The organism is Pantoea sp. XY16 (assembly GCF_025153065.1).
GTDB lineage: Bacteria > Pseudomonadota > Gammaproteobacteria > Enterobacterales > Enterobacteriaceae > Pantoea > Pantoea alfalfae.
Map to the genome: position 1 here is coordinate 230,687 of NZ_JANZNP010000007.1, position 83,538 is coordinate 314,224.

Here is an 83,538-nt window from a genome sequence, read left to right on the forward strand (position 1 = left end):
CCTTTACCGACCACAGCGGCACGTTTTATCGCCGCGAGTCAGATTTGGTTTTATCTCTATTACTGGATAATGGTCGCCATTTTTGCCCTGGCCTGGCGGCTGATTGATGCCCATCCGTGGCAACGCTGGTCAGTGTGGGGTTCCGCGCTGATTATCTTTGTCACCTGGTTTGGCGTGCAGGTGGGGGTGGCTATTAATGCCTGGTATGGTCCGTTCTATGATCTGATACAGAAAGCGCTGACCAAAGCGGGATCGGTGCAGATTGCCGAGTTTTACCATCAGGTTATCGCGTTTCTCGGCATTGCCTTAATTGCGGTGGTGATTGGCGTTCTCAACTCCTTCTTTATCAGCCACTGGGTTTTCCGCTGGCGTACCGCCATGAATAACTACTACATGCACAACTGGCAGCGGCTGCGTCATGTGGAAGGTGCCGCACAGCGTGTGCAGGAAGACACCATGCGGTTTGCAACGACGCTGGAAAACTGGGGTGTCAGTTTTATTCAGGCGATTATGACGCTGGTGGCGTTTTTGCCGGTACTGGTGGCGCTGTCACATCACGTAAAAGATATCCCGTTCCTCGGCAATATTCCTTACGCGCTGGTAATTGCCGCAGTGCTCTGGTCTGTATTCGGCACCGGCTTGCTGGCGCTGGTCGGAATTAAGCTGCCAGGGCTGGAGTTCCGTAATCAGCGGGTTGAAGCCGCCTACCGTAAAGAGCTGGTCTACGGCGAAGACAATGCCGATCGTGCACAACCGCAGACCGTACAGGAACTGTTTAGCCGGGTGCGGGTTAACTACTTCCGTCTCTACTTCCACTATCTCTACTTCAACATCACCCGCATTCTCTATCTGCAGGTCGATAACGTGTTTGGTCTGTTCCTGCTTTTCCCGTCGATTGTGGCAGGCACTATTACGCTGGGCTTACTCAACCAGATTACCAACGTGTTTGATCAGGTGCGTGGCTCGTTCCAGTATCTGATCGCCTCCTGGTCGACGCTGATCGAACTGATGTCGATCTACAAGCGTCTGCGCAGCTTTGAGCAGATTCTGGATGATGTACCCCATGATGAGATGAAGCGCGAGGCATCGGAAGAGGTGTAACGGGTTGGAAAGAGAGAAGCCACGTTAATGTGGCTTCTCTCATTTAATCACAGATCAAAAGCTATTCTTTTGCCTGTCGGCAATTTGACATCGATACTTATCTCGCCTCCCAGAGCCGTAACGTAACGCTTCAGCGTAGAAAGGCGGGGATCATTATCAGCCTGTTCCATTCTGGCGATAGTTGGCTGTTTCACACCCATTGCCTGCGCCATCTCTGTCTGTGACAGGTTAAGTTCTTCGCGCAACATGTGTAGCGCGATAGCCTGCCGCATTGCATCGACTTTTTTGGCAATGCGTTCGCGACTCTCCGGACTTTGATTTGCCATCAGCTCTTTTAAATTAGCCATTATCCCCTCCATTCAAATATTTGCGGAATTCAGCATCTGCCAATTTGATCATATCTTTATAGAATTTCTTTTCCTTAACCCCGGTTTTATCGCCTGCACACAACACAATGCCACGGCGAGAAGGATCAAAAGCAAAGAAGGCCCGTATCGGTTTGCCTTGATGCTGTACTCTTAATTCTTTCATATTCGGAAAATCAGAGCCGTCTACGGTATCAGCAAACGGCCTCGCTAAATGCGGCCCATACTCAGACAGGATAACTATCGCGGCGAGCATATCCTCCTTCAGTTCCTCACTCTGAGCCTTAAACCACTCATCAAATCTTTTGGTTGTATCCACATCCCACATCGCAACATCCTTATAGCGAATAAGCTATAAATGATGCTATAGCCTGTTCGCTATAAAGGCAAGTGTCTCGCGGGCCGCCAGGGCAAAAGGATATTCCAGACCTCAAACCGGCTTTGAAAATAAAAAAGCCACTCGTCAGAGTGGCTTTCTCGTTTACAAAGACCGGATGTAAAACAGCTTCAATACAGCAGTGACCGGGACGTCACGCCTTACAGCGCAATACGCATCACGCTGTCAGGATTTTTTGGCGGCGCCTTACGCGAGCCAGGCTGTTTCACGCTGACATAAAGCACCTTGCCGTCTGCCGAGAGTGCCAGACTGTTAGGCAACGCCGGGGTTTTTACCGTACGCTTCACCTTATAGCTGCTGGCGTCGATGATGCTGACTTCCCCCGCTTTGCGATGAGTAACATAAAGCTCATCGCGATCACCATTGAACAGCACCGCCAGCGATTCCGGCACATCAATCCGCTGCATCACCTGCTGATTACGCAGATCAACCACCAGCACCTGCGCCTGCTTTGAATCCGTCAGGAAGGCACGTTGACCATGCGTATCCAGCGCAATGTTCAGGAAGAAGTGCTCTTTATCGCCGTCAATCTTCTGCTTCTTCTCAACCGCATTTGTACGTGCATTAATGGTTACCAGTTCGCCATCAGCATTAGTGACGTAGATCTTTTGCGCGTCGGCATCCACAGCCAGACCGGTGCCCATTTTGCCGGTATTCGGGATGGTGCTGACAAGTTTCATCGTGCTGCCATCCACCACCCAGACCACGCTCTGCGGTCCCAGTCCGGTGATATACACCCGGTTAGTTTTCGCATCAACCGCCACCTGGCGCGGCTGCAGCGGACGCACGGCCTCACTGCGCGGACGGCTATCCAGCACCAGCGTATTCAGTACCTTGCCGCTACTGGCGTCGATAGCGGTCACCGAACCGTTTACGGTGTTACCGATATAAAGCACGTTGGTTTGGGGGTTGATCGCCGCACCAAACGATTTCAGCTCAGTGTGGATTGCCTGCTGCACCCCCAGCGTCGCCGGGTCGAGACGGAAAACCGTGCCGCCGTTACCGCTGCTGTTCTGCGCTGTCGCCACGAACAGCGCGTTGTCTTTCGGGCTGACCGCCAGTTCATAAACACCTTTACCCACTGACTGATTAAGATCCGCCGCCTGCGCTGCCAGCCATCCAGAGGCAGAGAACAGGGCCGTAGCCAGTAACAGCGGACGCAGGGTCCGGCGCGTAATGGTAATCGCTTTCATAACTTCTCCAGAGTTAATTCACTGCAGACGCAGTGATAAGAAAGCCCAACATTGCAACCAGAAAGGCCTGACACACAGGCTGATTTACTTTTTTTGAGAATGATAATTATTTATGAAGGAAAGGGACAGGATTATTCGCGGAGAAACGAAGCCAGGACGCCCGGAGGCGTCCTGTCAGCACAAGAGGGTAGAACGTTTTATTTCAGCAGTTCAGCGGTCATGTGAACGCCGTTGTTGGTGTAAGCTTCAGTGATTTTATATGAAGCACCAGCTTCCTGCGCCTGGGCAGCAATTTTCGCTTCCGCACCATCCAGCGTAGAGTCGATGGCGGTCACAGATTGGGCGAAGCTGGCGAATGGCAGAACAGAAAGCGCGATAACAGCTGCAAAAGTTTTGATAGATTTCATGGTCAATTCCTCGTTTAATTTTTATCAGGTAAGGCGTGATGCCTTGTTGATAGATATATTAGTCCGGAAGTTGATCAGTAAAAAGCGGAGGGTTTTGCTTAACTCTTTCAGTAAAATTGAACATAAAAAGCACGTATCGCACAGTTATCGCTCAAAAGGTTAATCACCCGCCTCTATAAAAAAAGGCAGCATAATGCGCTACCTTCAGAAGATTAACCGTGATGCCGCACCCGAGTGAAGATGGTCAGTGCGGCCAGCAGCATCAGCACACCACTGGCAACGAACACGCCGCCTGCTCCGCGCAGGTCAAACATCCAGCCGCCTGCTGCCGCGCCGACGGTAATCGCCAGTTGAATGGTGGCGACCAGTAACCCGCCGCCCGATTCCGCGTCATCCGGCACCGCGCGTGAAATCCAGGTTGACCAGCCGGTTGGCATCGAACCAAATGCCATCCCCCAGATTGCCACACCTGCGCCTACCATCCAGCTGACATCGCCAAAGCTCACCAGCATCAGCGCCGTGACACTCATTAACAGCGCCATCCCGCTCAGCGTCAGCGATACGCTGCGGGTGACCAGAAAACCCGCCAGCGAGGTACCAAAGAAGTTCGCCACGCCAAAGGCGAGCAGCGCCAGCGACAGCTGATTAAGGTTGAGCTGTGCAACGCCTTCCAGGAACGGACGCAGATAGGTGAAGAAAGCGAAGTGGCCGGTAAACATCATGATCACCGCCAGCATGCCCCAGCGCATCACGCCGATACGCAGGAGCGCCAGCACGCCGCCATTGCGGGCTTTGTTCTCTGCCGGCATGGCGGGCAGGGTAAAGAACTGCCACAGCAGTGCCACCGCACCCAGTCCGGCGGTCAGCATAAAGATGTTACGCCAGCCCACCACTCCGCCGAGATAGCTGCCAAGTGGCGTGGCGATAATCGTCGCCAGTGAGATGCCGCTGAAGACAATAGAGAGCGCACGCGGTACCTGGTCGGTGGGTACCAGGCGCATGGTGATGGCCGTTGAGAGCGTCCAGAAGCCGCCGATGGCCATTCCCAGCAGCACCCGCGCCAGCAGGATCACCGTCAGGTCAGCCGCAAACGCCACCATCAGCGCCGAAGCAATCAGCAATAGCGAAAACACCAGCATGACAATGCGGCGATCGATACGCCGCGTAACGCTGCCGGTGACCAGACTGGTAAACAGCGCCACCAGCGCGGTGATGGTGACGGTCTGTCCCGCCTGCCCTTCTGAAACGCCCAGACTGTGGGCCATTGGCGTCAACAGACTCACGGGTAAAAATTCGGCGGTAATCAGGCTGAACACCCCAAACGCCATAGCAAATACCGCGCCCCAGGCGGGACGGGTCGGCGAGGAAACCTCATCAGCCACTTCGGTTGTCAGACTCATGCTGCTTCTCCGGAAGATAAAAAAGTGAGTGTGAGCATAGAGTGGAGCGTCAGGACGATCTATGATGCTTACACCTTCATTTTTGATAATTCGTCCGGAATCGTATGAGCCACTATGGAGATCTGACCAGTGAGCTGCTGATGGGAATGCGTCTGTATGGCGTGAACTATCAGCGTATCGCGGTAAGCGCGCCGTTCGGGTTGCATTATGAGCATGCGCCGGGGCGGGCGCAGTTTCACTTTGTCGGGCGCGGCTCACTGCTGGTGCGCAGCGCCTCCGGCGAACTGTTTCAGCTCAACAGCGGCGATGCGCTGCTGGTGCCGCACGGTAAGCCGCACAGCCTGATCTCCAGTGAGGAGGCGGACTGCCAGTGTATTAAGAACATGGCGAGTAAGCCGATTTGCGACAGCGTCTGCGCGATTGCCGCACCGGAAGATGCCTGTGATGACGAGCACAGCGTGCTGCTGTTCAGCGCCTGCATGGCGTTTGAGCTTGGCGGTATGCAACCACTGATCACTACCATGCCGGATGTGATGCTGGTGAGTACCCTGCTGTCGCAGTACCCGGAGATTCAGCCGATTCTGGCGGCGATGGAGCGGGAGTCGCGCACCCGCCAGGCGGGATTTGCCGGAATTCTGTCGCGCCTGGCGGATGTGGTTGCCGCGCTGATAGTTCGCGGCTGGGTAGAGAATGGCTGCGGCCAGAGTAGCGGGCTGGTGCAGGCGATGCGCGATCCGCGTCTGAGCCAGGCGATTGCCGCGATGCATCGGGAGCCGGGCGAAAACTGGACGGTGGCGCGACTCGCCAGCGTGGCGGGCTGTTCGCGTTCGGTGTTCGCCGGACGTTTTCTCACGGCTACCGGCATGACGCCGCTGCGATATCTGACCGAGTTGCGGATGCGGCTGGCGGTGCAGCGGATCGTAAACAATGGCGAAGCGGTGGAAGCCGTGGCCTATCATCTCGGCTACGGCTCAATTGCGGCATTCAGTCGTGCCTTTAAGCGGATTGTCGGGCAATCGCCAGGGGCGCTGCGTACCGGACGCGAAGGCACGCAGGCGCTGGCCTCGTAATTTTTTCTCTTAACGAAACACGCTGATCGCTTCCACCAGCCGGTTAGCCTGATGGGTCATGCGACCTGACGCCTCGGCGCTTTCTGTCACGCGAGCGGCGTTCTGATGGGTGATGTCATCAAGATCTTCCACCGCTGAACTGACTTCGCTGAGCGCGGTCGCCTGTTCGGCCGTGGCGGCGCTGATCTGGGCGATCAGTGAGGTGACATTCTGCACCTGTGACACGATATCCTGCATCGTCCGGCCTGCTGCGCTGGCGTGCTCATTGCCCGACTGGACCCGGCTGCCGCTGGTTTCGACCAGCATTTTAATTTCGCTGGCGGCTTTGGCGCTGCGCTGTGCGAGGCTACGGACTTCGCCTGCCACCACCGCAAAGCCTTTGCCCTGCTCACCAGCCCGCGCCGCTTCTACTGCGGCGTTCAGCGCCAGTATGTTAGTCTGGAAAGCAATGCCATCGATAACGCTGGTAATATTGGCAATCCGCTTTGAACTGTCGGCAATTTCGCCCATCATGCCCATCATCTCGGTCATCACCTCGCCGCCTTTGCTGGCAGCGTGGCTGGTGCTGGCTGAGAGGCTATTCGCCTCGTGCGCGGTTTCGGTATTGCTCTTCACTGTGGCGGTCATTTCATTCATGGTGGCCGCGGTCTGCTGCACGTTGGCCGCTGCCTGCTCGGTACGGCGACTGAGTTCGTTGTTGCTGCGGGCGATGGCGTCGCTGGCACTCAGCACGTTGATCGCCTGACCGCTGACATCATCGACCAGCCAGCGGAACATCAATCCGAGCTGACCGATAGCGCGCAGTGTGACACCGACCTCATCAACGCGATCCATCTGCTCAACTTTGTGACTCGCACCGGTCGCCACGCTCAGCGCCTGTTTGCACATCCGCTCGATAGGGCGTGAAATCTGCTGCTCCAGCCACAGGCTGCTGAGCAGAAGCAGCCCAGCCATGCCTGCGGTAAAGCCAGCCAGTGCTGTGTGCGTCATGCCCAGCGCCCAGACGCCTGCCACCGAAAGGGGCAGTAACGCCAGCAGCGTACTGCGGATCCGCCAGCGCAGGGGCAGCGTTTTCAGAATGGAGGCGGAACGACGCCAGCCACTGCGAACCAGCAGGCCTTTGTAAAAACGTCGCCCTCTGGCCCGGCCTTCACGAAAATCCTGATAGAGCGTTTCGGTCTGACGTATTTCCTCTGCCGTGGGTTTGGTGCGTACTGACATATAGCCCTGCACTTTACCGTCGCGCACCACCGGAATGGCATTAGCCCGCACCCAGTAGTGATCGCCATTTTTACGGCGGTTCTTGACCAGCGCAGTCCAGGGTTCACCCTGTTTCAGCGTCGCCCACATGTCAGCAAACGCTTCTGGTGGCATATCGGGATGACGCACCATGTTATGCGGCTGGCCGTTGATCTCTTCGGCAGAGAATCCACTCGCTTCGATGAAGGCGTCGTTGGCATAGGTGATGTGGCTGTTGAGATCGGTGGTCGACATCAGTGTCGCATGATCGTCAAACTGATATTCACGCTGAGAGACAGGCTGGTTGTTACGCATCAAAAGTCCTTGAAGACCCGACGTCCTGCACGTGACAGTCTGCGTGTCAGCGTGAAAACGAGGGGCTGAGAGATAACGATTACCTTTTTTTATGTTTTCGGCATGCGTCCGCCTACTCTTTAGCGATTAAGTTAAATTACTGGCAATAAAAAAGCCGCTTTGCAGCGGCTTTCACATTTTTAGGTGATTATTCATCCGTTAGCCGGATTTCAGAATTCCGGCAGCCAGTCAGCTGAGGTCGACGTTTCGGGTGCCGAACCACCAGGTCAGCAGGAATCCGCCGACCCAGGCCACGATCAGTCCGGCCAGGTAAACCGCCATACCGGCGAAAATCCCCTGGCTGGAGGTCATCAGCGGCAGCGTGACCAGGCCGGAAGGTCCGAATACCGTATTCATTCCAACCGGCAAACCCAGCCACGCTACCAGCCCGATAAAGAAACCGCCCAGCGCGCCGCCACCGCAGGCAGTGATAAAGGGCTTGAGGCGCGGCAGCGTGACGCCGTAGATCAGTGGTTCTCCGACACCCAGCAGGCCGGGCACAATGGCACCTTTGATCTGCGCCCGCAGCAGCGCCCCTTTTCCGGCTTTGCACCACAGCGCCGCTGATGCGCCGACCTGACCTGCGCCCGCCATCGCCAGAATCGGGAACAGCGAGTTAAAACCCTGCGTTTCCATCAGCGCAAAGTAGACCGGAATAAAGCCCTGATGAATGCCGAACATCACCGCGATCAGGAACAGCCCGGCCAGCAGCGCACAGCCAAAGGGATTGTTATTGAGGTGGATAAACAGCCACGACATCCCCTTAAACAGTTCACCACCCAGCGGCATGATAAACAGATAGGTGATGGCCCCGGTAATCACCAGCGTAAACAGTGAAGTCAGGATCATATCGAGGTTGTCGGGAATGATTTTGCGCAGCTGTTTCTCAATCCCCGCCCCGATAATTGCCGCCATCAGCACGCCGATAATGTTGCCGCGCGGGTCGATCGTCAGGCCAAAGAAACTCTCCATGCCGCTGTAGTAGCCGGTGGTGGCCGTGGGCACATAGCCAAGCACAAACAGCGAAGCGATGATGGCACCATTGACGCCGCTGCCGCCAAAGGCTTTTTGCGCGTTGTAGCCAATCAGGATGCTGAGAAAGGTAAACAGCCCTTTGCCGAAGACCTTCATGTACGCCACGGTGTGCAGCAGCCAGGGCGCGTGGTCGCCGGGCACATTAAGGTGGAGGCTTTGCCCAATCAGCGTGGCAAATCCCAGCAGCAGTCCCGCGCCGATGAAGCCCGGAATCAGCGGGGTGAAGATGGTGGCGAAGCGCGACAGGAACTGATGCACGCCGCTGGTCTGCTTCGCTTTGAGCTGCTGCTTCTGTTGCGCTGCCAGCTGGCTAAGTTCTGCCGTTCCGCCCTGCGGTTCCGGCGCGGTATCGCCCTCTGTCAGCAGGCTCTGCATTCCCTCGGCCGCGGTTTGCGCTTTGCCCGGCCCCAGGACAATCTGAAACTGCGCCTCGCTATCGATAACGCCTAATACGCCCGGCAGACTTTTTAGCTGAGTCAGGTCGACCTGTTCCGGCTGATTGAGCGTCAGCCGAAGCCGCGTCATGCAGTGACCACAGGCCACGATATTTTGCGCGCCACCGACCGCCTGCAGGATGTCACGCAACAGTGCCTCGGTGATTTTCGCCATTAGCGTGCTCCCGCTGCCTGCAGCGCCTGACGGATAAAGCCCTGATGCTGACTGAGCAGCGCTTTCGCCTCATCGGCGGCCAGGTCAGCCAGCACCATCAGGATTGCGGTTTTGCAGTGTCCACCGCAGGCGGTGAGCGCGGCGCTGGCCGTTGCATCATCACAATCCGTGGCCTGCATGACGATGTTGACCTGGCGCTGCACCAGTTTCTGATTGGTCGCTTCCACATCAACCATCAGGTTGCCGTACACTTTTCCGCTACGGATCATTGACCCGGTGGTGAGCATGTTGAGCACCAGTTTTTGCGCCGTACCCGCTTTCATCCGTGAGGAGCCAGTGACCACTTCCGGGCCAACCACTGGCGTGAGCGCAATCGCGGCAACCTGCGACATGGCGCTGCCCGGATTACAGGTGAGCGACACGGTAGTTGCGCCAAGCTCGTTAGCGTAAGCCAGCGCGCCCAGCACATAAGGTGTGCGACCGCTGGCGGCGATACCGACCAGCACATCGTGGCGGCTGAAGTGGATATCCTTCAGATCCTGCGCACCCTGCTCCCGGTTATCTTCGGCATTTTCAACCGCCTGCAATATAGCGGTATGACCGCCGGCAATCAGGCCAATAACCTGCTCGCGGGGTGTACCAAAGGTGGGTGGGCATTCGCTGGCATCCAGGATGCCGAGTCGCCCGGAGGTGCCTGCGCCGCAATAGATCAGCCGTCCTCCAGCTTTAAATGCCGTGCAGATGGCGTCAACGGCGGTGGCGATCTGCGGCACGATGGCCTCAACCGCCAGTGCCACCTTTTTATCTTCATCATTAATGACGCGCAGCATCGCTTCGGTGGAGAGTTCATCAATGTTCTGGCTGGCCGGATTGCGGCCTTCGGTGATCATCTGGCTGAGGTCGAGTTTCATAGTGGGCTCCGCAAAGGAATAAATTATTCAAATTACCAAACATCATAACGAATGATTAATTCATTGGGTGAGATCTTTTTTCAATGGATGTGGAGTAAATCATGTTGCGGGGAGTGGGCGTGACAGCGTTGAGTTTAAGCAGGGTGACTGGTATACAGGGTTTAAATGCTGCGCATTCCGGTTTGGCCGCAGGGTCTGTGAGTAGCGTTGCCGGGAAATCGGAGCCGGTCAGAAAAGGTTCACCTGATCGTAAAGACGCATTCGTCATCTATGAGGCGAGTAAACCGGCGGCCGGGGGCCCAGGGAGGAGTTTACGCAGCCCGCCATTGTGTCCGACTGAACGGCACAAATGCTGGTCTTTGATTTCTGCATTATCGACCCTGTAGAACTAAGCCACACAAACAAAAAGGGCCCAACTTTCGTTGAGCCCTTCTTTACGCTAATGCTGTTCTCAACTTGCGGTCTGCGTCCGCAGTTGCAGCTCGTACTCTTTCGCCTGTTCGGCGTCGAACTGGTTTTCCCAGCGGGCAATCACCAGCACCGCCAGCGCGTTGCCGACCACGTTCAGCGCGGTACGCGCCATGTCCATGATGCGGTCAACACCGGCGATAAACGCCAGACCTTCCAGCGGAATGCCGACGCTGCCCAGCGTAGCCAGCAGCACCACAAACGAAACGCCTGGCACGCCAGCGATACCTTTCGAGGTCACCATCAGCGTCAGGACCAGCACAATTTCATCGGTCAGCGACAGATCGATGCCGTACAGCTGCGCAATAAAGATCGCCGCGATACTCTGATACAGCGTTGAACCATCCAGGTTAAATGAATAACCGGTCGGCACCACGAAGCTGGTGATCGCTTTCGGCGCGCCGTAGGCTTCCATCTTCTCCATGATGCGCGGCAACACGGTTTCCGAGCTGGACGTGGAGTAAGAGAGAATCAGCTCATCTTTCAGAATACGCATCAACGTAGTGATGCGCAGCTTACAGAAGCGCGCTACCCCGCCCAGCACCACAAAGGCGAAGAACAGAATCGCGGCGTAAACCAGCAGCACCAGCTTAGCCAGTGGCCACAGCGAGGCAAAACCGAAGTTAGCAATTGTCACCGCGATCAGCGCAAACACACCGACCGGCGCATAACGCATGATCATGTGCGTTACTTTAAACATCGCTTCAGAGATACCACGGAACAGGTTCACCAGCGGATCGCGCTGTTCTGACGGCAGTGACGACAGGCCTAAACCAAACAGCACCGAGAAAAAGATAATCGGCAGCATGTCGCCTTTTGCCATAGAGGCGAAAATATTCTGCGGGATCAGCGACAGAATGGTGGTCACCAGGCTATGCGGACCGCCCTGTACCTCTGCCGTTGTCGCTTCATATTTAGAGATGTCCACCGTTGCCAGCGTTGACATATCAATGCCGGTGCCGGGTTGAAATACGTTGGCCAGCGTAATACCGACTACAATGGCAATGGTGGTGATCACTTCAAAGTAGAGAATTGTTTTGACGCCGATGCGTCCCAGCTTCTTTGCATCACCCACGCCAGCGATGCCGACAATCAGGGATGAAATCACAATCGGTACCACAATCATCTTGATAAGATGAATAAAGATATCGCCTGCAGGACTGAGAATGTTGGTGACTAACCATTCACGATTGTCTGGCTGATTATGCAACACAGCACCCACAACGATGCCGAGCACCAGGGCTGTCAGAATCTGCCAGGCCAGGCTGATTTTAAAACCTTTCATAACGCGTAATTTCCTCAGTCAAAACCCGTTTCTCTCTACTGCGAAGGTGCAGAAGACAATACACACAGGGAGTGAGCAAAAAGCCCGGTAAATTAGAGGGTGTTTAGAAACAGCGCCTCGTATGAAAATCTGATGATTCCCATACCCATTTTCAGACGCGGTCTGAGTTGATACCTGCAGAACAGGGGCGAGATAAGTACCATTTTCACTGTGGTAAATGCAACCCCTGGCAGATCCGATTAAAAGTTAGCCAGCTAAGTAGCATAAAGTGCTGCCAGCGTTAAAAATCCCTAACCTGCTGTTATGAAAAGTAATACTTAGATGAATTTCCGCATAGCTATGCAAAGTGGGTTAAAAACGCGTCAGGCGCGTTTGCTTGCTTTTTATCCAGCCCAATCCCGAGTGATACCCCTTCTTAATTCCCCATCGCCGCCAGAGAGTTAACCGGAAATATCAGAACGGCTTCACGCTTCTCCCGAAGAGGTTTATCTCGTGATCTGTGGCGCAAAAAAGAAACAAAGCTATGGCACAGGCTTCAATTAACCATTGATTGACATATCATTAACATCTTCTAGGAGATCCGCTATGAGCCAAAATCACATTCATCCCGTTCCAGAGAACATTGCAGCAAACACCCTGATTACGGCTGAACAGTACCAGGCGATGTATCAGCATTCTGTCGACGATCCAGACAGTTTCTGGGGCGAACAGGGCAAAATCCTTGACTGGATTAAGCCTTACAGCAAGGTGAAAAATTGCTCGTTTACGCCAGGTAACATTAACATTCGCTGGTACGAAGATGGCACGCTCAACCTGGCGGCAAACTGCCTTGACCGCCATTTAGCAACGCGCGGCGATCACCCGGCGATTATCTGGGAAGGCGACGACGCCAGCGAAAGCAAAACTCTGACCTTCCGCCAGCTGCATACTGAAGTCTGTCGCTTCGCCAATGTGCTTGAGTTGCTGGAAGTAAAAAAAGGCGACGTGGTGGCAATCTACATGCCGATGGTGCCGGAAGCGGCGGTGGCGATGCTGGCCTGTGCCCGTATCGGTGCCGTTCACTCCGTGATCTTTGGCGGCTTCTCACCGGAAGCGGTCGCTGGCCGCATCGTCGACTCCAGCGCCTCGCTGGTCATTACCGCCGATGAAGGGATCCGCGCCGGTCGCAGCATTCCGCTGAAGAAAAATGTCGATGACGCGTTAAAAAACCCGAATGTCACCAGCGTGAAAAACGTGGTGGTGTTCCAGCGCACCGGTAAAGATGTGGGCTGGGTTGAAGGCCGCGATCGGTGGTGGCATGACCTGATGCGGGACGCCAGCACCAATCACTCTGCAGCCGAAGTCGGCGCGGAAGATCCGCTGTTTATCCTTTATACCTCCGGCTCCACCGGCAAACCCAAAGGCGTGCTGCATACCACAGGCGGTTATCTGGTCTATGCCGCCACCACCTTTAAGTTCGTCTTTGATTACCATCAGGATGACATCTACTGGTGCACCGCTGATGTCGGCTGGGTAACAGGACACAGCTATCTGGTTTATGGCCCGCTGGCGTGTGGTGCCACCACGCTGATGTTTGAAGGGGTGCCGAACTGGCCAGCGCCGAGCCGCATGGCGGAAGTGGTCGATAAACATAAAGTCACCCTGCTCTATACCGCACCCACCGCCATCCGTGCGCTGATGGCGGAAGGGGATAAGGCCATTGAAGGTACCGATCGCAGCAGCCTGCGCATTATGGGATCGGTCGGTGAGCCCATTAACCCGGAAGCCTGGGAGTGGTACTACAAGAAAATCGGCAACAGCCGTTGCCCGATAGTGGATACCTGGTGGCAGACCGAAACCGGCGGCTTCATGATCACGCCGTTGCCGGGTGCGACCGAGCTGAAAGCGGGTTCCGCCACCCGGCCGTTCTTTGGCGTGCAGCCCGCGCTGGTAGATAACGAAGGTCAGCCACAGGAAGGTGCCTGTGAAGGCAATCTGGTGATCACCGAGTCCTGGCCGGGACAGGCGCGCACCCTCTTTGGCGACCATGACCGTTTCGAGCAGACCTACTTCTCTACCTTTAAAAACGTCTACTTCAGTGGTGACGGTGCCCGTCGCGATGAAGATGGCTACTACTGGATCACCGGACGTGTCGACGACGTGCTCAACGTCTCCGGTCACCGTCTTGGCACTGCCGAAATTGAATCGGCGCTGGTGTCGCATCCTAAAATTGCCGAAGCGGCCGTGGTCGGGATTCCGCACAGCATTAAAGGCCAGGCGATTTACGCCTATATCACGCTGAATCATGGCGAAGAGCCGTCGCCGGAGTTGTACACCGAAGTGCGCCAGTGGGTCCGTAAAGAGATTGGCCCGATAGCCACACCGGATGTGCTGCACTGGACTGACTCACTGCCGAAAACGCGGTCCGGCAAAATCATGCGCCGTATTCTGCGCAAAATTGCCACCGGCGATACCAGTAACCTGGGTGATACCTCGACCCTTGCCGATCCTGGCGTCGTCGAAAAACTGCTTGAGGAGAAACAGTCGATCAAAATGCCTTAAACGCATGCTGTCCGGCGGGAAGATCGCTTCCCGCCACACCCGCCCTACGCAGTCTGTTTCGGTAGTCACAACTATTATAACCAGCTGAATCCGCGCCCTGTCGTGAGATTCTCGCGTGCAAGCCCTCTGGAGAAAATGTGATGAATGACGCCCTTTCGAATCAGGATGCAATCAATCAGCAGATTGAACGTAATCCCCGTTTTCATGAGTTAGTCCGTAAACGCCAGACGTTCGCGACGCTGCTGTCGCTGATCATGCTGGTGCTCTATGTTGGCTTTATCCTGCTGATTGCCTTTGCTCCCGGCTGGCTCGGCACGCCGCTGCATGCCGGCACTAACGTCACCCGCGGTATCCCGATTGGTGTCGGGCTGATTGTGATGTCGTTTGTGCTGACCGGCGTCTATGTCTGGCGCGCCAACGGTGAGTTTGACCGTTTAACCAAAGCGATCCTCAGTGAGGTGAAATCATGACTCGTCTCACTTTATGGCTGCTGGCCTTAATGTTGCCGTTTTCAGCGCTGGCCGCTGATGCGATCACCGGTGCGGTGCAGCGCCAGGCAACCAACTATCAGGCGATTATCATGTTTACGATTTTCGTCGGCGCTACGCTGGGAATTACTTACTGGGCGTCAAAGCGAACCCGATCGCGTAACGACTACTACACCGCTGGCGGCAATATCACCGGCTTCCAGAATGGCCTGGCGATGGCGGGTGACTTCATGTCAGCGGCTTCGTTCCTGGGCATTTCAGCGCTGGTTTACACCTCAGGCTATGACGGACTGATCTACTCGCTCGGCTTCCTGGTCGGCTGGCCGATGATTCTGTTTTTAATCGCCGAGCGGCTGCGCAACCTGGGCCGCTACACCTTTGCCGATGTCGCCTCCTATCGTTTGAAGCAGATGCCGATTCGTACCCTGTCAGCCTGCGGTTCGCTGGTGGTAGTGGCGCTCTACCTGATCGCGCAGATGGTGGGTGCCGGTAAACTTATCCAGCTGCTGTTCGGCCTGAACTACCATGTTGCGGTGATTCTGGTCGGCATTCTGATGGTGATGTATGTGCTGTTTGGCGGCATGCTGGCGACCACCTGGGTGCAGATCATCAAAGCGGTGCTGCTGCTATTTGGTGCCTCCTTTATGGCAGTAATGGTGATGAAGGCGGCCAACTTCAGCTTTAACACGCTGTTCACTGAGGCGATGGCGGTTCATCCCAAAGGCATCGCGATTATGCAGCCTGGCGGGCTGGTCAAAGATCCTATTTCGGCGCTGTCGCTGGGGCTGGGGTTGATGTTTGGTACGGCAGGTTTACCGCATATTCTGATGCGCTTCTTCACCGTCGCGGATGCCAAAGAGGCGCGTAAAAGCGTCTTCTGGGCCACCGGCTTTATGGGCTACTTTTACTTCCTGACCTTTATTATCGGCTTCGGTGCGATTCTGCTGGTGGGTGCGAACCCGGCCTTTAAAGATGCCAGCGGCGCGCTGATTGGCGGCACCAATATGGCGGCAGTACATCTGGCTAACGCAGTTGGCGGCAGCACCTTCCTGGGCTTTATCTCTGCGGTTGCCTTCGCCACGATTCTGGCGGTGGTCGCGGGCTTAACCCTGGCGGGCGCGTCGGCGGTGTCGCATGACCTCTACGCCAGCGTCTATCGTAAAGGCCAGGCGAGCGAGAAAGATGAGCTGCGGGTGTCCAAAATCACCGTGCTGGCGTTGGGTGTGGTGGCGATTGCGCTGGGTATTCTGTTTGAGAAGCAGAACATCGCCTTTATGGTCGGGCTGGCCTTCTCGATTGCGGCCAGCTGTAACTTCCCGATCATCCTGCTGTCGATGTACTGGTCAAAACTCACCACGCGCGGCGCGATGGTAGGCGGCTGGCTCGGTCTGCTGACCGCCGTTATCCTGATGATCCTCGGCCCGACCGTGTGGGTACAGGTGCTGGGCAACGCCACGGCGATTTTCCCGTATGAGTATCCGGCGCTGTTCTCGATGGTGGTGGCTTTTGTCGGCATCTGGCTTTTCTCCATTACCGACCATTCGCAGCAGGGCGCAGAAGAGCGTTCCCGCTTCCGCGCGCAATTTATTCGCTCGCAGACCGGCACCGGTATTGAACAGGGCAAGGCGCACTGATTGTGGCTTTTCGTTCATAACGATCAGGCAATAAAAAAGGGCGACTACCTGGGGAGTCGCCCTTTTCTTTCACGCAACAGAATCAGAAGCGCAGTGATGCCCCCACGTAAGGGCCATCGACCAGCACGTTATCTTTACGTCCATCTTTGTTGTTCAGTTCGATGTACTGATAACCCACACGCAGGTTAAGCAGTGAAACCGGCGTGAAGCTCAGGCCGCCAGCGGCTTCCTGATAGCTGTCGAGCTGATCGGTGAACGACTCTGGCGCATAATAATATTCACCATACAGGCCCCACATGCTGTTCAGGCTGTAGTGTGCTGCACCGCCCACCGCCACCGCAAATCCATCTTTTCCATCTTCCGGATGGGTAAAGATCGCTTTTGCGGTCGGTGCCAGACGCAGCGGCCCGAAGTCAACGTTGTAGCCCAGACCGGCACCGTAGGTGCTGCCATCATGGTCGCTACGCAGCCAGTTACCTTTCAGAAACAGACCGGGTGTAGTGGTGCCCAGACCCAGATTCAGGTTGGTATTGTGTTCGCTGACATCAACACTACCTTCAATCGCCTGAGCGGCACCGCTCAGTAAAACCAGCCCGAGGGCGCTCCCGGTAACAAGATGCTTAAACATGATTCCACTCCGTGAAGGACAATTAATTCGGCCGCAAGGTTAACAGCCTGAAACGGGGAGACAACAAAATCCGGGAAACTTTACGTAAAAATACGTGTCGCGTTCAGAATTGCAGCTGTCTCTGCGCAACGCAGTGTAGACTATATTGTCCACATCAGGTGTCCAATCACCGGGGCCAGTATAACGGTCACCACCCCCGAGAGCATCATGACCAGGCTGGCGACGACGCCCTCCTGCTGCCCAAGCTGATAAGCGCGAGCGGTGCCGGCACCGTGTGACGCGGCACCAAAGCCTGCTCCTTTCGCCACCCCCTGCTTAATCGCGATGCGCAGAAACAGCACGTCACCCACTGCCATGCCAAACACGCCAGTGATGACCACAAACAGCGCCACCAGATCGGGCTGACCGCCAATCGGCCCGGCTGCGGCCAGCGCAAAAGGCGTAGTAATGGAACGCACGGCCAGACTGCGCTGGATTGACTCCGGCAGGGTTAGCAGCCGCGCCAGCCAGACCGAACTGCAGACGGCGACCAGCGTGGCGGTCAGAACGCCCGCGCTCAGAGAGAGCCAGTGGCGCTTTATAATCGCTACGTTCTCATAGACCGGCACCGCAAACGCCAGCGTCGCCGGTCCCAGCAGCCAGAGCAGCCAGTGGTTTTCTGCAATGTAATCCTGCCAGCTGATGTGGGTCAGCAGCAGCAGCGCCACCAGTACCAGCGGCGTCATCACCAGCGGCATTAACAGCAGCGTACGCCAGCGGCGGTAAAGCCGTTTATTCAGCGCATACACCAGCAGCGTAACCGCTACACACAGCAGGCTGAGCAGAAAATCACGCATGAGGATCCTGCTTACGCGCGGCGCGCGCGACTTCATACTGATAGAGCCGGTCCACCACCCAGGCGGTGGAAGCCAGCACCAGCAGCGTACTGACGCCAATCACTACGCAGATACGCCAGCCATCGACGCGCAGCAGATCGCCATAATTTACTACCGCCACCACCGCCGGGATAAAGAACAGCAGCATCTCGGCCAGCAGCCAGCGCGATCCGGCTTTTACCCAGTTCAGCGGCACAACCCGCGTCACGATTAAGGTCAGCAGCAGCAGCATCCCGACGATATTGGCGGGCAGCGGCAGCTTCAGCCAGCTCACCAGCCGGTCGCTGGCGATAAACAGGCCGATATAGAAACCCAGCTGAAGCGGCAGGCTGAGCCATTGCACTGCACGGATACTGCGTGGAGTGAGCGCTAACGCCATCACCTTGTCTCCCCCGATTAAAGTGATGTCACAGTATAAATCGTCAACAGAAGGTGAAAAAAATGAATTAAAATTATCGCAATCATGCCTGAAAGGAATAGTTATGGATGTCCGCGCCCTGCGCTACTTTACTGAAGTGGTCCGCCAGCAGAGCTTTACCCGTGCGGCGCAAAAGCTGTTTGTGACGCAGCCGACCATCAGCAAAATGCTGCGTCAGCTGGAGGAGGAACTGGGCTGTACGCTGATCCTGCGGGATGGCCGTCGCCTGCACCTCACCGACAGCGGGCAGGCGGTTTATCAGCGCGGCCTGGCAATCCTGCAGGAGTTTCATCAGCTTGAGGCGGAGATTGGTGACATCAACCAGCTCAAAACCGGTGAGCTGCGACTGGGTATTCCGCCGATGGTCGGTATGCAGATCGCCGGATCGATTTCCGCGTTTCGCCGCCGCTATCCCGGTGTGAAGCTGAAAATCTCTGAATTCGGCGGTCTGACCGTACAGCAGGCGGTGCTGGCGGGCAGTCTGGATATCGCTCTGACCGCGCTGCCGGTCGATGCCGAGCTGCCGCTGAATACCCTGCCCCTGATGCATCATCCGCTCTGCGTGCTGCTGCCGCGCCGCCCGGCGTGGCTCAGCCGCCAGCAGATAGGACTGGCAGAGCTGGCAGAGCACCCGTTGCTGATTTTCAATGAGGAGTTTTCACTGAATCGTCAGCTGATGCAGGCGTTTCAACGGCTCAGCCTGACGCCAACGGTGGCAGTGCGCAGCGGTCAGTGGGATTTTCTGGCGGCAATGGTGCAGGCGGAGATGGGGCTGGCGATTCTGCCGGAGCCGATCTGTCAGCGGCTGGATAAGCAGTCGCTATTGTGGCTGCCGCTGGCGTCGGAGCTGAAATGGAGTCTGGGATTGATCTGGCGGGAAGGGAGTTATCTGTCACGCAGTGCGCAGGCGTGGATCAACTGTTGTCGCGAACACTGGCCGGATGAACCGCCGCGCCTGTCGGTGTGAAAAGCTGGCACGCCCGCATGAATCCACAGGCGTGCCAGCCAGGGCTTACTCTTCTTTTTCGATCAGCAGTGTTTCCAGAAGATCCAGGTCGTGCAGCAACTTCTGCATCGTCTCATTGGAGATCTGCTGGGTGGCGCGCAGATGATAGACCTCTGCACGTTCGGCACGCAGCCCGGTCAGGCGGAAACGACGCTCAAGGTTCTCAGCAAACAATGCATGTTCAAGATCATTCTTGCCTTCGGCGCGGCGACGTAAGTTGCCAATCACGCGCAGACTGACCTCTTTCAGCAGTTCCGGATCGATGTTCTCTTCTGACTCATTCTCGAGCCGCTCTTCCATCTTGTGCAGGCTCTCAATCGCTGCACCAGCCATCACCGCACGGGCATTCTGCAGCTCACGGCGATGTGCACCTTTGTCGATACTATCAATGCCGCGCAGCAGAATTGGCAGGATCACTACCCCTACCAGCAGCGAGAACAGAATCACGCCTGTGGCGATAAACACCAGCTCATAACGCGCCGGGAAAGGCTCGCCGTTGGTCAGGAACAGCGGGATAGAGAGCACACCGGCCAGGGTGATTGCTCCGCGTACCCCGGCAAACGAGGCGATCAGCAGTTCACGCAGCGAGTAGTTTGAAAACTCCAGCGGCTTCTTCTTCAGCAGGCGTTTGCTGAAGCGCTGCATAATCCACAGCCAGCCAAAGCGCACGATCATCAGCGCGGCATAGACCAGCCCGATATCGGCGAACAGCATCCAGAGTTCCACATTCGGGTCGGCCTGCGCCTGGTCGATCGAGGTCTGCAGAATGTCCGGCAGCTGCAGGCCCAGCATCAGGAAGACCATGCCGTTGAACACGAACTCCAGCATCTGCCAGACACTGTTGGCACGCAGCCGCATCGCCAGCGGAGCCTGACGAATAATGCCGGAACGGGTGATGGTCATACCGGCCGCGACCGCTGCCAGGATGCCTGAGACGCCCAGATGTTCGGCAATCAGATAAGAGGCGAATGGCAGCAGCAGCAGCAGCACGGTCTGTGTCGCCGGGTCATCCCCGCTCCAGCGGCTGAGCAGGCGCAGCGATTTACCGTACAGCCAGCAGATCGCCACACCGGCAATCAGGCCGCCTACCGCGACTTTCAGGAACTCAACGCTGGCACCGCCCCAGGTAAACACCATGGTGCCCATGGCGACGGCGACGGCAAACTTCAGTGATACCAGGCCCGAAGCATCATTCATCAGGGCTTCACCCTGCACAATCGACATAATCTTCTTGGGAATGCGACCTTCACCGACAATGCCGGAGAGTGCCACGGCATCGGTCGGCGACAGCACCGCCGCCAGCGCAAAGGCGGGGATTAGCGGGATCCCCGGCACCAGCCAGTAGATCAGATAGCCGATGCCGATCACGGTAATCAGCACCAGCGCCAGCGCTAAGCCGATGATTTCTCGACCATGATGCAGGAACTCACTGATCGGCGTTTTCCAGCCATCTGCGAACAGCAGCGGCGGGATGAACAGCACCAGAAACAGTTCCGGATCAAAGTCGACATGCAGACCAAATGTTGGCCAGGCCAGCATCGCACCTACGGCGATCTGCACCAGCGGCAACGGGATCTGAAAAGGGAGAATGCGGGCCGCGACGCCAGAGAGCGACACGACCAGCGTCATGATGAGAATAGTAAAAAAGATTTCCATGCTTTCCTTAGGCGTCGTTTCTTTCAATCATTGGTTAAGCGCTAAAGTGTAAAACAAACTGCATTGAAGGTTGTCAGCTACGCGTGCGCCGGGCGGGAAAAAAGTGAAAAATTCCGGACGCGCAGCCGCACGCCCGGTTGTACAGTCAGATTGCCCAGCCACCGGCGTAAAATGCCACCAGCGCGACGGCAATGATCACGGTACCGACGTTGAGCTTACGCCATTCACCGGCGAACAGACGCCCCACCACGAGGCTGGCGAAACCGATCATGATGCCGGTGACGATGTTGCAGGTGAGCACGATAATCACCGCCGTGAGTAGCCCAGACATCGCATCGACAAAATCACTGAAGTCCACTTTTGCCACATTACTGAGCATCAGCAGACCCACATACATCAGTGCAGGTGCGGTAGCGTAAGCCGGAACCAGATAAGCCAGCGGCGACATAAACAGGATAGCGAGAAACAGCAGGCCCACCACAATTGCGGTCAGGCCGGTTTTGCCCCCCGCCGCTGTCCCTGCCGCCGATTCAATATAGACCGCAGCCGGTGACGCGCCCACCAGACCCGCGAACAGGCTGCTGACGGAGTCACTGGTCAGCGCACGACCGCCATTGATAATCTGGCCCTGTTTATCCAGCAGATTGGCCTGCCCTGCGACCGCACGAATGGTACCGGTGGCGTCAAAAACCGCCGTCATCACCAGTGCCAGCACGCTGGGCAGTACTACAGGCTGTAGCGCCCCCATAATGTCGAGGCTGAACAGCAACGACTGACCGCTGGCGTCACGCAGGCTCGGCAGGGCAAACAGTCCCTGATATGTCACCGACGGGTCAAAGATCAGGCCGAGCAGCGAAATAGCGATAATCGTCAGCAGGATGCCGCCCGGTACCCTGCGCTTCTCCAGTCCGATAATCGCGGCCAGTCCCAGCAGTGTCATCATCACCGGGAAAGTGGTGAAGTGACCCAGCGCCACCGGCAGGCCCGGAGCCGGATTTTTTACCACCAGACCCACGCCGTCAGCGGCGATGAGCAGCAGAAACAGGCCAATCCCGACGCCGGTGCCGTGCGCCACGCCCATCGGCAGGTTACGCAAAATCCAGGCACGAATGCCGGTCACGGAGATCAGGGTAAACAGCAGGCCCATCAGGAACACTGCGCCCAGCGCGACCGGCACGCTGATGTGCTGACCCAGCACCAGGCTGAAAGCGGTAAAGGCGGTCAGGGAGATGGCGCAGCCAATGGCCATCGGCAGATTGGCCCACAGCCCCATAAGGATGGAACCAAAGCTGGCGACCAGACAGGTGGCGACAAACACGGCGGAGGGGGAAAAACCGGCTTTGCCCAGCATTCCCGGTACCACGATGACGGAGTAGACCATCGCCAGGAAGGTAGTGAGTCCGGCCAGAATTTCCTGGCGCACGCTGCTGCCGCGCGCCGAGATCGAGAACCATGCGTCCAGTTTTCCACTGGCCGGGCGTGATTCAGTTGACATAGTTGAGCCTCAAAAATTTTTGTTGTGTGGATCGCTCTGCGACCATCGCTGTCCCTGGAATAAGCGGGTAGACGGCGTCACTGTCGGGATTAACCCATCAGGCAAACGTTTACCTTGCCGCAGATAATTAGCCCTCAAAAGCAGCCAGATAAAAAGGCATGCGATTATCCGGCGTTTAGCGCCACGTTTTCAACTCTAAGAGGGAGATTCTTTGGCATAAAGAAAGATTGGGCGCAGGAGGCTGGCAGACGCCCGACGGAAGCCAGCCTGAAACGCTGAGGCCATAAAGTTAATGTCATATAAAGGCAGGATTCGCACCGGCGCAGTCGGGATGAGACAGGATGCGCCGGCGGAGAGAGGATTAACCTGGCAACGAAAGCTCGCCGCCCTGCGCAATCGCGCGTTGCCAGGCGGCGCGCTGCTGCACCGTCTGCAACCATTTCTCTGTGGCAGGCATCCGATCCAGTCCGCCACGCCGCGCCAGTGCCAGCAGCGGAAAGCTCATCTGGATATCCGCAATGGTAAAACGCTCACCGGCAAACCACGTATTGGCTGCCAGATGCTGTTCGATCATCTGCCTGTGCGGCTTTAGCTGTTTATCCAGGAATGCCTTCTGCACCCCTTTGCCAAATGCCGCGCCGACCGGACGCAGCAGCCAGGGCACCGGCGCTTTGCCCATCTGACCGAAGATCAGTTTCATCACCAGCAGCGGCATCAGCGAGCCTTCGGCGTAGTGCAGCCAGTAGCGGCACTGTAACCGTGACGCCTCATCACTCACTTTCAGCCTGAATTCGTGATCATATTTCTCTTCAAGGTATTCGAGAATGGCCCCCGATTCTGCTACCACCTGGTTCCCGTCAGTAATGACCGGCGATTTTCCCAGTGGATGTACTTTTTTTAGCGCCTCCGGGGCCAGCATGGTCGGTTCGCGTTGATAGCGTTTAATCTGGTACGGCACTTCCAGCTCTTCCAGCAGCCACAGCACCCGATGCGAGCGCGATTTCTCAAGATGGTGAACGGTGATCATCATGATTCCCTGTGTGTTGACCTTCACCAAGTATAGACGTCACTCCACAGCCGGATGTTTATCATCCTGCTCCGGGTCAAGCAGCACCGCACCTGAGCCCTGCTGACCCAGCCGGTCGCCGGGATTACGCAGCGGACAGTCGCGCATCGACAGGCAGCCGCAACCGATACAGCCATCCAGGTCATTGCGCAGGCGGGTAAGAGTTTCAATGCGTTTATCCAGCTCTTCGCGCCAGTGCTGAGTCAGCGCATCCCATTCCGTCGTCGACATGCGCTTATCTGGCGGAATGTGGTCGAGACTGTCACTGACCGTCGCCAGCGGGATGCCAATGCGCTGAGCAATCTTGATGATCGCCACGCGTCGCAGCACATCGCGGCTGTATCGGCGCTGATTGCCGCTGTTGCGGGTGCTGAAAATGAGGCCTTTGGTTTCATAAAAGTGCAGCGCCGAGACCGCCACACCGCTGCGGCGCGCCACTTCCCCGGGTGTTAAGACCGGTTTTGGATAGTTACGTTCTTTTTTCATCAGACCCTTTACCTAAAGTTAACTTGAGGAATTATACTTCTTCTCCGTTGAAACCCCTAAACTCCCATTACCCCTTATTAAGCACCAGAAGGATGAGGCCATGATGCAAGAAGAGATCATTCATTCCCTGACGGACTGGATTGACCAGAACCTCGATAAGAGCCTGTCGATTGATGAGGTTGCGGCAAAATCAGGCTATTCGAAATGGCACCTGCAGCGTATGTTCCGTTCCGTGACGAAACAGACGCTGGGTGGCTATATTCGTGAGCGCCGCCTGACGCTGGCCGCAGAAGCGCTATCGCAGACACAGCGTCCGGTGTTTGATATCGCGATGCAGTATGGCTATGACTCGCAGCAAACTTTTTCACGGGTGTTTCGTCGTCAGTTTTCACAGACCCCGACCGCTTACCGCCACACCATGCGACGCCAGGCGATTCAGCGCCCTCGCCTGCTGAGTTTCGGTTGTAACGATCCGATCAACAGCTTTACCCAGCGCACGACCGGCGAGTGCTGCCCGGTCCGTTAATTCTTCGCTGCGCCCGCTCCGGGCGCATCTGTCTGATTTCCCCGCCGTTCTTCTTCTACTGCTCATTTTTTCTGCACACCACTACCATACAAGAGTCAAATTTTGTTCAAAATTTAAAATCGGGTGATATAATGTGACCCAAGTCACACTTTGAACCTGGGTTGACGGCAAAAAAGTCCTACCTGACACACTTTTTTGTCGCCGGTGATGTCCGCAGATTGTCAGGAATACTTACTGATAGTGAGGTCCGGCCGATGGCTACGTTAACCGCCAGTTTTCTTGTTATGCGTTGGGAACTGCTGAGCGCAATCATGATGTTTTTTGCCAGCACCCTGAAAACCAAACTTCGTCAGGATAGCCGTCACGTGATGGCCTTTATGTGTGGCGGGATTGGTTTAGGCATGACCTGCTGGTTTGTTACCGGTCTGATGGGCATTACCCTGAGCATGGAAAACGTACATAACTTCGTGGAAATCTCAAAGCACGCCTTTATCGATGCGATGAGCCAGGCGCCTGCTGACTGGCCGATGCCCTGATTTTTACGCATAAAAAACCCCGCTTAGCGGGGTTTTTTATATTGCTGTGTGAACTTAAATTTTCTTCAACATGGCAGGAATATTAACATCCTGCACTGTAACGCCCGGGCTCTGCGTTCCGCGGCGGTCCTGAATCCACATATCTCCCATCATCTGGTTTAAACCACGATCTAATCCGGTAACCAGCCCTGCACCTGGGGTGAAGGTCAGTTCGCCAAAGTAGATATGCTCGTCATGGATATACCAATCCACACGCACGTAGTCGAAATCGCTGGCCAGCTTCTTGCTCAGTTCGAGCGCATGTTCCAGTGACGGCATAATCGGTGACACATCCAGCCCGGTATCGCGAATCTTGTGATAGGCCTCATTGAGGTTATTCACGTAGAAGTTCATCGACAGCAGCGGCTGGCAGCGGTTGTAGATTACCTGCAGCACATATTCGAACCTGCCATCACGCTTGTTGAACATATGGAATTTGTAATCGATCGGCGCGCTTTTGCCATCACCAATGTACTTCTCAACCAGGATGCGTGGCTTGATGTAGCGGTAGTGAATCTCGCGCGCTTCATTGGCGAAATCGGTCTTCAGCCAGCGATAGCAGTCATGAATGATCTGCTGCTTGCGCAACGCGTCCGGCTCTTCCAGCAGTATTTCTACCATGTTGGAGGCGTGGTTCGGCTTGATCACCGTTCCCTTCCAGCAAGGCAGGCTGTTCAGCGTGGTCGGGTCAGTGGTTTCGTGTACCAGCGGGATCAGGTACTCATTACCGATTTTTTCAGCAATGAATTCGCGTACCGAGTACTTATCTGACAGACGACCGTAGTTCTGGTAATCGCCGAAGATAAACTTACGGTACAACACCTTCTCGTTGAACACTTTTGGCTGACGCAGATTGGGCAGCTTTCTGAACTTATGGAAGTAGTAGATGCGGTCCTGATAAGCCCAGGGCATCTTCTTGATAAAGTACTGCACACTTTTTCTGAGTTCTTCTTTCAACTTGAGCATATCTGACCTCATTTGTATGTTTTGTAGTTGAGTGAGGAAACCTGAATCTTTTGAATGACGCCGTTTTTAAAGAAGTAATTCATTACGGTCAGGGACAAAAGTTCTGAAAGGAAAACGCTCCACGCGGCCCCCATGATGCCGTGACCCTGGATCAACCACCAGGAGAGCGGCAGACTGATGACCATCAGGCAGATGATTTTCCTCAGCAAGTAGTTAAATCCTCCCTCTTTGACCATGTAGCGATACGCTACGGTCCCCATTGCCGAAAAGCTGGTCGCTATCGACAGCAACGTAATGAGACTTCCTGACTGTGTGTATTCCGGTCCGTACAACGCGATGATGATTTGCTCGCCGTAAAGCGAAATGACAAGCAGCATCAGCAATGAAACCGCCATAACGTAGCCATTGAGCCGGGCAGCCAGCTTAATGGCGACCTCGCCGCGCTCCCTGAAGATTTCAGTGAAGCAGGAGGTGATAAGCGCAACCGGGATAAAAATCCAGGAGGCGGAAATAGTATTCGCCGCCGCAAAGAGACCGAGGTCGCGCGCAGGCGCCGTGCCTGCCAGAAACATCTGCGCCGCTTTGACCTGCACCGAGATAAAGATGCTGGAGATCGCCAGCGGCAGACCGGCATACATCAGATAGCGCAGATAGGCGGTGCGCTTTTCGCGCGGTGGCATCTGATCCTGGTGGTCCTGATAGAAGTTGTGACGCTTGATCAGGTAAGGCACCAGTGTCACGGCAACAATCGACAGCGTCAGCCAGAGCGGATTAAGACGCAGCCAGGCCACGGTAAAGCTGATGCCGAAACTCAGCAGCATGCCCACAGCGTTAGCGATAGTGTTAAGACGCGAGGCAAGACGCGCGTTGTTATAAACGCTGAAGGTGTCCTGGGTGACAAAAACCGAGGCAACAAATGAGGCCAGTGCAAACGCCAGGAAGTTTTCCTGCATGTTGTACCAGACCCAAATTAAGACTGGCACCGAAGTGACCAGCAATAGCACCATGCGCAGCGTACGGGCGATGGTCATCAGTCGAAGACCTTTCGACGCATTTTTGCTGACGCGCTTAAACAGAATAGTTTCGGTGCCAAAGATTGCGACGGTTTGCACCATTGCAAAAAGTGAAGTAGAAAACGCCATCTGGCCAAACACCGTTGGACCAAAGGATTTAGCCACGTAAGACGTCACAAAAATGACGCCAAAAACGGAGATGATCTTCTCAGACATCATCCAGGCGGCATTAGACATTACGCTCAATTTCATCGACTCTTCCTTAGTATTACTCAACTACAACCGCTTCGGTACAACATCCCTGTAACGAATTAATAAGCGCTCAGTGGGCCTGGCGAAAATGTATGACTTCAGACCAAGCTGGTCCGAAAATTGAGATGTAAATCATGATCCGGAGAGTGAATTCAGGATAATTCTTATTATAAATGGCGCGAATCACTTCAAATGGAAACGATTTCAGGCTGAAAATAAAACAACCTTAAAGAGCTATACCGGCATATTAATCAAGTCGGCGTAGCTAAATATCCAGTGTACGTAGAATTTTTTCGTATTTTGGATGCGATGAATTTATAACAAAAACCCGCTTCCAGGAAGGCACGCTCCCCGGATAAGAATAAAATAAGATTTATCCCATGATGATATTTCTTCTAAATATCTTAATTTAGGCTTCGCAATTCAATTCGCGCACTTTAATACTGCCTTAATAAAATCTTACAGTGCCAGAAATTATTAAAGTCATTCTCATCCATTAATCGATAAGAAAGGTAAGAGCATTTATGAGAAAGTCACGATACAGCGAAGATCAAATCACAAATGCCATTAAAGCTTCTGAATCGGGCGTGAAAGTCAGAGAGATTTGTGAAGAGTTAGGCATCTCTGAAGCCACGTTCTATAGCTGGAAAAAGAAGTTTTCTGGGTTGTCTTCGGAAGAAGGCAGAAAAATCAAGGAGCTGGAAGAAAAACTGCAGAATGTCACACGTGAACTGCAGACGCTCAACTCGGACAAAGAGATGCTGCAGAGCGTTCTGAAGCACTTCTTTACGACTAATGAAAAACGACAGGCTGTAGATTTCCTGCAGACCACCTTTGACATTGGCACCCGTCGCAGCTGCCGCTTATTAGATATCAGCCGCAGCGTATACCACTATCCGTCAGGCACGGAGAATCGCTAAACCTAATGCTACCGCGCTTTTTAGACTTAACGCTGAGATTTGTTCTTACCAGAAGAGATGAAGATCATTTAACAGGACAATTGCGGCCCCCTTTTCCGCTCCATTTATAACTAATGAATGGCTTCACAGCTAAGCTTCTTTTTTTGCGGTAAAATTGATTCACAACAGCAAAAGTCTCGCATTCCACGCCTTATCTTCCCCTCCCAATCCCCTTTATGCGGGATTGGGCCTTCCCTTTTTTAGTTTAGCCCTGCTAATCGTCGGAACTAAATCCTCTCAACACCATTAAGCCGCTTTAAACATCGCACAAACAATAATCACCGTACATTTGAGTTAATGGTGGCCCTGACTCAAATTTTGCGGTTGCGCTTTAATTCCCGATGATGGCTTTATTGCATTAACTTTCTCCAGGATTAATCCGGGTTAAATAGTTTATTGCTCCTTATCACTAACGTTATGGGTCTATCTTTTCACTCTCTTCATTGCACATCATTGATGCCAGAGATTAATCTTTAATTAATAACGCAGCGGCGGAATTCTCTTACTCATTTATCACTGAGTGAAGTTAATGGTGGTTTTTAGTCCCCTTTTCTCAGGACCCTAACGCAATAAACAGCAGCGGATAAAAGCGTAACGTCCATAATGCTGCGCTATTTTTCCTGATTAATGACCGATATCTGACCAGTGAAAGGTTGCCAGAGCTGAAACAGACAACTTTCAGGTGCCAGAAAGGACCGTTTTTTTACTGACAAAGGAAGGATGAATGAGGTTATCGGAGAATACCGGACAACAGTGCGGAACCATGAAATCGATTTCGCGGTATAAATCTGCCGAAGAGCGAGCAAATCAGGATAGGGTTTAATCTTAAAAAGCCGCGCGGTGTGTTGTCCGCGCGGTAAAGGCATTCAGGTGAGTTTTACGGTTTACTCTTTAATCGTAACTACCTGCGGGTGCGGTTTGATGCGCATTGCCCAGATCACACCCGCCATCAGACAAACAATGCCTGTCAGGGTGAGCTGCGGCGGCCAGCGTTGATACCAGAGAAAAGTCCATAACAGGCCAAAGAGTATCTCGAAAACGATCAGCGGCCCCATCAGTACGGTGGGCAGACGCTGGCTGGCAGCATTCCAGCATAAGGTGCCAAGCCAGGAGCAGAGCAGGCCAATCGTCAGCATCAATGCGATGAATACCGTGGGACGCGGCCCGAACGGCAGCGAAAAATCGGGCTGCTGCCAGGCGAGCTGAACGCTGACCAGCGCGTACAGGATCAGTGCCATCGGCAGCGTCACCAGCCCCTGCGCGGTAGCCCAGGTTGAGGGGCGCAGTTCAGGATGCGTGCGCAGCCAGCGGGCATTACGCAGCGGATACCAGGTCCAGCAGATTACCGCCAGCAGTGCCAGCACGATACCGGTCAGATAACGACTGAGATCCAGCGTGGCGCCCTGGCTCTGCAGCTCCGCTGCGTTCACGCAGAGCAAGCCAGCCGCCATCATGACCAGTGCCGGGAACAGCCGCCGCCACGGCAGCCGTCCTTCAAGATGGCCATAACAGAGGTTAGCCGTGACGGCGATCACCACCGGCAGCGTGCCGATAATCATGGTGGAGACCGGCCCGCCGGTACGCTGAATGGCGTTCGCCAGAAACGCATAGTAGAAGAGGTTTCCCACCAGCGAGAGCTTCACGGCCTCAAGCCAGTCAGCGCGTGACAGCTGACGCAGCCGACGACGGCTGTGCCAGGCCAGCGGCAGCGCAATCAGCCCAAACGCCACGTAACGTCCCGCCGATTGCAGGGCGCCAGGATAGTCCGGCACCAGCAGCGGCCCGACAAAGATCAGCCCCCACAGCAACCCGGCGGTGACGGCAAACATAATTCCCGCAAACATGATTTCTTCCTTATACAGACTTTTGGCAGAGTGTGGCGGGTTCCGGCGGGAAATGCTTGTAGCAGATTGCGGTGTTATCAGGGCTGGCGAACCTGCTTTTGATAGCGGCCCGGCGTAATGCCATAACGGTGAGCAAAGGCGCGGGTGAGATGAGCCTGATCGGTCAATCCAACCGCCGCCGCGACGCTAGCGGCCGCCTCACCTTGCGCCAGCCTTTGCTTGGCGTCATAGAGCCGGAAAGCCATCAGCATCTGATGCGGCGTAACGTGATAGTGCTGCCGAAAAGCACGTAAGAAGTGCCACGGCGACAGTGAAGCCAGCGCGGCCAGCTCCTCCAGCCGCACCGGTTCTGCAAGGTTTGCGCGCAAAAAATCTCTGACCTGATCAAAACGATGCCGGGCATCGGGTCTGCGCTGTGAGGACATACGCGCCAGCGGACGGATTTGCAGCAGCAGCTCAGCAATCAGGCTCTGGCGCGCCAGTTCAGACTCTGCCTGCCAGAGTGCGGCAAGCGTGCGGGAGAGCGGCTGCGCCACGCGCGGATCGGTCAGCAGCGCCTCGTTAAACCACCAGCCGCGGTCGCCGGTCAGTTCATCCATCAGCTGCGGCTGAATGTAGATCATCTGATAGCGCCAGCCCTCTTCGCACGCTGACTCACCCGTGTGCAGCTCATCCGGGTTCATCATGACCAGTGAGTTCTCCGGCGCAGTATATTCGGTGCCGCGATAGCGAAAGCGCTGTGCGCCCGCTTCAATGGTGCCGATCCCAAAGGCTTCATGGGTATGAGGTTCAAAGGCATAGCGGGAGATGTGGGCCTGATAGAGTTCCACACCCGGCAGCTCTGCGAGTTGCCGGAACCGGGCGCGATCTTTCTCACAGGGGAAACTTGCCGGAACACCGTCCACTTCTCTCTCCTTATTTAACCAGTCTGCTAAGCATGCCTGCGACCGGGGCTAAAATGCAAAAGATTGCTATCTGCAACGCCGCGGGTAACACTGCTTTTTTCAGACGGATGGGGTTAAGCATGGCACAGCGTGTGGCAGTGATTATCGATATGCAGAATGGGGTCTTCATCTCGCCGCGCTTCGACCAGGCGGGTCGGGTGGCGCAGATTAACCGACTGACTGAACGCGCCGATATCACCATTTTTATCCAGCACCGCGAAGGCGCGATGTGCGAGGGAAATGAAGCTTTTAATCTGCTGCCGGAACTGATTCAGCCTGCTGGCGCATATTACGTGACAAAAACCGCTTGCGACAGCTTCTGGCAGACTGAGCTGGCCGCACTGTTAAAGAAGCTGGCGGTGGAAGAGTTTGTGGTGTGCGGTTGTGCCACTGACTACTGTCTGGATACCACCATAAAAGTGGGTGCCAGTGCAGGTTATGCCATTACGGTTGCTGCGGATGCGCACACCACCGCCGATCGTCACTGGGTCAGCGCTGAAGCGTTGATAAACCAGCACAATGAGGTCTGGTCCTCATTGTCGATTCCCGGCAACGTGCCGCGTGTGCTGCGCACAGACGAGATTGTGGCGGAATGGTCGTAACCGCCTGCGAAAGCCGCACATAAAAAAGCCCGCATAAGCGGGCTTTTTTACACTCTCTGACCAACAGAATCAGAATGGAATATCGTCGTCGAAATCCATTGGTGGTTCGTTGTTGCTGCTGGCCGGCGCGCTCTGTGGCTGCTGTGGACGGGACTGCGCGCCACCACTGAACTGATTGTTGTTACCCTGCGGCTGCTGCGGCTGACCCCAACCATTGTTGTTGCCACCGCCCTGCGCGCCGCCACCTGCTGGTGCACCCGCGTTGCCGCCCTGCTGACGGCCACCCAGCATCTGCATAGTGCCGCCAACGTTGACCACGACTTCGGTGGTGTAACGTTCCTGGCCGCCCTGATCCTGCCATTTACGGGTACGCAGCTGACCTTCGATGTAGACCTGCGACCCTTTTTTCAGGTATTCGCCTGCGACTTCAGCCAGTTTGCCAAACAGCACCACACGGTGCCATTCAGTGATCTCTTTGTTTTCACCGGTCTGCTTGTCGCGCCAGCTTTCCGACGTAGCCAGCGTAATGTTGGCAACCGCGCCACCATTTGGCATGTAACGTACTTCCGGATCCTGACCCAGATTCCCGACAAGAATCACTTTGTTAACGCCACGACTGGCCATGTTGCTGTCTCCCGATGAGTTAATGCATACAGTCTAATCTATCAATTCTAACACGTCCTGCGGACTGTTTCCCACTTTCGAGCGGGGTTCCAGTTTTAATCCCTCTCCGCTTCCAGGCCTGAGAGTACTGGATATATATTCAGTCTATTTTTTGTGCCATAATGACACGTTTATTCTGGCCGTGTCGGCAAGGCACGGTGAGTGCAGCTAATCCGGGAAAGGTGAATGGATAAGATCGAAGTTCGTGGTGCCCGCACCCATAATTTGAAAAACATCAACCTGACCATCCCACGCGACAAACTCATTGTGGTAACCGGCCTGTCAGGGTCCGGTAAATCCTCACTGGCGTTTGATACGCTGTATGCGGAAGGTCAGCGCCGCTATGTGGAGTCGCTCTCTGCGTATGCGCGCCAGTTTCTTTCGTTAATGGAGAAGCCGGACGTCGATCATATCGAAGGTTTGTCGCCCGCCATTTCCATTGAGCAGAAATCCACCTCGCATAACCCACGTTCGACCGTGGGAACCATCACTGAGATTCACGATTATCTGCGTCTGCTGTTTGCCCGCGTAGGCGAACCGCGTTGTCCGGATCATGATGTGCCGCTGGCGGCGCAGACCGTGAGTCAGATGGTGGATCAGGTGCTCTCGCAGCCGGAAGGTCGTCGCCTGATGCTGCTGGCCCCGGTAGTGAAAGATCGTAAGGGTGAGCACACCAAAACGCTGGAGAATCTGGCAACGCAAGGTTATATCCGTGCGCGTATTGATGGCGAAGTGTGTGACCTCTCCGATCCGCCAAAGCTTGAGCTGCAAAAGAAGCACACCATTGAAGTGGTGATTGACCGCTTTAAAGTGCGTGAAGACCTGGCAACCCGTCTGGCGGAGTCGTTTGAAACCACGCTGGAACTTTCCGGCGGCACGGCTATCGTGGCGGACATGGATGACAGCGACGCAGAAGAGCTGCTCTTCTCGGCTAACTTCGCCTGCCCCATCTGCGGTTACAGCATGAGTGAGCTGGAACCGCGTCTGTTCTCGTTTAACAACCCGGCGGGCGCCTGTCCAACCTGTGACGGCCTGGGCGTACAGCAATATTTTGATCCTGACCGCGTCGTGCAGAATCCTGAACTTTCGCTGGCGGGCGGTGCTATCCGCGGCTGGGATCGCCGTAACTTTTACTATTTCCAGATGCTGCGTTCGCTGGCGGAACACCTCGATTTTGATATCGAAGCGTCATTCGGCAGCCTGCCAGACAACGTGCAGAAGGTGATTCTGTATGGGTCAGGCAAAGAGAGCATCGAATTTAAGTACATCAACGATCGCGGCGATACCTCGGTTCGCCGTCATCCGTTTGAAGGCGTGCTCAATAACATGGAACGCCGCTATAAAGAGACGGAATCCTCTGCGGTTCGCGAAGAGCTGGCGAAGTTTATCAGCAACCGCGCCTGTGCCAGCTGTGAAGGCACCCGTCTGCGTCGTGAAGCGCGCCACGTCTTCGTGGAGAACACCACGCTGCCGACTATCTCTGAGATGAGCATCGGTCATGCGATGTCCTTCTTTGAAAACATGAAACTCAGCGGCCAGCGCGCGCAGATTGCCGAGAAAATTTTGAAAGAGATTGGCGATCGCCTGAGCTTCCTGGTCAACGTCGGCCTGAACTATCTCTCAATGTCACGTTCCGCTGAGACCCTGTCCGGGGGTGAAGCACAGCGTATCCGTCTGGCCAGCCAGATCGGTGCGGGTCTGGTCGGTGTGATGTATGTGCTGGATGAGCCTTCTATTGGCCTGCACCAGCGTGACAACGAACGGCTGCTCGGCACCCTGATTCATCTGCGCGACCTCGGTAACACCGTGATCGTGGTTGAGCATGATGAAGATGCGATTCGTGCCGCAGACCATGTGATCGACATCGGTCCGGGTGCAGGCGTACACGGCGGCCAGGTCGTCGCGGAAGGCACCGTTGATCAGATTATGGCGCAGGAAGAATCCCTGACCGGCCAGTTCCTGAGCGGCAAGCGTGGCATTGTGGTGCCAGAGGAGCGCGTCAAAGGCGATCCGGCCAAAGTGCTGAAGATTACCGGCGCACGCGGCAACAACCTTAAGGATGTCACGCTGACGCTGCCGGTCGGACTGTTCACCTGTATTACCGGTGTGTCCGGTTCAGGTAAATCGACCCTGATCAACGATACGCTGTTCCCGATTGCTCAGCGGGCGCTGAACGGTGCGACCATCGCCGAACCGGCACCTTACCGTGACGTGGCAGGCCTGGAGCACTTCGACAAAGTGATCGACATCGATCAGAGCCCGATTGGTCGTACACCGCGCTCCAACCCGGCCACCTACACCGGTATCTTTACCCCGGTGCGTGAACTCTTTGCGGGCGTGCCGGAAGCGCGTTCGCGCGGTTACAATCCGGGTCGCTTCAGCTTCAACGTGCGGGGCGGACGCTGTGAAGCCTGTCAGGGCGATGGCGTGTTGAAAGTCGAGATGCACTTTCTGCCGGACATTTATGTGCCGTGTGACCAGTGCAAAGGCAAACGCTATAACCGTGAAACGCTGGAAGTGAAGTACAAAGGCAAGAGCATCCACGAAGTGCTGGAGATGACCATCGAAGAGGCCCGTGAGTTCTTCGATGCCGTACCAGCGCTGGCGCGTAAGCTGCAGACGCTGATCGATGTAGGTCTCACCTACATCCGCCTCGGTCAGTCCGCCACCACCCTGTCCGGCGGTGAAGCCCAGCGTGTGAAGCTGGCGCGTGAGCTGTCGAAGCGTGGCACGGGTCAGACGCTCTACATTCTGGATGAGCCGACCACCGGCCTGCACTTTGCCGATATCCAGCAGCTGCTGGAAGTGCTGCATAAGTTGCGCGATCAGGGCAACACCATCGTGGTAATTGAGCACAACCTTGATGTGGTCAAAACCGCAGACTGGATTGTCGATCTCGGTCCGGAAGGCGGCAGCGGCGGCGGTGAAATCCTGGTTGCTGGTACGCCAGAAACCGTGGCGGAGTGTGAGAAATCCCACACCGCGCGCTTCCTGAAGCCCCTGTTACAGAAGTAATTCTTTCAGGCCCGCCGCGTGCGGGCCTTTTTTTACCCCTGCCGATTCAGCCAGAAAAATGCAGAATCAGGCAAGATTCAGACATGTATAGGCATATACGCTTCTCACTACGCTGACTATCCTTAAACGGTTCCTCTTTGGCACGCCCCTGGCGTCGCCCTGTTTTCGCAGCACATCCACGCTGCTGCACATCATCATAAAACACTCACGACACATCGAAACTGGAGACACCATGAATATTACGCATGCGTATGCTGCTCAGGATGCAAAATCCAAACTGGCACCGTTCGATTTTAAGCCGCGTGAGCTGCGCGCCCATGACGTTCAGCTTGAGGTGCTGTTCTGTGGCGTTTGCCACTCAGACCTGCATCAGGCCCGTAATGAGTGGAAAAACACCATTTTCCCCGTGGTTCCGGGACATGAAATTGTGGGTCGCGTGACTGCTGTTGGTCCACAGACGCAGAAATACAAAGTCGGCGATCTGGTTGGCGTCGGCTGCATGGTTGATTCCTGCCGCAGCTGTCCAAGCTGTCAGCAGGGTCTGGAGCAGTATTGCGAAAACGGCTTTGTGGGCACCTATAACGGCGAAGATCGCGAAACCGGCGCTATTACCTACGGCGGTTACTCAACGTCGATGGTGGTTGATGAGAGCTTTGTGCTGCGGATTCCGGAGAACCTGGAGCTGGCGGGCGTTGCACCGCTGCTGTGTGCCGGTATCACCACCTATTCGCCGCTGCGTCACTGGAATGTCGGTCCTGGCAAGAAAGTGGGTATCGTAGGCTTAGGCGGCCTGGGCCATATGGGCGTGAAGATTGCGCATGCCATGGGCGCGCATGTGGTGCTGTTCACCACCTCGCCATCCAAAATTGAAGATGGCAAACGTCTGGGTGCCGATGAAGTCGTGATCTCCAAAGATCCGGAGCAGATGGCGCAGCACGCGAACAGCTTTGACTTCATCCTGAACACCGTGGCGGCTCAGCACGATCTCAACCCGTTCATCACCCTGCTGAAACTGGATGGCAACATGACGCTGGTCGGTGCACCGGAGCACGACCATCCGGCACCGCAGGTCTTTAACCTGATCTTCAAACGTCGCAGCATCGCCGGTTCACTGATTGGCGGCATCGCGGAAACCCAGGAGATGCTCGATTTCTGTGGCGAGCACGGGATTACGTCAGACATTGAGCTGATCGCGATGGACCAGATCAACGAAGCCTATGAGCGCATGCTCAAAAGCGATGTGAAGTATCGCTTTGTTATCGATATCAACACGCTGCGCGCTCAGTCTGCCGCGTAAGCTGCTTGATCTGAAACCCTCTTGCTCAGGTAAGAGGGTTTTTTATTGCCGTTTAACGGGTAGCCGCCTGCTGGTATGAGGCATCGACCAGATAGTAGATCTGCGAATCTTTCAGCGAACCGTCGAGGAACAGCGTGCTCCAGTGAGACTTATTCAGATGCTCGCTGGGAATAATATCGCTGTGCTCTTCGCGCAGTAATTCGGCCAGCGCAGGCGTCGATTTCAGCGAGACCGCGGGCCGCCCTTTCGCCTCATGTACCATCGCAAACAGCACGCCGTTGCTTTTAATCTGCGTGGCTTTCCAGTCACTGTGGACGCTCTGCTCCGCGCCCGGCTTGCTCATGCAATAGGTCAGTAAATCTGAGTTATTCATTACGATTCCCCTTGTAACGTGGCGACAATCCGCCTGGCACCGCCCTCAATGCGATGCTCGCCCAGCCAGATCCCCTGCCAGGTGCCCAGCACCAGACGTCCCCGCTGAACCGGTAATAACAACGAAACCCCTAAGATCGACGATTTGATGTGCGCCGGCATATCATCACGCCCTTCGTAATCGTGCTGATAAGGCGCATTCTCGGGCACGTACCGCATGAAATGCTGCTCCATGTCGCTGCGCACCGTCGGGTCGCAATTCTCATTTAAGGTTAACGACGCCGAAGTGTGCTGCAACAGCAGATGCAGCAGACCGGTTTTGATATCACGCAGTCCGGAGAGCGAGTTGACGATCTCATCGGTGACCAGATGAAACCCACGCGACTTCGCGCTCAGCGTAATAGTTTGTTGATGCCACATAGCTTATTCCTGAAACGGTTATCCCATTTAAGTGTGCAGCATGTCGCCGAAAGGTAAACCCTGACCCATAAAAAAACCGCCAGAGAAAACGCTGGCGGTCTTGTTTACAACCTGGCTGCTGTTACATCACGGCGGCAAACGCTTCCGCTACCTGATGCACATTTTTGCTGTTCAGACCGGCCACACACATGCGACCGCTGCCCACCAGATAGATGCCAAATTCGTTACGCAGGCGATCAACCTGCTGCGCACTCAGACCGGTATAACTGAACATGCCACGCTGCTTCAGCAGATAGTCGAAGTTTTTACCTGGCAGCGCGGTGCTCAGTACGTCCACCAGCGACTGGCGCATCGCGAGAATGCGCAGACGCATCGCCTCCACTTCAGCCAGCCAGCTGGCCTTCAGCGCCTCGTCGTTGAGGACGCGTGCGACAACCTGCGCACCGAAATTCGGCGGGCTGGAGTAGTTACGGCGAACGGTTGCTTTTAACTGGCCCAGCACACGTGCTGACTCTTCGGCACTGTCGCACACGATAGAGAGACCGCCTACGCGCTCGCCATAGAGCGAGAAGATTTTGGAGAAGGAGTTGCTGACCAGCGCAGGCAGACCCGCCGCCGCGACCGCGCGCAGTGCATACGCATCCTGCTCCATACCGGCACCAAAGCCCTGATAGGCGATATCCAGGAAAGGAATCAGCTGCTGTGCTTTCAGCACCTCAACGGTCTGATCCCACTGCGCATCCGTCAGGTCAGCGCCGGTCGGGTTATGACAGCAGGGATGCAGCAACACGATGCTCTGCGCAGGCAGGGTTTTCAGGGTGCTGATAAAGGCATCAAACCGCACACCGTGAGTTTCTGCGTCATACCAGGGATAGGTATTGACGTCAAAACCTGCGCCATTAAAAATCGCGACGTGGTTTTCCCAGGTCGGATCGCTGACCCAGACGGCAGACTGCGGGAAGTAGCGCTTAAGGAAATCCGCACCCACTTTCAACGCGCCAGAACCGCCAAGAGTCTGAATCGACGCAATACGGCCCGCCTTTAACACCGGATGATCGGCACCAAACAGCAGCGGTGCAATCGCACTGCGGTAGCTGTTCAGCCCTTCCATTGGCAGATAGAGCGATGCCTGATGCGGCTCAGCATAAAGCTGCTCTTCAGCAGCCGCTACAGCCTTCAGCTGCGGGATGATGTTCTGTTCGTCGTAATAGAGCCCGATGCTCAGGTTAACTTTGTGTTCACGTGGGTCTTGTTTGAACGCTTCCATCAACGACAGAATCGGATCGCCCGCATAGGCATCAACGTTTTGAAACACGGTGTAGGTCTCCATGATTGGTCCAGAGGTAAGCGGCGGATTAAACCCGATAGCGTCCCGGACGGTGGTTCATTGCAATAATCAGGTTCAGGATCACCGCACCCGCAATCGACGCGAGCAGGATGGGGCCACTCACCACAAACAGTGACGCCAGCACGACGCAGGTATCGACTGCCATCTGCAGTTTACCCGCGCGGATCCCAAAGCGATCCTGTAGCCACAGCGCCAGAATATTGATGCCGCCCAGGCTCGCCTTATGACGAAATAACACTATAAACCCGATTCCCATGATGACGTTACCGAACAGTGTCCCATAGAAGGGATTAAGGTCAGAAAAGTGGACGAACAGCGGGTGCAGTTGAGTGAACAGCGACACCAGCCCGACGGCGCAGAAGGTTTTCAGGGTAAATTCCCAGCCCATGCGTTTTACCGCCAGCCAGTAGAAAGGGATGTTGATCAGGAAGAATGCGCTGCCGAATGAGAGCGGCGAGAGATAGCTAATCAGAAAAGCGATACCTGCGGTGCTGCCCGTCAGCGCACCGGCCTGTTTTAGCATAATGACGCCGAACGAGACCATTAGAGTGCCGAGCACCATCGCCAGCGCATCTTCAATGCGCGAATGCGGGACGCGGGTAGGTTCTGCGATGTTATCCATGGGGGTTTTCTCAGTGCAAATGATGCGGTTCCGATGCAAAAAACGCACCATCGTCACAGCACTGAACAGCTGTAAAGCGGATGCCAGCGATATCCCGTTGATATCTAAGGCGCTTTAAACATAACTTTATGCATAGATTTAGACTGATACCGTCAATCTATGCGTCTGGCTCCGTTTTGATGCGCGTTAATTGCATTTATTACCGCAAGTGTGCACCAAAACCGCACAGCGCGCACCCTTTTAGCGCGTCTTTTGCTCAGGCAGCATCATCAGCCCGTTCTCTTTCATTCTTCCCAGCACCACTGAGGTTTTCACATGGGAAACGCTCTGGTGGCCCGCGACTAACTGGCTGATTAACGCACTGAGGGAATTAAGATCGGCTACTGCCACTTTGAGCAGATAGTCTGCATCGCCCGTGGTTTTATAGGCATCCACGATCGCCTGCTCCTGCTCCACCATCCGGTGAAAGCTCTCAACATATTCAGCGGTGTGGTTGATTAAGCGCACCTCAATCAATCCCACCATGCCAAGCCCGATGGCATCGGGTGACAGCCGGGCGTGATAACCCAGGATGAGGTTAGCCTGTTCCAGATTAATACGGCGGCGCGAACATTGTGAGGCAGAAAGGCCGACCAGATCGCTGAGTTCCTGATTGGTCAGACGGCCGTTAGCTTGTAATAAAGTCAGGATTTTAAGGTCGTAATCGTCTACGTGAGTCATTCCGTTTCCACATCGGTGCCAGGCGTCGCTTTGTTACAGATAACCCGATAACCCGAGAGGTTGTCCAACACTATTTTATGATGATGGGGGCTGTCATGCACAGATCGTGCATGACAGCACAAAGCGGGATTATTCGTCGTCGTATTGCGGACCCGCGTAGTTATCAAAGCGCGACCACTGACCGTTAAAGGTCAGGCGCACTGTACCGATGGGGCCATTACGCTGTTTACCCAGGATGATCTCCGCGATTCCTTTGAGATCGCTGTTTTCGTGGTAAACCTCATCCCGATAGATAAACATGATCAAATCCGCATCCTGCTCGATCGAACCCGATTCACGCAGATCCGAGTTGACCGGACGCTTGTCAGCACGCTGCTCCAGTGAGCGGTTAAGCTGCGACAGCGCCACCACCGGCACATTCAGCTCTTTCGCCAGCGCTTTCAGCGAGCGGGAGATCTCCGCAATCTCCAGCGTACGGTTGTCCGACAATGACGGTACGCGCATCAGCTGCAAATAGTCGATCATGATCATACTTAAGCCACCGTTTTCACGGTAGATACGTCGGGCGCGCGAGCGCACTTCGGTAGGCGTCAGGCCAGAAGAGTCATCGATGTACATGTTCTTCTTCTCCAGCAGGATGCCCATGGTGCCGGAGATACGCGCCCAGTCTTCATCATCCAGCTGTCCCGTTCGGATGCGCGTCTGATCGACGCGGGAAAGTGACGCAAGCATACGCATCATGATCTGCTCGCTGGGCATCTCCAGACTGAAGATCAGCACCGGCTTCTCCTGCAGCATGGCGGCGTTTTCGCACAGGTTCATCGCGAAGGTGGTTTTACCCATTGACGGACGTGCGGCGACAATAATCAGGTCAGAACCCTGCAGGCCCGCGGTCTTTTTATTCAGATCCTGATAGCCGGTATCGACGCCGGTGACGCCATCGTGCGGGGTCTGATAGAGCGATTCGATACGGGAGACGGTCGATTCCAGAATCTGCTCAATGTTTTTCGGGCCAGCATCTTTATCTGCGCGCGCTTCCGCGATTTTAAAGACGTTCGACTCTGCGAAGTCGAGCAGCTCCTCGCTGTTACGTCCCTGCGGATCGTAACCGGCATCGGCAATCTGGTTGGCGACGGCGATCATCTCACGCACCACCGCACGTTCACGCACGATGTCGGCATAAGCACCGATATTCGCCGCACTCGGTGTATTTTTCGCCAGTTCAGCCAGATAGGCGAAGCCGCCTGCCATCTCCAGTTCGCCCCGGGTTTCCAGCGATTCAGAGAGCGTAATCAGGTCGATAGGTTTGCTGTTTTCAAGCAGCCGCTGCATCTCGGAAAAAATCAGCCGATGCGAGCGGTTGAAAAAATCATTCGCGACGACGCGCTCAGAGACGTTATCCCAGCGCTCGTTATCCAGCATTAACCCACCGAGCACCGACTGCTCCGCTTCCAGAGAATGCGGGGGCATTTTCACGCCTGCGAGCTGGCGATCCTGCGTTTCGTTCGATTTGTTGGTGGGTTTATTTCCTGCCATAGTGAATGCATTACCGATCTTCTGTGGGGACGCGCAAGTATACCTTAGTTGAGGTGCGCGCCTCACCCTCATGATGAAACAATCACAGGAGTCAGAATGGCAAAGCGTATTCAGTTCAGCGCGCATGGCGGCCCGGACGTCTTAGAGTGGACAGATTTTGAACCCGCTGACCCGGCTGAACATGACGTGCAGGTAGAGCATCGCGCTATCGGGATTAATTACATCGATACCTATGTTCGCAGCGGGCTCTATCCGGTTACCGCTTTTCCTTCTGGCCTGGGAACGGAAGCCGCGGGCGTCGTGTCGCGGGTTGGACGTGGCGTGACATTATTTAAGCCCGGCGATCGCGTGGTCTACTGTCTGGCGTCGATGGGGGCCTATAGCGAAGTGCATAACGTGGCGGAAGATCGCCTGATGCATCTCCCGGAGGCGATCGGCTTTGAGCAGGGCGCAGCCAGCTACCTGAAAGGGCTGACCACGCAATATCTGCTGCGCCAGACCTATAAAATCAGCGCCGGTGAGACCTTTCTGTTTCATGCGGCCGCGGGCGGCGTCGGGCTTATCGCTTGCCAGTGGGCAAAAGCGCTGGGTGCACATTTAATCGGTACGGTGGGTTCCGAAGAAAAAGCCACGATGGCGAAGAACGCCGGTGCCTGGGCGACCATTAACTACCGCGAAGAGAATATTGCACAGCGCGTCAGCGAACTGACCGACGGAAAAAAAGTGGGCGTCGTGTATGACTCGGTGGGCAAAGACACCTGGGAAGCGTCGCTGGACTCGCTGCGTCGTCACGGTCTGATGGTCAGTTTTGGTAATGCGTCGGGTCCGGTGACCGGGATTGATCTGGGCATTCTGAATAAGAAAGGCTCGCTCTTTGTGACCCGCCCTTCACTGTTTGGTTATATCACCAATCGGCAGGAGCTGGAAACCGCCAGTGCCGAGCTGTTCTCGCTGCTGGCGAGCGGCGCCATTAAGATTGATGTACCAGAGCAGCAGAAGTTTGCATTGAAAGAGGCCAGTAAGGCGCACCAGATGCTGGAGAGCCGGGCCACGCAGGGATCCTGTCTGTTAATTCCGTAACAGTCAGCGCCCGGTAAGCAACAAAAAGGGCTTCCCCTGGGAAGCCCTCTTCTTTTTTTTATTTTTTGTTCGCGCTGGTGTAGGGACAGCGGCGATGAATTCGTGTCGAGTCGATGGCACATCGATTTGACGACAGGCATCCTGCCAGAAAACATAAGTAAAAAATATGTTTAATTGCAGATCAGTGCCGAGCAATCTTTCACACTGTGATCGCTACCGCATTTAGCGCCAGCCTTTGCGGTCTAACCTGCTGATCTTACGCCTCAGCTTACGGCGCGCTCGCGCCTCGCTGTCGCCAAAAAGGGCACGATGCAGCCACACAGCAATCACCGCCAGCACCAGCCACGGCAACACTTTAATAACAATTGCAAACAGTCCACCGACAAACATCACGATGGTTGCGACCACCAGTGCCGCCAGCACGCCCAGCAGTGAAACGCCGGTCAGTAATAGCATCAGGAAAAAACCCAATACGAATAAAATTTCCACGTCAGCGCTCCTTTTTGAGATTGATTGTTATAACTATTACAAGAAACGTGCCAACCGATAACTTATTGATTTAACGCTAATAAGGATTAAAAAAGTGTCGTAACCTGGTGATAAAAACCACATTATGGCGTAAAAAAAACCAGCTTTAAAAGCTGGCTTTCCTGTTCAGGGCAGACATCAGACTTCCTGCGGGACCTTATCCGCAACCAGCGCCAGCGCCGCTTCCAGTACGCGAACATCAGCGCCCGGCTTGTGGGCGTTTTCACTCAGGTGACGTCGCCACTGGCGAGCGCCCGGAATTCCCTGGAATAATCCCAGCATATGGCGTGTGACGTGTCCCAGATACGTGCCCTTCGCCAGCTCCGCTTCAATATAGGGATACATAGCGCGCACTACGTCCACCGGGTTAGCCGCCGGATGCTGACGACCAAACAGCGTCTGATCGACCTGCGCCAGAATGCCGGGGTTTTGATAGGCCTCACGTCCCATCATTACGCCGTCAAGGTGCTGCAGATGAGCCAGTGCCTCTTCCAGCGTTTTCACACCACCATTGAGCGCGATCGTCAGATGCGGAAAATCGCGTTTCAGCTGCCAGACGCGGGGATAATCCAGCGGTGGAATTTCGCGATTCTCTTTGGGGCTGAGGCCAGAGAGCCAGGCTTTGCGCGCATGGATAATAAATGTCTCGCATTCACCGCGACCGGCCACCGTGCCGATAAAGTCGGTCAGGAATTCATAGCTGTCCAGCTCATCAATCCCGATGCGGGTTTTCACCGTCACCGGAATCGATACCACGTCGCGCATCGCTTTAATCGCATCCGCGACCAGATTCGCCTCGGCCATCAGGCAGGCACCGAATCGGCCATTCTGAACCCGATCCGAAGGACAGCCGACATTCAGGTTCACTTCATCGTAGCCACGCTGCTCTGCCAGCTTCGCACACTGCGCCAGCGCCGCCGGATCGCTACCGCCAAGCTGCAACGCGACCGGATGTTCCGCCTCGCTGTAAGCCAGGTAATCCCCTTTGCCATGAATGATCGCGCCCGTGGTCACCATTTCGGTGTAGAGCAGCGTGTCGCCGGTCAGCTGACGATGAAAATAGCGACAGTGGCGATCGGTCCAGTCGAGCATGGGGGCGATAGAGAAACGTTGCGAAGAGAAATTAGGCATGAAGCGCAGACAATCCGGTAATTAAGGGTGATGGAATTCTGTGCAAGGATAACACAAGGGCGGGCGATAGTGCATCGCCCGCCCCCGAACAGCCTGAATAACGTGCTTAGAAGTTAAAGCCCAGCTGCATCATCGCGCCCCAGGTATTGTTAGCCCCCACAGAGCCGGCCAGATCCAGATGGACAGCTTTGTTAAACGGTGACAGACCAAAACCTGCGGTGGCAACATTTTCGTCGTTAGACCGCATGTCCGCACGATAACCGGCACGCAGCTGCAGCCAGTCAAGCACGCGGTATTCCGCGCCCACTGCCGCATACTGGCTGTTATCCTGCGTTTTGAAGCGTTTGGTTTCCGTCAGATCCACATCGCCGGTCACGGTAAACGGACCTTTATCCCAGGACAGGCCGGTGGTGACCAGCGGGCGAATCTGGTAGGTATCACGGAACCCGTTGACCTCTTTGGTCTGCAGATCACGCGAAACCAGGTTCTGTCCGGTCACACCCAGCGTCCAGTTTTCAGCAAAGGTGGTTGCCAGACCGGCATCAACGTTAAAGCCGGTGTCGGTGCTGCGATACTGGCTATTGTTGATGTCGTTCTTGTCATAGTTATAGATGCTGGCAGTATAGTTATAGAGCGAGGTTTTCTGCACTTTCGGCGTCACGCCCACTGAGACCGGCTGACCGGCGATAGTGAACTCATGCGCCACCGCCACACCATAATCAATGGTCAGTGCCGCTAAGCCATTCGCACTGGAACGAAGGTTATTTTGATCGCCCGGACGTGGCAGCACCGTTCCGTTAGCGACACCGCGCAGGTAGTCGATATCACCCTGGACCACGTTGGCACGGACGTGCGCCGTACCGTAGGCTTTGGTAATAAACGCAAAAGGCAGAGTCTCATTGGGGATCGTGACGGCCACGGCCACGCCTGCACTGCCGTGAGCTTTGTTACCGCGCAAATCGCTGAGCTTGTCAGCAACATCGCCGGAGGCAGCACGCAGTTCAGGGTAGCCACGCAGATAATCTGCAAAAGTCAGATTACCAATCACGTCACGATAGCGATCTACGGTGTCCGTAATATCATCGACTTTATCGATCAGCTTATCTTTGTCAGTCACCTGAATTCCCGCTGAAGGGAAAATAATGCTGACGTTATCGTCAGATTTAGCACGCGTCATTAATGCCGGGTTCGCCAGCACTGCTGAGCCATAAACAGAAGATGCTACGCCGGTCCCGCCCATGGCGTCATTACGTGCATCATACCAGGTCCCTGCCGCCATGGCGGAAGAAGAAAGGAAAAGCGCGGTCGCTGCAGCGGAATACTTCAGCGCTGAACGTTGAGCGGATTTTTTCACCATTTGCCTGCCATCACCTGAGAAATTGTCATTGAAACATTCAACGACTGAATAGTTTGTTAGCCCTATTGTGAACCCTGGCTAACGCGTTATTGCTGTGAATTCAAAGGAAACAGTGTCTTAATTCAAAGGATTGGACGTTTTCCAATCAAAAAACCGTTGTAATTGTTCAAACTGCGTCGGGGTATTTCAAATAATGCCAGACTTTCCTTAAGTCTTTCTGAACATTACTTCTTAACTCAGTGAGATGCAAAGCAAAATACCAACAAATTCCGCTTCAGGTCGATTGAAAATGGATCTGATTTCTCGTCAGATTTGAGATAGATAGCGGCTGAAATGCTTAAAATGCTGCTTTATCAGGCAAATAATGCTGTTTTACCAGGCGAAAACGAACATCAGCGCCGAAAAACTATGTGTGATAAAATAACATCACTTATCCAGCGGAGAATTTTTCATGACAAACATGACGTCGCAGCAAATTTTGATTCAGGCTGAAAAGATATGCCTGCAGCGCGGTGTACGTCTGACTTCGCAGCGTGCTGAGGTGTTGCGCCTGATGGCCGAACAGCCTGGCTCGATCAGCGCTTACGATCTGCTGGATCAGCTCCGCATCAGCGAACCACAGGCTAAGCCGCCCACGGTCTATCGTGCGCTGGATTTCCTGCTGGAGCAGGGTTTCATTCATCGGGTGGAATCCAACAACAGCTACGTCATGTGCCACCATTTTGAGGCACCGGCACATACATCGGTGATGCTGGTCTGTGACCGCTGTGCTGCGGTAACGGAGAAACAGGCGCAGGGCGTGGAGAAGATTATCGCAACGCTGGCGGGTGAAGCACAGTTCGCTTTACGTCATAGCGTGATTGAAGCGCATGGTTTATGTAAAAATTGTGCTGCGGTCGAAGCCTGTACGCACCATGAAAGCTGCGAGCATGACCATCAGGATGAGGGTAAAAAGCGGGGCAAACGCGGGTAATCTGCACATCCTTGTGCTGTTCCGTCCCTGTGCCGTTCCGGGGCGGGCGCGCCGGAAAGCTTTTAGCTGATTATCAGCCTGGTATCAGATTACCAGCGGTGATCTTTGTTCTGACCTTCCCAGTCGGTTACTTCACGCTCTGCTTCATCTTTCGCATAGCCATAACGTTCCTGGATTTTGCCGACCAGCTGATCGCGTTTACCTTCGATAACCTGCATGTCGTCATCGGTCAGCTTGCCCCATTTCTCTTTCATTTTGCCTTTGAACTGCTTCCAGTTGCCGCTGGCTTCATCTTTATTCATGGCAGACCTCCAATCCTCGGGGTTTAATGATTATCTTGTTACTTAACAAAATAACGATATAAAGCGCTGGTTAACTGCGCTGCATAGAGTTAATTATAGTAGCCAATTTATTAACCTTGGAATAATACAGAATAATCTGTATCGGCTTGCGTGCAGCCACGACTGACTCAGGCATCAAACCAGCTGTTCTGACGCCAGTGCTTACGCCAGATGAGCCACAGCGACAGGCCGCGCAGCGCCAGGAAAACCGTTACCGCCAGCCACAGTCCGTGATTACCCAGCGCCGGTACGCTGAGCAGCATCAGAAAGTAGCCTGCTGCTGCCACCACCATGCTGTTACGCATCTCACGTCCGCGTGTTGCGCCGATGAACATCCCATCCAGCAGATAACACCAGACGCCGATCAGCGGCATAACGATCTGCCAGACCAGATAGCGGTCAGCACTTTGTTGCAGCGAAGGAAGAGAGGTCAACAGGGTAACAATCTGCGGGCCAGCAATGGCATAGGTCAGGGAAAAGAACAGCGCTACCACCACCGCCTGCCGACAGGCAGAGTGCCAGACACGCAGCAGTTTGCCGCCATCTTTTGCACCATGGGCCTCGCCGGCAAAAGCTTCAACTGCGTAGGCAAAGCCATCCAGCGCATAGGCCGTGAACGTAATGAACATCAGCAATACCGCGTTAACCGCCACCACATCCGGGCCCAGCCGCGCGCCCAGCACGGTCAGCGAGGCGAAACAGAGTTGCAGCATCAATGAGCGCAGCATGATGTCCCGGTTCAGCCGCAGCAGCCGGCCGCTGTCACCGCGCCAGCTCTGCTTCAGCAGGCTTAACGTAATACCGCGCAGCTTCAGGACTCGCCAGACCATGATACCGCCGACACCCAGCGTGATGTACTCCGCCAGCGCCGTGGCGGTTGCCGCCCCCGCGACACCCCAGTGCAGTCCCATCACCAGCCAGAGATCGAGCCCGATGTTAACCAGATTGCCTACCACCAGCAGGATCACTGGCGCGCGCGCATACTGCACGCCCAGCAGCCAGCCCAGAATGACCAGGTTTGCCAGCGTGGCGGGTGCACTGAGCCAGCGAATCTGAATAAACAGCGCCGCCTGTTCCAGTACCGCGGGATTACCGCCAACCAGATGGGTCGCCAGCTGAATAATCGGATAACGTAAAGCGATGAACAGTACACCTGCCAGCAGCGCAATCATCAGCGGCTGGGTCAGCGCACGTGCCAGCGCCATTTTATCACCGGCACCAAACGCCTGCGCCGTCAGGCCAGTCGTACTCATTCGAAGAAAAAGCAGCAGCATAAAGAGGAAACTGGTCACAGTGGTCCCGACCGCAACCCCGCCAAGATAGACAGGGCTGTCGAGATGACCAATAACTGCAGTATCGACCACGCCCAGTAAGGGAACGGTGATATTTGAAAGGATCATCGGCAGCGCAAGCCGCCAGAGATTTTTATCCGTTGCCGTGATAAAGCGCATTCGCCGTTCCGTGCTCAGTGTCGCTGCGCAAAACAGGCAGCGACAAAATTAGGGCAGACAGAATAGCATCAGAGAAAGCGAATGCACGCAGCCCTCAGAATCAGAGCCACTCGCCGTTACGCACCACGCCAACCGCCAGACCTTCAATGGTCAGAGACTGTGCACGGGTATCGACAACAATCGGGTCGAAATCGCTGTTTTCAGGCAGCAGATGCACGATAGCACCCTGCTTTTTCCAGCGCTTAACGGTGACTTCATCATCAATGCGGGCAACGACAACCTGGCCATTGCGCACATCCTGGGTTTTATGTACCGCGAGCAGGTCGCCATCCATAATCCCGATATCTTTCATCGACATTCCGCTGACGCGCAGCAGGAAGTCGGCAGAGGGCTTAAACAGGCCCGGATCCACTTTATAGTGGGTTTCGATATGTTCCTGCGCCATGATTGGCTCACCGGCAGCAACCCGGCCAATCAACGGTATGCCTTCTGAGGCTTCTTCTTCCATTAGCAGGCGAATGCCGCGCGATGCACCGGAAACGATCTCAATGACGCCTTTACGCGCCAGCGCTTTCAGGTGCTCTTCTGCCGCATTCGGTGAGCGGAAGCCCAGTTGTGCAGCAATCTCTGCGCGCGTAGGCGGCATGCCTGTTGAAGAAATATGGTCGCGAATCAGGTCATAGACCTGCTGCTGCCTGCTGGTTAATGCTTTCATCCCGCCCCCTGGTTGTTTATACAGTCGCTGTGAGTATATACAGGTATTGGCGAAATGGAAACCGATTGTCAGGCAAAACGCGGCTTCCGGCGCGATATGGAACGCTTATCGCAAATGTGTCCAGAGCAGCGCGATCCAGACAAAGAGTGCCAGTAAGATGCTGATCAGTACTGCCGCAGATCCCATATCTTTGGCCCGGCCCGCCAGCGGATGATGCTCCTGACCGATGCGGTCGACCACGGATTCAATGGCGCTATTAAGGATTTCGACAATGACCACCAGCACCACCGACCCAATCATCAGGATGCGTGAGACCACATCGACATCCAGCCAGCAGGCGATAATAATGGCGACCAGCGCAGCCAGGGCTTCCTGACGAAACGCCGCTTCATGTTGCCAGGCGGCACGCAGTCCCTGCCAGGAGTAACCTGCGGCTTTAATTATTCTGATAAGTCCGGTGGCATTATTTGCCATGATGTGGGAACCCTTTTATCGGATTGACGTCAATGTCTGGGCTGCGTGCAATTGGCACCACCACAGATCTTCGCTGCACTTTCTGGTATGCTTGCGGCGCTTTGCTAACAAGAGGCTTCATGTTGTCTATGTCAGGTTGGCGTAAACTCTATTACAAATTGCTTAATTTACCACTGTCGTTTTTGGTAAAAAGTAAGGCCATTCCGGCCGATCCTGTGTCTGAACATGGTCTGGATCCGACCCGACCTATTATGTATGTTTTGCCTTACGATTCGAAGGCCGACTTACTGACTTTACGCGCGCAGTGTCTGCGGCATCATCTGCCTGATCCGCTCTCTCCGCTGGAGATTGATGGTTCACTGCTGCCGCGCCACGTATTTATCCACGATGGCCCGCGCGTATTCCCCTACTTTGTGCCCAGCGTCGAATCGGTGAAAATCTTTCACGATTACCTCGATCTGCATCGCAATAATCCTAAGCTCGATATCCAGATGCTGCCGGTCACGGTAATGTTTGGCCGCGCACCAGGACGTGAAGTCCAGGGCGAAGCCACGCCACACCTGCGTGTGCTGAACGGTGTACAGAAGTTCTTTGCGGTAATCTGGCACGGACGCGACAGCTTTGTTCGCTTCTCGCCGACCGTCTCACTGCGCCGTATGGCCACGGAGCACGGTACGGATAAGTCGATCGCCCAGAAGCTGGCTCGCGTGGCGCGCATCCATTTTGCCCGTCAGCGGCTGGCGGCGATTGGCCCGCGTTTACCGGCGCGTCAGGATCTGTTCAACCGTCTGCTGCAATCCAAAGCGATTGAAAAAGCCGTCGAAGATGAAGCACGCAGCAAAAAAATCTCCCATGAGAAAGCGCAGCAGAATGCCGTTGAGATGATGGAAGAAATTGCCGCCAACTTCTCTTATGAAGCGATTCGCGTCACCGACCGCGTGATGGGCTGGCTCTGGAGTCGTCTCTATCAGGGCATCAACGTCAATGGCGGCGAAAAAGTTCGTCAGCTGGCGCAGGATGGCCACGAGATTGTCTATGTGCCGTGCCATCGCAGCCACATGGATTATCTGCTGCTCTCCTATGTGCTCTATCATCAGGGCCTGGTGCCGCCACACATTGCTGCCGGTATCAATCTCAACTTCTGGCCAGCCGGCCCGATTTTCCGTCGTCTGGGCGCGTTCTTTATTCGTCGTACCTTTAAAGGCAACAAGCTCTACGCCACGGTGTTCCGCGAATATCTCGGCGAGCTGTTCACCCGCGGTTATTCAGTTGAATACTTTGTTGAAGGTGGCCGTTCTCGTACCGGTCGCCTGCTGGACCCGAAAACCGGCACTTTAGCTATGACGCTGCAGGCGATGCTGCGCGGCGGCAATCGCCCGATCACGCTGGTGCCGATCTACATCGGTTATGAACACGTGATGGAAGTGGGTACGTACGCCAAAGAACTGCGCGGCGCAGCCAAAGAGAAAGAGGGCTTCATGCAGATGGTGCGCGGCTTACGCAAGCTGCGCAATCTCGGTCAGGGTTACGTGAACTTTGGCGAACCCCTGCCGCTGGTCAACTATCTCAACAAGCGGGTACCGGAATGGCGCGATGCCATCGATCCGATTGAGCCGCAGCGTCCCAGCTGGTTAACCCCAACCGTCAACGATATTGCTGCCAGCCTGATGGTGCGTATCAATGAAGCGGGCGCGGCTAACGCCATGAACCTCTGTGTCACCGCCCTGCTGGCGTCGCGTCAGCGCTCACTCACCCGTGAACAGCTGATTGAACAACTGGAGTGCTATACCCAGTTGCTGCGCAACGTGCCTTACTCGCCAAATGCGACCGTACCCGATCTCTCCGCGGAAGCGCTGCTGGATCACGCCATGGGTATGAATAAGTTTGAGAGCGAAAAGGACAGCATTGGCGACATCATCATTCTGCCGCGTGAGCAGGCGGTGCTGATGACCTACTATCGCAACAATATTCATCACATGCTGGTGATGCCGTCGCTGATTGCCGCCATTGTTCAGCAGCATCAGACGCTGAGCGAAGCAGAACTGCTGCGTCAGGTAAGCCTGATCTACCCGATGCTGAAGAGTGAGCTGTTCCTGCGCTGGCAGACCGATGAGCTGCCGCAACTGTTGACCGAACTGAGTCAGGAGCTGGCGCGTCAGGGCCTGATTACGTTCGAAGCCGGCGAATTGCGCTTTTCCTCAGCGCGCTATCGCACGCTGCAACTGCTGGCTGCCGGTGTGCGTGAAACGCTGCAGCGCTACGCCATTACGTTCTCCATTCTCAGCGCCAAGCCGACGATTAACCGCGGCACGCTGGAGAAAGAGAGCCGGACGCTGGCACAGCGTCTGTCGGTGCTGCACGGGATCAATGCGCCGGAGTTCTTCGACAAAGCGGTCTTTACCTCGCTGGTACTGACGCTACGCGATGAAGGGTATATCAGCGACAGCGGGGATGCCAATGTCGCACAGACGCTGGCGACCTGGCACATCCTGGCTGACCTGGTCACCAGTGATGTCCGCATGACGATTGAAACCGCGGTGGCGCACGACTGACCCCTGCGCACAGTAAAAAGGCGACCTCATGAGGTCGCCTTTTTTTATGCCCAAAACTTCGGAGCAGAAGAATTCTGGAAGCAATGAATAAGCTCAACACGCTGAGAACAGGGTCAGAAGAGGAAAGCGTCCCGCCGCCCGGAAAAAAACGCCAGGCGTTTTTGAACAACGCAGAGCGTTGGCCCGGCTACGGGCGCACCTCAGGGATGGGGTGCGTACTAAAAACGCCAGGCGTTTTTGAACAACGCAACGCGTTGGCCCGGCAACGGGCGCACCTCAGGGATGAGGTGCGTACTAAAAACGCCGGGAGCGTTTTTGAACAACGCAACGCGTTGGCCCGGCTACAGGCGCACCTCAGGGATGAGGTGCGTAATCGCGCGGGCCGAGCATGCCAGGGATGGCGGCTTTTGCGTCTTTCCGATCTGACCGTGTTTCCTGCGCACGCTCGATTTCGCCGCTAAATCAGCCTTTTTTCGCCCAAAACTCTCTATCAGAACAGCTGACTGAACGGCGGCGTATTCATCAGTACGCCAAGGAACAGAACCATCCCGACATAATTGTTATTCAGGAAAGCCTGGAAACAGGGCTGGCGTTCACGCCCGGCGATCAGCTTCTGCTGGTAAACAAACAGCGCAGCCGCAAGCAGCAGCGTCCAGTAGAAGGCGCCATTCAGATGCAGCATCATGCCCACCAGCGCCATCAGCAACAGAGTTGCCAGTTGCAGCAGCCCAATAATCAGCTTGTCGAAACGGCCAAATAAAATCGCCGTCGACTTCACGCCAATCTTCAGGTCATCGTCCCGATCGACCATCGCATACTGCGTGTCGTAAGCGACCGTCCAGCAGATGTTGGCAATAAACACCAGCCAGCATACCAGAGGTAAGGACTCACTAACTGCGGACCATGCCATAGGAATCGCCCAACCAAATGCGGCCCCCAGCACCACCTGCGGCAGATGGGTGTAACGCTTCATAAAGGGATAGACCCAGGCCAGCGCCAGCCCCACGACGGAGAGCATTATCGTCATCAGGTTCATGGTCAGCACCAGCGCAAAAGCTATCAGCGCCAGGATCACGAACAGCAACTTCGCCTCTTTGGCACTCACCGCGCCGCTGGCCAGTGGCCGGTGCTTCGTACGTTCGACATGACCGTCTACTTTACGGTCGGCGTAGTCATTAATCACACAACCGGCCGCGCGCATCACAAACACTCCGGCAACGAATACCACCAGCACCGGCAGCGGCGGGATCGCCATGTCAGCCAGCCATAATGCCCAGAGCGTGGGCCACATCAGCAGCAGCGTCCCAATCGGTTTGTCGATACGCATCAGGCGAGCGTAGGCCCGCCATTTATTCATACTTAAGCTCGTTTGCACCACAAAATCCTCAGACCAGATCGCGATAGAGCGGCGATGCCGGTAAAAACAGTTCAGTCAGCAGCAGCGGTTTGCCAGAGAGACGCAGGCGGGAACGCCGTCCCCATAATCCGTCCACCTGCCCCGGCTCAATAAAATCGCGGGTCAGCGTCGACGACGAAAAAAGATAGCGCCCCAGAGGACGGGTGCCGAGCTGTTGCAGCATCGCCTCCGGCCCATTGAGGGTGCTTTCCGGCACCAGCGTGCGACCCGCCAGCCAGGGCTGATCGTCGCCGGACAGCAGCACTTCGCGCAGCCAGAAGCGTTCATCGTCTGGCAACAACGCCCTTTCCTCACCCAGCTCGCTGGCGTCAATAAAGCCTTCACGCAGCGGCTGAACCGTGACCCGCTGACAGTGCTGTTCAAAGCGGCGCGTCATCGAATCCTCCTCCATCAGCCAGTCGAGCAAAGGCGGCGCAAGGGTGGCCTGCGACGGAGAAAGCCAGTTGAGCGAACGTAATAAGCTGAGTGCGTCTTGCGACATGGCACCACTCCCGATAATTTTCAGGACGCTAGTTTAGCGCAGAGCGGCGATGCGAACACCTGCCGTCGTGTCAGACGGCAGGTGGATTACTCGCGTTTCAGCCGGTTACTGTTGGCCAGCCACAGCGTGACCACCAGAATCAGAATCGCCGCTGAGTAGCAGAGGGTATCGAAGGGATTTTTATGGTCGACGATAATCAGGCGGATGATGGCCGTGATACCGATATAGACAAAGTAGCGCAGCGGAAAGTGATAGCCCGACTGAAAGTACTTAACAATCAGGGCAATAAATTCGAAGTAGAGGAAATAGATAACAATTCCCTCAATCAGCAGGTAAGAAGAGGCCTGCTCACCGGTGTTAAACAGAACGTTTGCCAGATGGATAGTTTCTTTGCCTAAAAAGACGATCAGGATGATCGCCAGACTCAGCAGACCCAGATTCAGCACCCATTGCAATACCGTTGCAAGGTGGCGGGCCAAAGGATTTTTGTCACTCATGTTGCGCCTTTTGAAAAGGAGTTATCAGCGCGCGATATCATGCGTCAGTGTGATGCAAATCACAATAACCCTAAGCTTCTACATCCACACAGAGCGCGTCGTACCGCCAGTATTCACAGTCGCAATCAATCACCTCTTTTAGCTGATTGCGGTTGATACGGGTGATGAGCAGACCGGGACTGCCCGGCGCCACATTCAGCGTAGGTGCGGCAATCTCCGGCAACGGGCCAGGCAGAATGGTGAAGCGCGCGCCGCCGTAGCGAATACCGTAGCGCTGGTCATAGAGATCGGTCAGGGAGCGGGTCAGATCTTCATCGAGCAGGCCAGGGAAGAAACGCGGATTAAGGTAGTGTTCTACATAGAGTACGGCGCGCCCGTCGATGCGGCGCAGGCGGCGGATGCAGTAAACCGCCGAACCGGGTGCCAGCCGCAGCGCGGTCGCGACGCTGTCGTGCGCCGCAACCTGCTCAGCGGCGATCACCTCAGTGGTCGCCTGCCGTCCCTGCTCCCTCGCCATGGCATGAAAGTGGCTGTGATGCAGCGGATTGTAAATCAGACGTGGTGGCGCGATAAACCAGCCGCGGCGCAGTTCCCGGTAGATCATTCCCTGGGCTTCCAGCTTGCCCAGTGCTTCCCGCAAGGTAATCCGGGTGGTGCTGAACGCCTCGCTTAAGGCACGCTCCGCCGGCAGCCGCCCGCCGCTGAACTCCCCCGCCTGAATGCGCGTCAGCAGTGCGCTGGCTATCGCATCCGCCGTTTTGAGTGCTATCGACTCCACAACAGTAGCCTCATTTTGGTGCGACTCCGCACTCTTACTGTTCAGGTAAATGCGCCTGTGGCAGGCGAACGGGTCGCCTCTTTTGTCGCCCCTTCCCCGCACCGCGCCGCCTTGTCATAAATCGTTCATATACAGGGGCTACATTGGCTCGGTTCTTGCTGGACTAGACCAGCCAGGCCCATCAACTTACACCCGGAGCAACTGAGATGAAAGCGTTTATCGCCTCTGTAGTAGCCAGTGCTGTAGTTCTCACCCTGCCCGTTGCGCAGGCCGCCGATAACGACCTCGCTGCGCTGGAAAAAGCCGCGCGCAGTGAAGGTCAGGTCAACAGCGTCGGGATGCCGGATAGCTGGGCCAACTGGAAAGATACCTGGAACGACATCAGCAGCAAATATGGCCTTAAGCACAGCGATACCGATATGTCATCGGCGCAGGAGCTGGCGAAATTCGATGCAGAGAAAGCGAACGCCAGTGCTGATATCGGTGACGTGGGCGCCGCCTTTGGCCCGATCGCTGTCGCTAAAGGTGTGACCCAGCCCTATAAACCCACTCACTGGGATCAGATTCCGGCCTGGGCTAAAGATAAAGAGGGTCACTGGGCACTGGCCTATACCGGCACCATTGCCTTTCTGATCGACAAGCAGCAGGTGAAAGATATCCCCCACAGCTGGGCCGATCTGAAAAAAGGTAAGTATGTGGTTACTATCGGTGACGTCGGCGTAGCTGCTCAGGCGGCTAATGGCGTACTGGCTGCCAACTACGCTTTAGGCGGTGATGAGAAGAACCTGAAACCGGCGCTGGCGTTCTTTGCCGATCTGGCTAAGCAGGGTCGTCTTGGCGTGACCGATCCGGTGATCGCTAACATCGAAAAAGGCGAAGTACAGATGGCGGTGGTGTGGGACTTCAACGCTCTGAACTACCGTGACCAGATCGACAAAAACCGCTACGAAGTGGTAATCCCGTCTGATGGCTCAGTCACCTCCGGCTACACCACCCTTATTAACAAATATGCGAAACATCCTGACGCCGCAAAACTGACGCGTGAATATATCTTCTCAGACCAGGGCCAGATCAATCTGGCGAAAGGCTATGCGCGCCCGATTCGTGCCGAGCATCTGACGCTGCCAGCGGACGTTCAGGCTCGCCTGCTGCCGCAGTCCGAATATAAAAATGCCCGTCCGGTTAAGGATCAGGCTGCCTGGGATAAATCGTCGAAAATGCTGCCGCGCCTGTGGCAGGAAAACGTCATCATTAACATGCAGCAGTAGTTCGCGGCAGGGAGAACGGAATGAAGACCATCCTGGTGGTACTGGACGGGCTGAGCAATCAGGTCGCACAACATGCAATGGGTTACCTGCATGCCGAATGTTCGCAGGGCAACGGGTCCTATTACCGAATGACCTGTGAGTTACCGTCGCTGTCGCGCCCGCTTTATGAGTGCATTCTGACCGGGGTTCCGCCGGTCAGAAGCGGTATTATTCATAACGGCGTCAGCCGGTTAAGTCGCGAGCGCAGCGTGTTCCACTTTGCGCGCGCGGCGGGACTGACAACGGCGGCGGCGGCCTACCACTGGGTGAGTGAGCTTTATAACCGCACCCCGTTCGTTCCGGCGCGCGATCGTCACACCGACGCGCCGGACCTGCCGATTCAGTATGGGCATTTTTATTCTGACGATAGCTATCCTGACTCGCATCTGTTTGAAGATGCAGAGAGCCTGCGGCTGCGTCACGATCCCGATTTTCTGCTGATCCACCCGATGAATATCGACGATGCCGGTCATAAGTCGGGGCTCTCCTCGCCGCAGTACCGCAACCGGGCGCGCATTGCCGACGGCCTGCTGTCGCAGTGGATGCCGCTGTGGCTGGCCGGAGGCTATCAGGTGATGGTAACGGCCGATCATGGCATGAATGACGATCGCTCCCACGGCGGGATTCTGCCGGAAGAGACCACGGTGCCGCTGTTTGTCTTTGGCCGGGCTTTCTCGCTGCAGCCTGACCTCGCGCCGCAGCAAACCGACCTGTGCGGCACGCTGTGTGAACTGCTGGAAGTGGCCCATGACAAGCCGGTCTGTCGCGGCCTGCTGGCGGAGCCGCAAAGATGAAGGGAAAAGGGTTCGCACTGCTGCTGCTGTTGCCATTCACTCTGTTCTGGGTCGCCTTTCAACTGGCCCCGCTGTTGTGGATCGCCATCAACAGCTTCTGGAGTGAGATGAACAGCCAGTGGGGCTGGGATAACTATCAGGACATTCTCACCTCGCCTTTCTACCCGCAGGCATTCCGCTTCTCACTGGATATCTCGCTCTGGTCCAGCGTCTGGGGACTGCTGATTGCGCTCATCACCGGCTATTCGCTGCATCAGCTCGGCAGCGGACGACTGCAGCGTTTTCTTATCTCCTTTACCAACATGACCAGCAATTTTGCCGGTGTTCCGCTGGCGTTTGCCTTTGTGATTCTACTGGGGCTGAACGGCTGTCTGACGCTGCTGCTGCGCCATTATGGCGTGATTGAGAGCTTCCGACTCTTCTCGCGCAACGGCATGGTGCTGGTTTACACCTGGTTCCAGATCCCGCTGGGCGTGCTGCTGCTCTATCCGGCGTTCGACGGGCTGAAAAAGGAGTGGCAGGAGTCCGCTGCGCTGCTGGGTGCCAGCCGCTGGCGCTACTGGTGGCATATCGGTTTGCCGATTCTGTTCCCGGCCCTGCTCGGTACTTTTGTCATCCTGCTGGCAAATGCGCTGGGCGCTTACGCCACGATTTACGCCCTGACCACCGGTAATTTCAACGTGGTACCGGTGCGCATCGCCGCGCTGGTCTCGGGTGATATTTCGCTCGATCCCAACACCGGCAGCGCGCTGGCGATGCTGCTGGTGGCCATTATGACGCTCATCACCCTGGTGCAGCAGTATCTGGTACGCCGCAGCTATCTCAATGCGAAACAGCCATGAAAGGAGCCGTCATGTCACGTGCTGAGCACCTCTATCACCGGATCATGGTCGGGTTACTTTTTACCCTGCTGGCGCTGCCGTTGCTGGCCACGCTGCTCTATGCGATCTCGTCCGACTGGAGTAATACCATTCTGCCGCAAGGCTATAGCCTGAAATGGTTCATTCAGCTCTGGAGCGACCCGCGTTTTCTGACGGCGCTGGGTCATTCGCTGCTGATTTGCTTTGGTGCGCTGCTGTTCTCGCTGATGCTGGTGCTGCCTGCTATGTTTGTAATCGCTTACTATTTTCCCCGACTCGATTCGGTGATGAACATCCTGATCCTGATGCCTTTTGCCGTGCCGCCGGTGGTGTCATCCGTGGGATTACTCCAGCTCTACTCTTCGTCACCGCTGATGCTGACCGGCACGCCGTGGATCTTAATCGGCTGCTATTTCACCATCGCATTGCCGTTTATTTATCGAGCGCTGGCGAACAATATGCAGGCAATCAACCTTAAAGAGCTGATTGATGCTGCACAGCTGCTGGGTGCCAGCACCTGGCAGGCAGCGCTGTGGGTAGTGCTGCCTAACCTGCGTAAAGGGATGCTGATTGCCGTGCTGCTCTCGTTCTCCTTTCTGATTGGCGAATTTGTCTTCGCTAACCTGCTGGTCGGCAACCGTTATGAAACCCTGCAGGTTTACCTCTTCAACATGCGCAACGGCAGCGGTCACTTCACCAGCGCACTGGTGATCTCCTACTTCTTTGTGGTGTTGCTGGTCACCTGGCTGGCTAACGCCCTGAATCCCGAACGAGGCTGAATATGAGTTATCTTGAGGTCAGAGAGCTGAACAAGTCCTATGGACCGACGCCGATTTTTGAGCAGATCGATTTTAGCGCCGCTGAAGGGGAATTTGTCACCCTGCTCGGCCCCAGCGGCTGCGGCAAATCGACGCTGCTGCGCTGTCTGGCGGGATTAACCGATGTCGACAGCGGTGAAATCAGACTGGAGGGCAAGGATATCGTGCCGCTGGCTCCGCAGAAGCGCGCCATCGGCATGGTGTTCCAGAGCTATGCGCTGTTTCCCAACATGACGGTAGAGAAGAACGTCGCGTTTGGCCTGAAGATGCAGAAACTGCCCGAGGCGCAGATCCGCCAGCGGGTAGTGGAGGTGCTGGAGCTGGTTGAACTTAGTGAGTATGCGCGCCGTTATCCGCATCAGCTGTCAGGCGGCCAGTGTCAGCGCGTGGCGCTGGCGCGTTCACTGGTCACGCGTCCGCGGTTGCTGCTGCTGGATGAGCCGCTGTCGGCGCTGGATGCACGTATCCGTCGCCATCTGCGCGATCAAATCCGGCGCATTCAGCGCGAGCTGAATCTCACCACCCTCTTCGTGACCCACGATCAGGAGGAGGCGCTGACGCTCTCCGATCGCATCGTGCTAATGAACCGGGGCAAAATCGTGCAGAACGGCGATGCCGAAGCGCTCTATACACAGCCGGTCGATCTCTTTGCCGCCGGATTTATTGGCAATTACAACCTGCTGAGTGCCGAGCAGGCGACGCGGCTGACCGGCCAGCCTTTCCACAGTCAGGTGGCTATTCGCCCGGAATCGATGCTGTTTACCGTGCCAGGCCAGGGTATTCCTGCGGAAATCCTCAGCCACAGCCTGCTGGGCAACGTCATCCGCTACCGTATCCGGGCGCATGACGTGGAGCTTTCGGTCGATGTGCTTAACCGATCGGCGGCGGATTTGCATCCCGCTGGCAGGAAGATTGGTCTACAATTAGAGCTGTCGACTTTGCGCCAGGTGGCTTAAAACACAGGAAAAAATCACGCATAGCACGGCAATCCCCTTCACAGATTGCTCTCGCTGTCAGGCTGGCAGTCTGTGCTGTTTGAAGCCTGACAAACGAGGAGCGATACCCCGTGTTAACCCTGCTTAATTTACTTTCTGCAGTGGCCCTGCTGGTCTGGGGCACGCATATCGTGCGAACCGGCATCATGCGGGTCTACGGTGCCGATCTGCGCCGCGTGCTGAGCCGCAGCATCGAAAAAAAACCGATGGCGTTTCTGGCAGGTATCGGCGTAACCACGCTGGTGCAGAGCAGCAACGCTACGACATTGCTGGTCACCTCGTTTGTGGCGCAGAATCTGGTCAGCCTGACGCCCGCACTGGTGGTGATTCTGGGCGCGGATGTCGGTACCGCTATCATGGCCCGTATTCTGACCTTTGATCTCTCCTGGCTCTCACCGCTGTTTATCTTCTTTGGCGTGGTGTTCTTCCTCAGCCGCAAACAGACCCGTGCCGGTCAGTTAGGCCGCGCCAGTATCGGCCTGGGCCTGATACTGCTGGCGCTGCAGCTGATTGTCGAAGCGGCGCGTCCGATTACTCAGGCCGCGGGTGTGCAGGTGCTCTTCTCCAGCCTGACGGGCGACGTGATGCTCGATGCGCTGCTGGGCGCAGTGTTTGCCATTATCAGTTACTCCAGTCTGGCCGCGGTGCTGATCACCGCGACACTGACTGCAACCGGCGTGATTTCGTTCAAGGTCGCGCTCTGTCTGGTGATCGGTGCCAATCTCGGTAGCGGTCTGCTGGCGATGATCAACGCCAGCAGCTCGAATGCTGCCGGTAAGCGCGTAGCGCTCGGCAGCCTGCTGTTCAAGTTCATTGGCTGCGTCCTGATCCTGCCGTTTGTCGATATTGTGGCGACCTGGCTCGATAAGCTGCCGGTCAACGATGAAGAGTTAGTGATTTTCTTCCATGTGTTTTACAACCTGATCCGCTGTGTGGCGATGGTGCCGTTTGCTGACCTGATGGCGCGCCTCTGCCGTCGACTCATTGCCGACGACGTCGACAACGCGCTGCAGCTTAAGCCAAAGCACCTCGATCGCAGCGCGCTGGATACCCCGGCGCTGGCGCTGGTGAATGCCGCCCGCGAAGCGCTGCGCATGGGTGACGTGCTGGAACAGATGCTGGAAGCGTTTAATAAAGTCATACATGGTGAGTCCCGCGAGGAGCGCACGGTGCGGCGGCTTGATGATGATGTCGATGTGCTTTATACCGCCATCAAACTCTATCTGGCGCGGATGCCCAAAGAGGATTTGCCGGAAGAGGATTCGCGCCGCTGGGGTGAAATCATTGAGATGTCGCTGAATCTGGAGCAGGCCGGTGACATTATTGAGCGGATGAGCGGCGATGTCGCTGACAAGTCGCTGGCAGCGGGCCGTGCGTTTTCTGCAGAGGGCTTAAAGGAGCTGCAGGAGTTGCAGGAGCTGTTAATCGCCAACCTCAGAATGAGCCTGTCGGTATTTCTGTCGCACGATGTCACCAGCGCCAGGCGACTGCGCCGCGCGAAACATCGCTTCCGCCTGATGATTCGCCGCTACTCTCATGCCCACGTTGATCGCCTGCATCAGCAGAACGTGCAGAGCATTGAGACCAGCTCGCTGCACCTTGGTTTACTCGGCGATATGAAGCGCCTGAATTCCCTCTTCTGCAGCGTGGCCTATACCGTGCTGGACCAGCCCGACGATGAACGGGATTATGAATAAAGCGTGTGAACAGACAGTTACGCCGGAGCAATCGTCCGGCGTAACAGCAGTGAGAAGCGGCGCATCGCAATAATGCGCCGCCACGGTTACTTCTTCTTAATCGGCTTTCCGGACCAGTAACCCGCCAGCAGTGAACCTGACAGGTTGTGCCACACCGAGAAGAGTGCGCCCGGCAATGCCGCCAGCGGCGAGAAGTAGAGTTTGCCCAGCGTCGCCGCCAGACCGGAGTTCTGCATGCCGACCTCCAGTGCCAGCGTACGGCAGGTTGACTCATCAAAGCCAAACAGTTTGCCGCCCCAGTAGCCGCCAAGCAGGCCAATCGCGTTATGCAGGATCACCGCCGCGATCACCATCAAACCCACCGATCCGATAAAGCTCTGACTGCCTGCCACCACCGCGCTGATGATCAGCAGAATGCAGACCATCGAAAACGCAGGCAGCCACGGCTCCACCCGGCGAACCACGCTGTTCATGCTGTGATGAATGATCAGTCCAAGACTAATCGGGATCACGACGATCTTCACGATGCTCAGCAGCATGCCCACCACATCAACCTGAATGTGGGTATCCACATAAAAGCGGGTTAACAGCGGCGTGGCGAACACGCCCACCAGCGCGGAGACGGAAGAAATGGTTACCGACAGCGCCACATCCCCTTTCGCCAGATAGATCATGACGTTGCTGGCGGTGCCGCTGGCAACTGAGCCGACCAGAATCATACCGGCGGCCAGATCGGGCGGCATATGGAACAGTTTTGCCAGCCCCCAGGCGGCTAACGGCATCACCAGATAGTGCAGAAAGGTGCCGGCAATCACCGGCGCAGGCCGGGTCAGCACCCGTTTGAAATCGTCGATATTCAGGGTGACACCCATGCCGAACATAATCAGCATCAGCAGATAAGTGACCCAGGGTCCGATGCCGAGAAAGGTACCTGGAGAGTAATAGGCGGCGACAGACAGCAGCACGGCCCAGAGCGGGAACAGGCGGGTTAACGTGGCGAGCATAGCCAGACTTCCTTATAAGAATGTTATGTTTAGTGCAGATTTGCCATAGAGCGTCATCATGCAGGAACGACTGCCGTGACGAAGGCGGGATCATAACATTTCATTATCATGGCGTAAGGCGAAGATGGGGCGAGACAGGAAAATGCGGATCGACTGCTGCCGATCCGCTGAATATCGACGAAATTACGCTGCTTTTTCCTCTAAACCGCGGTAGATCAAACCACCAACCACGGCACCGATAATCGGCATCAACCAGAACATCCACAGCTGAGAGATCGCCCAGTCACCCTGGAAGAGGGCTGCTGCGGTGCTGCGTGCCGGGTTAACAGAGGTGTTAGTCACCGGAATGCTGATCAGGTGGATCAGGGTTAACGCCAGGCCAATCGCAATCGGGGCAAAGCCTTTTGGCGCGCGTTCGCTGGTAGCGCCCATGATCACAATCAGGAAGATAGCCGTCATCACTACCTCAGTGATCATGCCTGCCTGCAAACTGAAGCCACCCGGTGAGTGTTCACCGTAGCCGTTCGCCGCAAAGCCGCTGGCCGCTGCGCTGAAGTCGCCTTTACCGCTGGCGATCAGATAAAGCACCGCGCCAGCCGCAATGCCGCCCACCAGTTGCGCGATGATGTAAGGAATGGCCTGCGAGGCGGAGAAACGTCCGCCTGCCACTAATCCCAGGGTAACTGCCGGATTAAAGTGACCGCCTGAGATGTGACCGACCGCATACGCCATGACCAGCACGCTCAGCCCGAAAGCCAGCGCCACGCCCATGAAGCCAATGCCCAGTTCCGGGAACGCCGCTGACAGTACGGCACTACCACAACCGCCTGCGACCAGTACAAAAGTCCCCAGCGCCTCTGCGACTAACCTTTTCATGATATTTCCTAACTTTAGGTGAATGGATTCAGCGGCGGGATTATAAATCTGAGGAAAGGGAGCGCAACGCCGGTACACGAAATGCGCAAAGAAAGGGGTTGCCATTTGGCAATAGTGGCAATAAGCCTTTGTATTGATGGAGCTGTCTGGAAGAAGCAAACCACAGGGAGATCAGGACGAACTGGACCTTTTTTGCCGCTGTTCAGGCCGCGCAGACGCGGCCTGAACAGCAGATAAATTTACTCGAACAAATTGCGGTGCAGCGTACGGACTACGCTTTCCGCATCATTGCCCGGCACCAGGAAGCAGAGATTGTAGCTGCTGGCACCATAGCAAATCATCCGCAGGTTGAACGGATCGAGCACACCAAACACCTCTTTGCCAACACCACACGCTTTTGACAGCTCATTGCCGATAATCGCCACCAGCGCCAGATCTTCCTCCACTTCTACCCGGCACAGCGACGAGAGTTCAGTCAGCAACGCCTGGGTCAGCAGACTGGCACTGGTTGAGGTCGAGCCGGTGGTGTCCAGCGTCAGCGCCACACTGACTTCGGAGGTAGTTATCAGGTCAACGGAGACGTTATGACGCGCCAGAATGTTAAACAGTTCGGCGAGGAAACCAAACGTATGCAGCATGTTAAGGCTGTGCAGCGTTAACAGCGTCTGCTTACGGCGTAACGCCAGCGCCCGGAACAGCGGCGGGTTGCGGGTTTCGTTGCAGACGCGGGTGCCGCCCGCTGCCGGATCCTTGCTGGATCCGACGAAGACCGGAATACCCCGGCGCACGGCGGGCAGCAGCGTCGCCGGATGCAGGACTTTTGCACCAAACGTCGCCATTTCAGCGGCTTCTTCAAAGGTGATTTCATCAATACGCTTCGCCGTCGGCACCACGCGTGGATCGGTGGTATAGATACCCGGCACATCCGTCCAGATATCGACGCGCGCCGCGTTCAGCGCTTCGCCCAGCAGCGCGGCGGTATAATCACTGCCGCCACGCCCTAAGGTGGTGGTGCGCCCTTCGCTTTCGCTGCCAATGAAGCCCTGAGTTATCACCAGCGCCTGCGCGATACGTGGGTGTAACTGCGCCGTCGCCTGCTCCGCCAGCACCTGAACATCCGGGACTGCCCGGCCAAAATGATCGTCGGTGCGCATCACTTTGCGAACATCAAACCACTCTGCATTCACCTGACGTTCACGCAGAATTTCAACAAACAGCAGTGAAGACATCAGCTCGCCGTGGCTGACCAGTTCATCGGTCAGGGCATTTGAGGTGGCGAGTGACGCCGCTTCTGAGAGCATGCTGATATTGTCGATCATCCGATCAATTTCATCGCGGATCACGTCCGGACGCTGCAGGCGATCGACAATGGCGTACTGGATACGGCGGATATCATCAAGCAGAGCAGCGCGCTGGGGTGCCTGCTGGCCTTCAGCCAGCGCAACCAGAAGATTGGTAATGCCTGCCGAGGCAGAGAGCACTACCAGACGCGTGCTGGCGTCCTGCAACACCACATCGGCGCTGCGGTTCATCGCTTCAAAATCGGCTACGCTGGTGCCGCCAAATTTTGCCACTATCAGAGTTTGAGACATGTAGGACCTCGTGTCAGGTTATCTTGTTCTCGCCGATGAAAGGGTCGAGAAACATGCTTTCAGCCAGGCACAAGGAAAGAGCAGAAACGGGCGGACAAGATCGGATAGACGAGTCACCCAGAAGCGCCCCACCTTGCAAAACGTCGACTGCAGACGTTTCTGGTGACAACCCAGAGGATTCAGCCCCTGTAGCCGACAGGCAGCACACCGCGTGCTGACCCACCTCGGCGTCGCTCCCCATGATGTGTTTTCACCGGATACGGTTCCTCCAACACACTGCCTGGGCGACGCGCCTCTTCTGGCTTGCACACAGGTGCGCAAGTAGGCGCATAGATCTAGCCTTTTCTGGACCTGCTGTCAATGTCAGCGATGGCCGCAGAGCCGCATCAGAAAACAAATTGCCCTGCGCCGCAGCGGCTACAGTGCTTAATGGGTTCAGCCCCTGCAACAATCCCTGACACGGCACAACGTTTTGCGCAGACTTTCGCGTCACACTTTAGCGCGTGATACTGCTGCCATCCTCAGGCTGTTCGCGCCAGTGAATGCTGACGACAGACCGCAGCGTTTACCTCGTCTGCGCGGCGTGCGCTGACAAAATTTTTCCTTTCAGTTACAAGTGTGGTCATACTGAAACGCTAAACGGGCATGATGTGCCTCCGATGGAATGACGGTTCTTAATATCAACAAGAGTGTTGCCATGAAAAATATCAATCCGACACAAACCGCAGCCTGGAAAGCGCTGCAACAGCATTTTGAGCAGATGAAATCGGTAGAAATTGCCGATCTGTTCGCCCAGGATGCCGATCGTTTTGCCAAATTCTCTGCCACCTTTGATGATCAGATGCTGGTGGATTTCTCCAAAAACCGCATCACCCAGGAAACCCTCGATAAGTTACAGGCGCTGGCTAAAGAGACCGATCTCAGCGGTGCCATTAAGTCTATGTTCTCGGGTGAGAAGATTAACCGTACCGAAGATCGTGCGGTGCTGCACGTCGCACTGCGTAACCGGAGTAACACGCCGATTCTGGTGGATGGCAAAGATGTGATGCCAGAGGTCAACGCTGTGCTGGACAAGATGAAAGGCTTCTCAGAGCGCATCATCAGCGGCGAATGGAAAGGCTATACCGGTAAAGCGATCACCGACGTAGTGAACATCGGTATCGGCGGCTCCGATCTTGGCCCGTTTATGGTGACGGAAGCGCTCCGCCCGTACAAAAACCATCTGAACATGCATTTTGTCTCTAACGTAGACGGCACCCACATCGCCAAAACGCTGAAAGATCTCAGCCCGGAAACCACCCTGTTCCTGGTCGCATCGAAGACCTTCACCACCCAGGAAACCATGACCAACGCCCACAGTGCGCGCGACTGGTTCCTGAAAACCGCAGGCGATCAACAGCACGTAGCGAAACACTTTGCTGCCCTGTCGACTAACGCCAAAGCGGTGGGTGAATTCGGTATCGACACCAATAACATGTTTGAATTCTGGGACTGGGTTGGCGGCCGCTATTCACTGTGGTCAGCGATCGGCCTGTCGATCATTCTCTCGATTGGTTTCGATAACTTCGGGCAACTGCTGAGCGGCGCACATGCCATGGACCAGCACTTCGCCTCTACCCCGGCGGAGCAGAACCTGCCGGTGCTGCTGGCGCTGATTGGCATCTGGTATAACAATTTCTTTGGTGCCGAAACCGAAGCGATTCTGCCTTACGACCAGTACATGCACCGCTTTGCCGCCTATTTCCAGCAGGGAAATATGGAGTCAAACGGCAAGTATGTGGATCGCGACGGTCATCCGGTGGACTACCAGACTGGCCCTATTATCTGGGGCGAACCTGGCACCAACGGTCAGCACGCGTTTTATCAGCTGATCCATCAGGGGACCAAACTGGTTCCGTGTGACTTCATTGCCCCGGCGATTACTCATAACGCGCTGGCGGACCACCATCCGAAGCTGCTCTCTAACTTCTTTGCCCAGACCGAAGCGCTGGCGTTTGGTAAGTCACGCGACGTCGTGGAGAAAGAGTTTACCGATGCCGGCAAATCGGCAGAATCTGTAGCCCACATTGTGCCGTTCAAGGTGTTTGAAGGTAATCGCCCGACTAACTCCATTCTGCTGCGTGAAATTACGCCGTACAGCCTGGGTGCGCTGATTGCGTTGTACGAGCACAAAATCTTCACGCAGGGTGCCATCCTGAATATCTTCACCTTCGATCAGTGGGGTGTGGAGTTAGGTAAGCAGCTGGCGAACCGTATTCTGCCGGAACTGGAAAATGAGGACGAAATTACCTCTCATGACAGTTCCACTAATGCCTTAATTAACCGCTATAAATCCTGGCGTTAATCGGCGTTAATTTCATCGGGCGGCAACGTTGCCGCCCTTTTTTTGTCTCTTTTTCCATCCAGGTGGCCTGATTATCGATTTTGTCATTCACGCCAGTGCGGGAAAAGTCTTAAAATACCCTAAGATAATTCTGAACATCTGGCCATAAAACAGTGTGATATCCAGTATAAAATGGATCTGAAAACTAACGGGCAACAGGGTTAGCTATTGATTTATAGCCATATTTAATTTAAGCCCTTCTGAGTAAATTCTGATTATTCTTATTCCGTACCAGATATAACTAAAAAAGAACATTCCGCTTTGCATTCGCCTTACCTGTAGCGAAATATAGGGTATCAACCAGAAAACCTCCGATTTAAAAAGTAGTTATCCCCAATTCAGCTGATTAAATCACGCAATTGCCCCGCTATTTACCCTGGTTTTTATGGCACTGAACTCTGATATTTTGTTGCCCTATAATGAACGCGCCCGCAATGGGACTGTCCGTCGCTTTGGCTGCAGCCTGTCTGTATTGCCCTTGTCGCCGGTCAGAGATCCTTCATTCACTCAATGCAGGAAACGTTGTTATGAAAAAAACTATGGTTGCCGGTGCAGCCCTGATCCTCGTTGCCGCTTCTTCCAGCGCATTTGCTGCGCCGCAGGAAGCAGGTGAAGCAGGTACTGCAGCTGGCGCGCAGGCGGGAGCAATCTCTGCTGGCACGTCCACGGCTGTCGGTGTCGGCGCACTTGGCGCGCTGGTCGGGCTCGGCATTGCTGCTTCTGGCGGTGGTGACGGTGCAAATACCGGTACAACAACCACGACCACGACGAGCACCACTCGTTGATGGATGCCCGTCTCCCGTCTGATTGCTGATTTACAGCAAACGGGCTGCGGCTGAAACACTGACTTCGGTAAGTGATGACGCTAAGCCACGTAACCTGTATCTCTGCAGCCAGCCGTGACGGGCAGAGCACCTTTAAACATAACCACACGCCTGTGTGGTTATTTTTTACTTTGGCATGACTTATCAGGGACACACAGTGCGCCGACTTCCTCTGCTGCTCGCTTGCCTGCTGCTGCAGGCCTGTACACAAACGCAAAAAGGTCTTGAACAGACTTTGCTGCTCGCGGTTAACGGTCCGGATGACGTGACCGTCACCGATCAACAGGTCAACAATCTTCCCTATGCCAGTCTCTATGCTCGTCTGAATGAGGGTCCGCGCATTTTTGTGGTGCTGGGCTACAACGAGAAGGGGCAGCAGAAATGGGTTACGCAGGATCAGGCGATGCTGGTGACACAGCACGGCCGCCTGGTTAAAACCCTGGGCTTACCGGATAACCTGCTGAGCGTCAGCAATCTGCAACAGGATCCGCTTGCTGACAGCCTGCATATCAGCAATGGCGCAGGCTGGACCCGCATTGTGCAGTGGACCGAGCAGGGCAAGGTTCGCGGCGCGACCGTGCGCTCCACCTTCCAGCGTGGCACCGACGAAGTGCTGACCGTGGCGGGCAACCGCATTCCGTGCCGTGTCTGGCATGAGCAGGTAAGCATCGACAGCAGTAACCGCGAGTGGGAGAACACCTTCTGGATCGACAACAGCAGCGGTGATGTGGTGCAGGCCCATCAGATGCTGGCGGCCGATGCCTTCCCTGTCGATATCACTATTCTGAAGCCGGCGAAATCATGAAAAAAATCACTATTTTGCTGGCCGGGCTGAGCCTGTTCAGCGCCGCAGAAGCGCAGGCGACTGCGCAGGTTATCGTTCATGCTCCGCACAACGGCGGTCAGGCTGAGCTGAGCCAGATCGCGGATCTGTCACAGCTGGTGACACTGCCTCCGCTGCAGACCAACACGGACTGGCGCCGTACCGTTATTGCCGAGCGCGGTGCCAGCGCCGTCGCACAGCAGCAATATCAACAGACGCTGGGCGCGTTACGTGCCTGGCGTGCTGACAGCAGTGGCGATAGGGCGGCGGCCATTGCTGAGGTCATCCGCCAGCTGAGCGCCATCAACGTGACAGGTCGCCAGTTCACCCCGCTTGACCCGGACTGGATCCGTCTCCATCCGGCGGACAACCGTCGGCTGGAAGGTAGCTATGACCTCTGGCTGCAGGCGCCATCCGATTCAGTGCTGCTGCTCGGCGCATTAAGCGGTGCAGGCAAAGTGAGCTGGCAGCCGGGTAAATCAGTACGCGACTATCTGGAGGGTCACCCGTCACTCTCCGGCGCAGAACGCAATTTTGTCACGGTGATTGCGCCTTCCGGCGCCACACAGCAGGTGCCGGTTGCATACTGGAATCATCGCCACGCGGAAGTGGAGCCAGGCAGCGTTATCTGGCTCGGCTTTTCCTCATGGAGCCTGCCAGGCAGCTATGAAGATCTGAACGATCGCATCCTTTCCGTACTGACTCACCGGATACCAGACTGATGAAAAAACGTTATCTCTTCAGCCTGTTGGCTGTTTCCGTGGCGGCAGCCTGTCAGGCGCAGGCCGACACCTTCCCCGCGCCGGTGGGCCCGTCACAATCTGATTTCGGTGGTGTGGGCCTGATGCAGGTGCCGACAGCGCGCATGTCCAGAGAAGGCGAGTTCAGCCTCAATGCGCGCGACAACGATCAGTACCGCTACTACTCTGCGTCACTGCAGCTCTTTCCCTGGCTTGAGACGACCGTGCGTTATACCGACGTGCGCACCCGGCAGTACAGTGCGGTGTCAGAATTCAGCGGCACGCAGAGCTATAAGGATAAAGCCTTCGACCTGAAACTGCGTCTGTGGCAGGAAGGCTTCTGGCTGCCGGAAGTGGCGGTGGGAACGCGCGATCTCGGTGGTACCGGCCTGTTCGACAGTGAATATGTGGTGGGAACCAAAGCCTGGGGACCATTCGACTTCACCCTGGGCCTCGGCTGGGGCTATCTCGGCAATAGCGGCACCGTGAAGAACCCGTTCTGCTCCTACAGCGACAGCTATTGCCAGCGTCCACAGGTAGGCGAAGCGGGTTCCATCAATGGCTCGCAGATGTTCCACGGTCCGACAGCATTTTTCGGCGGCGTGGAGTATCAGACGCCCTGGCAGCCGCTGCGACTCAAGATGGAGTATGAGGGCAACGACTACCAGAATGACTTTGCTGGCCGCCTTGATCAGCGCAGCAAGCTCAACGTCGGCGCGATTTATCGTGTGACCGACTGGGCTGACATCAACGCCAGCTACGAACGCGGCAATACGTTTATGTTTGGTGTCACCATCCGTACCAACTTCAATGATTTGCGTCAGGCGCACATCGACAGCGAGAAGCCGGCCTATAATCCACAGCCGCAGCCGCCGTTGCTGGAGCCGACGGTAGTCGGCACTCAGCTGACCGATCTGAAATACAACGCGGGTCTTGATGGTCCGCGGATTCAGACTCAGGGCCACACGTTGTATGTGTCAGGCGAGCAGACGAAGTACCGTGATACCCGTGAAGGGGTGGATCGCGCTAATCGCATTATCATGAACCACCTGCCGGACGGCATCGACACCATTAATGTGACCGAGTCGCGCTTTAACATGCCGCAGGTGACCACTGAAACGAAAGTTGCCAGTCTGCGTAACGAGCTGGAAGGCTATCCGCTGGGCCACGAGCAGCCGCTGCAACAGACCCGCAAAGAACCGATCGATCCGGGTAACACTGAGCAGGGTATGTTTATCCGTAAAGATCGGCTGAACTACAGCCTGTCGCCGGTGCTGAATCAGTCGGTGGGTGGCCCGGAAAGCTTCTACATGTATCAGGTTGGCGTCATGGCCAATGCGGATTACTGGCTGACGGATCACCTGCTGGTGGGCGGCAGTCTGTTTGGTAACCTCGCCAACAACTACGACAAGTTCAACTACAACGGCGCACCGGCGGACTCTTCGCTGCCGCGCGTGCGTACTCATATCCGCGATTACGTTGAGAACAACGTTTATGTCAATGATCTGCAGGCGAACTATATGGGCCACCTCGGTAACGGCTTCTATGGTCAGGTCTACGGCGGCTATCTGGAGACGATGTACGGCGGCGTGGGCGGCGAGCTGCTTTATCGTCCGGTCGATGCGAACTGGGCGGTAGGTGTCGATGCCAACTACGTCCGTCAGCGTGACTGGGACAATATGATGCAGTTTAACCGCTATAAAGCGACCACCGGCAACCTGACCGGTTACTGGCGTCCGTGGTTCATGCAGGATGTGCTGGTGAAAACCAGCGTAGGACAGTATCTGGCAAAAGATAAAGGCGTGACGGTCGATGTGTCGAAGCGCTTCGACAGCGGCGTGATGGTCGGTGTTTATGCCACCAAAACCAACGTGTCGTCGGAAGAGTATGGCGAGGGTGACTTCACCAAAGGCTTCTATATCTCCGTGCCGATGGATCTGTTCACCGTGACGCCAACACGCGGTCGCGCGCAGGTCAACTGGGTGCCGCTGACGCGTGATGGCGGTCAGATGCTGGGTCGTAAGTACCAGCTGTATGATCTGACGTCCGATCGCGACGCGCGCTTTAACTAAGCAGAGGCGGCTTTCGGGCCGCTCAACGCTGTTTACAGAAGCAGGCTCAGGGAGCAAACGCCCTGCGTAAAGACGCAAAAACGCCATCCGTGGCATGCTCAGCGCGGGCCATCCCTGGCCCGCGATGCTTTACTCCGGGCGTATGCTCCCATCGCTTTGACTCCGGCGCGTTTCAGGCGACCATCTGAACGCTTCAGACCGCTGAAAAAAAGCCGAAACAGGGTGAATCTGACCGTGTTTCCTGCGCTGGCTCGATATCACAGCTGACAGGGCCCGAGTTGATTCCCCTCCCTTCAAGCGGCCCTCCGGCCGCTTTTTTATTTAATCCGCATCGTAGCCGAGATTCGGCGCCAGCCAGCGATCCACTTCCGTGACCGACATCCCTTTGCGTGCTGCGTAATCTTCCACCTGATCACGCTGAATCTGCGCCACGGCGAAATAGCGGCTGTCAGGATGGCTGAAGTACCAGCCGGACACCGCCGCGCCCGGCCACATGGCAAAGGATTCGGTCAGTTTGATGCCGGTCTGCTCTTCCACTGCCAGCAGACGCCAGATGGCAGCTTTTTCAGTGTGATCCGGGCAGGCCGGATAGCCTGGCGCCGGACGTATTCCCTGATAATTTTCGCGAATCAGCGCTTCATTGCTGAGATTTTCGTTGGGCGCAAAGCCCCAGATTACCTTACGCACCCGCTCGTGCAGATATTCAGCAAAGGCTTCCGCCAGACGGTCAGCCAGCGCTTTCACCATAATCTTGTTGTAGTCATCGTGCTGACGATCATAGGCCTCCGCCAGCGCATCCTCCTCCAGTCCGCCGGTCACCGCGAACGCGCCAAGGTAATCCGCTTTTCCCTCTGACTTCGGAGCAACGAAATCCGCCAGACAGTAGTTGGCGAAGTCGATTTTCTCGGTCTGCTGACGTAAGTGATGACTCACACACAAAATTTCATCGCGTCGCTCGTCACGGTAAATATGGATATCATCACCAACCCGGTTAGCCGGGAAAATACCGACCACGCCACGCGGCTTCAGCAGCGACGCCTCACTTAATCTGTCGAGCATCGCACTGGCATCGGCAAACAGACGCTGCGCCTCCTCACCCACCACCTCATCCTCCAGAATACGGGGATATTTACCCGCCAGCGACCAGGTCATAAAGAACGGCGTCCAGTCGATGTAGTGGCGCAGCGTGGCAATGCTGGCCTCCACCTGACTGACACCAGGTCGATGCGGCACCGGCGGTGTGTAACTCTCCCAGTCAATTGAAGTGGCGTTATCGCGCGCCATCTGTAGCGAGACCGGCGGCGTGCGCGGCTTTTTACGTGCATGCTGGATGCGCACGGTTTCGTACTCTTTGCGCGTTCGGGCGACAAAATCGTCTTTTAATGTGGCGGAGAGCAGCGACGACACCACGCCAACGGTGCGAGAGGCGTTCTGCACGTAGACCGTCGGGCCGCTGTAGTGCTGCTCAATTTTGACGGCAGTATGCGCCTTCGAGGTGGTCGCGCCGCCAATCAGCAGCGGTAAGGTAAAGCCCTGACGCTCCATCTCTTTCGCCATATTGACCATCTCATCCAGCGACGGCGTAATCAGCCCTGACAGGCCGATGATGTCTGCCTTCACTTCACGCGCTGTTTTGAGGATTTTCTCGCCCGGCACCATCACGCCAAGGTCGATAATTTCGTAGTTATTACACTGCAACACCACGCCGACAATATTCTTGCCGATGTCATGCACGTCGCCTTTGACGGTGGCCAGCACGATTTTACCGTTGCTGCGCCCTGCTTCTTTGCTGGCTTCGATAAACGGCTCCAGATACGCCACCGCCTGCTTCATCACGCGCGCCGATTTCACCACCTGCGGCAGGAACATTTTGCCTTCGCCGAACAGGTCGCCGACCACGTTCATGCCGGACATCAGCGGCCCCTCAATCACCTCTATCGGACGGGGCACCTGCTGGCGCGCCTCTTCGGTATCCTGCTCGATAAACTCCGTGATGCCCTTGACCAGCGAATATTCGAGCCGCTTCACCACGTCCCAGCTGCGCCACTCGGCGAGCTGCTTGTCCTGCGCACCCTCGCTTTTGCCGTCACGATATTTCTCCGCCAGCGCCAGCAGCCGCTCGGTGCCATCATCCCGTCGGTTAAGGATCACATCCTCTACCGCCTCGCGCAGTTCTGCCGGCAGATCGTCATAGATGGCCAGCTGGCCTGCGTTGACGATGCCCATATCCATGCCATTTCGGATGGCGTAGTAGAGGAACACCGCGTGTATCGCTTCACGCACCGGGTCGTTGCCACGGAAGGAAAACGAGACGTTGGAGACGCCGCCGGAAATCATCGCATGGGGCAGTTCACGCTTGATGTCTTCACAGGCACCGATGAAATCCATCGCGTAGTTGTTGTGCTCGTCGATGCCGGTGGCAACCGCAAAGATGTTGGGATCAAAAATGATATCTTCCGGCGGAAAGCCGACCTGTTCGGTCAGGATCCGGTAAGCGCGGCGACAGATTTCGATTTTACGGGCGCGGGTATCTGCCTGGCCCACTTCGTCAAATGCCATGACCACCATCGCCGCGCCGTAACGCCGGACCTGGCGCGCATGATGGATAAAGGCCGCTTCCCCCTCTTTCATCGAAATCGAATTCACAATTCCTTTGCCCTGAATGCACTGCAGCCCTTTCTCAATCACCGCCCATTTCGAGGAGTCGATCATAATCGGCACGCGGGCAATATCGGGTTCACCCGCAATCAGATTCAGGAAGCGCACTATCGCCGCCTCGGCGTCGAGCATCCCTTCATCCATGTTGATATCGATGATCTGTGCGCCGCTCTGCACCTGCTGCAACGCCACCTCCAGCGCTTCGTTGTACTTCTCTTCTTTAATCAGCCGCTTAAATTTTGCTGAGCCGGTGACGTTGGTGCGCTCACCGACGTTAACAAACAGCGACTCAGCGGTGATGTTCAGCGGCTCCAGACCGGAAAGGCGACAGGCCACCGGAATCACCGGCAACCTGCGCGGCGCGACGCCTTCAACCGCCGCGACCATAGCTTCAATATGTTGCGGCGTAGTGCCACAGCAGCCGCCAATAATGTTCAGGAAGCCCGAGGTGGCCCATTCCTTAATCTGCTCCGCCATCAGTGCCGCATCGAGATCGTATTCGCCAAAGGCATTGGGCAGACCCGCATTGGGATGGGCAGTGACGTAGCCCTCGGCGATGCGCGACAGCTCCGCCACATACTGACGCAGCTCATCCGGTCCCAGCGCGCAGTTCAGGCCAAAAGAGAGCGGTTCGGCATGACGCAGGGAGTTGTAAAACGCTTCAGTGGTCTGACCGGAGAGCGTCCGGCCGGAGGCGTCAGTGATGGTGCCGGAGATCATCAGCGGCAGCTTCACACCCAGCGCGTCCATCTCGGTCTTCACCGCATAGACAGCCGCTTTGGCATTCAGCGTATCGAACACCGTTTCGATCATGATGAGGTCAGCACCGCCCTCCACCAGCGCACGAGTCGATTCGCGGTACGCCTCCACCAGCTGATTAAAGGTGACGTTGCGATAAGCAGGATCATTAACGTCGGGTGAGATCGAGCAGGTGCGGTTAGTCGGGCCGAGCACACCCGCAACGTAACGCGGACGATCCGGCGTTTTCGCCGTCCACGCATCGGCGCAGACGCGCGCCAGCCGGGCCGCTTCGAAATTGATCTCCGCCGACAAGCTTTCCATCTGGTAATCCGCCATCGCAATCGACGTGGCGTTGAAGGTGTTGGTTTCGAGGATATCCGCACCGGCAGCCAGATAAGCGTCGTGGATCTCGCGGATCACCGACGGTTTACTCAGTACCAGAAGATCGTTGTTGCCTTTGAGATCGCAGGGCCAGTCAGCAAAACGGCTGCCGCGATAATCCTCTTCCTCCAGCCGGTAGCTCTGGATCATGGTGCCCATGCCGCCATCCAACACCATAATGCGTTGTGCGAGCTGCTGATGTAGCGCGTCGATTTTAGTGCTCACTGTTGCCCCATTCACGTCAGTCTGCTGGCGGAAAACCCTGTTTTTCATTCTGGCACAAGCCTCTCTGGCGACAAAGTAACCTCTTCTGCGACAGGTGCAGGTCACGGCTTCACAGGTCTGACCAGAAAACCAGCATTTGCAAACGGCGTGATTAAAACGAAAATGATTTCCACAATGCAAAAGGAGAGACAACGATGGCAACGCCCGTTCCCGTTAAACGCGGTAAGAAACCCCGCGGCACCCCTGTCGCCGCACCTGCGGGCGGTCAGGTTCAATCGCTGACGCGCGGCCTGACATTGCTGGAGCTGATTGCTGACTCACATGGCAGCGTGGCGCTGACCGAGCTGGCACAGCAGGCGGGCCTGCCCAACTCCACCACGCATCGCCTGCTCAGCACCATGCAACAGCAGGGTTTTGTCCGTCAGGTGGGCGATCTCGGACTGTGGACAATCGGCGCGCATGCCTTTGTGGTCGGCAGCAGTTTCCTGCAAAGCCGGAATCTGCTGGCGCTGGTCCACCCGGTGCTGCGGAGCCTGATGGAGCAGTCCGGTGAAACGGTAAATCTGGCGGTGCTGGATCTCAGTGACCACCAGGCGGTGATCATTGATCAGGTACAGTGCACCCAGCTGATGCGGATGTCCGCGCCGATAGGCGGCAAGCTGCCGATGCATGCGTCAGGCGCAGGCAAAGCGTTTCTGGCGCATCTGGGTGATGAACAGGTTACCGCCCTGCTGCATCAGAAAGGATTGCATTACTACACGCCGAAGACCCTGATGTCGCCGCAGAGCCTGAAAGAGAATCTGGCGCAGGTACGCAAAGCGGGCTTTTCGCTGGATGATGAAGAGCATGCACTTGGACTGCGCTGTGTCGCCGCGCCCATCTACGATGAACATGGCGAGGCGTTTGCCGCGCTCTCGATTTCCGGCCCTATCGCTCGCATGACAGACGATCGGATTACGGAATTAGGTGCGCTGGTCATCCGCGAAGCGCGTCAGGTTACGCTGGCGTACAGCGGCCGTTAATAGCCTCTGACGCGTAGCAGACGCTGAAACGCTGCGTCTGCCGCCAGGCGATGACCTCTTCAACATGGCCATGAGCGAGGCGCTGCTGCTGCGCGCGCCACCAGCGGGCGTCGAATATCTCCGGATGCAGTTGTAGCAGTAAGGCGCCAGTCGCGGCTTCACTGCATAACGCATAGCGGAAGGTTTCCGGGAAGACATCATCCGGTCCGACGCTGTACCACGGCTCAGCGCTAAGTTCATCTTCCTCATAGCGCGCCGCGGGCACCTCGCGGAAATTCAGCGCCTGCATCGGGCGGATCTCATCGTAATCGTAGAAAATCACCCGGCCATGACGGGTTATGCCGAAGTTTTTAAACAGCATGTCGCCAGGAAATATGTTGGCGGCTGCCAGCTGTTTAATCGCGTGGCCATACTCTTCAATGGCGTGTCGTCGCTCAGCGTCGCTGGCCTGCGCCAGGTAGAGGTTAAGCGGCTGCATACGACGCTCCAGCCACAGGTGACGAATGATCAGGCGATCACCTTCGATATGCAGCTTTTCTGCCACGCAGGCGTGGAGTTCCGTCAGCAACGCCGGTGAGATACGCGACAGTGGCAGCACAAACTGCTCGAACGCCTGCGTATCCGCCATCCGACCCACGCGATCGTGCTCTTTGACCTGCTGATAACAGGCGCGGACCTGCGCTTCCGTCACCTCTTTTTGCGGCGCGAATTGATCCTTTATCACCTTGAACACCCAGTCAAAGCCCGGCAGCGTGAAGACCAGCATCACCATGCCCCGCACGCCAGGCGCGATCTCAAAGGCCGTCTCACTCTCTGCCAGCGCCTGAAGATATTCGCGATAGCTTTCGGTTTTACCGTGCTTCTGGCAGCCAATCGCCATATAGCGTTCCGCCAGCGTTTTGCCGGGCAGAATCGGTTGCAGCCAGGCCACCAGCGCCGCAGGCACCGGGGCATACACCATGAAATAGGCACGGGCAAAACCAAAGACAATGCTGGCGTCATTCACATCGGTCAGGCAGGTGTCGATCCACAGCTCGCCACTTTCAGTGCGCTGTATCGGCAGCAGACAGGGAAAAATGCCCTCCGGCAGATGCAGGCGCGCCACCAGCCAGGCGGTTTTGTTGCGATAGAAGAGTTCACTGTTGACCTCCAGCCAGCCCTGATCCAGCCGGGGGAAATACGACTGCAGGTGGCGGACAATCCAGCCGACATCGCGCGCGCGGTGCTGCCACGGCAGCGTCAGCGGTAAATCTCCCAGCACCTGATCCACTAATGCCCGCCAGCCCCGCTCCGGCTGATAATGGCGCGACAACGGCCTCAAAGGTGTGATTGGTGCGGTCTGGGACTGGGAGCTGAAGATAAATAGCCGATCCGGTTGCAGGTCAGTATGTCCATGCAACCGGCAGTAAACCGAGTTAAAGAAGCTTTCAGCGATCTCATGCCGTGGATAGCCAGGCAGCAGGCTTTGATAGTGATCCTTGACCCGCAGCCAGAAAATCTCATCCCAGCTGGCCGCGCCATTCAGCACCCGCAGCTGATCGGCCACCAGGCTGACGTGATGATCATAGAGATGAATGCGGGCCTTCATGGCATGCTGCACTGCCTGCCAATCCGCCTGCTCGAACCGCTGCTGCGCCCCGGCCGTAATATCCAGAAAGCGGCCATACTGCGCATCAAAACCCTGCAGGATAGTGTGGGCGATCAGAGATTCGCGTGGCGGCATAGTCAGCTCCGGTCAATGACCGCCCACGTGGTGCGGGCGGGGAATCCGTCATAGAAGAAGCGTCAGAACTGATGCTCTTCGGTCGAACCGGTAAGCGCGGTGACTGAAGACTTACCGCCCTGAATGATGTTGGTCACCTGATCGAAATAGCCGGTGCCCACTTCCTGCTGATGTGACGAGAAGCTGTAACCGCGATCGCGGGCAGCGAACTCAGGCTGCTGAACCTTTTCAACGTAGTGACGCATCCCTTCGCCCTGGGCATAGGCATGCGCCAGATCGAACATGTTGAACCACATGCTGTGGATGCCCGCCAGCGTGATGAACTGGAAGCGATAGCCCATGTCGCTCAGCGCCTGCTGGAACTTCGCGATGGTGCGGTCGTCGAGGTTCTTCTTCCAGTTGAACGATGGCGAGCAGTTGTAGGCCAGCAGTTTGCCGGGGAAGCGCGCATGGATGGCGTCGGCAAAGCGCTGCGCCATCGCCAGATCCGGCGTCGAGGTTTCGCACCACAGGATGTCAGCATAAGGGGCATAGGCCAGCCCGCGGCTGATCGCCTGTTCAATGCCAGCGTGTGTGCGGAAGAAGCCTTCTGCCGTCCGGTCGCCACGGATAAAGGGACGATCGTATTCATCGCAATCTGAGGTAATCAGGTCCGCGGCGTCGGCATCGGTGCGGGCCAGCAGTACCGTTGGCACGCCCATGACATCCGCAGCCAGCCGTGCCGCCACCAGTTTCTGAATCGCTTCCTGAGTCGGTACCAGCACTTTACCGCCCATGTGACCGCATTTTTTTACCGCCGCCAGCTGATCTTCGAAGTGGACCGCAGCCGCGCCCGCCTGAATCATCGCCTTCATCAGCTCATACGCATTGAGTACGCCGCCAAAACCGGCTTCCGCATCGGCAACAATCGGCAGGAAGAAATCGGTGTACCGGCTGTCATCCTTTTCGATGCCACTGGACCACTGAATCTGATCGGCACGCTGAAAGGTCTGATTAATGCGGGTCACCACTTCCGGCACCGAGTTCACCGGATAGAGAGACTGATCGGGATACATCTGCCCTGCCACGTTGGCATCCGCAGCCACCTGCCAGCCAGAAAGGTAAATTGCTTCAATGCCCGCTTTGGCCTGCTGCAGTGCCTGCCCGCCGCTGAGCGCACCCAGACTGTTGATGTACCCTTTCTTCGCCTCCCCGTTCAGCAGCGCCCATAATTTTTCCGCACCGCGCTCTGCCAGCGTACAGGCGGGAAGAACAGAACCGCGCAGATTGACAACCTCTGCTGCGCTGTAAGGGCGGGTAATGCCCTGCCAGCGTGCGGTCTGCCAGAGTTGTTCCAGTTGATCTATCTGTTGAGTACGTGTCATGGCAATAGCTCCTCTGTTCAGGGGATCAGGCGGTAGCCTGGCAGGGTAAGAAAGGAAACCAGCTCGCGTTCGGTAGTGATCTGCGCCATCAACTGTGCCGCGTCGTCATAGCGACCGGCACTAAAACGGGCTTCGCCCAGCGCGTTTTGCAGCAGATGCAGCTCTTCATTCAGCCAGCGCAGAAACAGTTCGGCCGTGACCTGCTGGCCACTGCTCAGCATTTGCTGGTGGCGAATCCATTGCCAGATTGAGGTGCGTGCGATCTCAGCAGTCGCGGCATCCTCCATCAGTCCGTCAATTGGCACACAGCCGTTGCCGCTAATCCACGCTTCAAGATATTGCAGTGCGACGCGGATATTGGCGCGCATTCCGGCTTCAGTGCGCTCGCCCTGGCAGGGCGCCAGTAACTGCTCCGCCGTGATGGGGGCATCTTCTTCGCGCAGAATATGCAGCTGATTCGGCCGGTCACCCAGCGCAGCATTGAAGACCGCCATGGCGGTATCTGCCAGGCCCGGATGCGCAATCCAGGTGCCGTCATGCCCATTGTCCGCCTCCCGCTCTTTATCTTCCGTTACGCGCTGCAGCACCCAGGCATTGCGCGTCGGATCTTTAGCGGGGATCAGCGCAGACATCCCGCCCATCGCAAAAGCGCCCCGGCGATGACAGGTTTTAATCAGCAGGCGCGAGTAAGCATCCAGAAACGTCTGAGACATGGTGACAGACTGGCGATCCGGCAGTACGCGATCCGCATGTTGTTTCAGGGTTTTGATGTAGCTGAAGATGTAGTCCCAGCGGCCACAATTGAGGCCCACAATGTGATCGCGCAGATTCCACAGGATCTCATCCATCTGAAACACGGCGGGTAAGGTTTCGATCAGCACTGTCGCTTTGATCGTGCCGCGCGGCAGATCGAACTGATCCTCGCTGAAGCTGAAGATCTCACGCCACCATGCGATCTCCTGCCAGCTCTCAGTCTTAGGCAGATAGAAGTAAGGTCCGCTGCCCTTAGCCAGTAAAGGACGGACGTTGTGGAAGAAATAGAGCGCGAAATCAAACAGCCCACCCGGAATCGCCTCGCCCTGCCAGCTGACATGTTTTTCTGACAGATGCAGGCCGCGAACCCGACACATCAGCACCGCTGGATTAGCGCCGAGCTGATAAATTTTGCCAGTGTCGCTGGTGTAACTCAGCGTACCCAGCACTGCTTCGCGCAGAGTAAGCTGCCCGTCAATCAGCTTTGACCACTCCGGTGACAGCGAATCCTCAAAGTCGGCCATAAAAACCTTTACGTTTGAATTCAGGGCATTAATCACCATTTTTCGCTCGGGTGGACCGGTGATCTCAACCCGACGATCTTTTAAATCTGCCGGAATGGGTTGAATACGCCACGCGCTGGCTCTTATGGAAGCGGTTTCCATATCGAAGTCTGGAAGATAGCCCTCGTCATATCGACGCTGACGTTGCTGGCGAGCCGACAACAGCACGTCGCGTTGTGGTGCAAAGCGTGCAATCAGCCCCTCTAAGAAAGAGACGGCCTCGGGCGTTAACAGCTGCTGTTCGGCATGATTAAAGGGCTGGCTGAAAGAGAGGGTATGGCTGATCACTGAGTCTGTCATGCTGGCTTTCTCCTGTATTCAAAGGATCGAATGCAGCGGATCCACACGGTGTTCGTTTTGTGAGCGACAGGATCAGAGCATAATCATTTATTTTTATAAATCAAAATCTATTTCCATTTTTAAATAAAAATCAACTTATCCTTATGTTTTATCAAAAATAAAATTTTCATCCATTAAAGGAATCGCTTTCATTTAACGTTATGAAGGCGAAAAAAAACCGTGTTGCCATCGGCTAACACGGTTCCGTTGATCTTCAGACGGGACTATTCCAGCGTTGGGTTCATGTGACGCAGATCGAACGGCGTGATCTGGTAAACGTAGTAGTTGAGCCAGTTCGAGAACAGCAGATTGCCGTGACTGCGCCAGGTGGCGCGGGGTGGCAATACCGGATTATCCTGCGGGAAATAGTTATAAGGGACTTCCGGATTCACCCCCGCTTCATAATCGCGATGATACTCACCAGACAATGTCAGGGCATCATATTCCGGGTGACCGGTAACAAACACCAGACGTTTGTCTTTACTCGCCATCAGATAGGCACCGGTTTGTTCCGATTCAGCAAACAGCTCAAGATCGGTGTAATCCGTAATCAAATGAGTGGGAAAATCAGCATAGCGTGAGTGCGGTGCGAGGAAATTATCATCAAAACCACGGGTCAGTAACGCATGGGGATGCAGTATCTGATGCTCATAGACGCCAGACAGTTTGTTATGCCGGGTTTGCTTGGGAATGCCATACAGAATGTTAAGCGCAGCCTGAACCGCCCAACAGACAAACAGGGTTGAGGTGACGTGCTCATTTGCCCAGTGCAGAACGCGCTGAATCTGTGGCCAGTAAGCGACATCATTAAAATCAACCAGCCCGAGTGGTGCACCTGTCACGATTAAGCCATCGTAGTTATCGTGCTGGATATCTTCAAAATTGCAGTAGAAGTTGTTGAGGTGCTCAGTGGGCGTATTGCGTGACTCGCGGCTGTCGATGCGCAGCAGCTGAATATCAATCTGTAAGGGCGAGTTGGAAAGCAGACGCAGAAACTGATTCTCCGTTTCGATCTTTTTCGGCATCAGATTCAGTATGAGCACTTTAAGCGGGCGGATCTCCTGAACACTGGCGCGCGACGATGTCATCACAAAGACATTTTCGTCACGCAAAAAATTCACTGCCGGTAATTCGTCGGGAACCCTGATTGGCATAACCTGCTCACCTCTCGCAACCATATAAACGTTTAGACATCTGGATGCCCAACATTATAGTGATCAGCAGAGATTGTCGAGGTTTGATGCAGTAAATGAAAATGTTTCAGCTTAACGTGGCAAACAGCAGACGTAAAAAAGCCCCGCACTCGCGTGCGGGGCTTCTTCACTTATTTAATGCCTGGCAGTTCCCTACTCTCGCATGGGGAGACCCCACACTACCATCGGCGCTACGGCGTTTCACTTCTGAGTTC

General features: G+C 55.7%; 74 protein-coding genes and 1 riboswitch (1 of these 75 running past the window's edge). Of the genes, 28 read left to right on the forward strand and 46 right to left on the reverse strand.

Annotated elements, in window-relative coordinates:
- Positions 1-1,101 carry the 3' portion of a peptide antibiotic transporter SbmA gene (sbmA, locus tag N1689_RS12885; protein ID WP_161733582.1) on the forward strand. Its footprint begins 141 nt before the window's first position, so 1,101 of the gene's 1,242 nt are visible here — the last part of the coding sequence; its start codon lies beyond the left edge, outside the window; it ends in the stop codon at positions 1,099-1,101.
- Between the two features lie 47 nt (positions 1,102-1,148).
- Here sbmA and N1689_RS12890 read toward each other — a convergent pair whose 3' ends face one another.
- From N1689_RS12890 to N1689_RS12910, 5 genes are all read right to left on the reverse strand, one after another.
- Positions 1,149-1,448 (reverse strand): helix-turn-helix domain-containing protein, encoded by a 300-nt coding sequence (locus tag N1689_RS12890; protein ID WP_161733580.1) that lies wholly within the window; start codon positions 1,446-1,448, stop codon positions 1,149-1,151.
- Entirely contained in the window at positions 1,441-1,794 is a 354-nt protein-coding gene (locus tag N1689_RS12895) for a type II toxin-antitoxin system RelE/ParE family toxin (RefSeq protein WP_022625232.1), read from the reverse strand. Before N1689_RS12895 ends, N1689_RS12890 begins: the two co-directional genes overlap by 8 nt.
- 209 nt (positions 1,795-2,003) lie before the next feature.
- The gene (locus N1689_RS12900) at positions 2,004-3,056 is read right to left on the reverse strand and encodes a YncE family protein (RefSeq protein WP_260059095.1); all 1,053 of its coding nucleotides are present in this window, start codon (positions 3,054-3,056) and stop codon (positions 2,004-2,006) included.
- Positions 3,057-3,253: 197 nt separating this feature from the next.
- Positions 3,254-3,463 carry a DUF1471 domain-containing protein gene (locus tag N1689_RS12905; RefSeq protein WP_009092571.1) on the reverse strand — a complete coding sequence of 70 codons (210 nt, stop codon included), beginning with the start codon at positions 3,461-3,463 and terminating at the stop codon, positions 3,254-3,256.
- 212 nt (positions 3,464-3,675) lie between these two features.
- Positions 3,676-4,863, reverse strand: a complete 1,188-nt coding sequence (locus N1689_RS12910) for an MFS transporter (protein WP_253420753.1) — start codon at positions 4,861-4,863, stop codon at positions 3,676-3,678.
- 104 nt (positions 4,864-4,967) lie between these two features.
- Here N1689_RS12910 and N1689_RS12915 point away from each other — a divergent pair, with 104 nt between their 5' ends.
- Positions 4,968-5,933: an AraC family transcriptional regulator gene (locus N1689_RS12915; RefSeq protein WP_161733574.1), complete on the forward strand. Its 966-nt coding sequence runs from the start codon at positions 4,968-4,970 to the stop codon at positions 5,931-5,933.
- Between the two features lie 9 nt (positions 5,934-5,942).
- Here the strand turns inward: N1689_RS12915 and N1689_RS12920 are convergent, their stop codons facing one another.
- The 4 genes from N1689_RS12920 to gltP form a co-directional block, all read right to left on the reverse strand.
- Positions 5,943-7,487 carry a PAS domain-containing methyl-accepting chemotaxis protein gene (locus N1689_RS12920; RefSeq protein ID WP_161733572.1) on the reverse strand — a complete coding sequence of 515 codons (1,545 nt, stop codon included), beginning with the start codon at positions 7,485-7,487 and terminating at the stop codon, positions 5,943-5,945.
- 228 nt (positions 7,488-7,715) lie between these two features.
- Entirely contained in the window at positions 7,716-9,170 is a 1,455-nt protein-coding gene (gene murP, locus N1689_RS12925; RefSeq protein WP_260059098.1) for a PTS N-acetylmuramic acid transporter subunit IIBC, read from the reverse strand.
- Complete coding sequence (murQ, locus tag N1689_RS12930; RefSeq protein WP_161733568.1) at positions 9,170-10,081, reverse strand: N-acetylmuramic acid 6-phosphate etherase; 912 nt, start codon at positions 10,079-10,081, stop codon at positions 9,170-9,172. The genes murP and murQ overlap by 1 nt, the downstream gene beginning before the upstream one ends.
- A 451-nt stretch (positions 10,082-10,532) precedes the next feature.
- Complete coding sequence (gltP, locus tag N1689_RS12935) at positions 10,533-11,834, reverse strand: glutamate/aspartate:proton symporter GltP (RefSeq protein WP_161733566.1); 1,302 nt, start codon at positions 11,832-11,834, stop codon at positions 10,533-10,535.
- Between the two features lie 585 nt (positions 11,835-12,419).
- On the opposite strand from gltP, the gene acs reads away from it, so the two are divergent.
- From acs to N1689_RS12950, 3 genes are all read left to right on the forward strand, one after another.
- Positions 12,420-14,375: an acetate--CoA ligase gene (acs, locus tag N1689_RS12940; protein ID WP_260059101.1), complete on the forward strand. Its 1,956-nt coding sequence runs from the start codon at positions 12,420-12,422 to the stop codon at positions 14,373-14,375.
- 140 nt (positions 14,376-14,515) lie between these two features.
- Positions 14,516-14,845 carry a DUF485 domain-containing protein gene (locus N1689_RS12945; RefSeq protein ID WP_222924719.1) on the forward strand — a complete coding sequence of 110 codons (330 nt, stop codon included), beginning with the start codon at positions 14,516-14,518 and terminating at the stop codon, positions 14,843-14,845.
- Positions 14,842-16,497 carry a cation acetate symporter gene (locus N1689_RS12950; RefSeq protein WP_161733560.1) on the forward strand — a complete coding sequence of 552 codons (1,656 nt, stop codon included), beginning with the start codon at positions 14,842-14,844 and terminating at the stop codon, positions 16,495-16,497. The genes N1689_RS12945 and N1689_RS12950 overlap by 4 nt, the downstream gene beginning before the upstream one ends.
- 82 nt (positions 16,498-16,579) lie before the next feature.
- Here the strand turns inward: N1689_RS12950 and N1689_RS12955 are convergent, their stop codons facing one another.
- The 3 genes from N1689_RS12955 to N1689_RS12965 all read right to left on the reverse strand — a co-directional run bounded on the left by N1689_RS12955 (position 16,580) and on the right by N1689_RS12965 (position 18,379).
- Positions 16,580-17,125, reverse strand: coding sequence for a YfaZ family outer membrane protein (locus N1689_RS12955; protein WP_150011995.1), 546 nt, complete (start codon positions 17,123-17,125; stop codon positions 16,580-16,582).
- A gap of 140 nt (positions 17,126-17,265) precedes the next feature.
- On the reverse strand, positions 17,266-17,961 hold the full coding sequence (locus N1689_RS12960; protein WP_150038354.1) for an LrgB family protein: 696 nt from the start codon (positions 17,959-17,961) through the stop codon (positions 17,266-17,268).
- Positions 17,954-18,379 (reverse strand): CidA/LrgA family protein, encoded by a 426-nt coding sequence (locus N1689_RS12965; protein WP_222924721.1) that lies wholly within the window; start codon positions 18,377-18,379, stop codon positions 17,954-17,956. The genes N1689_RS12960 and N1689_RS12965 overlap by 8 nt, the downstream gene beginning before the upstream one ends.
- A gap of 103 nt (positions 18,380-18,482) precedes the next feature.
- Here N1689_RS12965 and N1689_RS12970 point away from each other — a divergent pair, with 103 nt between their 5' ends.
- Positions 18,483-19,385: a LysR family transcriptional regulator gene (locus tag N1689_RS12970; RefSeq protein WP_161733556.1), complete on the forward strand. Its 903-nt coding sequence runs from the start codon at positions 18,483-18,485 to the stop codon at positions 19,383-19,385.
- 45 nt (positions 19,386-19,430) lie between these two features.
- Here the strand turns inward: N1689_RS12970 and N1689_RS12975 are convergent, their stop codons facing one another.
- The 4 genes from N1689_RS12975 to soxR all read right to left on the reverse strand — a co-directional run bounded on the left by N1689_RS12975 (position 19,431) and on the right by soxR (position 24,127).
- On the reverse strand, positions 19,431-21,080 hold the full coding sequence (locus N1689_RS12975; RefSeq protein ID WP_161733554.1) for a Na+/H+ antiporter: 1,650 nt from the start codon (positions 21,078-21,080) through the stop codon (positions 19,431-19,433).
- A gap of 145 nt (positions 21,081-21,225) precedes the next feature.
- Positions 21,226-22,575 carry an NCS2 family permease gene (locus tag N1689_RS12980; RefSeq protein ID WP_161733552.1) on the reverse strand — a complete coding sequence of 450 codons (1,350 nt, stop codon included), beginning with the start codon at positions 22,573-22,575 and terminating at the stop codon, positions 21,226-21,228.
- 361 nt (positions 22,576-22,936) lie between these two features.
- Entirely contained in the window at positions 22,937-23,602 is a 666-nt protein-coding gene (locus tag N1689_RS12985; protein WP_161733618.1) for a glutathione S-transferase family protein, read from the reverse strand.
- Positions 23,603-23,641: 39 nt separating this feature from the next.
- Positions 23,642-24,127, reverse strand: a complete 486-nt coding sequence (gene soxR, locus N1689_RS12990) for a redox-sensitive transcriptional activator SoxR (protein WP_161733550.1) — start codon at positions 24,125-24,127, stop codon at positions 23,642-23,644.
- A gap of 100 nt (positions 24,128-24,227) precedes the next feature.
- Between soxR and soxS the strand changes: the two genes are divergently transcribed.
- Entirely contained in the window at positions 24,228-24,653 is a 426-nt protein-coding gene (gene soxS, locus N1689_RS12995; protein WP_150012009.1) for a superoxide response transcriptional regulator SoxS, read from the forward strand.
- A gap of 254 nt (positions 24,654-24,907) precedes the next feature.
- Complete coding sequence (locus N1689_RS13000) at positions 24,908-25,189, forward strand: YjcB family protein (RefSeq protein WP_013359796.1); 282 nt, start codon at positions 24,908-24,910, stop codon at positions 25,187-25,189.
- A 54-nt stretch (positions 25,190-25,243) separates the two neighbouring features.
- Here N1689_RS13000 and N1689_RS13005 read toward each other — a convergent pair whose 3' ends face one another.
- Positions 25,244-26,194 carry an ATP-grasp fold amidoligase family protein gene (locus N1689_RS13005; protein WP_013359795.1) on the reverse strand — a complete coding sequence of 317 codons (951 nt, stop codon included), beginning with the start codon at positions 26,192-26,194 and terminating at the stop codon, positions 25,244-25,246.
- Positions 26,195-26,202: 8 nt separating this feature from the next.
- Positions 26,203-27,459 carry an oligosaccharide flippase family protein gene (locus N1689_RS13010; protein WP_013359794.1) on the reverse strand — a complete coding sequence of 419 codons (1,257 nt, stop codon included), beginning with the start codon at positions 27,457-27,459 and terminating at the stop codon, positions 26,203-26,205.
- Between the two features lie 524 nt (positions 27,460-27,983).
- Between N1689_RS13010 and N1689_RS13015 the strand changes: the two genes are divergently transcribed.
- The gene (locus tag N1689_RS13015; RefSeq protein WP_013359793.1) at positions 27,984-28,379 is read left to right on the forward strand and encodes a transposase; all 396 of its coding nucleotides are present in this window, start codon (positions 27,984-27,986) and stop codon (positions 28,377-28,379) included.
- A 923-nt stretch (positions 28,380-29,302) separates the two neighbouring features.
- Here N1689_RS13015 and N1689_RS13020 read toward each other — a convergent pair.
- Positions 29,303-30,262 carry a DMT family transporter gene (locus tag N1689_RS13020; RefSeq protein ID WP_161733548.1) on the reverse strand — a complete coding sequence of 320 codons (960 nt, stop codon included), beginning with the start codon at positions 30,260-30,262 and terminating at the stop codon, positions 29,303-29,305.
- Positions 30,263-30,339: 77 nt separating this feature from the next.
- Complete coding sequence (locus N1689_RS13025) at positions 30,340-31,167, reverse strand: AraC family transcriptional regulator (RefSeq protein WP_260059106.1); 828 nt, start codon at positions 31,165-31,167, stop codon at positions 30,340-30,342.
- Between the two features lie 119 nt (positions 31,168-31,286).
- On the opposite strand from N1689_RS13025, the gene N1689_RS13030 reads away from it, so the two are divergent.
- Positions 31,287-31,808 carry an isochorismatase family protein gene (locus N1689_RS13030; protein WP_260059107.1) on the forward strand — a complete coding sequence of 174 codons (522 nt, stop codon included), beginning with the start codon at positions 31,287-31,289 and terminating at the stop codon, positions 31,806-31,808.
- A 69-nt stretch (positions 31,809-31,877) separates the two neighbouring features.
- Here N1689_RS13030 and ssb1 read toward each other — a convergent pair whose 3' ends face one another.
- Positions 31,878-32,432 carry a single-stranded DNA-binding protein SSB1 gene (ssb1, locus tag N1689_RS13035; RefSeq protein WP_161733541.1) on the reverse strand — a complete coding sequence of 185 codons (555 nt, stop codon included), beginning with the start codon at positions 32,430-32,432 and terminating at the stop codon, positions 31,878-31,880.
- A 225-nt stretch (positions 32,433-32,657) separates the two neighbouring features.
- Here ssb1 and uvrA point away from each other — a divergent pair, with 225 nt between their 5' ends.
- Together uvrA and N1689_RS13045 are read left to right on the forward strand one after the other, a co-directional pair.
- A complete protein-coding gene (gene uvrA, locus N1689_RS13040) occupies positions 32,658-35,486 on the forward strand; it encodes an excinuclease ABC subunit UvrA (RefSeq protein WP_161733539.1) in 2,829 nt (942 codons plus the stop codon).
- Positions 35,487-35,718: 232 nt separating this feature from the next.
- Positions 35,719-36,783 (forward strand): NAD(P)-dependent alcohol dehydrogenase, encoded by a 1,065-nt coding sequence (locus N1689_RS13045; RefSeq protein ID WP_161733537.1) that lies wholly within the window; start codon positions 35,719-35,721, stop codon positions 36,781-36,783.
- Positions 36,784-36,835: 52 nt separating this feature from the next.
- Here N1689_RS13045 and N1689_RS13050 read toward each other — a convergent pair whose 3' ends face one another.
- The 6 genes from N1689_RS13050 to dnaB form a co-directional block, all read right to left on the reverse strand.
- Positions 36,836-37,156 (reverse strand): MmcQ/YjbR family DNA-binding protein, encoded by a 321-nt coding sequence (locus N1689_RS13050; protein WP_161733535.1) that lies wholly within the window; start codon positions 37,154-37,156, stop codon positions 36,836-36,838.
- Positions 37,156-37,575: a secondary thiamine-phosphate synthase enzyme YjbQ gene (locus N1689_RS13055; protein ID WP_161733533.1), complete on the reverse strand. Its 420-nt coding sequence runs from the start codon at positions 37,573-37,575 to the stop codon at positions 37,156-37,158. The genes N1689_RS13050 and N1689_RS13055 overlap by 1 nt, the downstream gene beginning before the upstream one ends.
- A gap of 121 nt (positions 37,576-37,696) precedes the next feature.
- Entirely contained in the window at positions 37,697-38,890 is a 1,194-nt protein-coding gene (locus N1689_RS13060; protein ID WP_161733616.1) for an amino acid aminotransferase, read from the reverse strand.
- A gap of 40 nt (positions 38,891-38,930) precedes the next feature.
- Positions 38,931-39,545, reverse strand: a complete 615-nt coding sequence (locus tag N1689_RS13065) for a YitT family protein (RefSeq protein ID WP_260059108.1) — start codon at positions 39,543-39,545, stop codon at positions 38,931-38,933.
- 240 nt (positions 39,546-39,785) lie between these two features.
- Positions 39,786-40,265 carry an Lrp/AsnC family transcriptional regulator gene (locus N1689_RS13070; protein WP_161733529.1) on the reverse strand — a complete coding sequence of 160 codons (480 nt, stop codon included), beginning with the start codon at positions 40,263-40,265 and terminating at the stop codon, positions 39,786-39,788.
- Between the two features lie 129 nt (positions 40,266-40,394).
- Positions 40,395-41,801 carry a replicative DNA helicase gene (gene dnaB / locus N1689_RS13075; RefSeq protein WP_010252197.1) on the reverse strand — a complete coding sequence of 469 codons (1,407 nt, stop codon included), beginning with the start codon at positions 41,799-41,801 and terminating at the stop codon, positions 40,395-40,397.
- Between the two features lie 96 nt (positions 41,802-41,897).
- Here dnaB and N1689_RS13080 point away from each other — a divergent pair, with 96 nt between their 5' ends.
- Positions 41,898-42,881 carry a quinone oxidoreductase gene (locus N1689_RS13080; RefSeq protein ID WP_161733527.1) on the forward strand — a complete coding sequence of 328 codons (984 nt, stop codon included), beginning with the start codon at positions 41,898-41,900 and terminating at the stop codon, positions 42,879-42,881.
- Between the two features lie 222 nt (positions 42,882-43,103).
- On the opposite strand, the gene pspG is transcribed toward N1689_RS13080, so the two are convergent.
- The 3 genes from pspG to N1689_RS13095 all read right to left on the reverse strand — a co-directional run bounded on the left by pspG (position 43,104) and on the right by N1689_RS13095 (position 45,897).
- Positions 43,104-43,370: an envelope stress response protein PspG gene (gene pspG, locus N1689_RS13085; RefSeq protein WP_161733525.1), complete on the reverse strand. Its 267-nt coding sequence runs from the start codon at positions 43,368-43,370 to the stop codon at positions 43,104-43,106.
- Between the two features lie 177 nt (positions 43,371-43,547).
- Entirely contained in the window at positions 43,548-44,540 is a 993-nt protein-coding gene (gene dusA / locus N1689_RS13090) for a tRNA dihydrouridine(20/20a) synthase DusA (RefSeq protein ID WP_161733523.1), read from the reverse strand.
- A 106-nt stretch (positions 44,541-44,646) separates the two neighbouring features.
- Positions 44,647-45,897: a conjugal transfer protein TraF gene (locus tag N1689_RS13095; protein ID WP_161733521.1), complete on the reverse strand. Its 1,251-nt coding sequence runs from the start codon at positions 45,895-45,897 to the stop codon at positions 44,647-44,649.
- A gap of 451 nt (positions 45,898-46,348) precedes the next feature.
- Between N1689_RS13095 and zur the strand changes: the two genes are divergently transcribed.
- Positions 46,349-46,870 carry a zinc uptake transcriptional repressor Zur gene (zur, locus tag N1689_RS13100; protein WP_161733519.1) on the forward strand — a complete coding sequence of 174 codons (522 nt, stop codon included), beginning with the start codon at positions 46,349-46,351 and terminating at the stop codon, positions 46,868-46,870.
- 89 nt (positions 46,871-46,959) lie between these two features.
- Here the strand turns inward: zur and N1689_RS13105 are convergent, their stop codons facing one another.
- The 4 genes from N1689_RS13105 to N1689_RS13120 form a co-directional block, all read right to left on the reverse strand.
- On the reverse strand, positions 46,960-47,172 hold the full coding sequence (locus tag N1689_RS13105; protein ID WP_013359776.1) for a CsbD family protein: 213 nt from the start codon (positions 47,170-47,172) through the stop codon (positions 46,960-46,962).
- Positions 47,173-47,339: 167 nt separating this feature from the next.
- Positions 47,340-48,662 (reverse strand): MATE family efflux transporter DinF, encoded by a 1,323-nt coding sequence (gene dinF / locus N1689_RS13110; RefSeq protein ID WP_161733517.1) that lies wholly within the window; start codon positions 48,660-48,662, stop codon positions 47,340-47,342.
- Positions 48,663-48,762: 100 nt separating this feature from the next.
- A complete protein-coding gene (gene lexA / locus N1689_RS13115) occupies positions 48,763-49,377 on the reverse strand; it encodes a transcriptional repressor LexA (RefSeq protein WP_013359774.1) in 615 nt (204 codons plus the stop codon).
- Positions 49,378-49,482: 105 nt separating this feature from the next.
- Positions 49,483-49,851, reverse strand: a complete 369-nt coding sequence (locus tag N1689_RS13120) for a diacylglycerol kinase (protein ID WP_161733515.1) — start codon at positions 49,849-49,851, stop codon at positions 49,483-49,485.
- Positions 49,852-49,979: 128 nt separating this feature from the next.
- Here N1689_RS13120 and plsB point away from each other — a divergent pair, with 128 nt between their 5' ends.
- Both plsB and N1689_RS13130 read left to right on the forward strand, forming a co-directional pair.
- A complete protein-coding gene (gene plsB / locus N1689_RS13125) occupies positions 49,980-52,403 on the forward strand; it encodes a glycerol-3-phosphate 1-O-acyltransferase PlsB (RefSeq protein ID WP_161733614.1) in 2,424 nt (807 codons plus the stop codon).
- Positions 52,404-52,486: 83 nt separating this feature from the next.
- The gene (locus tag N1689_RS13130; protein ID WP_260059109.1) at positions 52,487-52,864 is read left to right on the forward strand and encodes a hypothetical protein; all 378 of its coding nucleotides are present in this window, start codon (positions 52,487-52,489) and stop codon (positions 52,862-52,864) included.
- A 29-nt stretch (positions 52,865-52,893) separates the two neighbouring features.
- On the opposite strand, the gene ubiA is transcribed toward N1689_RS13130, so the two are convergent.
- The 4 genes from ubiA to N1689_RS13150 all read right to left on the reverse strand — a co-directional run bounded on the left by ubiA (position 52,894) and on the right by N1689_RS13150 (position 55,576).
- Positions 52,894-53,760 carry a 4-hydroxybenzoate octaprenyltransferase gene (gene ubiA, locus N1689_RS13135; protein WP_202604921.1) on the reverse strand — a complete coding sequence of 289 codons (867 nt, stop codon included), beginning with the start codon at positions 53,758-53,760 and terminating at the stop codon, positions 52,894-52,896.
- 28 nt (positions 53,761-53,788) lie between these two features.
- Positions 53,789-54,301 (reverse strand): chorismate lyase, encoded by a 513-nt coding sequence (ubiC, locus tag N1689_RS13140; RefSeq protein ID WP_161733513.1) that lies wholly within the window; start codon positions 54,299-54,301, stop codon positions 53,789-53,791.
- 86 nt (positions 54,302-54,387) lie between these two features.
- Positions 54,388-54,798, reverse strand: a complete 411-nt coding sequence (psiE, locus tag N1689_RS13145) for a phosphate-starvation-inducible protein PsiE (protein ID WP_013359769.1) — start codon at positions 54,796-54,798, stop codon at positions 54,388-54,390.
- Positions 54,799-54,868: 70 nt separating this feature from the next.
- Positions 54,869-55,576: a UTRA domain-containing protein gene (locus N1689_RS13150; protein WP_222924726.1), complete on the reverse strand. Its 708-nt coding sequence runs from the start codon at positions 55,574-55,576 to the stop codon at positions 54,869-54,871.
- A gap of 206 nt (positions 55,577-55,782) precedes the next feature.
- On the opposite strand from N1689_RS13150, the gene N1689_RS13155 reads away from it, so the two are divergent.
- The 6 genes from N1689_RS13155 to N1689_RS13180 all read left to right on the forward strand — a co-directional run bounded on the left by N1689_RS13155 (position 55,783) and on the right by N1689_RS13180 (position 62,047).
- Positions 55,783-56,844 (forward strand): ABC transporter substrate-binding protein, encoded by a 1,062-nt coding sequence (locus tag N1689_RS13155; protein ID WP_161733511.1) that lies wholly within the window; start codon positions 55,783-55,785, stop codon positions 56,842-56,844.
- A 20-nt stretch (positions 56,845-56,864) separates the two neighbouring features.
- Positions 56,865-57,677: an alkaline phosphatase family protein gene (locus N1689_RS13160; protein ID WP_260059110.1), complete on the forward strand. Its 813-nt coding sequence runs from the start codon at positions 56,865-56,867 to the stop codon at positions 57,675-57,677.
- Complete coding sequence (locus tag N1689_RS13165; RefSeq protein WP_260059111.1) at positions 57,674-58,519, forward strand: ABC transporter permease subunit; 846 nt, start codon at positions 57,674-57,676, stop codon at positions 58,517-58,519. Before N1689_RS13160 ends, N1689_RS13165 begins: the two co-directional genes overlap by 4 nt.
- An 11-nt stretch (positions 58,520-58,530) precedes the next feature.
- The gene (locus tag N1689_RS13170) at positions 58,531-59,316 is read left to right on the forward strand and encodes an ABC transporter permease (RefSeq protein ID WP_161733505.1); all 786 of its coding nucleotides are present in this window, start codon (positions 58,531-58,533) and stop codon (positions 59,314-59,316) included.
- Between the two features lie 2 nt (positions 59,317-59,318).
- Complete coding sequence (locus tag N1689_RS13175; protein WP_161733503.1) at positions 59,319-60,311, forward strand: ABC transporter ATP-binding protein; 993 nt, start codon at positions 59,319-59,321, stop codon at positions 60,309-60,311.
- Positions 60,312-60,421: 110 nt separating this feature from the next.
- The gene (locus N1689_RS13180) at positions 60,422-62,047 is read left to right on the forward strand and encodes a Na/Pi cotransporter family protein (protein ID WP_161733501.1); all 1,626 of its coding nucleotides are present in this window, start codon (positions 60,422-60,424) and stop codon (positions 62,045-62,047) included.
- A gap of 86 nt (positions 62,048-62,133) precedes the next feature.
- Here the strand turns inward: N1689_RS13180 and panS are convergent, their stop codons facing one another.
- The 3 genes from panS to lysC all read right to left on the reverse strand — a co-directional run bounded on the left by panS (position 62,134) and on the right by lysC (position 65,519).
- Complete coding sequence (gene panS / locus N1689_RS13185) at positions 62,134-63,051, reverse strand: ketopantoate/pantoate/pantothenate transporter PanS (protein ID WP_161733499.1); 918 nt, start codon at positions 63,049-63,051, stop codon at positions 62,134-62,136.
- Between the two features lie 183 nt (positions 63,052-63,234).
- Positions 63,235-63,927, reverse strand: coding sequence for an aquaporin Z (gene aqpZ / locus N1689_RS13190; protein WP_161733497.1), 693 nt, complete (start codon positions 63,925-63,927; stop codon positions 63,235-63,237).
- Between the two features lie 239 nt (positions 63,928-64,166).
- Positions 64,167-65,519 carry a lysine-sensitive aspartokinase 3 gene (gene lysC / locus N1689_RS13195; RefSeq protein ID WP_260059112.1) on the reverse strand — a complete coding sequence of 451 codons (1,353 nt, stop codon included), beginning with the start codon at positions 65,517-65,519 and terminating at the stop codon, positions 64,167-64,169.
- A 113-nt stretch (positions 65,520-65,632) separates the two neighbouring features.
- A riboswitch (Lysine riboswitch) is annotated at positions 65,633-65,825 on the reverse strand.
- A 391-nt stretch (positions 65,826-66,216) separates the two neighbouring features.
- Between lysC and pgi the strand changes: the two genes are divergently transcribed.
- From pgi to N1689_RS13220, 5 genes are all read left to right on the forward strand, one after another.
- Positions 66,217-67,863, forward strand: a complete 1,647-nt coding sequence (pgi, locus tag N1689_RS13200) for a glucose-6-phosphate isomerase (protein ID WP_260059113.1) — start codon at positions 66,217-66,219, stop codon at positions 67,861-67,863.
- A 566-nt stretch (positions 67,864-68,429) separates the two neighbouring features.
- Complete coding sequence (gene yjbE / locus N1689_RS13205) at positions 68,430-68,687, forward strand: exopolysaccharide production protein YjbE (RefSeq protein ID WP_161733491.1); 258 nt, start codon at positions 68,430-68,432, stop codon at positions 68,685-68,687.
- A gap of 196 nt (positions 68,688-68,883) precedes the next feature.
- Positions 68,884-69,531 carry a YjbF family lipoprotein gene (locus tag N1689_RS13210; protein ID WP_161733489.1) on the forward strand — a complete coding sequence of 216 codons (648 nt, stop codon included), beginning with the start codon at positions 68,884-68,886 and terminating at the stop codon, positions 69,529-69,531.
- On the forward strand, positions 69,528-70,271 hold the full coding sequence (locus N1689_RS13215) for a capsule biosynthesis GfcC family protein (RefSeq protein ID WP_161733487.1): 744 nt from the start codon (positions 69,528-69,530) through the stop codon (positions 70,269-70,271). The genes N1689_RS13210 and N1689_RS13215 overlap by 4 nt, the downstream gene beginning before the upstream one ends.
- On the forward strand, positions 70,271-72,361 hold the full coding sequence (locus tag N1689_RS13220; protein ID WP_222924728.1) for a YjbH domain-containing protein: 2,091 nt from the start codon (positions 70,271-70,273) through the stop codon (positions 72,359-72,361). The genes N1689_RS13215 and N1689_RS13220 overlap by 1 nt, the downstream gene beginning before the upstream one ends.
- A 321-nt stretch (positions 72,362-72,682) precedes the next feature.
- Here N1689_RS13220 and metH read toward each other — a convergent pair whose 3' ends face one another.
- Positions 72,683-76,366 carry a methionine synthase gene (gene metH, locus N1689_RS13225; protein WP_260059114.1) on the reverse strand — a complete coding sequence of 1,228 codons (3,684 nt, stop codon included), beginning with the start codon at positions 76,364-76,366 and terminating at the stop codon, positions 72,683-72,685.
- A gap of 194 nt (positions 76,367-76,560) precedes the next feature.
- Here metH and iclR point away from each other — a divergent pair, with 194 nt between their 5' ends.
- Positions 76,561-77,388: a glyoxylate bypass operon transcriptional repressor IclR gene (iclR, locus tag N1689_RS13230; protein ID WP_033784456.1), complete on the forward strand. Its 828-nt coding sequence runs from the start codon at positions 76,561-76,563 to the stop codon at positions 77,386-77,388.
- Here iclR and aceK read toward each other — a convergent pair.
- The 4 genes from aceK to metA all read right to left on the reverse strand — a co-directional run bounded on the left by aceK (position 77,363) and on the right by metA (position 83,284).
- Positions 77,363-79,111: a bifunctional isocitrate dehydrogenase kinase/phosphatase gene (gene aceK, locus N1689_RS13235; RefSeq protein WP_222924731.1), complete on the reverse strand. Its 1,749-nt coding sequence runs from the start codon at positions 79,109-79,111 to the stop codon at positions 77,363-77,365. The genes iclR and aceK overlap by 26 nt on opposite strands.
- A 62-nt stretch (positions 79,112-79,173) precedes the next feature.
- Positions 79,174-80,475, reverse strand: coding sequence for an isocitrate lyase (gene aceA, locus N1689_RS13240; RefSeq protein ID WP_260059115.1), 1,302 nt, complete (start codon positions 80,473-80,475; stop codon positions 79,174-79,176).
- A gap of 17 nt (positions 80,476-80,492) precedes the next feature.
- Entirely contained in the window at positions 80,493-82,091 is a 1,599-nt protein-coding gene (gene aceB / locus N1689_RS13245) for a malate synthase A (protein ID WP_260059116.1), read from the reverse strand.
- A 263-nt stretch (positions 82,092-82,354) separates the two neighbouring features.
- On the reverse strand, positions 82,355-83,284 hold the full coding sequence (gene metA, locus N1689_RS13250; protein ID WP_010252696.1) for a homoserine O-succinyltransferase: 930 nt from the start codon (positions 83,282-83,284) through the stop codon (positions 82,355-82,357).
- Between the last annotated feature and the right edge of the window lie 254 nt (positions 83,285-83,538).

Excerpts from the sequence above, each read along its gene's own strand:
- N1689_RS12950 (WP_161733560.1), top strand. The coding sequence starts at position 14,842 with ATGACTCGTCTCACTTTATGGCTGCTGGCCTTAATGTTGCCGTTTTCA.
- murQ (WP_161733568.1), bottom strand. The coding sequence starts at position 10,081 with ATGAAACTCGACCTCAGCCAGATGATCACCGAAGGCCGCAATCCGGCC.
- N1689_RS13105 (WP_013359776.1), bottom strand. The coding sequence starts at position 47,172 with ATGAATAAAGATGAAGCCAGCGGCAACTGGAAGCAGTTCAAAGGCAAA.
- N1689_RS13020 (WP_161733548.1), bottom strand. The coding sequence starts at position 30,262 with ATGTTTGCGGGAATTATGTTTGCCGTCACCGCCGGGTTGCTGTGGGGG.
- soxS (WP_150012009.1), top strand. The coding sequence starts at position 24,228 with ATGATGCAAGAAGAGATCATTCATTCCCTGACGGACTGGATTGACCAG.
- pgi (WP_260059113.1), top strand. The coding sequence starts at position 66,217 with ATGAAAAATATCAATCCGACACAAACCGCAGCCTGGAAAGCGCTGCAA.
- N1689_RS12895 (WP_022625232.1), bottom strand. The coding sequence starts at position 1,794 with ATGTGGGATGTGGATACAACCAAAAGATTTGATGAGTGGTTTAAGGCT.
- N1689_RS12965 (WP_222924721.1), bottom strand. The coding sequence starts at position 18,379 with ATGGCGTTAGCGCTCACTCCACGCAGTATCCGTGCAGTGCAATGGCTC.
- lysC (WP_260059112.1), bottom strand. The coding sequence starts at position 65,519 with ATGTCTCAAACTCTGATAGTGGCAAAATTTGGCGGCACCAGCGTAGCC.
- N1689_RS13170 (WP_161733505.1), top strand. The coding sequence starts at position 58,531 with ATGTCACGTGCTGAGCACCTCTATCACCGGATCATGGTCGGGTTACTT.
- N1689_RS13095 (WP_161733521.1), bottom strand. The coding sequence starts at position 45,897 with ATGGTGAAAAAATCCGCTCAACGTTCAGCGCTGAAGTATTCCGCTGCA.
- ubiC (WP_161733513.1), bottom strand. The coding sequence starts at position 54,301 with ATGTCGCAAGACGCACTCAGCTTATTACGTTCGCTCAACTGGCTTTCT.
- N1689_RS13055 (WP_161733533.1), bottom strand. The coding sequence starts at position 37,575 with ATGTGGCATCAACAAACTATTACGCTGAGCGCGAAGTCGCGTGGGTTT.
- soxR (WP_161733550.1), bottom strand. The coding sequence starts at position 24,127 with ATGAAAAAAGAACGTAACTATCCAAAACCGGTCTTAACACCCGGGGAA.
- N1689_RS13070 (WP_161733529.1), bottom strand. The coding sequence starts at position 40,265 with ATGACTCACGTAGACGATTACGACCTTAAAATCCTGACTTTATTACAA.
- psiE (WP_013359769.1), bottom strand. The coding sequence starts at position 54,798 with ATGAGTGACAAAAATCCTTTGGCCCGCCACCTTGCAACGGTATTGCAA.
- N1689_RS12980 (WP_161733552.1), bottom strand. The coding sequence starts at position 22,575 with ATGTCAACTGAATCACGCCCGGCCAGTGGAAAACTGGACGCATGGTTC.
- N1689_RS12890 (WP_161733580.1), bottom strand. The coding sequence starts at position 1,448 with ATGGCTAATTTAAAAGAGCTGATGGCAAATCAAAGTCCGGAGAGTCGC.
- N1689_RS13065 (WP_260059108.1), bottom strand. The coding sequence starts at position 39,545 with ATGGATAACATCGCAGAACCTACCCGCGTCCCGCATTCGCGCATTGAA.
- N1689_RS13045 (WP_161733537.1), top strand. The coding sequence starts at position 35,719 with ATGAATATTACGCATGCGTATGCTGCTCAGGATGCAAAATCCAAACTG.
- N1689_RS12975 (WP_161733554.1), bottom strand. The coding sequence starts at position 21,080 with ATGGAAATCTTTTTTACTATTCTCATCATGACGCTGGTCGTGTCGCTC.
- acs (WP_260059101.1), top strand. The coding sequence starts at position 12,420 with ATGAGCCAAAATCACATTCATCCCGTTCCAGAGAACATTGCAGCAAAC.
- N1689_RS12920 (WP_161733572.1), bottom strand. The coding sequence starts at position 7,487 with ATGCGTAACAACCAGCCTGTCTCTCAGCGTGAATATCAGTTTGACGAT.
- lexA (WP_013359774.1), bottom strand. The coding sequence starts at position 49,377 with ATGAAAGCATTAACCAGCAGGCAGCAGCAGGTCTATGACCTGATTCGC.
- N1689_RS12970 (WP_161733556.1), top strand. The coding sequence starts at position 18,483 with ATGGATGTCCGCGCCCTGCGCTACTTTACTGAAGTGGTCCGCCAGCAG.
- N1689_RS13215 (WP_161733487.1), top strand. The coding sequence starts at position 69,528 with ATGAAAAAAATCACTATTTTGCTGGCCGGGCTGAGCCTGTTCAGCGCC.
- N1689_RS13155 (WP_161733511.1), top strand. The coding sequence starts at position 55,783 with ATGAAAGCGTTTATCGCCTCTGTAGTAGCCAGTGCTGTAGTTCTCACC.
- dinF (WP_161733517.1), bottom strand. The coding sequence starts at position 48,662 with ATGCGCTTTATCACGGCAACGGATAAAAATCTCTGGCGGCTTGCGCTG.
- N1689_RS13005 (WP_013359795.1), bottom strand. The coding sequence starts at position 26,194 with ATGCTCAAGTTGAAAGAAGAACTCAGAAAAAGTGTGCAGTACTTTATC.
- N1689_RS13000 (WP_013359796.1), top strand. The coding sequence starts at position 24,908 with ATGGCTACGTTAACCGCCAGTTTTCTTGTTATGCGTTGGGAACTGCTG.
- murP (WP_260059098.1), bottom strand. The coding sequence starts at position 9,170 with ATGGCGAAAATCACCGAGGCACTGTTGCGTGACATCCTGCAGGCGGTC.
- iclR (WP_033784456.1), top strand. The coding sequence starts at position 76,561 with ATGGCAACGCCCGTTCCCGTTAAACGCGGTAAGAAACCCCGCGGCACC.
- dnaB (WP_010252197.1), bottom strand. The coding sequence starts at position 41,801 with ATGGCAGGAAATAAACCCACCAACAAATCGAACGAAACGCAGGATCGC.
- N1689_RS12985 (WP_161733618.1), bottom strand. The coding sequence starts at position 23,602 with ATGATCACCGTTCACCATCTTGAGAAATCGCGCTCGCATCGGGTGCTG.
- ssb1 (WP_161733541.1), bottom strand. The coding sequence starts at position 32,432 with ATGGCCAGTCGTGGCGTTAACAAAGTGATTCTTGTCGGGAATCTGGGT.
- N1689_RS13030 (WP_260059107.1), top strand. The coding sequence starts at position 31,287 with ATGGCACAGCGTGTGGCAGTGATTATCGATATGCAGAATGGGGTCTTC.
- N1689_RS13080 (WP_161733527.1), top strand. The coding sequence starts at position 41,898 with ATGGCAAAGCGTATTCAGTTCAGCGCGCATGGCGGCCCGGACGTCTTA.
- N1689_RS12955 (WP_150011995.1), bottom strand. The coding sequence starts at position 17,125 with ATGTTTAAGCATCTTGTTACCGGGAGCGCCCTCGGGCTGGTTTTACTG.
- panS (WP_161733499.1), bottom strand. The coding sequence starts at position 63,051 with ATGCTCGCCACGTTAACCCGCCTGTTCCCGCTCTGGGCCGTGCTGCTG.
- N1689_RS13160 (WP_260059110.1), top strand. The coding sequence starts at position 56,865 with ATGAAGACCATCCTGGTGGTACTGGACGGGCTGAGCAATCAGGTCGCA.
- aceA (WP_260059115.1), bottom strand. The coding sequence starts at position 80,475 with ATGACACGTACTCAACAGATAGATCAACTGGAACAACTCTGGCAGACC.
- N1689_RS13015 (WP_013359793.1), top strand. The coding sequence starts at position 27,984 with ATGAGAAAGTCACGATACAGCGAAGATCAAATCACAAATGCCATTAAA.
- N1689_RS12910 (WP_253420753.1), bottom strand. The coding sequence starts at position 4,863 with ATGAGTCTGACAACCGAAGTGGCTGATGAGGTTTCCTCGCCGACCCGT.
- aceB (WP_260059116.1), bottom strand. The coding sequence starts at position 82,091 with ATGACAGACTCAGTGATCAGCCATACCCTCTCTTTCAGCCAGCCCTTT.
- N1689_RS12905 (WP_009092571.1), bottom strand. The coding sequence starts at position 3,463 with ATGAAATCTATCAAAACTTTTGCAGCTGTTATCGCGCTTTCTGTTCTG.
- aqpZ (WP_161733497.1), bottom strand. The coding sequence starts at position 63,927 with ATGAAAAGGTTAGTCGCAGAGGCGCTGGGGACTTTTGTACTGGTCGCA.
- gltP (WP_161733566.1), bottom strand. The coding sequence starts at position 11,834 with ATGAAAGGTTTTAAAATCAGCCTGGCCTGGCAGATTCTGACAGCCCTG.
- zur (WP_161733519.1), top strand. The coding sequence starts at position 46,349 with ATGACAAACATGACGTCGCAGCAAATTTTGATTCAGGCTGAAAAGATA.
- N1689_RS13010 (WP_013359794.1), bottom strand. The coding sequence starts at position 27,459 with ATGAAATTGAGCGTAATGTCTAATGCCGCCTGGATGATGTCTGAGAAG.
- uvrA (WP_161733539.1), top strand. The coding sequence starts at position 32,658 with ATGGATAAGATCGAAGTTCGTGGTGCCCGCACCCATAATTTGAAAAAC.
- N1689_RS13130 (WP_260059109.1), top strand. The coding sequence starts at position 52,487 with ATGAATAAGCTCAACACGCTGAGAACAGGGTCAGAAGAGGAAAGCGTC.
- ubiA (WP_202604921.1), bottom strand. The coding sequence starts at position 53,760 with ATGAATAAATGGCGGGCCTACGCTCGCCTGATGCGTATCGACAAACCG.
- N1689_RS13050 (WP_161733535.1), bottom strand. The coding sequence starts at position 37,156 with ATGAATAACTCAGATTTACTGACCTATTGCATGAGCAAGCCGGGCGCG.
- yjbE (WP_161733491.1), top strand. The coding sequence starts at position 68,430 with ATGAAAAAAACTATGGTTGCCGGTGCAGCCCTGATCCTCGTTGCCGCT.
- plsB (WP_161733614.1), top strand. The coding sequence starts at position 49,980 with ATGTCAGGTTGGCGTAAACTCTATTACAAATTGCTTAATTTACCACTG.
- N1689_RS13120 (WP_161733515.1), bottom strand. The coding sequence starts at position 49,851 with ATGGCAAATAATGCCACCGGACTTATCAGAATAATTAAAGCCGCAGGT.
- metA (WP_010252696.1), bottom strand. The coding sequence starts at position 83,284 with ATGCCAATCAGGGTTCCCGACGAATTACCGGCAGTGAATTTTTTGCGT.
- N1689_RS13175 (WP_161733503.1), top strand. The coding sequence starts at position 59,319 with ATGAGTTATCTTGAGGTCAGAGAGCTGAACAAGTCCTATGGACCGACG.
- N1689_RS12960 (WP_150038354.1), bottom strand. The coding sequence starts at position 17,961 with ATGCGTGATTTTCTGCTCAGCCTGCTGTGTGTAGCGGTTACGCTGCTG.
- N1689_RS12900 (WP_260059095.1), bottom strand. The coding sequence starts at position 3,056 with ATGAAAGCGATTACCATTACGCGCCGGACCCTGCGTCCGCTGTTACTG.
- N1689_RS13220 (WP_222924728.1), top strand. The coding sequence starts at position 70,271 with ATGAAAAAACGTTATCTCTTCAGCCTGTTGGCTGTTTCCGTGGCGGCA.
- N1689_RS13165 (WP_260059111.1), top strand. The coding sequence starts at position 57,674 with ATGAAGGGAAAAGGGTTCGCACTGCTGCTGCTGTTGCCATTCACTCTG.
- dusA (WP_161733523.1), bottom strand. The coding sequence starts at position 44,540 with ATGCCTAATTTCTCTTCGCAACGTTTCTCTATCGCCCCCATGCTCGAC.
- aceK (WP_222924731.1), bottom strand. The coding sequence starts at position 79,111 with ATGCCGCCACGCGAATCTCTGATCGCCCACACTATCCTGCAGGGTTTT.
- N1689_RS12915 (WP_161733574.1), top strand. The coding sequence starts at position 4,968 with ATGAGCCACTATGGAGATCTGACCAGTGAGCTGCTGATGGGAATGCGT.
- N1689_RS12945 (WP_222924719.1), top strand. The coding sequence starts at position 14,516 with ATGAATGACGCCCTTTCGAATCAGGATGCAATCAATCAGCAGATTGAA.